Here is a 113,991-nt window from a genome sequence, read left to right on the forward strand (position 1 = left end):
GCGCCGCCGCCAGCCCGATCAGCAGTCCGCCGCCCGCGATGATCGTGAACCCGAGCAGTTTGTCGGTGATCCGGTGGGCGATCGCGTTCCAGCTGGCGTGGGTGAACGCGGCCAGCAGTACGGCCGCGGTGACGAGCGGGGTCACGCGGTGAGCTCGCGCACGTCCACCAGGGTGGCACCGGCGTGGGCGACCAGCGTCTTCGGTTCCATGGGGAACACGGTGTACGGGGTTCCGGCGGCGGCCCACACGATGTCGTGCCCGAGCAGGGACCGGTCGGCGAGCACCCGGGTCCTCGTGCGGTGCCCGAAGGGCGGGACGCCCCCGATGGCGTACCCGGTCGTCTCCCGTACGAGTTCGACCTTGGCCCGGGTCACCTTCCCGGCGCCGAGCTCCTGGCGTACCAGCTCCACGTCCACCCTGGACGCGCCGTCCATGAGGACCAGCACCGGCACCCCGTCCGCCGCGAAGATCAGCGACTTGCAGATCTGGCTGAGCTCGCAGCCGAGCGCGGCGGCGGCCTCCGCTGCGGTCCGGGTGGCGTCCGGGAAGCGCCTGATCCGCCCGTGCACGTCCGCGAGCCCCAGCTCACGCAGGGCCTCGGCGAACCGGGGGTGAGCTCCGGAGTCCTCGGCGGCGGTCCCGTCGTTCGTCGTCGTCATGCACGGCACGCTAGCGGGACGTGTACGAGGCAGGCGAACGGGTTACCGGGTCAAGAGCCATGGACATAGTAGCCATGTACATTATTTCTCGTGAGCGACGCACCGAAGAAGACGACCCCGGGCCACCTCGTCTGGCTGCTGTCCAACAAGTGGCGCACCGCGGTGGACCAAGCCCTCGCACCCCTGAACCTGACGCACGCCCAGTACGTGCTGCTCGCCTCACTGGCGGGGATGGAGCGCTCCGGCCGGCAGCCCAGTCAGCGGGAGGTCGCCGACCACACCGCCCTGGAGGCCCTCTACGTCTCGAAGCTGGCCCGTTCCCTGGAGGCCGCCGGGCTGCTGCGGCGGACCCGCGACGCCACCGACACCCGGGTCGTACGGCTGTCCCTCACCGAAGAGGGCCGTACGACCGCCGGGCCCGCCATCGCCGTCGTACGCAAGCTGCTCGACCAGCTCCTCGCCCCGCTGGGCGGACTGGACGATCCGCGCACCGCGGCCTTCGAACGCACCCTCATGGACCTGCTCGACACGCCCCTGGGCCCCACGGCCTGACGGCCGTCGGGAATCCGGCACAGAGCCGAAGCTCCGCCACGCAGACCTCGCCGTACAAGCCCCCGCTGCGCGGACCCGCGCCGTACGACCTCGCCGTACAGCCGAAAGGCCGGTGAAGGCGCCCCGTCCCCACGGAACCCTCACCGGCCGGTCCTTCGGTACCGCTTCGCGTCAGACGCGCACGAGCTTCCGGTCCTCGTCCGGGTCCGTGTCCCTGGCGTCGGCGGCCTTGCGCAGGCCCTCGCCCTCCACGTCCACGTTCGGCAGCGCGCGGTCCAGCCACCTCGGCAGCCACCAGGCCTTCTTGCCGAGCAGCGCGAGCACCGCCGGGACGATGGCCATCCGGACCACGAACGCGTCGAAGAAGACCGCGATCGCGAGGCCGAAGCCGATCATCTTGATCATCGACTCGCTGGAGCCGATGAACCCGGAGAAGACGGCGATCATGATGACGGCCGCGGCCGTGACCACCCGTGCGCCGTGCTTGAAGCCGGTCACGACGGCCTGGCCGGGCTTCTCCCCGTGGACGTACGCCTCACGCATCCGGGTCACGAGGAACACCTCGTAGTCCATGGCCAGGCCGAAGACCACGCCCACCATGAAGATCGGCATCATCGACATGATCGGTCCGGTCTCCTCGACGCCCAGCAGGCCGGACAGCCAGCCCCACTGGAAGACCGCGACGACCGCGCCGAGGGCCGCCATCACGCTGAGCAGGAAGCCGAGCGCCGCCTTCAGCGGGACCAGGACCGAGCGGAACACCACGATCAGCAGCAGGAAGGCGAGGCCCACCACCAGCGCCAGGTACGGCAGCAGCGCGTCGTTCAGCTTCTGCGAGAAGTCGATGTTCATCGCCGTCGAGCCGGTGACGAGGACCTTCGCGTCCGTGTCGGCCTCGATCTGCGCGCCCGCGTCCCGGATGCCGTGCACCAGGTCCTCGGTGGTGACCGAGGACGGCTTGGAGTCCGGGATCACGGCGATCGTCGCGGTGTCACCGGCCTTGTTGAACTGCGCCGGGGCCACCGTCACGACGTCCTTGAGACCCTTGATCTCGTCGGACACCTTGCTGACGGCCGCCTTCGGCGAGTCGCTCGCGTCCGCGTCGACGACGACCATCAGCGGGCCGTTGAAGCCGGGGCCGAAGCCGTCCGACAACAGGTCGTACGCCCGGCGCTGCGTCGTCGACGTGGGCTGCGAGCCGTCGTCGCCCAGGCCCAGTTCCAGCGAGGCCGCCGGGACGGCCGCCGCACCGAGTCCGACCACACCGAGCAGCAGGACCGCCACGGGCCGGCGGACCACGAAGCTCGCCCAGCGCGTGCCCATGTTCGGCCTGCCCGGGTTCGCGGCCGCCTTCCGCGCGGCCCGGCCGCCGCCCAGCAGCCTGCTCTTGCGGCCCGCCGGCTGCACCTTGCGGCCCGCGTAGCCCAGCAGCGCGGGGATCATCGTCAGCGCGATGAGGACCGCGATCGCGACCGTGCCCGCCGCCGCGACACCCATCTTCGTCAGCATCGGGATGTTGACGACCGAGAGGCCGACCAGCGCGATGACCACCGTCAGGCCCGCGAAGACCACCGCGGAGCCCGCCGTGCCGACGGCCCGCCCGGCCGCCTCCTCGCGCTCCCGGCCCTCGGCCAGCTCGGCCCGGTAGCGGGAGACGATGAACAGCGCGTAGTCGATGCCCACCGCGAGACCGATCATCATCGCGAGGGTGGAGGTGGTCGAGCCCAGGTCCAGCGCGTTCGCCAGTGCCGTGATCGTCGAGACGCCGATGCCCACGCCGATCAGGGCGGTCAGCAGCGGCAGACCGGCCGCGATCAGCGAACCGAAGGTGATGACCAGGACCACCGCGGCGATCGCGATACCGATGACCTCCGTGGAGCCGGTCTCGGGTGCCGCGGTCAGCGCGTCACCGCCGATCTCGACGGTCAGCCCGGCGCCGCGCGCCGTCTGCGCGGCCGCGTTCAGGGCGTCCTTGGAGGAGTCCTCGAGCTCCATGCCGGAGACGTCGTACTTCACGGACGCGTACGCGACCGAGCCGTCCTTGCTGACCGCGTGCTTCTCGAACGGGTCGTCGACGGAGGCGACCTCGGAGCCGTCGGACAGCTCCTTCACCGCCTTGCGGACGGTCGCCTTGTTGCCGGCGTCCGTCATCTTCTCGCCGCTCGGCGCCTTGAAGACGACGCGCGCGGTGGCGCCGTCGGCGCTCGTGCCGGGGAAGCGCTGTTCCAGGAGGTCGAAAGCCCTCTGCGCTTCCGTACCGGGGATGGAGAAGGACGAGTTGCCGGCCGCGGGGGCGCTGGCCGCGCCGACACCGGCGAGGGTCAGCAGCGCCACCCATATCAGGGCGACGAAATGCCGTCGCCGGAAGGCGAACCGGCCGAGTTTGTAGAGGAACGTGGCCACGAGGGCGTACTCCCGGTCAGTCGTGGGGTTTTCAGGGCAGGGGGATCAGCCCGACGACGTGAGCGGTTACGTCAGGTGGGGGCTAGCTCGGGGGACTTGTCAGAGGGTGGGCACGCCGAGGGCGGGGAGGACCACGGCGTCGATGTACGAGGTGAGGAAGTCCTGCGTCGGCGGATGGTCGTCGATCAGCGCCCGGGTGGCGAACGCTCCGATGAGCATGTGCACCACGTACTCCAGCGCGGGACAGTCCGCGCGGACCTCGCCGCGGTCGACGGCCCGTCCCAGCAGCGCGCGGAACTCTTCCATCTCCGGCTCGACGAGCAGTTCCTTGAACGCCCGCAGGAGGTCCGGGTTGGTGTGCACCGCCATGAACAGGCCCCGCATCAGGGCCGAGTTGCGCTCCATGGTGCAGTCGTCCTCGCGCGTCACCAGCACACGGAAGTCGCCCCGGAGGGACCCCGTGTCGATGTCACCGGCGCGACCCGGCTTGCTGTGCCGGATCGCCGTGGCGACCAGCTCCGGCTTGCCGCCCCACTGACGGTAGAGCGTCGCCTTGCTGGAGCGGGTGCGGGCGGCCACGGCGTCCATGGTGAGGGCGTCGTAGCCGACTTCCCGGAGCAGGTCGAGCACGGCCTCGTACAACTCGGCCTCACGCTCGGGCGTGATCCGACTGCGCCGCGCCGTTGCGATCTCAGTCATGCCACTCACCCTTCCCACTCCGACGAGCACTCCCGACGAGTACTCAGAACGACACTGTTTCGTACTTCCGCTTCGTACACCACGAATGTAGCGCAGCATTCTGCGAAACGAAACCGTTTCGTACGTGTCCTGGGTCACCCCCTGCGGCACCCCTGAGCCACCCCTTGCGTCACCCCCTGAGCGCCCCGCACGGGAATGCACAAGTTGCCCGGCCCTATCAGGAGGAAAAGCATGGGGAGGTGAGCTATCTGCGCATGCCCCACATCAGCGGAGACCTGCTGTGCTTCGTCTCCGAGGACGACCTCTGGCTGACCTCGCTCGACGGACCCGGCCGCGCCTGGCGGCTCACCGTCGACCGCACCAAGGTCGGCCACCCCCGCTTCTCGCCCGACGGCCGCCACATCGCGTACACGACATGGCGCAGCCTCGTCCCCGAGATCCATCTGACGCCGGTGGACGGCGGGCCCGGGCGAAGACTCACCTACTGGGGCAGCGCCGACACCCAGGTATGCGGCTGGACCCCGGAGGGCGACATCCTCGCCGTCGCCTCCCACAGCCAGCCCTTCTCCTACTTCACCTGGGCCCACAAGGTCCCCACCGACGGCGACCCCGGCGGCAGGCTGCCCTGGGGCCCGGTCGCCGACATCCAGGTCACCGACCTCGACGGGGAACGCAAGACCCTCCTCCTCACCGGCACCCCGCCGCACGAACCGGCCGCCTGGAAGCGCTACCGGGGCGGGGCCATGGGCCGGCTGTGGCTGCACGGCCGGCAACTGGTCGCCGACATCGGCGGCCATCTGGCCTCCCCGATGTTCGCGGGCGGCCGGATCGCGTTCCTCTCCGACCACGAGGGCGTCGGCAATCTGTACTCGTGCGCGTACGACGGCTCCGACCTGCGCCGCCACACCGACCATGACGCGTTCTACGCCCGCAACGCCTCCACCGACGGCACCCGGGTGGTGTACCAGTGCGCCGGTGACCTGTGGGTCGTCGACGAGCTGACCGCCGACTCCGTCTCCCGCAAGCTCGGCGTACGGCTGAGCGGGCCGCGCGCCGGGCGCCGCACGTACCCGGTTCCGGCCGCGCAGAACGTGGACGGCATCTCGGTGGACGAGACGGGACGCGCGAGCGCCGTCGTGGTGCGCGGCAGCCTCTACTGGCTGACGCACCGCGACGGCCCGGCCCGCACCATCGCCGACACCCCGGGCGTACGGGTCCGGCTGCCGGAGATGCTCGGCTCCGGCGGGCAGGTCGCCTACGTGACGGACGCCGAGGGCGAGGACGCGATCGAGATCGCCTTTCTGCCGCGCGCGACGGGCGACCGCGAGCCCCGGCGGCTGGCCTCCGGGGAACTGGGCCGGGTCCTGGAACTGGTCGCCGACCCGGCGGGCGAACGCCTCGCCATCGCCTCGCACGACGGACGGCTGCTGCTCGTCGACGCCTCCGAGGACTCCAACGGCGAGGTGACCGAACTGATCCAATCGATCAACGGCCCCGTGCGGGACCTGGCCTTCTCGCCCGACGGGACCTGGCTGACCTGGTCGCATCCGGGGATCGGCCGGTCGCTGCGGCAGATCAAGATGGCGCGGATCACCGGGAACGGACACGCGGCCGGTCTCATCGTCGACGTCACCAACGGCCGCTTCGAGGACGAGAACCCGGTCTTCACCCGGGACGGGCGCTATCTGGCCTTCCTGTCCTGGCGCGGCTTCGACCCGGTGTACGACGTGCACACCGGCGACCTGTCCTTCCCACTCGGCTGCCGCCCCTACCTGGTGCCGCTGTCCTCGGCCACCCCCTCCCCCTTCGCCCTGAGCCCCGAGGGCCGCCCGGCCGCCGGAGGCCTGGACCCGGTGGAGAACGAGGGTGCCGACGGCGCCGTGACCGTCGAGGTCGAGGGGCTGGAGAGCCGGGTGACGCCGTTCCCGGTCACCGCCTCCAAGTACTCGGCGCTGCATCCGGTCGCGGGCGGCGGCCTGGTCTGGCTGCGCTGGCCGATCTCGGGCGCGCTGGGCGAGACGTTCGTGAACCCGGACGACACCAGCGGCCGTCCCACGCTCGAACACTTCAACATCACCAAGGCGAAGAAGTCCGAACTCGTCGACCACCTGGACTGGTTCGCGGTGAGCGGGGACGGGACCCGGCTGGTCGTGGTCGACGAGGGCGACCCGCGGGCGGTGCCCTCCGGCGAGTCCGGCGACAGCGACACCACGGTCTGGATCGACCTGCGGCGCATCCTGCACGAGGCCGACCCGCCCGCCGAGTGGCGCCAGGCCTACGACGAGGCGGGCCGCCTCATCCGTGCCTACTTCTGGGACCCCGGCATGTGCGGCATCGACTGGGACGGTGTGCTGGAGCAGTACCGGCCACTGGTCGAACGGGTCGCGTCCCCCGACGAGTTCGCCGACCTGCTGCGCGAGGTCCTGGGCGAGCTCGGCACCTCGCACGCCTACGTCACGCCCGCCCGCCGCAACGAGGGCCCGCCGCACTACCAGCGCTGGCAGGGCCTGCTGGGCGCCAACCTCGTACGCCGGGACGGCGGGTGGATGGTCAAGCGGATCCTGCCGGGCGACTCCTCCGACTCCAAGGCCCGTTCGCCGCTGGCCGGCACGGGCATCCGCCAGGGAGCCGTCCTCACCCACGTCGACGGGCGGCCCGTGGACCCGGTGACCGGGCCCTACCCGCTGCTTGCGGGTGCGGGCGGCACCACGGTGGAGCTGACGTTCGTCCCCGCGGAGGGCGAGGCCGGGCGGTCCCGGCGGGTGGCCGTGGTGCCCCTCATCGACGAGCGGCCGCTGCGCTACCAGGACTGGGTGGCCAAACGCCGGGAGGTCGTCCACCAGATGAGCGGCGGCCACTGCGGCTATCTGCACATCCCCGACATGGGCGGCTCCGGCTGGGCCCAGTTCAACCGGGACCTGCGCATGGAGGTGTCCCGGCCCGCGCTCCTGGTCGACGTGCGCGGCAACGCCGGCGGCCACATCAGCGAACTGGTCGTGGAGAAACTCACCCGCAGGATCCTCGGCTGGGACCTGACGCGCGACGCCCAGCCGGTGTCGTACGCCTCCAACGCCCCCCGCGGGCCGGTGGTCGCCCTCGCCGACGAGGCCACGTCCTCCGACGGCGACATGATCACGGCCGCCTTCAAACTGCTGAAGCTCGGCCCGGTGGTCGGCCAGCGGACCTGGGGCGGTGTGGTCGGCATGACCGGACGGCACCGGCTGGGCGACGGCACGGTGATCACGGTGCCGATGAACGCGGCCTGGTTCGACGCGTACGGCTGGTCCGTCGAGAACCGCGGTGTCCTGCCCGACCTTGAGATCCTCCGTACGCCCCTGGACTGGGCCGAGGGACGGCACGCACAGCTGGACGACGCGGTGCAACTCGCCCTGGACCTGCTGGAGTCGAACCCGCCGGCCACGCCTCCGGACTACAGCCGCGTACCGGACCGGTCGCGGCCGAAGCTGCCGCCGCGGGCATGAGAAAGGGGTGCCCCTCGTCAGGGGCACCCCTCCACTCACACGTTCACACGCTCACTGAGGAACCGCGCTTCAGGCGTCGTAGTCCTCGTTGAAGCGGTCCTGCTCCTCCTGGCGCGTGCGCTCCGCGTCGTCCCGCTGCGGCTCGCGGCCGTGCGGCTGCTGGGCGCGCTGCTTGGCCTCCTCGGCCTTCTGCTTGCCCTTCTGCTGCATCTGCTGAGCCTGGTCCTGGAACTTGTCCTTCATACCCATGTGGGTTCACTCCCGTGGTGGGTGGGGGAAGGCCCTTGATCGGGCCTCGACCAGATTCACACGGCCGGACAAAGAACGCATTTCGATCAACTACGGTGCGTAGCGCGCGCCTCTTCGTCGGCCGCCCCGCCCGCTCCGACCAGGCCCGACCGCATGCCCGGCAACCTGGGCGCGAACCGGCGCATCTCGCGCTGCCCCACGCTCCCGATGAGGCCCGGCAGATACCCGCGCACCCCCTGCATCCCGCGCAGCCACCACTGCGCGTACACATGGCTGGACCGCCGCTCGATGCCGGCCACGATCCGGTCGACGGCGGGACCCAGCGGATAGGTCTTGTTCGACGGCCACGGCAGCCGCTGCCGCAACTCCCGCATCACCTCGTCCTGGTCCGCCCCGCGCACCATGTCCGTGTCGGTCCAGGACAGATACCCCACCCCGACCCGTACGCCCTGGTAGCCGACCTCGGCGCGCAGACTGTGCGCGTACGCCTCCACGCCCGACTTGGACGCGCAGTACGCGGTCATCATCGGGGCGGGCGTGATGGCGGCGAGGGACGCGATCTGGAGCAGATACCCGCGGCTCTCCGTCAGCACCGGCAGGAAGGCGCGGGCGGTCACCGCAGACCCGATCAGGTTGACCTCGATCACCCGCCGCCAGGCCTGCGGGTCGGAGTCGACGAACGGACCCCCGCTGGCGACCCCGGCGTTGGCGACGACGATGTCGACCTTCCCGAACCGCTCCTTGACCTCCTGCGCGACCCGGGTCATGGCCTCGTGGTCGGTCACGTCGGCGTACCAGTGCGCGCTCTCGCTGTGCAGCCGCTCCGACACCTGCTTGAGGGCGTCCGGCTCCAGTCCGACCAGCGCCACCTTGGCGCCGCGCGCGGACAGTTTGCGCGCGAGCAACTCCCCCACACCGCGCGCGGCTCCGGTGACGACCGCGACCTGCCCCTCGAGACTGACCCTGCTCATGCGCCCTCCTTGACGTCTACGTAAGCGGTGACGAGTGCCCGGATCTTCCCGGTGACCAGCTCGGGCGCCTCGACCGGCGTCATGTGGCCGAGCCCCGGCAGCTCGGTGAGACCGACACAGAACGGCAGCGCGGCGGCCAGCGAGCGAGCGTGCACCGGCGGTGTCAACCGGTCGGCCGTGCCCACGAGCACCTCCGTCGGCGCCGCCAACTCCCGCACTCCGTGGTCGAGGTCGAGCAGGTCGAGCACCTGCGACCAGGTGTACCTGACGTTGCGCGGGCACGCGTGCACGATCCGCGCGCACGCCTCGACCATGTGCGGCGCGGAACCGGCGCCCATCGTGCCGTACTTGAGGACGCGACGGGCGACGGGCGTGACCGGCCCGAGCGGCGCCCTGGACCCGAGGACGAGCCGGGTCAGCCGGGTCCGCAGCCGGCCGGCCCGGATCGGTACGAGGGTCGACTCGGCGACCAGCCGCGAACTGCCCGTGCTGCACAGCAGGACGGCCGCCGCGTGCGAGCGGAACACCGGCCGGTCGGCGGCGGCCAGCACGGTCATGCCGCCCATGGAGTGCCCGACGACGACCGCCCGTTCCCCGGACGCAAGGGTCGCCGCCAGTACGGCTTCCAGGTCGTCGGCGAGCTCCTGCGTACCGCACGCCTCGCTCGCCGGGCTGCGTCCGTGGCCACGCTGGTCGTAGGCGATCACCCGGTGGTCGACCGCCAGCTCGCGGATCTGGGCCGCCCAGAAGGCGGTGGAGCACGTCCAGCCGTGGGCCAGCACGACGGACGGGGCGCCCTCGGGGCCGTGGACCTCGACGTGGAGGCGGGCGCCGTCGGCGGAGACGGCGGTCAGTTCTGCGGCGGGGACGGGCGGGGCGTAGGGGCCGGACGCGACGGCCGTGAGGCGGCTCATGCGGCGGCCTCCGACTTCCCGGCGTCCTGCGACTTCCCGGCGGCTTCCGACTTCCCGGCGGCTTCCGACTTCCCGGCGGCTTTCGACTTCCCGGCCGCCGCCTCCGACGTGCCGGCGTCCCGCGACTTCCCGGCCCTGTGCGGGCCGCCGTCGGCCGGGGGTCGCAGCACCTCGTACTCCGCGAGGTCCACCTGCCGGGTCGCGCGCCGGAACTCGCTCGTCGTCCCCGGCCAGATGGTGGTGTTGCGGCCGCTCGCGTCCAGGTACCAGCTGGTGCAGCCGCCGGTGTTCCACACCGTGCGCTTCATGCGCTCCTGCACCCTGCGGTTCCAGGCGTGCACGGCGCTCGGTCGGGCGTCGAGGGCGGCACGGCCGCCGAGCACGTCCAACTGCCGTACGAAGTCGGCCAGATAGTTCAGCTGGGACTCGATCATCAGGATCATGGAGGAGTTCCCGAGGCCGGTGTTGGGCCCGATGATCGTCATCCAGTTGGGGAAGCCGGCCGCGGAGGCACCGCGCAGGGCCTCCATACCGCCCTTCCAGGTCTCGGCGAGGGTACGGCCGTCGGCGCCCACGACCCGTTCGGCGATGGGCATGTCGGTGACATGGAAGCCGGTGCCGAAGACGATCACGTCGGCCTCGGTCTCGGTGCCGTCGGCGGCGACCAGGGTGGAGCCGCGGACCTCGCGCAGCCCGCTCGCCACCACGTCCACATTGGGCCGGGCGAGGGCCGGGTAGTACTCGCTGGACAGCAGGATCCGCTTGCAGCCGATCCGGTAGTCCGGGGTCAGCTTGGCGCGCAGCGCCGGGTCCTTGATGGCGCGGGTCATGTTGCGCCGGGCCAGCTGCTCGACGAAGCCGAGCTCGTCGGGGTGCTTGGTGAAGGCCTGGACCTGGAGCTCCCGGATGCCCCACAGCAGTCCGCGGCGCAGCCGCGAGGTGAGCGGCACGGCCCGGTGCAGGGCCCGCTCGGCGCCGGTGATGGCCCGGTCGACGCGGGGCATGACCCACGGCGGGGTGCGCTGGAAGAGGGTGAGGCGGCCGACCTGCGGCTGGATGGCGGGCACGATCTGGATGGCGGACGCTCCCGTCCCCACCATCGCGACCCGCCGGCCGCGCAGATCGTGGTCGTGGTCCCAGCGGGCCGAGTGGAAGACCTTGCCGGGGAAGGAGTCCAGCCCCGGGATGTCCGGCATCCGCGGGTCGGACAGCGGTCCCGTCGCGGAGACGACGAGGTCGGCGGAGAGCCGCCCGCTCGCCGTCTCGATCTCCCAGCGCAGCTTCCGCGGATCCCAGGTCATCATCTTCACTTCGGAGTCGAAGCGGATGTGCGGCCGCAGGTGGAAGACGTCCGTCACATGCTCCAGGTAGGCGCGGATGTGCTCCTGCCCCGAGAAGGTCCGCGGCCAGTCCGGGTTGGGCGCGAAGGAGAACGAGTACAGGTGGGACGGGACGTCGCACGCGCACCCGGGATAACTGTTGTCCCGCCAGGTGCCGCCGACGCTGCCGGCCCGCTCCAGGACGACGAAGTCGGTGATCCCCTCGCGGCGCAGCCGCACGGCCGCCCCGAGCCCGCCGAACCCGGACCCGATCACCGCCACCCGTACGTGTTCGTGCTCGTGCTCGGCCATCCCGAAGCCTCCACGCATCGCCTTCGACTCTGCCAGTGAACACTGGCGCAATGGGGAGCGTAGAGGAGGGACGTACCGATCGGTAGGGGGCGGGAGCAGGACGTTGACATCAGCGGCCCCGCCGCGGGCACCGGCGGCACGACATAGGCTTCCGACGTGGCAGAAGACGGCGAACGACACGAGTACCGCATGGAGGAGCTGGCCGGACTGGCCGGCATCACCGTCCGCACCCTGCGCTTCTACCGCGAACGCAAACTGATACCGCCGCCCCGCCGCGAGGGCCGCATCGCCTGGTACGACGACCACCACCTGGCGCGCCTGCGCACCATCTCGGCGCTGCTGGAACGCGGCCACACCCTGAACGGCATCGCCGAACTCGCGGAGGCCTTCGACAACGGCCGCGACGTCGGCGAACTGCTCGGCCTCGACACCCCCACCGAGGAGGAGCCGGTCCGCCTCACCCCCGAGGAACTCGCCGCCCGCTTCGAGGGCGAGGTCACCCCGGAGAACTTCGCCGCCGCCCTCGACCTCGGCTACCTCGGCACCGACGGCGACGAGATCGTCCACATCAGCAGCCGCCTGCTGGACGTCTCCTCGGCCCTGGTCCGCGAGGGCATCCCGCTCGCCGAGGTCCTCGCGGCGGGCAAACAGGTCCGCGAACACGCCGACGCCCTCGCGGAACTCTTCAGAGACCTGGTCCTGCGCCACGCCCCCGAGGAGGACCTCCCCCGCCTGCGCCCCCTGGCCCGCAGCGTGGTGGAGGCGGAACTGTCACTCGCACTGGACCGACGACTGCGGAAGCAGGACTAGGGACCTCGGCAGGACCGGCGGGATCAGCAGGTCGGCGGATCAGCAGGACCGGCGGGATCAGCAGGACCGGAAGGACCGGCGAGGCGGGGACGGGGGCCGGTCCGCCGGACGGTTCCTACAGGTCGTAGACCACCGTCACCGGCGCGTGGTCCGACCACCGCTCGGCATGCGTGGCGGCCCGCTCGACGAAGCCCTTGACGACCTTCGCCGCGAGGCCGGGCGTCGAGAGCTGGTAGTCGATGCGCCAACCTGAATCATTGTCAAAGGCCCGCCCCCGGTACGACCACCACGAGTAAGGGCCGTCCACGTCCGGGTGCAGGGTCCGTACGACGTCGACGTAGCCGCCGTCCTCCGGGGCGAGGACCCGGCCGAGCCATTCGCGTTCCTCCGGCAGGAAGCCGGAGTTCTTCGTGTTGGAGCGCCAGTTCTTCAGGTCGGCCTGCTGGTGGGCGATGTTCCAGTCGCCGCAGACGACGACCTCGCGGCCGTCGGCGGCGGCCCGCGCGCGCAGTTGCCTCAGGTGGGTGAGGAACTCGTCCATGAAGCGGACCTTCTCGTCCTGCCGCTCCGTGCCGACCTCGCCGGAGGGCAGGTAGAGCGAGGCGACGGTGACGCCGGGCAGGTCGGCCTCGACGTACCGTCCGCCGCCGTCGAACTCGGCCGACCCGAAGCCGATCCGGACCGCGTCGGGCTCACGCCGGGTGTACAGGGAGACGCCCGCGCGCCCCTTGGCCGCGGCCGGCGCGTGCACGACGTGCCAGCCCTCCGGGGCTCGCACGTGCTCGGGCAGTTGTTGCGGCTCGGCGCGCACCTCCTGGAGGCAGAGCACGTCGGCGGAGGTGTCCGCCAGCCACTCCACGAAGCCCTTCTTGGCGGCGGCCCGCAGCCCGTTCACGTTCACGGTGGTCACAGTCAGCACCAGGGCACGATACCGGCACACTGGACGCAGTCCCTCTGTCGATGCTGCATACATGTACAGTGAGTCACATGAATATACGTTCCGTTCCCTTCGATCACCCCGACGCCGTGAAGCTCAACGACGAGGTCCAGGCCGAGTACCACGTGCGTTACGGCGACGGCGGCGACGCCACCCCCTTGAACGCCTCGGACTTCCAGCCACCGAACGGCGTGTACCTGATCGCGTACGACGAGGCCGACAGACCCCTCGCGACGGGCGGATGGCGCAGCCAGGACCGGAACGCCGAGGGCAACGAGGACGGCGACGCCGAACTCAAGCGCATGTTCGTCGTCGCGGACGCACGCGGTCTGGGTCTCGCCCGCCGGATCCTCGCCGCCCTGGAGGAGGACGCCCGCACGGCCGGCCGCGTCCGCATGGTCCTGGAGACCGGTACGAAGCAGCCCGAGGCCATCGCCCTCTACACCTCCAGCGGCTACGAGCCGTGCACGAAGTTCGGCCTCTACCGCTTCCACGAGGAGAGCCGCTGCTACGCCAAGGCGCTGTAGCCGGCGGGCGGATGCGGACTGCTCAACACACGAAAAATCCCGCCCAGTTCGATGAACTGGGCGGGATCTTCTGATGCGGTGGACCTGAGGGGATTCGAACCCCTGACCCCCTCGATGCGAACGAGGTGCGCTACCGGACTGCGCCACAGGCCCTTGCAACGAGTGAAACTCTAGCATCCCGATCGCGATGCTTGGAAATCCGTTCCCGGGCCTCCGAACGGAAGCCGATCAGGTAAGAGTTCGCAGGTGAGACGGGAAACACACACCGAGGCCGGTGGAGTGTCACTCGTTGGCGGCCCGCGGCCGTCCGCCGTCGTCGTACTGGTCGAAGAGCGGCGTGCGGCCCCGCTCGCGCGAGCGGCGGGCGGATGCCGCGCGGCGGGCGTCGCTGCGTCCGCCGGTGTCGCCCTTCTCCTCCGCCGGTCCGGTGTCGCCCGGTTCGGCGCCCGCGCCGGGGCCGTCGTCGGCCGCGTCCGCCGCGTCGGCCCCCGACTCCGGCTCCCGCGCGACGGAACTCGACCGCGCGGCACTCCACGCGTCCGGACCCGCGAGATCCACGTCGGACGTCGCCCGGGGCGCGACCGGCGCGGTCACGTACGTCGGCAGCGGTACCGGCACCGGATCCCAGCTCTCGCCGCGGCCCGGCCGACGCTGCCGCTCGCGCTGCTGGTCGACCCACTCCGCGTGGTCGGTCTGCTCGACGAGCGCGCGCCGGTCGGCGGCGAGCGCCGTCAGTCCGGGGTCGGCTTCCGCCTCGTACCCTTCCGCGGGTTCGTCGGCTTCCGTCTCGGCCCGCGCGCCGGCGTCCGCGGCCGCGCGTCGGCGCGGCTGGCGCGCCCGCTCCCGCAGGCGCTGTGCGGCGACCTCGGCGCGGCGCCGGTCCATGTGAAAGGCGAAGCGCCGGCGCTCCTGGGTGCGCAGGTAGGCGATGTAGGTGCTGAGCAGGACGGCGGGCACGCCGGGCGCCCACAGGAAGGCGACGCCTCCGACGGCGGCGACGATCGCGCCGAGCGTGAACGCGAGGAAGAGCATGACGGTCGTACGCCGTCGCCGGGCGAGTGCCTTCAAGCGCTTGGCGCGCGCGGCGGCGGCCTGCGCCGAGGGCGTGCGCCGGTCGTCGGGTACGCGCTTGCGCTCCGGCGCGCTGTGTGGTTCGGGCGCCGGGGCGGAGTGCTGTTTGCGCTCCGGCTCGCGTGTCTGCTCACGCGCCGGTTCGCGCATCGGTTCCATGCGCTCTGATCGGTCCGGTCGCTCGGATCGGTCCGGTCGCTCGGATCGCTCCGGTCGCTCCGGCCGCTCGGGGGCCTGTGCCGGTAGCACCGCCTGTGCCTGCGGGCGGGCCGGAGGCATGGCGAAGGCCCGGACGTCCACCGAATCGGTGACGGCGCCCGGAACGCCGGCTTCACGCTCCCCCTCCTCGGCGGAGCGCGCCCGCAGGTCCTTGGCGTATCGGCGCTCCATACCCGCCCGTCCGGACAGCAGCCGGATGGCGGTGCTGAAGCGTTCCGTCGGACGGGCCTCGTTCAGCTCGTCCTGCCTACGGAGCCACATAGGCACCAAGTAGGCGGCCCAGGCCCCGACAATGACTGCGTAGATGAGGCCGCTGCTGCTCACGCCTCACACGGTAGAGGGGTTTGTGTGAGGCCATCCGCCAATTGGGCCGGTGTGTCGCACGATCTGGCTGATATTTCGAGCTTTTTTTGTGACCGATGCGATCAGCAGCCCACCGGGGGAGCGAATTTAATGCCCGCAGGCGGTCACCAGCCGATCATTTTCGAACATTTATTCAATTTCCCGGGCCATGCGGGATTTCCTGGTCCCGGGGCGCGCTCTGCGGACGCGTGCGCCGCCAGCGACTCAACAGGCCCTCCGGCACTTCCTCCGCCGTGAGCGCGAAGACGAGGTGGTCGCGCCAGGCTCCGTCGATGTGGAGATAACGGGGTCTGAGCCCCTCCTCGCGGAATCCGAGTTTCTCCACCACCCGGCGGCTCGGCCTGTTCTCGGGCCGAATACAGACCTCGATGCGGTGCAGTCCGACGGTCCGGAAACAGTGGTCCACGACGAGCGCCACGGCGGTCGGCATCACCCCGCGGCCGGCCACCGACTCGTCCACCCAGTAGCCGACATGGCCCGAACACATCGAGCCCCAGGTGATTCCCGCGACCGTCAACTGCCCTACCAGACGCCCCTGGTACTCGATGACGAACGGCAGCATCCGGCCGGAGTGCGCCTCCGAACGCAGGTGCCGGACCATCTGGCGGTAGGTCGGCCGGTGCGCGATCGGCCCGCTGGGCGTGGGCGGCGGAATGGTCGCTTCCCAGGGGCGCAGCCAGTCCCGGTTGCGCCGGTTGACCTCGCGCCACATCCGCTGGTCGCGCACCTTTATCGGCCGGAGGACGACATCGCCGTCGACCAGCACGGCAGGCCAGGACGGGCTGTTCAGCTCGCACCCCCACTACTGGCACCGGGTCTGGAGTGGTCGCCGCCGCGGATCTGGTCGGCGGCGTGGACCAACAGGGGTTCCAGGACGGCCAGTCCGTCCTTGACCCCGCCGGTCGAACCCGGCAGGTTGACGATCAGTGTCCGTCCCGCCACCCCGGCCAGGCCCCGGGAGAGCGCCGCGGTCGGCACCTTCTCCCGGCCGAACGCCCGGATGGCCTCGGCGATGCCCGGCACCTCGTGGTCGATCACCCGGCGGGTCGCCTCGGGGGTGCGGTCGGTGGGCGAGATGCCGGTTCCGCCGGTGGTGACGACGACGTCGTACCCGGCCTCCACGGCGGCGCGCAGGGCGGCCTCGACCGGATCGCCGTCAGGGACCACTCGCGGCCCGTCCACGGCGAACCCGAGGCCCTTCAGGCCGTCGGCGACCAGCGGACCGCCCCTGTCCTCGTAGACACCCGCGGCGGCCCGGTTGGAGGCGGTCACGACGAGCGCGCGGTACGTCGCGCCGCTCATGTCCGGCTCCAGTCGCCCGACTTGCCGCCCGTCTTCTCCTCGACCCGTACGTCCGTGATGACCGCTCCCTTGTCGACCGCCTTGACCATGTCGATCACGGTGAGCGCGGCGACGGAGACCGCGGTGAGGGCCTCCATCTCGACGCCCGTGCGGTCCGTCGTGCGCACCGTGGCCAGGATCTCCACGGCGTCGTCCGCGACCGACAGATCCAGTTTCACACCGGACACCGACAACGGGTGGCACAGCGGGATCAGCTCGGGGGTGCGCTTGGCGCCCATGATGCCCGCGATCCGCGCGGTGGCCAGGGCGTCACCCTTGGGCATCCCCTCGCCGCGCAGCAGCTCGACCACACGGGGCGAGACGAGGACGCGGCCGCTGGCACGGGCGGTACGCGCGCTCACGTCCTTGTCGGACACGTCGACCATGCGGGCGGCGCCCGCGTCGTCGAGGTGCGTCAGTCGGTCCTGCACAGGTCCGGGGGTCTCCCCCCGGGAAGGCACGGTCATGGTGTGTGGCGCTCCCGGTCCGGGCCCGTCGCGGTGCGGCGCACGGACCTGTTGTGCGCGACACGCTACCGCCAAGCCGAGACGCGCCACGGGGCAGGACCGTCCGGCGAACGTGTACGCGCGCGGGCTCAGCCGAGCAGGACGACCTCGACCTCGGTGCCGGGCTCGACGGACGTCACGTCCTCGGGGACGACGATCAGCGCGTCGGCGTGCGCGAGGGCGGCGACCAGGTGGGATCCGGCACCCCCGACCGGCTGGACGGCGCCGTCGGCGTAGGTGCCGCGCAGGAACTGCCGGCGGCCCTCCGGCGAGGTCAGCGCCTTGTCCGCGGTGAGCGTCGCGCGCGTGGTGGGCCGGTGGACGTCCTCGAGGCCCATGAGGGCGCGGATGGCCGGCCGGACGAACAGCTCGAAGGAGACGTACGACGACACCGGGTTGCCGGGCAGTGCCAGCAGCGGGGTGTGGTCGGGGCCGATGGAGCCGAAGCCCTGCGGCTTGCCGGGCTGCATGGCGAGCTTACGGAACTCGATGCCGCTGCCCTCCTCGTCCTCGTCCCCGACGTGCGACAGGGCCTCCTTGACGACGTCGTACGCGCCCACGCTGACGCCGCCCGTGGTGACCATGAGGTCGGCGCGGACGAGCTGGTCCTCGATGGTGGACCGGAGGGTCTCGGCGTCATCGGCGACGGCGCCCACCCGGTAGGCGATGGCGCCGGCGTCGCGGGCGGCCGCGGTGAGGGCGAAGCTGTTGGAGTCGTGGATCTGGCCGCTGCCAAGCTCCTCGCCGGGCTGGACGAGCTCGCTGCCGGTGGACATCACGACCACGCGCGGGCGGGGGCGCACCCGGACCGTGCCGCGGCCGATCGCGGCGAGCAGGGCGATCTGCGGCGGCCCCAGGACGGTGCCGGCCTCCAGGGCACGGTCACCCGCCCGCACGTCGCTGCCCTTGGCCCGCACGTGCGCGCGGGCCTCGGCGGGCCGGTGCACGCGCACGTGCCCTGAGGCGGCCTGGGGTACGAGGCTGCGCGCGGGCATCGCGTCGACGGGGCCCTCGCCGAGTCCGCCGTCGGTCCACTCCACGGGGACGACGGTCTCGGCGCCGGGCGGCAGCGGGGCGCCCGTCATGATGCGGGCGGCCTGGCCGGGGCCGACGTGCAGCAGGTCGGCCTGACCCGCCGCGACGTCCCCGACGACGTCCAGGACGGCCGGGAACTCCTCGCTCGCGCCGGCGACATCCGCGACCCGCACCGCGTAACCGTCCATGGAGCTGTTGTCGAACGGCGGCAGCGACAGCGGCACCGTGACGTCCTCGACCAGGACGCAGCCCTGGGCGTCGAGGAGTTGCAGCTCGATGGGTTCCAGGGGGCGGACGGTGGCGAGGATGTCCGCCAGGTGCTCGTCCACCGACCAGAGGGGGGCCTGGCCGGTGGTGCGGGGCGCGGCGCTGCTCAAGGTTGCTGCATCTCCTCGGTGACGTAACTGCGAAGCCAGGTCCGGAAGTCCGGGCCCAGGTCTTCACGTTCGCACGCGAGTCGGACAATGGCACGCAGGTAGTCGCCGCGGTCGCCGGTGTCATAGCGGCGGCCCTTGAAGACCACGCCGTGCACCGGTCCGCCGACCTTCTCGTCCTGCGCCAGCTGCTGGAGGGCGTCGGTGAGCTGGATCTCGCCGCCGCGGCCCGGCTCGGTCATGCGCAGGATGTCGAAGATGTGCGGGTCGAGGACGTAGCGGCCGATGACCGCGTAGTTCGACGGGGCGTCCACCGGGTCCGGCTTCTCGACCAGGCCGGTCACCCGGACGACGTCGCCGTCCTCGGTGGCCTCGACGGCCGCGGAGCCGTAGAGGTGGATCTGCTCGGGGGCGACCTCCATGAGCGCGATGACGCTGCCGCCGCGCTGCTCCTGGACCTCGACCATGCGCTGGAGCAGCGGGTCGCGGGGGTCGATGAGGTCGTCGCCGAGCAGGACCGCGAAGGGCTCGTGGCCGACGTGCGGGGCCGCGCACAGGACCGCGTGGCCGAGGCCCCTGGGGTCGCCCTGTCGCACGTAGTGCATGGTCGCGAGGTCACTGGACTCCTGGACCTTGGCGAGCCTGCTGGCGTCGCCCTTCTTCTGGAGGGCGGACTCCAGCTCGTAGTTGCGGTCGAAGTGGTCCTCGAGCGGGCGCTTGTTGCGGCCCGTGATCATGAGGACGTCGTCCAGACCGGCGGAGACGGCCTCCTCGACCACGTACTGGATCGCCGGCTTGTCGACGACCGGCAGCATCTCCTTGGGAGTGGCCTTGGTGGCCGGCAGGAACCGGGTACCGAGGCCCGCCGCGGGGATGACAGCCTTGCTGATCCTGGGGTGCGACTGGGTCATGGCCGACACCTTATCCGGTGTCTTTGCAGCGAATCTGAGGCTCCGGTTAATTCATGCTCATATGAGCATATTGCAACGATTACGGGAGCATCGGATGAGTCACGGCAGGTCTCCGGCCGAGTCTGACAAGCGAATGTTGCGGCGAGAGTTCCTCCAGGTGAGAAGCAGGTTGACGGAGGATGCCGTGCAGGCGGCGGGGGTCGCCCTCGCGGACCGCGCGCTGGAGCTGCCCGAGCTGGCCCGGGCGCGCACGGTGGCCGCGTACCTCTCGGTGGGGAGCGAGCCCTCGACACCGGCGCTTCTGGACGCGCTGCGCGCGCGGGGGGTACGGGTGCTGCTCCCGGCGCTGCTGCCCGACAACGATCTGGACTGGGGCGGCTACGCCGGTGCGCAATCCCTCGCGCGCGTGCGGCACGGCGGGAAGATGGCGCTGCTCGAACCCACGGGCGAGCGGCTGGGTCCGCAGGCCGTGGCGAGCGCCGACGTGGTGCTCCTGCCGGGGCTCGCCGTCGACACGCGCGGCATGCGCCTGGGACGCGGCGGGGGCTCGTACGACCGGGTGCTCGCCCGGCTGGAGCGCTCGGGCGCGCACCCCGCCCTCGTGGTGCTTCTCTACGACCGCGAGGTGGTCGCGCACGTTCCGGAAGAGGCGCACGACCGGCCGGTCCACGCGGTGGTGACACCGTCGGCCGTGCGCCGCTTCGGGAACGTCTGACTCACGGTTTCAGCACCAGGGTGTCGCTCGTGCTGTCGTCGACCACCTTGCCCGAGAACGACCAGGGCAGCAGCTCGCCGGCGGCCCACTTGTCCGTCTGGTCGGTGTAGTGCGCGCTGTAGGCGTGCCCGGAGGCGCCGGTGAGGTTGATCCACTTCGACTTGTCGAGGTCGTCGAGGTTGACCACCATCCGCATCGACGGCACCCACACGACGCCGTAGCCGCCGGCCGCGTTCCATCCGGTCGCGTCGACCGTCGCCTCGCCGCCGCCGAGCTCCCAGGGGCCGCGGTTGAGGGCGTACTGGAGGAAGCCGGGGCCCGCGGTGCCCAGGGTCTGGTTCTTCAGGAACAGGCGGTGCAGCCGGCCCCAGCTCCAGGTGTCGATGTCCTTGCCGAGCTTGGCGGTCAGCTCCCAGCGGGCGTCGATCATCGCGCGCTTGAACAGCCCGTCGCGGTCGTGGGCCGGGGGGCGCGTGCCCGACGCGGGCGTCGTCCACCAGTCGCTGTTCTCGTCGTCCATCAGCTTGCGCACCACCTCGAACCAGCGGTCGCCGCCGTCCGGCTGCGCCTGGTCGGCGGCGCGCTGGCCGCACTCGCGCACCTTCGTGGTGGCGTCCGCGGGACCGGTGGTGTTGACCGGGTCGACGTACAGGCACTGGCCCTCGACCCGCAGCTCCTTGGGCAGCTTGTTGCCGAAGGCGAGCTTGAGGATGTTGCGCCAGACCGAGTTGAAGTAGGCGGCGGCCGCCGAGTCGGCGTCCTGGGTGTAGTCCCAGCCCGCGAGGAGCTTCTGCGCCTGGCGGACGTCCGGGTCGTCGATGTCGATCTTGAGCAGTGTCGGGACGAGCCAGCCGGCGATCTCGCTGAAGTTGTCCATCTGCATCTGGCGCATGTCGTCGGTGGAGATCTTGCCGCCACCGTCGATCTTCTGCTTGATCAGGCTGGTGATCCGCTGGCTGCGGGTGCCGTAGCCCCAGTCCGTGGTGAGCGTGTAGGGGTACTTGTCCTTGTCGATCACGGCCTGGTTGGCGGTGACGATGTAGCCGCGCTTCGGGTCGTACTCGTAGGGCAGCTTGTCGAAGTCGATGTAGCCGGTCCACCGGTAGCTGGAGTTCCAGCCAGGCGCCGGGATCGAACCGTCGCCCTTCGCGCGCGTGGGGATCTTTCCGGGCAGCGTGTAGCCGATGTGGCCCGCGGTGTCGGCGTAGACGAGGTTCTGCGAGGGGACGTCGAACTTCTGGGCGGCGGCCCGGAAGTCGCTCCAGTCGGCCGCCTTGTCCATCGCGAAGACGGCGTCCATGGAGGTGCCCGGTTCGAGGGCGGTCCACTTCAGGGCGATGCCGTAGCCGTCGCCCCGGTCGGGCGCCGCGGTGGTCACGGTGGCCTTCTTGCCGACCTTGACGAGCTCGTCGTCGCGGTCGGACAGCAGGGGTCCGTTGTTGGTCTTCCGCACGACGATCTTCTTGGACTCGCCACCGGCGACCTCGATGGTCTCCTCGCGGGTCTCGAAGGCCTTCTCCTTGCCGTTGTACAGATAGCCGTCGCCGGTGAGCTTCTCCAGGTAGAGGTCGGTGACGTCGACACCGGAGTTGGTCATGCCCCAGGCGATGTTCCCGTTGTGGCCGATGACCACGCCGGGCATGCCCGCGAAGGTGTAGCCGGTGACGTCGTACTGGCACTTGCTGGAGACCGCGCGGCAGTGCAGGCCCATCTGGTACCAGACGGACGGCAGCGCGGCCGACAGGTGCGGGTCGTTGGCCAGCAGCGGCTTGCCGGTGATGGTGTGGGCGCCGGAGACGACCCAGGAGTTGGAGCCGATGCCGTTGCCGTTCACGCCGACGGCCGTGGGGAGGTCGTCCAGGACGTCGTAGAGGCCCGAGAGCTGGCCCTCCAGGGCCGTACCGGCCGTGGAGGCGGAATCGCCCGTGCCGCTCGGGTCCGTGCCGCCCGAGCCGCTCGTGGCGCCGTCCTCACCGAAGGTGCCGGCCAGCTCGTCGTACTGGCTCTCCTGCACGATGGCCTGGTTCCGGCCGTACGGGTACTCCGGGTACAGGGCGGCGATCTGCTGGGCGTCGAGGCGGCTGGTCATCAGCGCGCGGTCGATCTCGTCCTGCATGTTGCCGCGCAGGTCCCAGGCCATCGCCTTCAGCCAGGAGACCGAGTCGACCGGGGTCCACTGCGCTGGCTTGTAGTCGTTGGTGAAGCCCAGCGCCGCGTACTCCAGGGAGAGGTCCTTGCCGTCCTTGCCCGCGAGGTAGGCGTTGACTCCCTTGGCGTACGCCTGGAGGTACTTCTTCGTGGAGGGCGACAGCTTCGTGTCGTACTCCACCTTGGCGACCCGGTCCCAGCCCAGGGTGCGCAGGAACTCGTCGTTCTCGACCTGGTCCTTGCCGAACATCTCCGACAGACGGCCGGAGGTCATGTGCCGACGCACGTCCATCTCGTAGAACCGGTCCTGCGCCTGGACGTAGCCCTGCGCCATGAACAGGTCCTCGTCGGAGGAGGCGTAGACCTGCGGGATGCCGTAGCCGTCCCGCTTGACGTCGACGGGCCCCGAGAGGCCCTGGAGGGTTATCGATCCCGTGGTCTGCGGGAAGGAGGCCCGGACGGTGCTGATGGACCAGTACGCCCCGTAGGCCACGCCTCCGATGATGGCCAGCACGAGCACGAGCACGAGGAGGCGGCCTTTGCGCCCCTTCTTCCTGCCGGACTTGCCAGGCTTGTCACCCGTTGTGGCGGTGGTGTTGGGGGGCATCGCTGTCCTTGCTGTCCTAACGCGAGCGGCAGGCGGTCCTGGAGTGCTGGAGCAACCATAGGCGCAGGGCCCCGAGCCACTGGACGCGGAGTCGGGAACAAGCGCGGACGGACGTTCGATCTTGCCTCGGCAAGCGTCAAGAAATCGTCAAGAGTTAGGTAAGGTAACGAAGTACTTGGGGGTGCGGCGCGCGAGCGTCGTGACCGATGTACGTATTGCGCCCCCACGTATGCGCCCTCGCGCTCCGCGTGAGCCACGGAAGGAACGGCCGCTGACTGTCCACCACCTCAACCAGCTCCTCCTGCTCTGCTCGCTCGTCCTGCTCGTCGCCGTCGCAGCGGTCCGGATCTCCTCGCGCAGCGGGCTCCCCAGCCTGCTCGTGTACCTGGGCATCGGCATCCTCATGGGCCAGGACGGCGTCGGCGACATCCACTTCGACAACGCCGAGCTGACCCAGGTCATCGGGTACGCGGCCCTGGTCGTGATCCTGGCCGAGGGTGGCCTGGGCACGAAGTGGAAGGAGATCGAGCCGGTCCTGCCGGCCGCCTCCGTGCTGGCGCTGGCTGGGGTCGCGGTGAGCGTCGGGGTCACGGCGACAGGCGCGCACTACCTGATCGGGCTGGAATGGCGGCAGGCGCTCATCATCGGGGCGGTGGTGTCCTCGACGGACGCGGCGGCGGTGTTCTCGGTACTGCGGAGGATTCCCCTCCCCTCGCGGGTGAAGGGCACCCTGGAGGCGGAGTCCGGCTTCAACGACGCCCCCGTGGTCATCCTGGTCGTCTCGTTCTCCACCGCGGGCCCGTTCGCGCACTGGTACGTCCTGCTGGGCGAGATCGCGCTGGAGCTGGCCATCGGCGCCGCCATCGGCCTAGCGGTGGGCTGGCTGGGCGCCTGGGGCCTCAGGCACGTCGCCCTGCCCGCCTCCGGCCTCTACCCGATCGCCGTCATGGCGATCGCCGTCATGGCGTACGCGGCGGGATCCCTGGCGCACGGCAGCGGCTTCCTGGGCGTCTACCTCGCCTCGATGATCATGGGCAACGCCAAGCTGCCGCACTGGCCCGCCACCCGCGGATTCGCCGAGGGGCTCGGCTGGATCGCCCAGATCGGCATGTTCGTCCTGCTCGGCCTGCTGGTCACCCCGCACGAGCTGGGCGACGACGTCTGGCCCGCCCTCGTCATCGGCCTCGTGCTGACCATGGTCGCGCGACCGCTGAGCGTCGTGCTGTGCCTCGGGCCGTTCCGGGTCCCGTGGCAGGAGCAGACGCTGATGTCCTGGGCCGGCCTGCGCGGCGCCGTACCCATCATCCTGGCGACGATCCCCATGGTGAACGGCGTCGACGCCAGCCGTCGCATCTTCAACATCGTCTTCGTCCTGGTCGTCGTCTACACCCTGGTCCAGGGGCCGACACTGCCGTGGCTGGCCCGCAAGCTGCGGCTCGGTGAAGACTCCGAGGCCGCCGACCTCGGCATCGAGTCGGCACCCCTGGAACGGCTGCGCGGACATCTGCTGTCCGTCGAGATCCCGGCCGGGTCCAAGATGCACGGCGTCGAGGTCGACGAGCTGAGGCTGCCGGCCGGGGCCGCGGTCACCCTCGTCGTCCGCGACGGGAAATCGTTCGTTCCGCTGCCGGCGACCGTGCTGCGGCGCGGCGACGAACTGCTCGTGGTGGCCACGGACCCGGTCCGCGACGCGGCGGAGCGGCGACTGCGCGCGGTGGGCCGCGGCGGCAAGCTGGCCGGGTGGCTGGGCGCGAACGGCCCCCGCGGGACGGGGGGCGCTCGGGCGGCGGGAAGCGGTCGAGGCGGTCGAGGCGGTCGAGGCGGTCGGCGCACCGGGGGCGGCCGGGGCGCGGGTGACGGCCGGGGCACAGGCGTCGATCGGGGCACGGATGACGGGCGGGGCGCGGGCGGCGCGCGTTAAAAGCGTGTTTCGTACGGTTCACACTCCCGCCGATCACAGGTGAACAGCGGCCGTGGTGCTCGTTTTCACAGGCGTGCAGGACATCGTTCCCTGTACGATGAAGGCTCACCTTGATCGAACCAACTCTGCCTGACGCAGAGCTGGCGCGACCGTATGGCGGTCGGAACGCCCCCGCAGTGGGCGCCGGCATCTACCGCAGTTCCGCGCAAGAGGACAGCTCTCGGTGCCCCCGCACGGGCGCGCTACCAGGCGGCAGAAAGGCACGGGCCGTGGCATCCACGGTCACCACGGAGCCGTCGAAGAACTCGCCGGTCTCCTCCTCCCGCCCCGGATACGGACAGCTGCTGCGCACCCGCGGCGCCTGGACGTTCCTGCTGCCCGGCTTCGCCGCACGCCAGCCGTTCGCGATGCTCACGATCTCCATCGTCCTGCTCGTGCAGCACACCACCGGCTCCTACGGCGCGGCAGGCGCCGCCGCGGCCGTCACCGGCGTCTCCATGGCGCTGTTCGCCCCCTACAGCGGCCGCCTCGCCGACCGCTACGGGCAGCGCGCCGTACTGCTTCCCGGTGTCCTCGTGCACACGGCCTCGGGGCTGGCCCTCACGGCGCTCGCGCTGGCGCACGCCCCGCTGTGGGCGTTGTTCGTGGCGGCCGTGCCCACCGGCGCCTCGGTTCCGCAGATCGGGCCCATGGTGCGCGCCCGCTGGGGCGTGACGCTCCAGGACTCCCCCCTGATGACGACCGCGGCGGCCTTCGAGTCCGTCACGGACGAGCTGACCTTCGTCTTCGGGCCCCTGCTCGCCACCGCCCTGTGCACCACGGTGACCCCGGCGGCGGGCCTGGTCACGGAGGCCTCGCTGACCCTGGTCGGCGGTCTGTTGTTCGCCGCGCAGAAGAGCACCCAGCCGCCCGTCTCCGGCGCGGGCCACGCGCGCGTGGAGCACGCCTCCGCCCTGCGCGTCCCCGGCGTCCGCGTGCTGATCGTGACCTTCCTGGGCATCGGTTCCGTCTTCGGCGGCATGCAGGTCTCGCTGGCCGCGTTCACCGAGTCGATCGGCGAGCCCGGTCTGAACGGTGTCCTGTACGGGGTGTTCGCCGCCGGCAACATGCTCTCCGGCCTCGTCTGCGGAGCGATCGCCTGGCGGGCCGCCCCGCAGCGACGCCTGGTCCTCGGATACGCGGCGCTCGCGCTGACCGCCTCCGGACTGTGGGCCGCGCACTCGACCCTGGTCCTCGCCGGTCTCGGGCTGCTGGTCGGCATGTGCATCGCGCCCGCCCTGATCACCGGCTACACGCTGGTCGAGGGGCTGGTCCCGGCGGGGGCCCGCACCGAGGCCTTCACCTGGCTGACCGGCGCGGTGGCACTCGGCCAGGCGGCCGCCGTCACGGTCGCCGGACAGCTGGAGGACCGGGTCGGGAACGGCACCGGATTCCTGGTGCCGGCGGGCGGCACCCTGCTCGCCCTGATCACCCTGCTGGCTCTGCGGTCACGCCTCGCGACCGGGCCGCGCAGCCGTACCGTCGCACGTGGCGTCGGTCACCGCGCGCCGGTGACGGTGGACTGATCCCCGGGAATACGTCAGTATGGATCGTCGTTAGCACTCATTGAGTGAGAGTGCCAGGAGGAAGACAGTGCCCACCTATCAGTACCAGTGCACCGAGTGCGGCGAGGGCCTCGAGGCGGTGCAGAAGTTCACCGACAACGCCCTGACCGAGTGCCCCAACTGCGGTGGCCGCCTGAAGAAGGTGTTCTCCGCCGTCGGCATTGTCTTCAAGGGCTCCGGCTTCTACCGGAACGACAGCCGCGGCTCCTCGTCGAGCACCTCGCCGGCCACGTCGAAGTCGTCGACGTCCTCGGACACGTCGTCCTCGACCTCGTCGTCCTCGTCGTCCTCGGACACGAAGTCGTCGAGTACGAAGTCGTCGAGCTCCAGCTCCTCGACCGGCAGCTCCGCCGCCTAGGACGCGCACACAGGACCCTGTCGTCACCGGACGACAGGGTCTTCGGCGTCTCCGGTGCCGCCCGTCACCGGCCGGGCGGCGCCCGCTACTGTGCTGGCCATGGCGAACGCAGAGATCGGTGTAATCGGCGGCTCCGGCTTCTACTCGTTCCTGGAGGACGTGTCGGAGATCGAGGTGGACACGCCCTACGGGCCGCCCAGCGACTCCCTCTTCCTCGGCGAGATCGCCGGCCGGCGCGTGGCCTTCCTGCCCCGGCACGGACGCGGCCACCATCTGCCGCCGCACCGCATCAACTACCGGGCCAACCTGTGGGCGCTGCGCTCGGTCGGCGTGCGCCAGGTCCTCGGCCCGTGTGCCGTGGGCGGCCTGCGCCCCGAGTACGGGCCGGGCACGCTGCTCGTGCCGGACCAGCTGGTCGACCGCACGAAGTCCCGGGTCGGTACGTACTTCGACGGGCTGCCGCTGCCCGACGGCACGGTGCCGAACGTGGTGCACGTGTCCTTGGCCGACCCCTACTGCCCCGCCGGACGCGCGGCCGCGCTGAAGGCCGCGCGCGGGCGGGACTGGGAGCCGGTGGACGGCGGCACGCTCGTGGTGGTCGAGGGACCGCGCTTCTCGACCCGCGCCGAATCGCTGTGGCACCAGGCCCAGGGCTGGTCGGTGGTGGGCATGACCGGCCACCCCGAGGCGACGCTCGCCCGTGAACTGGAGCTCTGCTACACGACCATGACCCTGGTCACGGACCTGGACGCCGGCGCCGAGTCCGGGGAGGGCGTCTCGCACGACGACGTGCTGCGGGTGTTCGCCGCGAACGTGGACCGGCTGCGCGGGGTGCTGTTCGACGCGGTGGCCGCTCTGCCCTCCACCGAGGAGCGGGACTGTCTGTGCACGACGGCGCTCGGCGGGATGGATCCGGGGTTCACGCTGCCGTAGGCGTAGCCGGGGCCAGGGCCAGGGCCAGGGACGGGTGTTCGCGCCGCCGCAGCCGCGGTCGGGGACGGGTGTTCGCGCGGTCGGGGACGGGGACGGGTGTCCGCGCGGCCGCGGCCGGGCGTTCGAGCCGCCGCAGCCGGGCCGCGCGGGAGGGGCCTACGGGCAGGCTGAACGTCTCGTTCGGGTGAGGGAGTTGTCCACAACCCGTCGGTAGCCCACCGGCTCCGGCGGGCGACGGCCCGAAGCCTCATCGTGGGTTCGCAGACCGATCCCTCGTCACAGGCGGTGACTCCCATGGCCCTCCCTCCACCCCTCCCGCGCTCTCCCCTTCCGCCTCCTCCCACCCCTTTTTCCCCTTCTCCCGCCCCCTTTTCCCCCTCCCCCGCCCCCTTTTCCCCCTCCCCCGCCCCGTCCCTCACTCGCCCGCCCGGCGCGGATGCCCCCGCCACCTGCGAGGTGCCCCACTTCGCTCCCGTGCGCGTACGCGGCGCGCGGTACCGGCTGCACCGGCTGGTGCGGCACCGAGGGCGGGCCCTCGCGCTCGGTCTCGCCGTCACCGCCGCCGCGCTCGTGGCGGCGGGCCCACGGGACACCGACCGGCTCCGCGGACAACCGGAGCGAGCCACCACCGTCCCGACCCCGGGCTCGTCGCCCGCCGCCGCGCGGTCGGTGGGCGGCGGTCCGGCGCGCGGGCGCCACGCCGCCGAGCGGGTCACGGCTCCGGTGCGGATCGCCGACGCGGCGACGGTACGGCTGCTGCGGCCCGGCGACCGGGTGGACGTCATCGCCGCCACGCAGACGGCGACGGGCGGTGACGCCCGCGTGGTCGCCCGTGGCGCGCTGGTGACGAAGGTTCCGGCGCAGGAGGACGACACGACCGACGGCGGCGCCCTGGTGGTGCTGTCCGTGGAGCGCGCCACCGCGGTGCGGCTCGTGGGAGCCGGCACGACGGCGCGGTTGGCGGTGACGCTGGGCTGAGGCGTACGGTCCACATCCTGTGGGAATTCGTGTCAAGTCCCTCGTTGGGGCGACCCCGTTGGACGCAATGGCCTAGCCCTGACGTAGGTTGCGGAGCGTTTTTGTTCCACAGCCTGTGCACGCGAGAAGAGGCCAAGAGGTGAGCGAGAAGAAGGAACCGAGCGTCTGGCAGGGCTTCAAGGCCTTCCTGATGCGCGGAAACGTCGTCGATCTGGCAGTAGCGGTGGTGATCGGCGCCGCCTTCACCAACATCGTCAACTCGCTGGTGAAGGGCATCATCAACCCGCTGGTGGGCACGATCGGGACACAGAACCTCGACGCCTACAGCTCCTGTCTGAGCGCGTCCTGCAAGGGCGACCAGGGAATCCGGCTGCTGTGGGGGTCGGTGCTCGGCGCCACCCTGACCTTCGTGATCACCGCGGCGATCGTGTACTTCCTGATGGTCCTGCCGATGTCGAAGTACCTGGCCCGGCAAGAGGCCCGCAAGAAGGCGAAGGAGGGCACGCACGAGGTCGTCGAGCTGACCGAGCTGGAGGTCCTCAAGGAGATCCGCGACGCCCTCGTCGCGCAGCGCGGTTCCGGCCACGACGCAAGGTAGGGCCGACGGCGGTCGGCGCGGCGCAGGCTCAGATGTGGTGGGGCGGCTTCTCGTCGAGGAAGCGCTTCAGGTCCGCCACGCTGTCGCCGTCGCCGCCCGGCCGCTCGCCCCACCCGCGGTCCGTGTCGTCCGCGGACGGGCGGTCCAGCGGGTCGTCGAAGATCAGCGCGGCCTTCGGGTCGCGCGGCTCGGGGGCGGAGGCGGTGGTCATGCCTCCAGGGTACGGCTCCGCCGGCCACCGTCGTCCGGGGCACGGGCGCCCCGGGCCCGGACCGCCCACCTCTTGTGAATCCGGTCACAAGAATTTTCGGGACGCATCTGATGTGCTTGGACTCATGACGTCCAGTTCGGCTCCGCAGCCCGCACACCACAGACCGCTGCGCAGACTCACCGCGCGCCGCCGCGACGAGGCGCACCGCGTCGCCTCCTCGCTGGAGCTCTTCTTCGACCTGTGTTTCGTCGTGGCCATCGCGCAGGCGGGCGTCCAACTCGTGCACGCCCTCGCCGAGGGGCACGTCGGCCAGGGCATCCTGAACTACGCGATGGTGTTCTTCGCCATCTGGTGGGCCTGGATGAACTTCACCTGGTTCGCCTCGGCCTACGACAACGACGACGCCCTCTACCGGATCGTCACCCTCCTCCAGATCGCCGGAGTCCTGGTGCTGGCCGCCGGGATCTCGAAGGCCTTCGACGAGCACGACTTCGCCGTCGTCCTGCTCGGCTACGTGATCATGCGGCTGGCGATGGCCACGCAGTGGCTGCGGGCCGCGCGATGCGCCGAGGGCGCGGAGCGGACCACGGCACTGCGGTACGTGGGCGGTGTGGTGATCTGCCAGATCGGCTGGGTGGGCCTGGTCCTGCTGCCGGAATCCGCCCGCTCCTGGCTGTTCCTGGTGATGGCGGTCGCGGAGATGTGTGTGCCGCTGTACGCGGAGAAGAACTTCACCACGTCCTGGCATCCGCACCACATCGCCGAGCGGTACGGCCTGTTCACGATCATCGTGCTCGGCGAGTCGGTCGCCGCGGCCACCGTCGCGGTGAAGACGGCCGTGGACGAGCACAGTGCGCTGGGCGAGCTGCTGCCGATCGCGGCCGGTGGTCTGCTGATCGTGTTCTGCGCCTGGTGGATCTACTTCGTGGTGCCGATCCACGCACATCTGCGGACCAGCCGGGACTCGTTCCTGTGGGGCTACGGCCACTACCTGATTCTCGCCGCGGCGGCCGCGATCGGCGCGGGCCTGGAGGTCGCGGTCGAGCAGGCGGTCGGCACGGCGCACATCTCCACCCTGGCCGCCTCGGCCGCCGTGACGCTGCCGACGGCGCTCTATCTGATCGCCCTGTGGGCCCTGCACTCACGCCACTTCAAGGTGGGCATCTCCCAGCAGTTGGTGCTGCCGACCACGGCGTTGCTGGTGATCTGCTGCACCTTCCTCGGTGACTGGGCGGTGCTCGCGGCAGGCGTCGTCTCGGCGCTGTCGGTGGTGGTCGGCACGCTGCTGACGGCACGCGCGAACGCGCGAGGGACCACGGCGAAGGCGACCACCCCGGTCGCCTGACACCTCGGGCGCGTCCGGCCCGCGCGGAGCGACACTGATCCCCATGACAGTTGACGCTCTGACGGACATCGCCGGCGTACGGGTGGGACACGCGACGCGCACCGGCGACGGTTGGCTCACCGGCACCACGGTCGTACTCGCCCCGGAGGGCGGCGCCGTCGCCGCCGTGGACGTGCGCGGCGGCGGTCCCGGCACGAAGGAGACCGACGCCCTCGACCCGCGCAACCTGGTGCGGCGGGTCGACGCGATCGTGCTGACCGGCGGCAGCGCCTACGGGCTCGACGCCGCGTCGGGAGTGATGGCGTGGCTGGAGGAGCGAGGGCGCGGCGTGTCCGTCGGCCCGGATCCGACGCAGGTCGTGCCGGTGGTGCCCGCCGCCTGCGTCTTCGACCTGGGGCGGGGCGGCGACTTCCGGGCCAGGCCGGACGCGGCCGTCGGACGGGCCGCGGTCGAGGCCGCCGCGGCGGGCGCACCGGGTGCCCCCGTGCCGGAGGGATGCGTGGGTGCCGGTACCGGAGCCGTGGCGGGATCGTTGAAGGGCGGCATCGGCACCGCGAGCACCGTCCTGGACTCGGGGATCACGGTGGCCGCGCTGGTGGTGGCCAACGCGGCGGGGTCGGTGACGGACCCGGAGACGGGCGTGCTCTACGGGGAGTTGTTCCAGGGGCGCGTGAACCCTCCGCAGGCGCGGGTGCACGAGGCCGCGCGCCGGCGTCTCGCCGAGTCGGCCGCGCGCAACGCGCCCCCTCCGCTGAACACCACACTCGCGGTGGTCGCCACCGACGCCGAACTGTCGAAGGCGCAGGCCCAGAAGCTGGCGGGCACGGCACACGACGGGATCGCGCGTGCCGTACGGCCGGTGCACCTGCTCAACGACGGGGACACGGTGTTCGCGCTGGCGACGGGGGCGCGTCCGCTCGACGCCGCGAACCCACTCGCGCTGAACGAGATCCTCGCGGCGGGCGCGGACCTGGTGACGCGGGCGATCGTGCGCGCCGTGCGGGCCGCCGAGCCGGTGGACGGACCGGGCGGCCGATGGCCGTCGTACGAGGCGCTGTACGGGACCGACGGCCGGGGACCGGGAGCCTGAGGGCGCGAACGCGGTCTCGGGCCACCGGAGTCGGCGGGGCGGTGCGAGGGGGGCGCTGCGGGGGGGGCGGCGCGATTGTCCCGGTTGTGTCACGTGATGGCGCCCAGGGCGGGACGCCGGGAACCTCACCCGCCCCCCGGCCCCTCCTTCTTCACGTACTGGAGCGGACCACGTACATCACATAAATCTGGAGCAGATCGTGAAAACGCCGGACATGGCAGCGCGGCGCGTCCTGGGGGCCTGTGCCGCCCTGATGGTCGGCGCCCTCACCCTCACCGCCTGCGGTGGCAGCGCCAACGCCAGGAGCGACGACAAGGGTGGCAAGACCTCCGTCAAGACGTCCACGGCGAAGATCGCCATCTCGGCCAAGGACGGCTCGACCGACGCGTCGATCAACTCGACCGGCGTACAGGTCAGCGACGGCACGCTGACCGACGTGAAGATGACGGTGGCGGGGACGGGACAGGCCGTACCGGGCTCCCTGTCGGCGGGCGGCCGCAACTGGAAGCCGAAGGAGCAGCTGGAGCGCGGCACGAAGTACGAGATATCGGCGACCGCGAAGGACGCCGACGGCCGCACCGCCGCCGCCAACTCCATCTTCACCACCGTCTCCTCGTCGAACAGCTTCATCGGCACCTACACGCCCGACAACGGCACCACGGTAGGTGTCGGGATGCCGGTGTCGTTCACCTTCGACAAGGCCATCACCGACACCAAGGCCGTGCAGTCGCACATCACGGTCACCTCCAGCAGCGGACAGCAGGTGGCCGGACACTGGTTCGGCGCACAGCGGCTGGACTTCCGGCCGGAGCAGTACTGGCAGGCCGGTTCCAAGGTCACGATGAAGATCGACCTGGACGGCGTGCAGGGCGCGAACGGCGTCTACGGGGTGCAGAAGAAGACCGTCACCTTCACCATCGGCCGCTCGCAGGTCTCCACGGTCGACGTCGACACGCAGACGATGACGGTCGTGCGCGACGGCAAGACCGTCAAGACGGTCCCGATCTCGTCGGGCAGCCCGGAGCACACCACGTACAACGGGCAGATGGTGATCTCCGAGAAGTTCACGCAGACGCGCATGAACAGCCGGACGGTCGGGCTGGGTGGCGAGTACGACATCCCGGACGTGCCGCACGCCATGCGGCTGACGGCGTCCGGCACCTTCATCCACGGCAACTACTGGTACAACAAGGGCAATCCGCCCTTCGGTCGCACCGGCACCAGCCATGGCTGCGTGGGACTCAGCGACGTACAAGGCGCGCAGAGCGCCAGCAGCGCCAAGTGGTTCTACGACAACTCGCTCATCGGTGACGTCGTGACCGTCAAGAACTCCCCCGACAAGACCGTGGCGCCGGACAACGGGCTCAACGGCTGGAACATGTCCTGGAGCGACTGGGGCGCCGGCAGCGCGGTCTGACGACGGGCCCGACAGCGAACCGAAAGTTCCGTTTGACCAGCGATTTTTGACCGATTCACGGGCCGCGCGGGAACATTCCGCGCGGCCCGCGCGTTTTGCCTGCGTACGTTTTCTCGGTTCCCGGACATGATGTCCGACCTAGGGGCTACGGTATGCACCCACAAGGTGACATGCAGCAACGCCAGGAGAAACCTTGAGCGTTCCGTACGAGACGGCAGCGTACGAACCACCCGAGTCGCCCGAGTCTCCGGAGGAGCACCTCGCGCGACTCCTCGGCCGTGCGCTGAACTCCTTCGAGCTGCCCGACGAGACGGTCCGGCGCCTCGACTGCGCGCTGGCGCACGACAGTTCGCTGCACTCCGCGCACCACAGCGCGGGGCTGCACCGCGAGACGTACCGGCACACGTGGCTGCTCGCCGACGGCTCCGCGCTCACGCTGTGGGAGCTCGTCCACAACACCGCGCCGGGCAGCGACCCGCAGCACGAGGTGTACATCGACGAGGAGGAGCTGCGCGCCGCCACGGCCCGGCTGCCCCTGCCGCCGGACGCCCCGGACTTCGAACTGCCGGTGACGGTGCAGCTGTCGCCGGTCCTCCAGCCGCGGCATGCCTACGTCCCGGACGACTCGGCGGACCATGCGCGCCGGCTGCTGCGCCGGGCGGAGAACCCGGACCGGCCCGGCGCGGACACGGCCGACCTGCTGGCGACGGCGTTCGCCCACCAGATCACCCAGGCCTTCGGCCGGCCCTGCCGCGCGGGCCGCACCGCTCTGTGCTTCGCGCTCTACGAGCACGCGTTCCTGCTGCGGGACGGCCGGGAGATCGCCCTGTGGGAGGTCGAGCACACGGCGACGCCCGACGGGCGGCACATGTGCGAGGTCTACCCGAGCGAGGACGCGGCACGGGACGCCATGGAGCGACGCGCGGCCCGCAGTTCCTGACCGGAAGCCGGCCGGGCCGGTCCGGGCCACCGGGGCGAGGCGAGGACGTGGGGACACACGGACGGCCGCGGCCTTGTCACCGCCGGGCCGCGGCCGTCCGTAGGTCCCCGCCGGTCGCTTACGCCGCCACCGACTGCTTGCGCTCCGCCGCCACCGCGGCCGGGCCCTCCGCCGGGTCTGCCGCCGTGCCGCCGCCCGCCGGCTTGCGCAGGCCCTTGAGGACGACGACCAGCGCCGCCGTGGCGCACACACCCGCGGCGATGGCGACCAGGTAGAGCAGCGGGTTGCCGATCAGCGGGACCACGAAGATGCCGCCGTGCGGGGCGCGCAGGGTGGCGCCGAAGATCATCGACAGCGCGCCGGTGAGCGCGCCGCCCACCATCGAGGACGGGATGACCCGCAGCGGGTCGGCCGCCGCGAACGGGATCGCGCCCTCCGTGATGAAGGAGGCGCCCAGCACCCAGGCGGCCTTGCCGTTCTCGCGCTCGGTCTGTGTGAAGAGCCTGCCGCGCACGGTCGTGGCCAGCGCCATCGCCAGCGGCGGGACCATACCCGCCGCCATCACGGCCGCCATGATCTTCATGGCCGAGTCGCTGGGGCTCGCGACGGCGATCCCGGCGGTGGCGAAGGTGTAGGCGACCTTGTTGACCGGGCCGCCGAGGTCGAAGCACATCATCAGGCCGAGCAGGGCGCCGAGCAGTACGGCGTTGGAGCCGGTGAGGCCGTTCAGCCAGTCGGTGAGGCCCTGCTGCGCGGAGGCGATGGGCTTGCCGATCACCACGAACATCAGGAATCCGACGATCGCCGAGGAGATCAGCGGGATCACCACCACCGGCATGATGCCGCGCACCGCCGGCGGGATCTTCACCTTCTGGATCGACAGCACGACGCCACCGGCGATCAGACCGGCCGCGAGGCCACCGAGGAAGCCCGCGTTGATGGTGAGGGAGATCGCGCCGCCGACGAAGCCGGGAACGAGGCCCGGTCGGTCCGCCATGCCGTAGGCGATGTAGCCGGCCAGCACCGGGATGAGGAAGTTGAAGGCGACGCCGCCGATCTGGAACAGCAGGGCGCCCCAGCTGTCCGTCTGGGTCCACACGAACTGGTCCATGACCGACGGTGCCTTGTTGACCTGCCAGCCGCCGATCGCGAAGCCGAGGGCGATCAGCAGACCGCCCGCGGCGACGAACGGGACCATGTAACTGACACCGCTCATCAGCCACTTGCGCAGCTTGGCGCCGTAGCCCTCGGTGGAGTCACCGGCACGCTCGACCGGCGTGCCGCCCGCGCCGGCCGCCGCGGTGACCTCGCCGCGCTCCGCCTTGCCACGGACCTCGCCGATGAGTTCCGCGGGGCGGTTGATGCCCGCCTTCACCCCGACGTCGACGGTCGGCTTGCCGGCGAAGCGGTCCTTGTCACGTACGGGCACGTCGTGCGCGAAGATCACACCGTCCGCCGCCGCGACGACCGCCGGGTCGAGCCGGGTGAAGCCGGCCGAGCCCTGTGTCTCCACGACGATCTCGACGCCCGCCTCGCGGCCCGCGTTCTCCAGCGACTCGGCCGCCATGTACGTGTGCGCGATGCCGGTCGGGCAGGAGGTGACGGCGACGATCCGGAAAGGGCGCTCGCCCGCGCCGGAGGTGCCCTCCGCACCGGAGGAGCCGTCCGTCGCGCCCGGCGCCGTACCGACCGCCGCGGTGTCGGCGGAGGCCGCCGCCGACACCGCGGCGGAGCCCTCGGAGTCAGCCCCGGACACCGCACCGGTGACCGCCCCTGATGCGCCGTCGGCGCGCGCCGGTGCCTCCTCGCCGCGGATCAGCGCCGCCGCGGCTCCCGCGTCGCCCACCGACCGCAGCGCGGCGGTGAACTCGGCGTTCATCAGCTGCCGGGCCAGCGACGACAGGATCGTCAGGTGAGCGTCGTCGGCTCCCGCGGGCGCCGCGATCAGGAAGATCAGGTCGGCCGGACCGTCCGGTGCGCCGAAGTCGATCCCGGCGGCGCTGCGCCCGAAGGCGAGCGTCGGCTCGGTGACGTGCGCGCTGCGGCAGTGCGGGATGCCGATGCCGCCGTCGAGCCCGGTCGGCATCTGCGCCTCACGGGCGGCGACGTCGGCGAGGAAGCCCTCCAGGTCGGTCACCCGGCCCAGGGCGACCATGCGCTCGGCGAGGGCACGAGCCGCCGCTTCCTTGGTATCGGCGGACAGGTCGAGATCGACCAGGTCCGCGGTGATCATGTCGCTCATCGCGGGCTCCTTCGCACGCGTATCGCCCGGGGCGTGGGGTGGGCGAGAAGGGGGACGGGGATGCTGTGGGGGGCAGCGGTGGTGGCGGAGTCAGGGCCGGTCAGACCCTGTCCTCCCCGGGTGACGGAGCGGCACGGGCCGTCCCGCTTCCCGTCGACCGCGACGAGTAGCGGGGAGCCTCGCCACGCCGGAGCCGGAGCCGGAGCCACAGTCGAAGTCGAAGTCGGGGTCGAAGTCGGGGTCGAAGTCGGGGTCGAAGTCGGAATCGGTGTCAGTGCGGGTGCCGGAGCCAGAGCCGGTGCCGAGTTCGCACTCGGATTCGGACTCGGACTCGGCCTCGGGCCCGAGTTCGGGTTCGAGTTCGGGTTCGAGTTCGCGGGCGTCGTACGGAGGTTCATGCCACGGGCTCCGTCAGTTCGCGGTCCGTGGGGACCTCCGCCGTGAGGGTGACCGCCGCCGGGTCCAGGTCGGCCGGCGTCGGCATCACGCTGCCGGGCAGCTGGACGGCGGCCGCGCCGTGGGCGACGGCGGAGGCGAGCGCCTCCGGGCCGCTGCCCCCGGCGATCAGGAAGCCGGCGAGCGAGGAGTCACCGGCACCCACGTTGCTGCGTACGACGTCGACACGCGCCCCGGCGAACCAGGCACCCGCGCCGTCCACGAGCAACTGCCCGTCGGCGCCGAGGCTCGCGAGCACCGCGTGGGCGCCCATCTCGCGCAGCTCCTCGGCCGCCTTCAGCGCGTCGCCGACGGTCGCCAGGGGGCGCCCGACCGCCTCCGCGAGTTCCTCGGCGTTCGGCTTGACCACGTCGGGCCGTTCCCGCAGCGCTTCGAGCAGGGCGGGCCCGGAGGTGTCCAGCGCGATCCGTACACCGGCGGCGTGCGCCCGCGCGACCAGGTCGGCGTACCAGGAGGGAGCGAGGCCCCGCGGCAGGCTCCCGCAGCAGGCGATCCAGTCGGCCCCGCGCGACTGCGCGCGCACCGTCTCCAGGAGCAGCTCCTGCTCGGCCGCGGACAGTTCGGGACCCGGCGCGTTGATCTTCGTCAGGACGCCGTCCGCCTCCGCGAGCGCGATGTTCGAGCGGGTGGCCCCGGCGACCGGGACCGGCGCGACCTCGATGCCCTGCGCGTCGAGCAGTTCGGCGACGAGCGCGCCCGGCGCGCCGCCCAGGGGCAGGACGGCGACCGTGCGCCGCCCCGCGGCGGCCACGGCACGCGAGACGTTCACTCCCTTGCCGCCCGGGTCCATGCGCTCGCCGCGCGCGCGGATGACCTCTCCGCGCTCCAGCGAAGGAACCTCGTACGTACGGTCGAGGGACGGGTTGGGAGTGACGGTGAGGATCATGCGCGTACTACTTCCGTGCCGCCGCGCTCGATGGCGGCGGTGTCTTCGGGGCTCAGCCCGCTGTCGGTGATCAGCAGGTCCACGTCGCTCAGGTCGCCGAAGCGGGCGAAGTGCTCCTGACCGTGCTTGGCGGAGTCGGCGAGCAGCACCACGCGGCGGGCGGCCGCCATCGCCGCCCGCTTCACCGCGGCCTCGGCGAGGTCGGGGGTGGTCAGACCGTGCTCGGCGGAGAAGCCGTTGGCGGCCACGAAGAGGACGTCCGCCCGGATCTCGCCGTACGCCCGCAGCGCCCAGGCGTCGACGGCGGCGCGCGTACGGTGCCGTACGCGCCCCCCGACGAGGTGGAGCTGCATACCGGGGTGGTCCGCGAGGCGGGCCGCGATCGGGAGGCTGTGCGTGACGACGGTGAGCGAGGCGTCCAGCGGGAGGGCCGCGGCGAGACGGGCGACCGTGGTACCGGCGTCGAGGATCATCGTGCCCTCGCCCGGCAGTTCCGTGAGGGCCGCCTTGGCGATGCGGTCCTTCTCGTCCGCCGAGGTGGACTCGCGTTCGGTGAGGTCCGGCTCGAAGTCGAGGCGTCCGGCCGGTATGGCGCCGCCGTGGACCCGGCGGACGAGGCCGGCCCTGTCCAGGGCCTTCAGGTCGCGGCGGATCGTCTCCGCCGTGACCTGGAACTCCTCGGCCAACGACAGCACGTCGACCCGGCCGCCGTCACGGGCGAGCCGAAGGATCTCCTGCTGCCGCTCCGGTGCGTACATGTCCGTTCGCCTCCGACTGATGCCCGAACTTGTGGTTTCGCCTGGAGGCTACGCCCGGATTTCCGGAATGTAAACAGGTTCGGGCATGGAGCGGACGTAAACGGGCTTCCGGCTGGGCGTGCGGTGATTCGCGGGGGGGGGGGGGCGGAGGGGTGATGACACGGGACGGTCATCCGCGGGAGCGTCGGGGTGACGGCGGGGGCAGTGATGCGAGGGGAGCATTGGGGTGGTGGCGGGACGGTCGTGCAAGGGGCGGAGGCGGAGAAGCCGAAACGGCGGTGCCCGCGGGCACCGCCGTTCTCACCGCCGTTGTCCCCACCGCCCCACCGGAGCGAGAACCCGCAGATCAGGGCACTCGCGGGTCAGGACACCAGCTCCGGCTTGCGCCCCGTCGCGTCGCCTCCCGCATCCCCTTCCGCAGCGGAGTCCCCTTCCACAGCGGCATCCGCGTCCGACGCGCCTTCCATGTGCTGCGCCGGCCGCTTCGGCAGGGCGAACATCAGCAGGAAGATGGCGGCCATCACCAGGGCCACCCAGACCAGGGCGTGCTGGAAGGCGTTCACGAAGGCCGGGCCCACCTGGGCCGGGGTCAGCCGGTCGCCGATCTCGCCGAAGAAGACCACCGACACCAGTCCGAGTCCCAGCGCGTTGCCCATCTGCTGCACGGTGTTGATGAGCCCGGACGCCGAACCGGCGTGCTCGCGCGGCACGTCGGAGAGCACCGCGTCCGTCAGCGGAGCGACGATCAGGCCCATGCCCACGCCCATCACGACCAGCGGCAGCGCCATCTGCCAGGAGGCGATACCGAGCCCGTAGCGCTCGGACTCCCAGATGTAGAGCACCACACCGGCCGCCATCAACAGCGCGCCCGCCTGAAGCACCCGGCGCCCGAAGCGCGGCACCAGCTGCTGCACCGACAGACCGGCCGCCGCCGACACGGCGATCGAGAAGGGCACGCCGGTCAGCCCCGCCCGCAGCGGGCTCCAGCCCAGCCCTATCTGCATGTACAGCGTCCAGACCAGGAAGAAGACACCGAGCGCGATCCCGAACACGGTCTGCACCGCGATACCGGCCGCGAAGCTCTTCACCCGGAACAGCGACAGCTCGACCAGCGGGGAGCCGTCCCGCGCGGCCTTCCTCCGCTCGTACGCCACCAGCGCGGCGAAGACGACGAGCGCGCCCGCCATCGAGACGTGCCCCCACAGTGGCCAGCCCAGCTCACGGCCGCGGGTGAGCGGGTAGAGCAGCATCAGCAGGCCCAGCGTGACGAGCGCGACGCCGACCATGTCCAGCTTGAGGGCCCGCGGAGCCTTGGACTCGCTGATGAAGCGACGGCCGAGGAGCAGGCCCGCGATGCCGACGGGCAGGTTGATGAGGAAGATCGGGCGCCATTCCAGACCGAAGAGGTTCCACTCGGTCAGCAGCGCGCCGAGCAGCGGGCCGGAGACCGCGCCCAGCCCGACGACCGCGCCGAACAGCCCGAACACCTTGCCCCGCTCGTGGGCGGGGAAGGTGGCGTGCACGATCGACAGGACCTGCGGCACCATCATCGCCGCCATGCCGCCCTGGAGGATGCGGGAGGCGACCAGCATCTCCGGGTTCGCGGCGAAGCCGCACAGCGCGGACGCGAGGGTGAATCCCCCGATGCCGACGAGGAACAGCCGCTTGCGGCCGTGGATGTCACCGAGCCGCCCGCCGGTGATGAGTCCGGCGGCGAACGCCAGCGCGTACCCCGCGGTGATCCACTGGATCTGGCTGAAGGACGCGCCCGCGTCCTTCTGGATGGACGGGATGGCGATGTTGACGATCGTGACGTCGACAAGGTCCATGAAGGCCGCGGTCATCACGATCGCGAGAGCGAACCAGCGACGCCGGTCACCTACGTCGGGCTGAGCACTGAGAGGGGTCTCGGTGGAGGTCATGGCAAGAAGCTAGGCCCCCACTAGGTCAGATTGTGTCCTAGTTCTACGCCATCCTCGAAGTATGACGACGGACACACCGGCCCGGCTCCTCCAGCTCCTGTCCCTCCTCCAGACACCCCGCGAATGGCCCGGCGGCGAGCTCGCGGACCGGCTCGGGGTCTCCCGCCGTACGGTCCGGCGGGACATCGACCGGCTGCGCGAACTCGGCTATCCGGTGCAGGCGAGCAAGGGCACCGACGGCGGCTACCGGCTGGTCGCGGGCAAGGCGATGCCGCCGCTCGTGCTCGACGACGAGGAGGCGGTGGCGATCGCGGTGGGACTGCGGGCGGGCGCCGGGCACGCACTGGAGGGCGTGGACGAGGCGTCGGTGCGGGCGCTGGCCAAGCTGGAGCAGGTGCTGCCGTCCCGGCTGCGCCACCGCGTGGCCACCCTCCAGGCCGCCACCACGCCACTGACCAGCGGGGACGGGGCGACCATCGCGCCCGAGACACTGACCGTCATGGCCTCGACGGTGGCCGGACACGAGCGGCTGCGGTTCGCCTACCAGGCCGCCGACGGCACCGAGTCGCGACGCGTCACGGAGCCGTACCGGCTGGTGTCGACGGGGCGACGGTGGTATCTCGTCGCGTACGACCTCGACCGCGAGGACTGGCGGACGTTCCGGGTCGACCGGGTGCGCGAGCCGTTCCCGACCGGGGCGCGGTTCACTCCGCGCGAGCTGCCGGCGGGGAGTGCGGCGGAGTACCTGCGGCAGTCGATCCATCGGCGCCAGGAGACGTACACGTTCGACGTCACCTTCGCCGGGCCGACCGAGGTCGTGGCGGCCCGGCTGCCGGGCCGGCTCGGCACACCGGAGCCGTCGTCGGGCGGATGCCGGGTACGGGGCACGACCGGCGATCCGGTGGAGTGGCTGGCGGTGCGGCTGGCGGGGGTGGGGTGCGAGTTCACGGTGCGCGGACCGGAGGAACTTGTCACGTACGTGAGGGAGTTGGGCGGAAGGCTGAGCCGGGCTGCGGGTGGGTGAACCGCCGCCCGCCCGACGCCATCCGCCCGGGCGCCCGCCACCCCGCCGGTCTCACGGCCCGTCCCGACGCGCCCCTCGCACCATCCGCCCGGACGCCCGTCCCACCGCCCGTACCCCGTCCCCCCTACCCCGGCGTACGCGCCCCGCCCCGCCCCCGCCGCCTACTCCATGTCCTCCCACGAAAAGCCCCGCAGCACGGTCAGGTTGCCCAGGGCCAGTGCCGCCGGGCCCTCCCCGGAGGTGGGCGCCGTGTCTCCCGCCGCCCAGACCTCGACGGCCACGCGGACCGCGGCGCTCGCCGTGGCCGCGGCGAAGCGGAGGCGGGGGGACGCGGTGAGACGCGCGGCAACGATGTCATCTCCCGGGGCCAGCCGTCGCGCCAGGATCTCCGTCAGCGAGCCCTCGGCGTCGTGGCACACCTCGGCCCAGACCTTCCGCAGCGCCGGGCTGGCCTCGGCCAGCCGGATCAGGGTGCGCACCCACTCCCAGGCGACCGCCGACACCCCGACGCCGGGCGTCAGCGTGTCCCGCACCGCGTGTTCGAGGGCCTGCGGCAGGGACAGTTCGGCCGGGGCGTCTCGCACGGCCTCCGCCCAGCGCTGGGCGCCCGCTGCGTAGAGCGGGGCGACGGACTCCTCCTTGGTGGCGAAATAGCGGTAGAAGGTGCGCGGGGCGATCCCGGCGGACTGGGCGATGTCCTCGGCGCGGGTGGCCCGCAGGCCGTGGGTCACGAAGAGGCCGGCCGCCGCCCGCGCGATCTCCATCCGGGTCGCCGCCTTGCGCCGCTCGGTCAGCGAGGAGGCGGAGGGCGGAGAGGATGCGGAGGACGCGGAGAAGGGGGACGCGGCGGGTGCAGAGGAGGGGTACGCGGCGGAGGAGCGTGCTGCGGAAGCGGCGGCAGCCGAGGAAGCGGAAGAGCCAGAAGAAGCTGGTGCGGGGGTGGTACTCACGCTCGGCAGGCTATGCCCATGTGGCACAATCTGCCATTCGGCGGGCCACCCCGGGGTTCAGGTACGGGGTGCCCCGCCTTCTCGACGTGTCCGCACCCGAAAGTCTTCTCCCCGACCACCCCGGAAGCCCCTGCCTCGACAAGAGAGAGCCGGGCTCCGGCACCCGGGGGGGGTGGGCGCCGAAGCCCGGCTCTGGGAGAGTCCCGGCGCCGGGGGGGGTTGCGTCGGGACTTGGCTCAAGGACGGGTCACCGGTGTCTCACGGAACCCGAACTCCTGTGCCCTGAGGTTTTGTTCCCGGGGCCCAGTGGGTTGAAGCGGCGTTACATCGCCATGTTTGCGCGGGCTTCGGCCACCCGGCGTACGCACCCCTCGGCGTAGTGCGCCGGATGGTGCGCCGGACGGCCGAAGCCCGCACCATGTCAGGCCGCGGCGTCGAAGCCGGTCGAACGAGCCAGCTTCTTCAGCTCCAGCAGCGCGTGCTTCTCGATCTGGCGGATGCGCTCGCGGGTCAGACCGTGCTCCTTGCCGACCTCGGTCAGCGTGCGCTCCCGGCCGTCCTCGATGCCGTAGCGCATCTTGATGATGGAGGCCGTGCGCTGGTCGAGGCGGCCGATCAGGTCGTCGAGCTCCTCGCTGCGCAGCAGCGTGAGGACGGACTGCTCCGGGGACACGGCCGAGGTGTCCTCCAGGAGGTCCCCGAACTGGGTGTCGCCGTCGTCGTCCACCGCCATGTTCAGCGAGACCGGGTCACGGGCCCAGTCGAGCACGTCGATGACACGCGCCGGCGTCGAGCCGAGCTCGGCGGCGATCTCCGCGGGCTCCGGCTCACGGCCGTGCTCACGGTTGAACTCGCGCTGTACGCGCCGGATCCGGCCCAGCTCCTCCACCAGGTGGACGGGCAGGCGGATGGTGCGGGACTGGTCGGCTATCGAGCGCGTGATCGCCTGGCGGATCCACCAGGTGGCGTACGTCGAGAACTTGAAGCCCTTGCGGTAGTCGAACTTCTCGACCGCGCGCACCAGACCGGCGTTGCCCTCCTGGATCAGATCGAGCAGGGGCAGACCACTGCGGGGGTAGCGGCGCGCGACGGCGACGACCAGACGCAGGTTGGATCGGATGAAGACGTCCTTGGCCCGTTCCCCGGCGGCGACCAGCACCTCGAGCTCCTCGCGGGTGGCGTCCGTGCCGGACTCCACCTCGCCGTCGAGGACCTGCTGGGCGAACACACCCGCTTCGATGGTCTGGGACAGCTCGACTTCCTTGGCGGCGTCGAGCAGCGGTGTGCGCGCGATCTCGTCGAGATACATGCCGACCAGGTCGCGGTCGGCGATCTCGCCGCCATGGGTGCGAACACTGCCTGCCGCGTCGGCCGTCTCGCCGGTGGCGGACTTACGACGGGCGACGGCACGGGTTGCCATGCGTGCTCCCTTGCGATGGTGGGTCAGCGGGTGGTCCATCGGACGCCTGACACCGCGCCCAGGACTCTCGCGGCTAATTCCGGACTCTGCTCGGGTGCCCGGCATCTGATGGAAACAACGACTGGAATCAGGACAGAATTCCCAACGCGTCCCCCTATTTTTCTGATCATGCAGTACCCTGTGCCGCCACGGAGGGAGACGGATGCCGTCGGAGCGTACAGAACCCCAGGTCAGGCCGGGAGTCGAAGCTGATCTCGAAGCCCTCACCGAGCTCTACAACTACTACGTACGCGAGACGCCCATCACCTTCGACACCGCCGCCTTCACGCCCGAAGAGCGCCGCCCTTGGCTGCTCTCCCACCCTGAAGACGGACCGCACCGGCTGATGGTTGCCACGGAGACGGACCTCGGTGCGATCTCACAGGGCTCAGAGGCCTCACAGAAGATCCTGGGTTACGCCACATCCAGCCCCTACCGCCCCAAGGCCGCCTACTCGACCTCCGTCGAGGTCACGGTCTACGTCGCCCCGCACGCCGGCGGCCGCGGTGTCGGCACGCTCCTGTACGAGGCCCTCTTCGCGGCCCTGGCCGGCGAGGACCTGCACCGCGCCTACGCCGGCATCGCCCAGCCCAACGAAGCGTCCGCGCGACTGCACGAACGCTTCGGGTTCCGGCACGTCGGCACCTACCGCGAGGTGGGCCGCAAGTTCGGCCGGTACTGGGATGTGGCCTGGTACGAGAAGGACCTGTAGGAACTCCGGACCTGTCCCAGATCTGATCGGATCGGCTCGGCCCAGGTCGGCCCAGGTCGATCGGATCGGGTCGGGTCGGCTCGGCCCAGATCGGGTCGGGTCGGCCCAGATCGGCTCGGGTCGGGTCGGCTCGGGTCGAGGTCAGCCGAACTGCACCGACCGCTTCGCCATCCCCAGCCAGAAACCGTCGATCACCGACCGCTGGGTGTCCAGCTCACCGGCCACCTCCGCCGCGCCCATGGTCACGAACAGCGGGGCGAAGTGCTCGGTGCGCGGATGGGCGTACCGGCCCGCCGGGGCCTTGTGGAGGAAGTCCAGCAGGGCGTCCCAGTCGCGGTTCTCCAGGGCGCTGTGGCCCCAGTCGTCGAACTCGGACGACCAGGTGGGCACTCCCCCGCCGGTGTGCCGCAGCGCGGCGAGGTTGTGGGTGAAGAAGCCGGAGCCGACGATCAGTACGCCCTCGTCGCGCAGCGGCGCCAGCCTGCGGCCGATCTCCATCAGCCGCACCGGGTCGAGGGTCGGCATGGAGACCTGGAGGACCGGGATGCCGGCGTCCGGGAACATCTCCACGAGGGGGACGTAGGCGCCGTGGTCCAGGCCCCGGTCCGGGATGTCCTGCACGGGGGTGCCGGGGGCGCGCAGCAGCTTGCGTACGGACTCGGCGAGTTCGGGGGCGCCGGGCGCCTCGTACGTCACCTGGTAGTAGCGCTCCGGAAAGCCCCAGAAGTCGTAGACGAGCGGCACGGTCCGGGTGGCGCCGAGGGCGAGCGGGGCCTCCTCCCAGTGTGCGGAGATCATGAGGATCGCCCGGGGGCGCGGCAGGTCGGCGGACCAGGCGGCGAGTTGCCCGGGCCAGACCGGGTCGTCCGCGAGTGGCGGGGCACCGTGGCTGAGATAGAGGGCGGGCATGCGCTCCTGGGCGGCGGCGGACATGGCGGCGACTCCCTCGGGTGGACCGAACGGCGGACTGGTGGTGCAAGCGGTGCGGGTGGTGCAAGCAGCACAAGCGGCGCAAGCAGTGCAGCGGCGCATGGGCGGTAATACTTGAACTCTAAAGCTATTTGCGCCCAGGCTACGCCTTGTTTGTTTAACCTTCAAGGAGAGTGCTCGTACAGTGGGGCCCATGAACCCGGCATCCACGTCGCCCGCTGAAGAACCCCACTGGCTCACGTCCGAGGAACAGCGCGTCTGGCGCTCCTACCTCCACGCCACCACGCTGCTGGAGGACCATCTCGACCGCCAGCTCCAGCGGGACGCGGGCATGCCGCACATCTATTACGGCCTGATCGTCGCGCTCGCCGAGGCCCCGCGGCACCGGCTGCGGATGACCGAGCTGGCCATGAAGGCGAAGATCACCCGCTCCCGTCTCTCCCACGCGATCGCCCGGCTGGAGAAGAACGGCTGGGTCCGCCGCGAGGACTGCCCCTCCGACAAGCGGGGCCAGTTCGCGGTGCTCACGGACAACGGCTTCGAGGTCCTGCGGCGCAACGCGCCGGGCCATGTGGCGGCCGTACGGCAGGCGCTCTTCGACCGGCTGACCCCGGAACAGCAGAAGTCCCTCGGCGAGATCATGCAGATCATCGCCGAGGGACTTCAGCCGAACGAAGCGGGTGCGGACCTGCCCTGGCTGCGCTGAACAAGCGGCTCACGCGGCCGGGCGAGGCCCGGAAGCCTCCCGGAGGCCGTCCGAAAGCCTCCAGGACATCGTCCGTACGAGGCGTCCCCTTCCTCGTACGGACGCGGGGCCCGAAGGGGTGGTGCGACGCGACGGGCGCCGTCGGCCGGCGCCCACCGCCATCAGTGGACGATCACCCGTGTCAGCGGGTGACCACCCGTCTCGGTGGACCGTCTCGGCGGACCGTCTCGGCGGACCGCCTCAGCAGACCGTCTCGATGGCCCGTGTGCGCGGACCGCCTCAGTGGGCGATCACCGGCATCAGCACCTCGTCGTCGGCGCCCTCGCCGGCACCCGAGCCGCGCACCGCGCCCATGTCCGGACGGCCGGCGTTGACCAGGGTGAAGGCGATGGCCGCGGCCACGACCAGGATGCCGACGGCGAACCAGATGGCGTTGGTGTAGCCGTTCACCATGCCCTCCAGCTGGACCAGCTGCTGCTGCGGCTTGGAGGCGGCGGCACCGATGTGGTCCTTGATGTAGGACGCGGTGGCCGAGGCGGCGATCGTGTTCAGCAGGGCCGTACCGATCGCACCGCCCACCTGCTGCGAGGTGTTGACCATCGCGGAGGCGACACCGGCGTCGCGCGGCTCGACACCCTGGGTGGCCAGCGACATGGCCGGCATGAACGCCGTACCCATGCCGAGGCCGAGCAGCAGCTGGGCCGGCAGGAGCAGACCCGCGTACGAGGAGCCGATCTCCATCTGGGTCAGGAGCAGCATGCCGACAGCGGCGGTCAGGAAGCCGGGGCCCATCAGCAGTCGCGGCGCGACGCGGGTCATCAGACGGGCGCCGATCTGGGTGGAGCCCGTGATCATGCCCACGATCATCGGCAGGAAGGCGAAGCCGGTCTTGACCGGCGAGAAGCCCTTCACGATCTGGAGGTAGTAGGTCAGGAAGAGGAACAGGCCGAACATCGCGATGATCGCGAGGCCGAGCGAGAGGTACACACCGCCGCGGTTGCGGTCGGTGATCACGCGCAGGGGCAGCAGCGGAGCCTTGACCTTGGACTCGACGAACACGAAGGACGCGAGCAGCACCACCGAGGCGACGAACAGGCCGATCGTCGTCGCGTCGCTCCAGCCGTTCGACTCCGCGCGGGTGAAGCCGTAGACGAGGGAGACCAGGCCCAGGGTGGACAGGACGACACCCGGGATGTCGAGCGGCGAGCGGTTGCGGCCGCCGGCCGGCTCACGGATGACGAAGTACGCACCGGCGGCGGCGACCACCGCGAACGGGATGTTCACGAAGAACGTCCAGCGCCAGTCCAGGTACTCGGTGAGGAAGCCGCCGAGGATCAGGCCGACGGCGCCGCCGCCACCGGCGATCGCGCCGTAGATGCCGAACGCCTTGGCGCGCTCCTTGGCGTCCGTGAACGTCACGGCGAGCAGCGAGAGGGCGGCCGGGGCGAGCAGCGCGCCGAAGGCACCCTGCAGGGCGCGGGCGCCGAGCAGCATGGCCTCGCTCTGCGCGGCACCGCCGACGGCGGACGCGGCGGCGAAGCCGATCAGGCCGGTCACGAAGGTGCGCTTACGGCCCCAGATGTCGGCGATACGGCCGCCGAAGAGCAGCAGACCGCCGAAGGCGAGCGCGTAGGCGGTGATGACCCACTGGCGGTTGCCGTCGGATATGCCCAGGTCCTGCTGGGCGGAGGGCAGCGCGATGTTCACGATGGTCGCGTCGAGGACGACCATCAGCTGGGCGAGCGCGATGAAGACCAGCGCTTTCCAGCGGTTGGCGTGTGCGTCGGTCGCGTCGGGGACGCGCCGGGCTGTTTCAGACATGGGGGTACCCACTTCGGGACTTCGTGACGGAAAAGGCAGTATAAGCCGCTAAAAAAGCAGCAAAAAGGGACGGGCCGTCTGCACTGCTGTTCAGACGGTCTTCGGATGAACACTCTGGAGACGGGCGAAGCGCGCGGAACTCATCGCTCCATGCGCTCGACTCGAATCGTCCTTGACTCGACTCGGCTCACCCTCGACTCAAGTCGCCTCGACGCGAATCGTCCGTGACTCGCGTCGTCCTCGGCTCGAGCCGTCTCGACTCGCTCGAATCGCCGGACTCGAGTCGTCTCGTTCCGACTCGTCTCGGCTGTCGGTAGGGATGTCGGTGTGGTGGATAGCGGTATCACTCAGACCTGACGCAGGTCCTCCATGGTCACGGCGGAGCCGGGCAGGACGGATCGGGCCGGAGCCCGCAGACCGTCCAGGAACAGTTGCAGATGGCGGTGCACGAAGCGGTCGATGCTGAGGCACCCCGTACCGGCCGGGGGCCGGCTGAGCTGGGTCACGGCGACCATCAGGTCACCGACACCCACGTCGGCGCGAAGCTGTCCGGCCGCCTTGGCGCGGTCCATGACCCCCGCGATGACCCCCTCGGCGCGCTCACGCACGGCCTCCAGATCGGGATGGTGCTCGTCGAACGTGCTGGAGAACATCGGACACAGCGCGCCGATCCGCTCGTCGGCGGCGGCGTGCACGAAGTGCTCCAACGCCGCGAACGCGTCACCGGTCTCGGCGAGCGCCACCTGGCCGGCCCGCACCGTGCGTTCCATGACCGAGCAGACGACCTCGCGGACGAGGGCGTCACGGTCCGGGAAGTTGCGGTACAGCGTGGCGTTGCCGACCCCCGCCCGGCGGGCGATCTCGTCGAGCGGCACATCCGGGCCGAACTCGACGAACATCTCCCGGGCGGCCGTGACGATCCGCTCCCTGTTACGCAGGGCGTCGGCGCGGGGCCGGGTCGGCTTGCGCTGCACGGGGGGCGCGATCGCGGTCTGCACGGTGTACTCCACGAGTCGAGATGACTGCGATCCGGGGACCCTCTCCCCGTTTCGCTCGGACACCTGGCTAAACGGGGAATCGATCCCCGGTTATTTCCCGCATGCGGGAAGTTCTCATGTGACCTGAGTCACATGCACTGACCTCATCCCGCCCACCGTGACCGGAGTCACACCCTAATGGTCCTTTTACCGGCGAGTAATCCACGATCGGCCCCTCCAGCGCGCGCCCGACCGGCCTCCGACACAGGGTGATCGCAAGGGTGCAGCCTGGAACCGGCGGCTGCCCGGAGCGAAAGGCCCGTGCATGGAGCCGCAGCCGACCCGCCGTCGGATACGCCCGCGCCGTGTGGCCGCCCTCGCGTCCGTGTCCGCCCTGACCTTCGCGGTCTGCACCTCGGCCGGCACCGGACACCTCATCTCCTCCACGCCGGCGGGAGCGGGCCCGATCGCCCCGGCTCGCGTCTCCGCCGCCCTCGGACCCTGCATGATCAGCGGCGACAAGGCCATCCAGATGTCGGAGGGCGTCCCGACCACCGTCGGCTACTCCCGCTCCACCGGCACCGTCCACGCCCTGACCCTGATGGTCGACTTCTCCGACGCGCCGGGCCGTGGCAGCGCACTGGACCGCTTTCACGAGTTCTTCCCGCAGACCCAGGAGTGGTTCCACGCCAGCTCCTACGGCCGCCTCGACTACCACCCGGAGACGCCCATCACCCACTGGCTGCGCATGCCCAAGCCCTTCAAGACCTACGGCATAGAGCGCGGCGCACCCTTCGACCCGGGCTACCGCGACCTGGTCCAGGACATCGTCTCCGCCGCCGATCCCAAGGTCGACTTCCGCTCGTACGACCTCCTGAACGTGCTGGTCACCCCCAACGCCGGCCCCTCCGCCCTGGACACGGTCCTGTCCGTGACCTTCGCCGGCAACAAGGAGGCGCCCATCGCGGACGGCGTCCCGGTGGCCAACGCCTCCTTCGTCTACTCCCGCCAGGACGACGGCTCCGGCTCCTACGACCGCACCGGCTACCGCGTCCTGCCCCACGAGAACGGCCATGTCTTCGGCCTGCCCGACCTCTACACCCAGGAGGGCGGAGGCGCGGTCGGCCACTGGGACATCATGAGCGAGGACTGGGGGGCCAACAACGACCTGCTCGGCTGGCACAAGTGGAAGCTGGGCTGGCTGGACGCCTCGCAGGTCAGCTGCGCCGGGCGGAAGGGCACGAACGAGTACGTGCTGACCCCGCTGGCCCGCTCCGGCGGCCCCAAGCTCGTCTTCGTCCCGCTCAGCGGGCACACCGGCTACGCCCTCGAACTGCGCACCCGCGAGGGCAACGACGAGACGGTCTGCCGGCCCGGGGTGCTGATCTACAAGGTCGACGCGGGGGTCGACACCGGCATGGGGCCCGTCACGGTCTACGACTCCCGGCGCGACACCGGCGGCTGCACCCGCAGCCCGAACGTCCACGCGGAACTCTCCGACGCCCCCTTCATCCCCGGCGAGGTCTTCAAGGACTCCAAGCAGGGCATCAGGATCGACGTGGCGAGCGCGGACCTGGAGGGGAACTACCGGGTGCGGGTGACGCGGCAGTAGGTGTGGGGTGAGGCGGGGTGGGGTGGGGTGGGGTGGTGCGGGAGCCGACGGGGCGGGACCGAGCTGCGGGGGCGGCGGGGGCGGGACCGAGCTACGAGGACGTCCACGTGTTGCGTTCCCCGGACCGAGTGCCGCGCACCGAGTGCCGCGCACTGCTCTTGCTCTTGCTCTTGCTCTTGCTCTTGCTCTTGCTCTTGCTCTTGCCGCTGTTACCGCCGCTGCTGCCGCTGCTGCGCGCCACGGGCGGGCCGGGGCTACGGTGGGCCTGCCGCAACCGCCGTACCGGAGAACCGATGCCCGCGAACCTCAGGACCGAGGCCCCTTCGCCCACCGTGCCAGGTGAGGCCGTGGCCCCCTTGCTGCGCGGTATCGCGGTGCTGAGGCAGCTGACGGAGGCGGTGGGCGGGACGCTGAGCCCGAGCGACCTGGAACGCGCCACCGGCCTCGCCCGCTCCACGATCGACCGGATCACGGCCACTCTCGCGCGCATGGGGTACATCCGTCTCGACGGCCGGGACGCGGTCCTCGCCCCCCGCGTGATGGAGCTCGGCAACGCCTACCTGGCCGCGTTGCGTCTGCCCGCCCTCCTCGACGCCCGTGCCGACGCCCTGGCCGACGCATTGGACGAGTCCGTCTCGCTGGCGGTGGCCGACCGCGACGGAATCCGCTTCATCCACCAGGCCACCCGCCGCCGCGCGATGTCCCTGAGCTTCCGCATCGGCGACCTGCTCCCGGCCGAACGCACCGCGCCGGGCGCGCTGTTCGCGACGGAGTGGGGTGCGGCGGACTGGCGGCACTGGCGCGAACGCCGGGATTCCGACCCGGAGAACCGCGGATTCCGGGCCGTACCGCCACGACGTCCCGTTCCCCCCTCCCCGGACGGCTTCGAGGAACGCGCCCACCGAGCACGCGCGACCGGCTGGTCCCTGGACGACCAGCTGATCGAACCGGGCCTGGTGGCGGTCTCCGTCCCGGTACGGAATCCGCGCACCGGCCGGATCGCCTGCGTGGCGAGCGTGGTGAGCCACACCAGCCGGCACTCGGCGGCGGACCTGCGCGACACCCTGTTGCCGCGCCTGCGTACCGCGGTGGCGGCGATGGAGGAGGACCTGCGCACGGCACCCCCGCCGACCCCCGGGGCGGCCCCGGCGGACCTGGCGGGCTGGACGGGCGGGTCGAAGCAGGAGCTGGGCAGGGACTTCGTGGAGTCGTTGGCCCGCGGGCTGACGGTCCTGACCGCCTTCGGCGAGGGCCGCGCCGAGCTGACGCTGACGGACGTGGCGAAGGCGACGGGCCTGGCGCGGGCCACGGCCCGGCGCGCGCTGATCACGTACGAGCACCTGGACCTGGTGGCACCGACCGGCGACCGCACCTTCGCCCTCACCCCCCGGGTCCTGTCCCTCGGCTTCCCGCCCCTGTCCCGCACGTCACTCCCCCGCATCGCGCGGCCGCACCTGACGGAACTGGCGCACCGGATCCACGAGTCGACGTCCCTGGCGGTGCTGACCGCCTCGGGCACGGAGATCCAGTACACGGCCCGGGTGGCCACGAGCCACGTCATGAGCGTGGACATCACGGTGGGGACGCGACTGCCCGCGTACGCGACGTCGACGGGCCGGGTGCTGCTGGCGGACGCGCCGGAGCCGGACCGCGCCCTGAGCGAGGTCCGGGCGCAGGGGTACGCGCTGGTCGACGAGGAGCTGGAGGAGGGCCTGCGCTCGATCGCGGTCCCGGTGCGCGACGGCACGGGCCGGGTCGTGGCGGCCCTGAACACGGCGACGCACGCGGCCCGCCGCACGGTGGAGGAGTGCCGGCACGACCTCCTGCCCGAACTGACCGCGACGGCCCACCGCATCGAGGCGGACCTCCACGTGACAGGCCGCTTCACCCACGTCCCACCGACCTGACCACCACACCCCAGGGAACAGATCCGGTACGCTGACGCCTGTGGCCTTACACGACCACGCACGCCTTCGTAGCTCAGGGGATAGAGCACCGCTCTCCTAAAGCGGGTGTCGCAGGTTCGAATCCTGCCGGGGGCACACGAGTAAGGGCCAGTTCAGGGGCATGATCCCCTCGAACTGGCCCTTCGCCATGATCACGGCCGTGCCACGCACGTGCCAGATAGTCCACTGCGAGTCCACATCGCCCCGCTCCTTGCGGATGGACGGGGCGACGTACGCCAGTGCCGGCACATCGTGGCGAGCGTCGGAGGCGGACGGGATGGCAGCAGGGACAGTTGTGGTTCCTGTCGGAGCCGGACCCGCGAGTCGATCGGAAACCTCAAATTGGGCACGGTAACAGCGGCTAATGAGCCCTTGCCGGTGCGGGGTTGCGTGACTCACTGATCGTTTCAGAATGTGGACTCGGCGTCATCTGACGGCGCCCGGCCCGCGCCGCGCGCTCGGCGCCTCGGCTGTGAAAATCACTGTCCGGTTGCCGGAACACGGTGATAGAGAGTCCATGTGACGACGACACTTACGTTCCCCGTTCTGTTGCGACTGATCGACGAACGGTCGAGGGCCTTCCGCGCCGCGGTCGCCTCCGCGCCCAGCCTCGACGTACAGGTGCCGACCTGCCCCGAGTGGACGCTGTTCGATCTGGCGCAGCACATCGGCGAGGGGCGCCGCGTCTGGGCCGCCACCGTCGCCGCAGGGCCTGCTCCAGCCAAGTCCGTACCCGAGGGCGCCCCGGCTGCGCCTCGGGAGCGCGAGGCCGTGCCGGCCTGGTTGGCCGCGTCGACGCAGGAGCTGCTGGACGCGCTGCGGGAGGCCGGCCCGGATCGCGGTTGCTGGACGTGGTGGGGTGCGTCGCAGTCGCCGCAGACCTGTGGCGCCGTCGCCCGGCACCAGCTCCAGCAGATCGCGGTGCACACCTACGACGCCCAGGTCACCGTGGGTGCCCCGCAGCCGCTGCCGGATGAGGTGGCACTCGACGGTGTCGAGGAGTTCCTGTTCACCTGCGTCGCAACGACGAGTGCCTGGCCGCACAAGCCCACTGCCTTCGACTTCCACGCCACCGAGGGCCACTCCTGGCGCCTCACGGTCGACGGCGACGGCGCACGCTCCACCCGTATCCCCGCGCCCGGCACGACGCCGGTCGCCGCTGCCGACGAAGGCCCGAACCAGGCTGGCGTCTCCGTCCACGGCACGGCCAGTGAGCTGGTCCTCTTCGTGTACGACCGTATCCCGGCGGACTCACTGCGGATCGACGGAGACGCAGGTTTGTTCGACCTGCTCCGCGCGTGGGAACCGGAGGAGTAGGGCGGGTGTTGTAGAGCGGCGAAGTGACCCTTGTCGAGACCGCATGCGACGGCTGACACCACCGGCTGACACCAACAAGCACGAACAGCGGCGGTCAGCGCCGGACCACGGTGGACGATCGACCGCGGCGCAGGGGCCGTTGGCCGATGTGGGCAGACCCCCGTGATCGACCTGATAAAGATGAGGCGGCCACATCTCAAGGCGTCAAACCAAAATCAGAGAGCAGGCGGAATGCCCTCATTGCGGTGCGAAGCCACTCGCTGGGCGCTCGATGATGACGACGACTTCTACCCTGGGTGGGTCGAGGTGCGCCTCACCGACGCCCATGGCCGGCAATGGGTCTTCTTCGACAAGCCGCCGGTCTTCGGGGGCGGTGATGCGCTGGGCCCCGGAGCCATGTACCCGATCGCCGTGACGATCGGCTGCGTGATTTTGAGTCGCGCCGCAGATCCGGACGGCAGTGAGGTCGTCACGATCTCTACGGGCGGGCGGCCGGAAGCCACAGAAGGTGACCGGAGCGAGTTCGACGTTCGCCCCGATCAGCTGGTGGAGCCCTGACCTGAGAAGGAGGCACGGCTAGCAGCACAGCGACGAAGGGGCGTGCCGCTCTCGTGTCAGAACGGGCGGGGCCTCACGGGGAACTGGGCTGCGGAGTGGGCAATATGGCCGCACGGCACCAAGCCACGGAACCGGCAGCTCGAACCCGTGACAGCTGTGATCACAGCTCGTCATCGACGGCCGTGTTCAGGATCGCCCGCATGATCTGGCATGCCTTGACCACGGTCGGCTCACCGGTCCGCGCGAGGCATGTCGTACGCCGGGCCCGCACCTGCGCCGTGGTGATCGAGGCCGGCGGACGCTCACCGGAGGTGGGCAGCAGGTGCAACCGGATCACTCACTCGTACCGCTTCCCCGAACGGGCTGCGAGCTTCCACGGTAACGCCCCTGCCACCGACCCGACTTGAGCTGACGGACGGAGCCGGAACGGCGGCGCCCGCCCTGGTTGTTCGCCATCAGGCCACCCTCCGAAGCGCGCCAGACCGAACGGTCACCAGCTGGACGGTGTGCTCAGCGATGCAGGCCGACACCGCGCTCTCCGGGATCCGAACGTGTCGGCCAACGCGGACGAACGGGCGGTGCGAAGGAAAGATCAAGCACCTCGTAGAGCCCACCGCGGCGACGGTCGGGGAAACGTCGCGGAGGCCGCCGCAGAGAATGCTTGTTCCCTGGGCGCCGGGCCCGGGCTGTCGCGCGCATGCCGTCCACTTGCTGCGTCCGCCTCGCAGCCCGTCAGCGGGCTTGCGCGACCGCACCGGTATCAGCCACGGATGCGGCGTTGTCACAGGGCAGAGCGCTGTCCTGTCATTGCACCGCGAGAGGCAAATTTACTTGTATGTCTCATATAAACCATTCTCAAGCCAATCGAGGACGACGGCTCGATGACCAGGACCACGATCAGCATTGATCAAGCGAGACACGCGACTGACATATCCGACACGGCGTTCGCGCTGCTCGACGAGCAGGGAACGGTGGTCGCGTGGACGCAGGACGCCGAGCACCTTGTCGGATACTCCGCCGGCGAGGCGGTGGGCCGGTCCGCCGCACTCGTCCTGCCACGCTTCGGGGTGGCGGCGACGATGTCGGCGTACGTCGAGCAGTGCCGTGCCCAGAACGGCTGGTCGGGCACGACGACGGTGCGCCACCGGGACGGCCGCATGCTCGCCGTCGGCATGCGGATCTCGATGTTGTGGGGGCAGGGCGGAGCAGTGCGGTGGCTTGCGTCCGCGACCAACATCTGCGCGCAGTCCGAGGACGCGGTGAACGTATTGGTGCAGGGGTCGATTCTTGACCACGCGCCGATCGGCGTCTCTGTTCGTGACGTGGAGCTGCGTAGCACCTGGGTGAACGACGTGATGGAGAGCCACGACGGCGTCCCCCGTGACCGGCGGCTCGGATTCAGGATCACCGACTCGTGTCCCAGTGCCGAGACCGAAGCCACGGAAGCGATGATGCGGCGGGTGCTGAGGAGCGGTAGCACCAAGGTCCACGAATACCGGACGTGGCTGCCCACACCTCTGGGTGAGGAGCGCCCGCTCGCGGTTTCGTTCTCCTGTCTCCAGGGCGCCGACGGCCGGCCGCTGGGGGGGTGCACCCTCAGTGTCGATGTCACCGAGAGCCGGCGGGAGCGCGAACGCCTCACCGTCCTCGGCGAGGCCGGCACGCGCCTGGGCAGCACCCTGGATGTGATGCAGACCGGTCAAGAACTGGCCGATCTCGCCGTGCCCCTGTTCGCCGACGGCGTCGCCGTGGATCTGGAGCAGTCGGTCCCGTTCGGCGAGGGGGCGCCGGTCCGTATCGGCTCGATCGGCGAGCGCCTCCCCGTTCTCCGACGTGTCGGCCTGGCCTCGATCCACCAAGGGGCGCCGGAGTCCCCGTGGGTGCGCGGTGAGCGGACCCTCATACCGCCCGTCTCGCCCATCGCCAAGGTCCTGCGCACCGGCAAGTCCTGCCTGGAACCGAAGGTGGACACCACCCCGGGCGGATGGATCGACGAGTCGCCGGCACTGGCGCAGAGGATCCGTGATCATGGCATGCACTCCGTGATGGTCGTACCCATCCGCGCACGGCGCGTCCTGCTGGGCATCGCGGTGTTCATCCGCACCGAAAACCCGCTGCCCTTCCAAGAGACCGATCTGCTGCTGGCCGAAGAGCTCGTCAGCCGCGCCGCGGTGTCGTTGGACAAGGCCCGCCGGTACCGCCGCGAGCACACCGCGGCCCTCGCGCTCCAACGCAATCTGCGCCCCCACCGTCTGCGTGGCGGTGCGGCCGTCGAGGCCGCCTCCCGCTACCTGCCGGCCGACATCGACCGCGGTGTCGGGGGCGACTGGTTCGATGTGATCCCGCTGTCCGGCGCCCGAGTGGCCCTCGTCGTCGGCGATGTGGTCGGACACGGCATCAACGCCGCCGCGACCATGGGCAGGCTCCGCACCGCCGTCCACACGCTCGCCGACATGGAGGTGCCCCCCGACGAACTGCTGGCCGCCATGGACGACACGGTCCAGCGGCTGGCGGAAGCAGACGCCGACGCTCCGGACTGGAATCCCGCGGTGGTGGGCGCCACCTGTCTGTATGCCGTCTACGACCCGGTCACCCGCCGGTGCACCATGGCAGCGGCCGGGCACCCACCGCCCGCGATCATCGACCCGCGGGGCAAGGTGACCTTCCCCGATCTTCCCACCGGTACCCCGCTCGGCATCGGGCTGGGAGCTCTCTTCGAGGCCGTGGAGCTGGAGCTGCCCGAGGGATCCCTCCTCGCCCTGTACACCGACGGCATGATCGAGACCCGCGAGGACGACATCGAGGAGGGGATGCACCGTCTGGGCGCCGCCCTCGCCCGACCGGAGCTGTCCCTGGAAGAGCTCTGCACCCGCGCGATGGCACCCGTCGAGGATCAGGTGGCGTGCGACGACGCCAGCCTGCTCCTGGTCCGCACCCGCTCGCTCAGCCCGGCCCAGGTCGCCTCCTGGGTACTGCCCCGTGACGGCACCATCGTCGACCGCGCCCGGAACCTGGCAGCCGGACAGCTGGCCGAATGGGGAATGGAAGGGCTCGAGGGCTCCGTAAAGCCGATCGTCGGCGAACTGGTCGCCAACGCCGTCCGCCACAGCGCCGGTCCGATCGGTCTGCGTCTGATCCAACACGAGGCCCTGACCGTCGAGGTGTCCGATGCCGACTTCCCCTCCCCGCGTACGCGTAACGCGCGCGACGTCGACGAGCACGGCCGCGGCCTCGCCGTGGTCGCCCAGCTGTCCCGCAGATGGGGGACCCGCCCGGCGCAGGGAGGCAAGGTCCTCTGGGCCGAAGTAGACCTCGCCCACACATACGGCCGCTGATCAATCGCCCGTCGGGGCACCGGCGTCAAGCACGTGAGGTGACCGATCCCGGCACCGCTGGACACCGGGGTGGCCGTCTCGTAGCGGAAGGCCGTGTCGGTCATTGAGCCTTCGTGCCAGATCCGAGCCTGCGCACATGTGCCGCCATGGGATGGCTTGCTAAAAGCGCCACTGGCGCTTACCTCTGAGGTCATTGGCGCGTGCTACGCCCCTGGCTACGTTTGCGTCGTCCTACCGGAACGAACGAAGGAGCAGGACGTGCCTGCATATGGGTTCGCGCACTTACGTGACCGTCGCCACCACCCGGACATCCTTGAGTACCTCAAACGTATCCAGGGCACCCTCGACCCCTTCCACGGGCGCTTCCTGGTTCACGGGCCGCCGGCGGCGGTGGTGGAGGGCAGCTGGCCGGGCAGCATGGTGCTGATCGAGTTCCCTGGCATGGCCGAGGCCCGCGCCTGGTACGAGTCCCCCGAGTATCAGAAGATCCTGCGGCTGCGGGCCGACCACATCGACGGAGACCTCGTATTGGTCGAGGGCGTCGGTCCCGGGTACGACCCGCGTGAACGTGCGGAGAAACTCCGGGCGGAGACGACCGGGGAACACGCTTAGTGCGCCGCGCGGGTCCGGCCGGTCCGCCCGCAGCGCGTCACGCACGGCGTCGAGCGCGACCTCACGGTCGTACACCGCACCCAGGTAGTTCGCGTAGGCGTCCCAGCGGTGCTGTCCGCGCCACTGGTCGAACTGCGAGCGCGCCGCTCCTCGCTCACTCGCCGCGCTCGGCTCCGCGATGGTGGCCGGGAAGGGCGATCGGGCCCACCTCCCGGGTTCCGGTCGCTGCTCGGCGAGTTGTCCGTGAACTCCCCCGGGTTTGTCCGTGATCGGTAACGGACGCATCCCGTGGCCGCCGCCGCTCGTCCTGCCAGGTGGTCCTGGTGACCAAGGGTCGGCAAGAAACTGTGTGAAGGCGGGGCAGACATGGCACGGCACGGCAACGGGCGGGGCTGGTACGGCAAGTTGGTCGGGGCTGCCCTCGGCGTGACGGTGCTCGCCGCCGGCGCCTCGATGTGGACCGCGCAGGCCGACGCCGTGAGCGGCTCGTCGCCGAAGGCGACCGCGACGGCCACCCCGGGCAATGACGTCAAGGCGGTCGCGCTGACCATCGCGCACGCCTCGGACAAGGGGGCCCGCGGCGTCAACATCACCATCGACGACGGCCCCGACCCCGTATGGACCCCTCAAGTCCTCGACGTGCTGCGGGAGTACGGGGTGAAGGCCACGTTCTGCATGGTGGGGACCCAGGCGCAGGCCCACCCGGACCTGGTGAAGAAGGTGGTCGCGGCCGGGCACCGGCTGTGCGACCACTCCGTGTCGCACGACACCACCATGGACAAGAAGCCCCAGGCCTACCAGTCGCAGCAGATACTCGACGCCGAACGCATGATCACCGAGGCGTCCGGAGGCGTACGGCCGATGTACTACCGGGCACCCGGCGGCGCCTTCACCCCCTACAGCCGCAAGCTGGCCGCCTCCCGGGGCATGCGCCCGCTGGGCTGGAACGTGGACACCAAGGACTTCGAACGGCCGGGCACGGACGCCATCGTCGCCACCGTCGAGCGGGAGGTGCCCAACGGGCCGACGCTCCTCTTCCACGACGCGGGCGGCGACCGCTCCCAGACCGTCGAAGCCCTGCGCCGCGTCCTCCCCTTGCTCAAGGAGCAGGGCCACTCCTTCGGCTTCCCCGTGCGCTGAGCCCCGGCCCGGGCCGGTCCCCGCGTTCGCGCCCGGCCCCGGTGCTCCGGATACAGCAGCGGCTCGGCCGCCCTCGCGGAGTCCTGTGAAGGCAGCCAACCAGGCTCGCGGCATGGGGAATTGACCGCCGAGGTGCGGGGGCGGGCCTCGTGGGCAACGTCGGCGCTCTCAGCGACACCGCTCGTCTTCGAGATCGTCACCGTCGACGGGCGCCGCGGCCGGCAGCGTCCCGCCACCTGTACGGTCGCCGAGCGAACCCGTCGTACCGGCTCACCGCATGGTGCGCGTCCCTGAGCGCGATCCAGCGACGGCCCGATGTCTCTGTCGACCACCGCGCCCCCGACAGACACCGCCCACAGTGTGCGGGCCGGGAGCACTCGCGGGCCAAAGCGAATTCGGTTTCAACCTTTATCGTGCGGCAGCGCTCTGAAGAGGGGTGACAGGACACAGCCCGTGACAGGGCCCGGAAGGGAGAGCAGATGCCGAAGAACGGCCGAGGCTCCGAAGCGCCGCAGGAATCCCAGGCGCCCAAGAGCTTCGAGGCCTTCGCACAGGCGAGCCAGAGACGGTTGTACCGGACCGCGTACCTGCTGTGCGGTGACCCGGACATCGCCCGGGACCTGACGCAGACCACGCTCGCCAAGCTTTTCCAGCACTGGCGGCGGGCGAGTGCCGCCGACCACATCGAGGCCTACGCCAGGACCGTGCTGACCCGTACCTACCTGGCCGAGCGACGGCGGCACCTGCGGGACCTGCTGGCGCACTCCCGCCCCGACCCCCGGCCCGCACCCGACCACACCGATCTTCGAGTGACGCTGATGTCTGCACTGGCCGGGCTCCCGCCCCGAGCGCGGGCCATCGTCGTGCTGCGGTACTGGGAGGACCAGAGCGTCGAGTCCGTCGCCGAGCTTTTGAAGTGCAGCGAGTCCACGGTCAAGAGCCAGTGCTCACGCTCCCTGACAAAGCTGCGCGCCCAACTGGGCGAGGCCCACATCTACGCCACGGGGAGCTGAGGAACCGCCATGACAGCCAACCTGCCCGAAGAAGACCGCGGGAGCGCCCTGCTAGTCAGGGACGCGATGGAAAGTGCGGTGGCGGAGCTCCCGTCGTTGCACGACCTGGTGCCCGCCGCGGTCACCCAGGGCCGACGCCGCAGGGCACGTGCCCGTCTCGCGATCGCCGCCGGGATCGCCTGTGCGGCCGGGGCCGTGGTCTTCGGCTCCCTGACGCTTTCCGTCGGGGGCTCCGCGCACACGACGGTCCGTCCTGCCACGAGCGGCACACCCTCACCACACGAGTCACCCGAACCGGACCACACACCGGAGCCCTACCGCACGCCGGTCCACATCGACCCCACGAGCGACGACGAACGGTCCATGGCCAACCTGCCCCCCACCGAGCAGAAACGGCGAGCGCAGTTCCAGCAACAGGCCGCTGTCCTCCTCGACAAACTGCTGCCGGACTCTGTCGGCCTGATCCGACCGGTCGACCTCTACGTGTCGCACTACCAGGGCGAAACCACAGACGGGAAGGTGTTCACCATCATCTTCTCCGTACGGCCCATCGGCGACAGCCCGGACCCGGAGCCCTGTCCCTCCGCCGCGCTCGCCGACAAGGGCGGAAGCTGTGAGCAGGCCATGCTGCCAGGCGGCATCAAGGCCACCTCGCTCCGCGTGTTCACCGACTCGCCCGAGACCATGGCCACCTCGGTCCGTTTCCGCTACGGGCACAGTGACATCGGACTCACCGTCAACCCGGACGTGAACGCCAAGGCCTCCGCCCCCGTCACCAGCGACGAACTGCTCGCGGCTGTCGGCGACTCCCGCTTCCTCGACCTGGTGCGGTACGCCGACGAGCACCCGATGCAGAAGAAGCAGACCACCACCGCGGGCGGCTGAAAGCGGGGGCGGTGTTGAGGCCGAGGCCGCCAGGACCGGTACAGCAACGAAGGCCGCGTCCCGGGGTGCGACACCGGTCGGCTTCCGGATCACCGGCGTCCTCGCCGACGGCACACCGGCCGCCGTGGTGCACTTCTCGGCAGCCAGGGGCGCCACCGTATGAGCCCCGGAACCGTGCCGCCGGCTTCGCGACGGTGGCACGGGTTCCGACCGAGGTGCATCGGCAGGACGTCTGCGGCGGACCCTGATCGCTCCGGAAGGCGTTCTCGTGCGCGCGGCGGCGAAGGGGGCCTCGACCTTGAGGTCGCGGCCCCCTGTCGCTCGGCCGCCCGTCACCGACCGAGCGGACGGACGGGCGGGCGGGCGGGCGGGCGGCAGCGACAGTCGGCGAAGACCGCCCATTCCCGGCAGTGACCCCGGTGGCCCAGGGGCTTCGGATCGCCTTACTGGGGCCGCTCCGGGCCTGGCGTGACGGAACACCGCTTGGCGTGGGACCGGTTCGACGGCCGACCGTACTCGCGGCACGGCGGTACGTTCCAGCGCTGTTCCCACCCGGTCCCGGTGCCGTCGCCCGGTCGACGAACTGCTGGGCGACGCAGGACACCTGATCGGACGGGACACCGAGTCGTCACATGCGCCCGCCCCACCGGACAGCGTCCGGCGGGGCGGATTGAGCACGGTGCCGCTCAGGGGGACAGGCCGGAGGCGGGCATGACGTCCCGCGTCCGGGTGTGGTCGGCGCGGTGGCCGGCCCCGACACGGTGCGGACCGAGTGGTCTGGTGGCCGTCTGGTCGAACTTCCGAAGCGGATGTCCCAGGTTCGAATCCCACGCCGGACGGCAGACGGAGGACAGCGCTCGGCGCGGAACTCGGTCCTCGGATGCTCGCCATGAGGTGGTGCGAGGGACTGCGTATCGTCGGAGTAGATGCTCACGAGCGCGCTTCCGGGCCGTCCCTGCCGGCGGTGACCACATCGAGGTGACCGCCGGCCAGTGCGCACGACGGCGTTCTGGAAGGCCGGACCGTGCTGAGGGACGGGAGCGTCGGCTCGGGAGCCCTCGGCGGGAGTGTCAGTGGGGAAGGCAGCCGAACCAGTTCACCGTGCCGTGCTCGGACGTGTAGCCCATGCACCTGACGGTTCTGTCGTGCAGGGTCTCGGTCCGGCTGATGCCTCCGTCCAGATACTCCGTTTTGTAGTGGGGCTGTACGAGGGTGTCGATCCGTACGGTGTACCAGGGGCGCTTGCTGTCCGGCAGGCTGCAGCCGTGGCCGGTCATGTTGCGGCTGGGGTCGTTGATCCACACGATCCGTTCGACGCGGTCGCAGTGCGCTCGGCCGGCGGCCTGGGCGGTGCCGGCGCCGGTGCCGAGCAGGGCCGTGGCACCCGTGGCCACCGCCGCGGTAACGCCGAGCAGACGCTTGTGGGTGAAGTTCATCGATCGGTCCTCCTGCCGGGTGCGGTGACGGCCGGGAGTCGCCATGTCACCGTGGTGCGATAGTTACACTTATCCGACATACCCGGCTCGCCGGTCGACAGCGCATACCCCCGACCCGGTGAGTCGGTGACACCAATGCAGCAGACCGCGGTCACACCTCGGCCGACCCCGGCGCAAGCCTCGGTTCATACCCGGGAGAGGCACTCCACCCGAGTCCCCGCGGAGGGTCGGCCGACGAGCCGTCACCTCTGGAATCCAGGGTGGCCATGACCGGCCGATGGCGAGCAGGCCGTGCGGCTCCTTCACGCGGTCTCGAACTGCGCGCCGAGTCCGGCCGGTTGACGCCCACTTTTCTGCGGCTTTCCGGGGACTGCCCCGGTCGTCACCTGAGGCATCACTCCATGGCACGTCATCCGGGCAGCGGTCCCTAGATCGGCTCGGTTTCAGAGCTGAGGGCTCGGCTGCCGGCGCCCGGTTGCTTCCGTCGGCCAAGTGGCTGAACGCCGGTGCCCCTTCCCCTTCCTCGGATCAGAAACGCGCTCGGGATCCTACGTGCCCGCAGCAGGCTGAGGGGCGGCGGTGTTCCGTGGCGCGCGAGCCGCACCACAAGCGCACGGGTTCCGGGGCCATCGGCCGGGGGCCACGTCGAACGCCCGCCCACCCGTGGCTGTCGTCGGCGCCCGGGCTCGCCGTCTCCGCAAGGTGGCAGATCACCCCCTGATCGGTACACCGACGCGATGTCAATACGTCGGGTATCACCGTCTTGGCGCAGGCCGAGAAGGACCACTCCCGCGGGGCGCGCGTCCCGGCGTTCACAGACGCGGCGCCACCGCCGGAGCATCTCGGTCAGGGACAAACCGGTTGAGTCGGTACGCGCGCCGGTAGGCCGGCTTTCTCATCGGCGGAGAAGGGTTGGTTGCCGATCACGCCGCACAGTGCGCGCCGCCACCGCGCGGGATCGAGGCGCAAGGGGCCTCCGGTGTTGTTCGAGTTCTGGTAGATCACGGTCTTGCCGTCCGGGGCCATGTCCCGGAAAACGTATGAACCGTCTCCCAGGATGCTGCTGGAGGGCGAACGACCGAGGTCGTACGACTCGCGGTAACTGCGGCTGCCCACCTCGTAGATCCGTACGGAGCTGTTGGCGGCCACGGCGAAGCCGCCCTTCCCGTCGATGAATCCCGCCACGTACGGCTTCACGGAGTCCTCGGCCACACTGCGCAGCGGTCCCAGTTCCTTGCGCAGCGGGTCGCGCCGCCACAGTTCCACGACAGTGCCGCTGCGCAGGACGGCGAAGTACTCTCCACTGGGGTCGAATTGCGTGGCGACGGTGTCGGCGGCCACCTTCACGGTCGTGCTCGTGCGTCCCGTGGTGAGGTCGATGACCCGGACCGTGGGGTCGCCCGAGAGGAGCACGGCCACCTGATTGTCCCCCGGGTACTGGGCTACGTGCGCCGTCGGCGGAGTGCTCGCACTGCGGCTCCTGGCGATGATGGTCTTGATGTCGAAGTGGGCGAGCTGCCTGCCCGTGCGCGTGTCCCACTGCTGCACCAGCGTCCCGGAGACGGTCACGAGGCGTGCGTTCCGGTCGAAGAAGTACTGGAACGCAGAGGTGGAGGGCGGTTTCGGAACGATGATCCGGGCCGTCTGCCGCAGCGTGGACACCTTCCGGATGGAGATGGCGTTCTGGGCGACCCAGTCGGCGAGGAGTGTCCGGTCCGAGTTGAGCACGAGCTGGTACGCGTTCTTGGGGTACCAGTACGGCCTCGGGCGGCTCGCTTCGGCTATCGGCGGGTCGACGGCAACGGCATTCACGGAGTGGACCTGCAGGCTCGCTCCGTCGTCCACGAGGCTGATGGTCCTGCTGCCGTCCGCGCTGAGTCTCTGTTCGCTCACATCGAGGACGTTGGGCTCGGTGGACAGTTCGACGAAATTGATCAGTGAGCCGCTGTGTCCGGCGACGAACAGGCTGCCGCCGTGGGACACGAGGTCCCACGCGGTCGCCGTGATCCCGCTGAGCTGGGTGGCCTCACTGATCGTCTCGCCCTGGAAGAGGTCCACCAGCGACAGGGTGTCCCCGTCGGCCGTGGCGATGTGACGCCCGGTCGTGTCGACGCCCTGGAGGTCGCAGTCGGAGTGGTCGGTGCCGTCGTAGCGACGTCCTTGTGTGGCTCCGTCGGAGATCCGCCGCAGGGTGAATGACGAGCCCGAGTCGCCGTCACGGCAGACGACGACCGTCGATCGGTCGCCCGAGACCAGTACGTCGTCGGCGTCGCGCACGACGGTCCGGCTCCTGCCGGTGGCCATGTCGACCGCGGCCAGACCGGAGTGGTACTTGTCGCCGTCGTAGGCGGAGGTGCCCACCAGCAGGCTCCGGTCGTCGGCGCCGATCCACAGTTTGCCACTGCCGTGCGGAACGTCGGGGACCCTTCCGCCGACCGTGCCGCTGTCCAGGTCCCACCAGATCAGGCCGCTCCGCGCGCGGACGGCGACGATCCGTCCGTCCGCGGACATCGTGAACCCGTTCCTGCTCTCGAAGGTGTAGACGAGCAGGTCCTCCACCGTGGGCAGTTCGTGCAACGCGCCGATGAGCCGCTCGGCGTTCGGGTGCACCTCGAACCAGCCGGCCGACCCGTCGTCGCAGACGAACGCGACCCGGCTGCCGTCGGCCGACACCATGGCCCTGTTCACCTGCTTGCGGGAGAACTGTTCGCTGCGCACGGTCCCGGTGAGGGACCGGACGAAAAGCGTCGCGCGACCCAGGGCCGACCTGGCGAAGACGACGTCGCCGTCCCGACTGGTCTGGAACTGCTCGACCGTCCCCAGCAGACCGGAGAGCACCCTGGTGGATCCCGCGGTGGCCAGGTACTGCCGGAGCAGCTGGCTGCGCGCCTCCTGCGTGGGCGCGGTCCCGTAGGCCGCGAGCGCCAGCTTCACGGACAGCACCGGGTCGAATTCCGCCTGGTCCTGCGAGTACTGGGCCAGGGAGCGGGAGTCGGCGAGTGCCTGGCGCTCCTGGCTCTCCTGTCGCGTGTACGCGAACATCGTGCCGAACAGCAACGCGAGCACGCCGAGGACACCGAAGCCCGACGTGAGCGCCCGGCGCCTGCGGGTGCGCGAACGGCGCTGTGCGCGGCCGAGTTCGAGGTACTCGTGCTCGGCGGCGGTGAGCTCGGCTCCGCGTTCGTGCCGCCACGGATCGGCGCTCGCCAGAGCCGCCGCGGTCGGCAGCAGCTCGGGGGATCGTCCGGCGGAGTCCCAGCGGTGCCGGTCGTGGCGCAGGGACTCCCGCCAGACGAGGAAGGAACGGTCCTCCGCGGCCCAGCCGGCCAGCTTGTCCCAGCTGGAGATGAGCGCTTCGTGGGCCAGCTCGACGGTCTCGATCCCTTCGGCGTCCCTGCCGGTGACCAGGAGGCGTGTGGTGGCGAGTCGTTGCGCGACGCGCCATTCGTCGTCATCGAGTTCGGTGCGCGTGACCACGCGCCGGGTGACACCGGCCGATTCCAGGGGCACGCGGATGAGCTGGGTGAACAGCCTCCGCGCCGTCTGCTCGTCAGACTCCGGGACATGGGTGGCCCATACGTCGACGAGGTGGTCGTGCAACGCGCCGGTGACGCCGCCGATCCTCTCGTACGCCCCATGGGTGAGTCGTCCGTGTGTCTGCTGCTGCTCCCGCCAGAGCTGGTCGAGGGCGAAGCCGAGCAGGGGCAGCGCGCCGGGCTCGGTGCCGGTGTCGTCGAGGATGCGGTCGACCAGGTGGGGTTCGTACTGCACGCCGGGGATGGCGGCCACCGGCAGGGTGACGATGTCACGGAGCTGGTCGGGGTGCATCGGGCCGAGGCCGTACGCCCGCTGCCCGTCGAACGCGTGCCCGAGCAACGGGTGGGCAAGGACCGCGCCCAGAAAGTCGGCCCGCAGGGTGGTCAGCACGCGGACCGTGTCCGGCAGGGTCTCGTCGAACAGCACTCCGGCCAGTTCGTCGACGGCCGCCGCTTCGCGCGCGAGGAGTTCCTCGAACTGGTCGATGACTACCAGAAGTCGACGACTCCCCTGTCGCTCGAGCACCCGCGGGACGGCATCGGCGAGGCCGCGCTCCCTGGCCAGGACCCGGGTGAGCGTCGGAACGCGGTCGAGCCGGTCCGTCTCCGACAGGCCGGGCTCCAGCAGCGACAGCAACTCCAAGGCCAGCCGAGCCGTCGGGGTGCTGCCCGCGGAGGGCCGCAGCACGAGCACCGACGTGCCGACGCGCCGCAGCCTCGGTACGACCCCGGCGCGGGCCAGGGAGGACTTGCCGGAGCCGGAGGGGCCCACGATCGCGGTCCAGCGCTCGCGGGCGACCATGCGGGCGACCGCGTCGGACTCGGCCAGGCGGCCGTGGAAGACACCGGCGTCTGCCTCCTCGAACGCCACCAGCCGCCGAAACGGCGACGGTGGCAGCACCAAGGGCCGCAGTGCGGGCCAGGCGTCCAGCAAGCCGGCCGCCGGGATCAGATAGCTCGCCGGGGGCTCGCCCTCCTCGGCCAGCGCCATCATGCCCACGATGCCCTTGAGTTCCTCGTCCCAGACCGGGCTGCCGCTGAAGCCGCCGGACACCCGGTAGCCGGTCTCCGCCAGATCGGCCTGCACCCATCCGTTGGCCTGCCGGGCGCGGAGCAGGGCCGAGTGCCATACGCCCCCGGGTCGGCCCACGGGGAACCCGAACACCCGCGCGGGGTGCTTCCACACATCCGGTTCGTCCACCAGGCGGACCGGTCGGCTGCCCCGCACCACGGTGTCCAGGCGAAGCACGGCCACGTCTCCGGTGCCCGACGGCTGCGGGGGAACCCAGTGCTCGACACTCGCCATGACGTGCGGTGCGTCTGCCGTGGCACCGTTCGGCGTGCTTCCGGCCAAGGTCCTCAACAGGGGAAGCGTCAGACCGATCCGGGCATCGGCGGCGGGCTCGGTGCCCGGGGCTGTGCCGAGCGCCTCAGTGATGACATGCGCGCAGGTCAGGGCCAGTTCGTTGGTGACCAGGAAGCCCAGCCCGACCGGCTCGCCCCGTCGGTTCCGGATCTGGAGCACGGCCGCTGCCAGGGCACTTCCGGCCGCGCCGACGGCAGGGGCGAAGACCGAGGGCTCAGGCGCCGGTGAGTCGACCGTCGAGGCATCGGAACCGGAGGGATCAGGCATCCCCCGGCCCGGCTCGACCGCCGTCACGACGCGGCCCCGTCTCCGGCGGAGGCTCCCGTGGGATCGGCAAGCCCCTCATGCCAGACAAGTACGACCTTGAAGTTGGCCTGCGCCGACGTGCTGGAGATCACCACATCGGCCTCCGCCGACAGGGTAAGGCCGAACTCGACGGTGATCTCGTCGGGCCTGCGGGCCATGTCCTGGAAGCCGTCGACGAAGTTCTGGGCGACCGGCCTGACCGCGGCCACCATCTCGCCCAACGAGCGAGTGGCCCGTGCGACCACCTGCCCCGGCCTGGCGACCCTGACCAGACCGTCCCCGTGCGCCTCGACCTGGATCTTCACCACCTCTGGCCGGCCATCCGTCACGCTGACGGGAACCTCCACGAGATGGGTCACCACTCCCCCCTCGCGCCACACCGAGTGCTCGTGGGGCGCTCCGTGCGGAGTACGGCGCGAGCCGCCACGAGGATCTCCTCGTCCGTCTCCACCCCGGAACCGGTCAGCACCTGGAGCAACCGGGTCCGCCACACGTCGGGGTCCGTCTCGTACGCGTCCAGCACCCGCACCCCGTAGCCGCAGCCCCCGCAGTTCCCGGCCAGTTTCCGGCGGACCGCCTCCCGCAGTCCGGCGTACAGGTCATGGACAGGTCCGCGCGCGGCTCCCGTGCGTCCGTCCGCCACCCCGGTCGCGAACGCGGTGGCCACCACATCCATTGCAGTCACTGGGAATCCCTTCAGTTGTGCGGGTTGTGCGATGTCGTCTCCGTCACCCTGGCCGGGGGTGCTGCAATGCTGATGAAATTTCGATGATGTACGGGAGCGGAGGCTTCACGGTGGACGGGGGAACTCCTCAGGAGCTTCGGATCGCCTTACTGGGGCCGCTCCGGGCCTGGCGTGACGGAACACCGTTGGATCTGGGTCCGGTTCGGCGGCAGGCCGTACTCGCCGCGCTGGTGCTGCGCGCGGACACCCGGGTGAGTCATGAGCGGTTGCTCGACGACCTGTGGGAGGGGCAGCCGCCGGGGTCGGGCCACAAGGTGCTGCCGAGCCACGTCCATCCGCTGCGCAAGGCACTCGACGTGACGGGTGCCGGGCCGACGGAGTCGGTGATCCGCAGTGGCAAAGGGTGGTACCGCTTCGTCGGCCACGCGGTGCGGCTCGATGTCACCGAGCTCGACGAACGGGCCGCCGAGGCTCGGCACGCGAAGGTGTCCGGCGATGTGACCACGGCGATGGACCGGTACTCCGAGGCGCTCGCCCTGTTCCGCGGCGAGCCCCTGACCGGCCTGCCGGGACAGCGCGCGCACGCGGAGCGGCAGCGACTGCAGGAGCGTCGGCTCTCTCTGCGCCTGGAGAGACTCGAGTGCCTGGTCCTGCTGGAACGGTCCCCCGACACGCTGGACGAACTCGCCGCGCTGTCCACGTCCGATCCCCTCAACGAATCGGTACTGGCGCTGCGCATGCGCGCGCTGTACGCCAGTGGACGCCAGGCGGAAGCCCTGAGCTCCTACCAGGACATGCGGGGGCGCCTGCGGGAGGAACTCGGCGTCGACCCCGGCAAGGAATTGCGCCGGACGTACGACGCGGTGCTGCACCAGGACGCCGACCGTCTCCTCGGACCGGCCGGGGTGGCGCGTTCCGCCGTTGTTCCCACCCGCACCCGGCGCCGTCGTACGATCAACGAACTGCCGGGCGACGCAGGCCACCTGATCGGACGGGAGGCCGAACTGGCACAGTTCGTCACGCCCGCCGCGCCGGGATCCGTGTCCATCGTGACGGTGGACGGTACGGCCGGGGTCGGCAAGACCGCGCTCGTCGTGCGCGCGGCCCGTGAGCTCAGCGCCCAGTACCCCGACGGCTGCCTGTTCGTGGACCTGCGCGCGCACAGCACCCAGCGACGACAGTCGCCGGAGCAGGCGTTGCAGCGGCTCCTGCGGTCGCTCGGCACGGCCACCGGTGAGTTGCCGAGCGACCTCGACGAACTCACCGCCGCCTGGCGCGCGACGACCAGCTCGCTACGGCTGCTCCTCGTCCTGGACGACGCTCTCGACGCCGACCAGGTTCGGCCCCTGCTGCCCGCGGGCGCGGGAAGCAGGGTCCTGGTGGCAGGCCGGCGACGGCTGGCCGAACTCGACGCCGACCGACGGGTCACCCTCGAACCCCTGCCGAGCGGGGAGGCGGCGTCCCTGCTCACGCACATCATCGGGGAGGAACGCGCGGGCAGGGAGCCGGAGGCGACGCGTCGGCTGGTCGGGCTGTGCGACGGGCTGCCGCTGGCCTTGCGCATCGCCGGGTCGCGGCTGCAGAACCGCGGCACCTGGACGGTGGAGTACCTGGTGGGCCGCATGGCGGACGATGAGCATCTGCTCGGCGAACTGAGTGTCGGTGACCGCAGTGTGGAGGCCGCCTTCCGGCTGTCGTACGACCAGCTCGCACCCGAGCAGCAGCGCGTGTTCCGCGCCCTGGGCCTGACACCGACGGTCGAGTTCGATCTGCTGGCGCCGGCCACCATGCTCGACCGGCCGTCCCACGACACCGAGCGGATCCTGGAGAGCCTGGTCGACACGAGTCTTCTGCAGCAGCCGCGTCCGGGCCGCTACCGACTGCACGACCTGGTCCGTGTGCACGCCCGACGCCTTGCGGAAGCCGCGCCAGGCGAGGCCGTCGCCGCGCGCAAGGCCGCCTTCCGTCTCTACCTGGACGCGGCCAGGGTCACCAGCGACTGGGGCCCCGCCGGATTCCCCACCGGACCCCGCCCCGCCGAAGCACCGTTCACGCGCTGGGAGGACGCGGAGGCCTGGCTGGACGCGGCGGGGAACGAACTCGTCGACGTCGTCGGGTACGCCGCGTCCCTCGGCGAAGCCGACTACGCCTGCTGGCTCGCCGAGGCACTGTGCGACTACTTCGTACGGCAGGGCCGCTACCACGAGAGCCAGACGGCTCTGGAGATCGCCCTCGCGCACGTGGACGAGGCCACCGACCGGCGGATGGCCACCGCGCTGCCGAACTGCCTGAGCTACACCGCCGTGTACCAGGGCCGGTACAGGGAGTCCCGCGCCTACGCCACCAAGGCATTGGACCTCAGCCGGCGCCGTACCGACGCCCTCGACGAGGCCCGGAGCCTCACCCTGCTCGGGGCGATCGATCTGAGTGTGGGCAAGGACGAGCTGGCGATCACCCATCTCACTGCGGCGGTGGACCTGGCCCGGCGGATGCGCAACGACTGGGTCGCCTCGATAGGCCTCGTCACCCTCGGCCTCGTCCACCAGTTCCGGCGGCGGAACGAGGAGGCGTTGGCCTGCTTCGCCGGCGCCCACGCGCACGCCGAGCGGGACGGCAGACCGCGCGTCCTCGGCAGGACCCTGACCTGCGCCGCCGACGTCCTCCTGCGCCTGGGCCACTACGGCGAGGCCAAGAGCCGTTTCCGTCAGGCGGTAGCGCTGGGTGAGCAGGTCGGGGACGTCTTCCTCTGCGCGCGCAGTCTGACCCGGCTCGGTACGGCGGAGCGAGGCGAGGGAAACCCGCTCGCGGCCATCGCCCTCCATCACCAGGCCCTTCTTCAGCACCAGTTGCTGAACCCGCTCACCGACCCCAGCTGCGACTGGCTGGAGATGGACATCCGCAGCCGCCTGGGTCACGCCTACCTGGCGACCGGCCGTGTCCGCGAAGCGCACGAGCAGTTCCGGGCCGTGCTCGAGGTCCACAGCACCCGCGCACACCGCGTCGACCGTGCGGGACGGGCTGCTGCGAGGCTCGAAGACGGCCAAGTCTCCTAGAAAGTCGTCACCTGCGCCCGCTTCGCCGGACAGCGTCCAGCGGAGCGCATTGAGTACGGGGCCGCTGATTCGCGCAGAAAGGTGTCGCCGCCGGTGAGGGGTGGCCTGTTCGGTGGCAAGCCGCTGCCGCTACGAATCCCCCGAGTGGGCCGGCGCGGGCCGGGTCGTAGGCTTCGGCGCATGGTGACTGCGACGGTCCGTGAGTGGCGCGACGAGGAAGGGTGGGGTGTGCTCGACTCCCCCGAGACTCCCGGCGGCTGCTTCGGCCACTACTCCGACATCCAGATGACCGGGTTCCGCACCCTGGAGCCCGGACAGCGAGTGGACCTCACGTGGGAAGCCCCCGGCTTCAAGCAGGACGGGTACGACTACCGCGCGGTGAGCATCGTGCCTCGGCCTGCCTGATCCCCGACATCCCCGACCTCTGACACCTGGCCCCTGCCACCTGGCACGCCTCGCCCCCTGGCCTCTGTTTCCCGGCGTCTGACGCCCTGGCGTCCGACGCCTGGCGTCTGATCCCCTGACGTCTGGCGTCTGATCCCCTGGCGTCTTGCGCCTGGCGTCTGAGATCGACAGCCGTCTACGCCCACGCCCACGTTCCCCCACCTGTTCGCTGTCGCGTCGCGCCGCGTCCTAGGTCACGGGCGGGGTGTCGGAGGCAGGTGTTAGCTTCCGGCGTCGACGGACGGCAGGAAGAAGGGGTGGGTTCCGGTGGGGGCTTCGAAGTGGGATTACTACGTGCCCTACCAGGCGGACCTCGATGCTGCGCTCCAGCAGTTGCGGCGCGAGGTGTTCGAGGCCGGGGACTACTACTGGGTCAACGGTGGCGACTGGCGGCCGGAGGAGGAGCGGGAGCCTCGGCCGCGGTCGTTGGAGGAGCTGTGGGAAGTCGAGTTGGTCCAGGAGGCCGGTACGCACTCGATCCTGGACGTCTTCCGTGTCGTGGGACCTGACGACACCCCGGACTACAACACCGTGGAACCCGTGACGGCCGAGGAAGCGCGAGAGCTGCTCGGGACGGCCAAGCTGACCCGCGCGCACGTCAAGGACTTCGACGCCTTCCCCCGATCGCGATGGGTCGGACGGTGCGCCGTGCTGCACGACGACGAGGGCAACCCCCAGGAGATCCACTTCTGGGGTCACTCGGGCGACTGAACGGGCCGACCGGTTCCGGCTACCGCGTTCAGGCGACCAGGCCTGCGGCATGCTGAGCGTCCGCTATGGCCCTTCCGGTGTCGAGGCCGGCACCGACTTCCCGCGTCGGTGCCGGCCTCCGTGGCTGACGGTGTCAGTGGGCGTGGCCCATGTCGGCCTCTCTGTGCATTCCCGTGCACAGCGCCCAGACGACGAGAATGTTGACGACCACCAGCGTCAGGGCCCACAGGGGGTAGTACGGCAGCCACAGGAAGTTGGCGAGCGCGCCCAGGCCCGCCACCATCACGCCGAAGTAGCGTGCCCAGAAAGCACCGTTGAGGACCGCGGCACCGGCCAGGACCAGGACGATGCCCAGGATGAGGTGGATCCAGCCCCAGCCCGCCAGGCTGAACTCGAACGCGTAGTGACGCGTCTTGGCGAACACGCTGTCCCGGGCGATAGCGGCGATCCCCTCGAAGATCGCCATCGCGCCGCCGAAAATCATCATCGCGGACGCGAAGACGGTGGTACCGGATGCGGGGCCATGCCACGGGTGCGGGTTGGCGCCACTGGTCGTCATGTCGGCCTCCTCGGATGGCAGGGCCACCGTGAACTGGAATCCTCAGTAGCGGACCATCGCGCACGTCAGTTTCTTGCCATCGGACGTCTTCACGGTGAACTTGCCTCCGCTGAGCCCGCCGAGGTCGAACCCGCCCGACTTGTCCGTGCGGACGGTGCCCGAGGTGGACCCCGAATAGGTCACCTCCTTGCCGCCGGGCAATCCCTCGCCCCACAGGTGGTACTTGCCGTTCGACTCCGTCTCCACATGGCACGCCGCACGGTTCGCGGCGTCGGGCGCGGTGGCTGTGGAGGTGGCGGTGGCGGTGGCGGTCGAAGCGTGTGCGGCCATCGTGGGGCCCACCGCGAGCGCGGGGGTCACCAGGAGCGCGAGTACTGCGAGGCGACGGGTCCGATTCATCATTCCACCTGCCTTGAGCTGCCTTGAGATGTTCGGTCCCCCATATTCCTTACGATCTCCCATATTTGCGCCTTATCGATTTTATCGCCCCATTTGCCTCACGGCATCTCGCCGTTGTCCGCCGCCATTTCGCCGCCATTTCGCCGCCACTTCGCCGCCGCCTCCGGGCGGGGACCGGGGCGCCTCATGGCGAAGGGGCACTCCCTCGGCGGGAGTGCCCCTTCTTCGGGGGAGGTGGGTTCCCCGTCTAGCCGGGAGTGCCGAAGACCTGGACCGCGCGGTCGCCGGACACCGCTACACCGGTGTCGGTGAAGGAGCACCTCAGCATGTCGGCCTTGTGCGGCGGGTCGTCCAGCCAGCCCTGCACATGGTCCTTCGCGGTTGCGTGGCCGGGACCGGAGACGTTCTCGCCCCAGGCACTCCAGTTGTAGCCGGCCTTGTCGATGCGCTGTTGCGTGCCGGAGCCGTCGGAGCCCGTGTGCCCCGTCAGGTTGTTCTTCGCCATGTCTTCGGCGTGCTGCTGAGCAGCCTTGGTGAGCTCGGGGTTCGACTTCAGGGCCGGACAACCGGCGTTCTTGCGCTCCTCGTTGACCAGGGTCAGGATCTCGCCCGCGGAAGCCTGTTGTACGACAGAGGGGACCGAGGGAACGGTCACGGTGGCGGCGCCGGCGGTTGCTGCACCGCCGAACGCCAGCAACGGAGTCGCGCAGGCGGCTACGGTCATCTGGCGAATGCGACGTGTTCTCATGAGCATGACATCCTCTTCCTCGTCCGGCAGGGATGCTTTCGACAGAGCGCCCTCCCCTGCGGCCCGTTCCTCCCCCGCCCCCGTGCCGTGCCCCTGTCTTCGATCACTCTGGCATCCATCGTGGACGCACTGGGCCATTCGTGCACCCGGAGGCCGCTCACCTGCTGAAATGCATGGTTGGGGGATGTGTTCTAGCGTCGAAATGATCGCCCTGTGGCGCGCTGCCGCCCCGCGCGGACCGCGCGTCATACGAACCGCGAAGCACGAGAGAGCAGGTGCGTTCCCATGCGTCCGTCAGCTCGTATCCCCAGCGTTCTCGCCGGTCTGGCCCTCGCCCTTGGCGGTGTCGGCCTGGCCGCTCCGACAGCCCACGCCGACATCCAGTCCTGCCAGGACCACGTCCAGGAAAACGGCACCGACGTCACGGACGCCGTGCGCATGGCGTGTTACGTGGGTCTGGTGGGAGACCAGATCCGCTGCGCCGGCGGGCTGACCGACATCGGCGTCGCGCCCGCGACCGCCATCGAGGCATGCCGACAGGCTCCGGGTAACGGCTAGGGCCCGTCCGGGCCGAAGCACCCCTAGGAGCGAGGATCCGGCGTGTCTGCCGACCGTCCGGGCGGCGTCGGGGCAGGGTGAGGGGGCCAGGTCGAGCGCACGGGACGTCGTACGCGACAGACCGGACTCAGCCGGTCCCGTCACCGCTGCGTCACAGGTGTTCGACCTGGAGAACCCCACACCCACCCACTCTGTCTCTGTCTGTATCGACGGCGCCGACTCCTGTCGGCGCCCGGTGCGTTGACGACTTCGGGGGACAACATGCAGCACAGCAATGGCATGCGCGGCACCGTGATGGCGATGGTCGCGGCCTCGGCGGCACTGATGCTGGCCGGGTGCCAGTCCGGCGACAGCGGATCGCACACGGTCGCGTCCTCGCCGACCCGTACGCCGAGCGCCTCGGAGTCGCGCTCCGGTTCGCCGGACTCCGCCGCGTCGGCGTCGACGGCCGCGGACGGCACGTCGGCGGCACCGGCGGGGAGCCCCTCCGCCGGATCCGGCCCGGCCGGCAGCGCGGCGACGACCTGCGCGGCAGCCGACCTGAAGGTGGCCGCACGCCAGGCCACCGACCGCCCCAAGGGCACGGGAACCGGAGCGGCGGTCATCGAGTTCACCAACACCTCCGAACAGGCGTGCGACCTCAAGGGTCATCCGACAGTGGCCGGGGCGGCCAACGGTTCTCCGCAGAAGAACTCCCCGCTGTCCGTGACGCGGACCGGATCGGCGTCTTCGGTACGGGTGGCCCCGGGCGGCAGCGCCTGGGTGAAGCTGACCTTCGTCCAGGTCCAGGGCGAGGCCGACGGCTACTGCGCGTCCGGCTCGGACCCCGTGGTGTACCCCACGCTCGTGATCGGTCTGCCGGGCTCGGGGGCGCACCAGGTCGCCCTGGACGACGGTCAGTTCGCCGAGTGCGAGAACAAGGTGACGGTCACCGCGGTGACGGCCGCCGAGCCTTCCTGACCGGACCGGCGCGGCCGGTGGTTCCGGCGGGCGCCGGTGGTACCGACGGCAGCCGCGGGCGCCGTCAATGAAGCGGTTTCTGCCCGCGCGGTATGCGGTTTCCGGGATGCTGAGCGACATGGACACCGTCCCTTTTCCGGGACGACGTGAACATCTCAACTCCCCTTGCCACACGTCCACTTACCGCGCTGGGCCGACGAAAGGACCGCTGTCATGGCCGCACCGCTGTCCGCCGCGAAGACACTCGCCGCGCTGAAGGCCGAGGGCCTCACCGTGCACGAGCACGCCGGCTGGAAGAGCCACAACCGTGACTCGGCGACGGGCAGGGCCTTCGGGCCCGTGATCGGCGTACTGATCCACCACACCGCCGGGCATGGCGACAAGGAGCTCTGCTACCGGGGCAGACCAGACCTCCCCGGGCCGCTCTGCCACAGCTGGCTCGGCAAGACCGACGGACTGTGGATGATCGGCCACGGCCGCGCCAACCACGCCGGGGCCGTCGACCTCGACGTTCTCGACGCCCTGCGGGCGGAGACCCGGCTTCCGCACGACGACCAGGCCAACGCCGACGGCAACGACTGCCTGTACGGGCTGGAGATCGAGAACCTCGGCAACGGCAAGGATCCCTACCCGGACGCGCAGTACCGACAGGCCGTGCTGTGGGCCGCGGCACTGTGCCGGGCGCACGGCTGGTCCGAGAAGTCCGTCGCCGGGCACAAGGAAGCCCAGCCCGGCAAGATCGACCCGAGTTTCGACATGGACGACTTCCGGGCCGACGTGCGCAAGCAGCTCGCGGCGGTGTCCACGAAGCCCGGGCCGGTCAAGCCCACCCCGACCAAGCCCGGCACGGGTACGGCGTCCAAGCCGCGCGTCGACCTGTCCCGTCTTGTCACGGCCGCGAAGACCGACCCCGGCGCCAGGCAGGGGCATGTCACTTACATGGCCGGTACGAACCTCACCGAAGCGGCCCTGGTCAAGCTGGGGTACCTCGCCGAAGCCTTCGCGGGCGACGGCTCCTTCGGCTCCACGACCGTCGCCGCCTACGCCAAGTGGCAGCGCCACCTCGGCTACACCGGCACCGACGCCAACGGCATCCCGGGCAAGGTCTCCCTCGGCAAACTCGGCGAGCAGAGCCACCTGTTCACCGTCGTCGCCTGAGCCGGACCGGGTGGACCGGACCGGGTGGACCGGACCGGGTGGACCGGATCCAGGTGACCGAGTCCAGGTGACCGAATCCGGGCGGCTCGATCCGGTACCTCACATCTTGCTCAGAAATCCCCCGGAAGCGGCACCTCCGCGACCCCGCGCTGGCATGCTCACGGCAGCCACAAGGGGGGAAACGCCATGTCAGAACGGACTCCACCAGCACGGACGAGAGCAGGCCTGACCACCGCCTGCCTCGCCCTGCTCCTTCCCGTCGCCGCCTGCACCTCCGGCGCCACGCACGCCGAGCAGTCCGCCCGGCCCACCGACGCCGAGCAGTCCGCCCGGCCCACGCACTCGGCCGAAGCGGAGGGGGCCCGTTCCGAGAACACCCCGTCCGTCGAGCAGCCACCGGAACTCGACACGGGCGTGACCCTGGCCGCCCGCCAGGGGGCGACCAGCGGGAGCGCCCACATCCCGTTCCGCGAGGGCGCGAAGGGCGACGCGCTCATCGTCGCGGTGCGTTGCCAGGGCCCGGGAAAGGTCGCCGTCATGGTGGACTCCGTCGACATCTTCTTCCGGCAGGACTGCCCGGCCCACACCGTCGGCACCATCTACAACCAGGTGGCCCTCACCGGCGTGGACCGCGGCGGCACCGTCTCCGTCACGGCCCCCTCCGGCGTCCGCTGGTCCCTGACCGTCGGCCGTGGGGAACCGGTCGAGGCGGACCCCCCGACAGCCGGCGGCTGATCCCCGGACGCGCCGGGGACCAGTCGGCGGCCTCCCCATGTCCCTACTTGGCGTCGATCAGGTCGTGCGGCGGTACGGTCACCGTGCGGGCGTCCGGCGTGCCGCCCAGGACGACCTTGCGCAGAGCGACGTTGTTGCCGAGGTTCGTCTCCTGGAGACGCTTCTCCGGGTTGGCGATGACCTCGATGTAGTACGTGCCGTTCGGCAGGCCGGTGATGTCGAAGGACTGGCCGGGGCGGTACTGGGTGTACGTGTCGCCGGAACCGACGTCGAGGACCTCACGTACGGAGATCGAGTTCTGCTGGCCGCAGGCGGTCGACAGGTCGGTGTTGTACGGGTGCCAGTTGGCGTTCTTGACCGTGTAGTCGATGGCGTCGGTGTTGGCCAGGCAGAACGCCTCCTTGCCGCTGCGCACCTCCTCGGTCTTGTCCGCGCTCAGCAGGCGGTAGCTCGCGAAGTCCGTGAAGTGCCAGTGCTCGTGGCCGATCCGGGGGTCCCACTCCATGGTGCCGGTGGGGGTGTAGCCGACCTGCTTGCCGTTCGCGTCGTAGAAGTACTGGTACGCGTCCATCAGGTCCTTGCCGGGGCTGCGGAAGCCGTCCACGACGAGGGGGGCGGGGCCCGCGTTCCAGACGTTCGCGCTGAACGCGAGGTAGTCCTTGCCCGGTACGTCCCCGTCCTCGCCGTCCGTGATGGCGATGTCCCAGGCCGGGAGCGAACGCAGGTCGGGCTTGGGCACGTTCGCCGGTACGCCCGCCGGTCCGGAGGGCCGCTCAGCGCCGGCCGTGAGCGCGGGCGCGATGCGCGAGCCGTCGGTGTGACCCGGGCCGTCACCCAGGTGGTGGGCCAGGCCGCGGTCTTCGAGGGCGTGCGAGAGGGCGGCGGGGGTGGGCGCGTCGGCGCCGCGCGGGCCGTGCTGGTGGGCCGGGCCGGCAGCGGGCGCCGAGTGCCCGGAATGCGTCGAGTGCGCGCCGCGGTCGGCCGTCAGTCCCTGGCCGCCGCCCTCGTTGCTCTGCTGCCGTACCGTCACCTTGATCGTCGGGCTGTCGTCAGGGATGCCGAACAGGTCGCGGTACTTCTTGGCGACCGAGACCTTGGCCGTGTACTCGCCCGCCGGCAGGTCCACCGGCTTGTCGTAGTCGACCGTGCTGGAGTTGGACGCCCACCCCTTCTCCACGCCCCACACCGAGCCGAGGGTGAACGGGTTGGTGGGGCAGCTCTCCGGGTAGTGCGAGGTGGCCGGGGCGTCCGGGCGAAGGCGGCCCGAGGCGTTGTTCGGGCAGAAGGACCCCTTGTTCCTGGAGACCTCCTGACCCGCCGCGTTCCTGACCGACACCTCCAGGAAGCCGGGCAGGCCGGAGAAGTCCTTCACCAGGCCGGCGGGGAGGGTCTTGGTCTGCGTACGGGTGCCGTTGCGGAGGATCTGCTGCGCGACCACCGGGTCCTTGTACGACTTCCGCGTCACCTTGAGCTCCAAGGGCGCGTTGTCGACCGTGACGTACGTGCCGAGGTCAAGGTAGACCCCGGGCTCGCCCTCCCAGCGGTCGAGTGTCACGGAGTTCGCTGCGGCGATCAGCCTGAGCTGCGGTTTCCCGGGTGTGGCGGCCTCGGCCGTCCCCGCTCCGGGAGCGGCTCCGGCGGCGGTGGCCACGACGGTGAGTGCGGCGGCTAAGGCGAGCGTCGAGCGCTTCAGACGGTGGCGTTGTTCCTGACTGGTCATCGGGTCCTCGTCTGTGATGGATGCCGAACCTGTGAGCATCCTGTGAGAGGAGTAAAGAGCGTGTCCGGGTTGCCTGCTGAGGTCACATTCGCCCCGATGGGCCAGTACGTCGGGGCGCCTCACGGTCAGCCGAAGGCGACCTCGGAGAGGTCCCGTTCCAGCTCCGCCCGGTGGAACTCGTACGTAGCGATGCCGGAGACCTTGATCACGAGGCAGAAGCGCTCGACCGACGACAGTTCCTTGGCCACCCGTCCGAATTCGCGGCGGAGGAAGTGGACCGCGGCCAGGTTGCCCACGGCGGACTGCCCGCACACCAGGAACACCGGCCTGCTGGACTCCCGCGGCAGAAACTTCGCGACGAGGGCGTACTCCTGGTTACGCCGGTCGTACGGGAAAGTCTCCCCGTCGACCTCGATGGCGACCGAGTCCGGGCGGGCGCTGTCATAGGGATGGACGGTCACTCCGGGCAGGTGCGCGGCGAGATGGCCCGCCGTACGGGCGTTGGCGCCGAGCGGACCGCCGACGCAGAACTCCGTACGGTCGCCGTTGCCGCCCCGGAAGTCACCCGACTCCAGCGTCGCGTCACAGCCCAACTCGCCGGCCAGAAGCGACAGTTCCACGACAGCCCGGACGTCCTGGTAATGGGCGCTGCCGGGAGAGTCGTGCTTGCCGCCCAGTACGACGAGGCACGTCTCACCGGGCCGGACGCCGAAGAACTCGGCCCGTCTGTTCACCTCCCGGGCCCGCTTCGCCCGCTCCCCCAGCCATACGAAGCCACCACCGAGCAGGCTGGTCACCAGTCCGATCGCGATGTTCACCAGCACCGACTGAATCGTGTCCCCCACTCCACGACGAAACGTCCGCGGACCATTCTCGGGGAGCCTCCGGGGTTTTGGCGTTCGCGAGGTGAAAGTGACGCTCCGTGGTCATCATGGCGGTATGGGTAACGGCAGTGGCGGCAGGCGCCGCACGAAGAACGCGTCCGCGATGAAGATGGTCGGCTCACTGGTCGGCGTCTTCCGGCGCACGGCCGGCCTCACCCAACGGGCCCTCGCCGAACGGCTGCTCGTCGACGAGGAGACGATCGCGTCGATCGAGCAGGGCCGCAGGACGCTGAAGGAGGACCTGGCGACGGCCCTCGACGACCTCCTCGACACGAAGGGCGCGTTGGCGGTCGCGGTGGCGAACATGCCGGAGGTCGATCTGTTCCCTCGGTGGGCGGAGGAGTACATCGACCTGGAGCGGGAGGCGCTGACGCTGTCCTGGTACGACAACCAGGTGCTGCCGGGGCTGCTCCAGACCCCCGCCTACGCACGGGCCGTCTTCCTGAACGACGTCCCACCGCTCACGGAGGAGGAGATCGACCAGCGGGTCGAGGCGCGCATCGAGCGACAGGACATCCTGCAACGCAAGGTGCCGCCGAGCGTCAGCTTCGTCATCTCCGAGGTGACCGTGCGGGACCGACTGGGTGGGGACGAGGTCTACTTCGAGCAGTTACGGCGGTTGCGGGAGTGGGCCCGTCTGCCGGGCGTGACGCTTCAGGTGATGCCTGTCGGACGGGACTTCCATGCCGGGCTGTCCGGCCCGTTCATTCTCCTGGAGACCCCCGATCACCAGCGTGTGAGCTACGTAGAAGGGCAGCTCAACGGCAGGATGATCGCCGATCCCGACTTGGTGTCCGTCCTGGAGCGCAAGTATGCGATGCTGCGAACTCAGGCGCTCAACCATCGGGAGACCGAGGGCCTGTTGGACCGTCTACTAGGAGAGCAATGAGCACCGCACTTCAGTGGTTCAAGTCCAGCTACAGCAGCGAGCAGGGCGGCGCATGCCTCGAATTCGCCGCCACCCCCGCCACCATCCACATCCGTGACTCCAAGCAGTCCCCCGGCACCGGGCCCACCCTCACCGTCACACCCGGCAGCTGGGACGCGTTTCTTTCGCTCGTGCGCCGTTAGCCAGGGTCACGGTCACCGTGAGGGACGCGGTGGCCATCAGTGTCATCGCGGTCGGGGGCGAGGTGAGCTGGGCGAGCGTGCCCGCCAGCAGCGCGCTCACGCCCTGCATCGTGAGCATCCCCGCTGAGTGCAACCCCAGTGCGTGACCGCTCAGTTCGTCCGGGGTCAGGGCCATCAGGCGTTCCTGCTGGAGCAGGCTCGCGCCGAAGCCCACGGAGGCCACGGTCACGAGGACCGCTGCCACGGGTAGGGCCGGGCGCAGGGCGAAGAGCACGTACGGCGTCGCCAGCAGCAGGAGCAGCGGGGTGATCAGGCGGGGGCGGACGGCGGGCGGTAGGAGACGGCCCGCCGTCACGTCGCCCGCCAGCATGCCGAGCGCCCCGCAGGCGAACAGCGGGCCGGCCGCGTCGGGGGCGTAGGGAACGTAGAGGGACTCGCAGCCCACGACCAGGCCGTTGGGCAGCCACAGGCCGAGGTAGACCAGGCGGCGGGGGCGGGCGGACCACAGCAGGACGTTGGTCCGCCAGGTCGCGGCGATCGAGGGGCGTCCCGTGGTGCGGGGGCGGCGCGGGGTCAGGCCCAGGCGGAGGCCCGCGGCGGAGAGGGCGTACAGCGCCGCCGCGAGGAGGAGCGCGGGGCGCGGGGAAAGGACGGCGAGCAGGATGCCGCCCACGCCGAAGCCGGCGATCTGCATGAGCCCGACCATCATGTTGAACACCGAGCGGCCCAGCAGATAGCCGCCCCTGGGCAGGATCTCGTTCAGCAGGCCCCAGCGGACCCCGCCGCCCAGCGAGGCGATCAGGCCCTCGACGAGGACGACGGCGAGGACCGCCCCGATCGGTAGGCCCGGCACGGCCAGGACCGCCGTCGCCACCGCGAAGGAGAGCGCGATGCCCGCCAGGGTCGTACGCGGGGGCAGCCGGTCGGAGCCCGAGAGCAGGAAGGCCGCCCCCACCACCTGGGCCAGGGTCGGCCCGAACATGCTGAGCGCGGACAGGAGCGGGGAGCCCGTCGCCCGGTACACCAGCGTGGCGAGCGCCAGACCGCTCACCGTCTGGGCGGCGATGCCGACCGAGGTGGAGAGGAAGAGAGGGGTGAATTCGGGCGTGCGGAACAGGGACCTGTAGCTGCCGTCTGCGGTCATGGACGGAGTCTCGGGCGGGACCGGAAGCGGTCGATATTGTTTCGCGTGGGTGCGAAAGGTGGGGGCGGGTCATGGGCTGGTGGCAGGTCAACGCGGACACGCTGGCCCGCAGCCGGTTCGTGCTCTCCCCGCTCGCCGAGACCTTCGCGAGCCTGAAGCTGCTGCACGCCGGCGCGGGCCGGCACCCCGGGGAGCAGGCGTGGCTGCGTACGCACCTGCCCGCCTACCGGGAGCTGCTCGCCGCCGACCCGGTCACGGCGCTGCTGGTGCGCGCCGGGCTGGGGCGGGACTGGATCGCCGACTTCCTCACACCCACCCCGCGCGACGGGGAGGCCTTCGCGGAGGAGGTCGCGCGGGTGCGGGCGGTGCCGGCCGACGCGGCCCGCGCGCAGCTGCGGGTGTCCCTGGCGGGCCCGCTGCCCGCCGCGCTGGAGCGCGACGACGAGCTGCCCGAGCGGGCGGCGGCGCTGCTGGAGTGGGTCTGGGAGGAGACCGTACGGCCGTACTGGGCTCGGCGCAGGCGGGTCCTGGAGGCCGATGTCGTCGCGCGGACGGCGCAGGTCAGCCGGGGTGGCTGGGCGGCCGTACTGGACGCGCTGCGGCCCGGGACCCGGTGGCTGGGCGAGAACCGGCTCCAGGTCAACGCGCACGAGTACCCGCCCCGGGAGATCTCCGGGTCCGAGCTGGTGTTCGTGCCGGTCACCCCGCAGACCGGCTGGGTGGCGTGGGAGGAGGCGGACCGGTACGCGGTGGTCTACCCCTGCGCGGGCGTCCTCGCCGACGACCACGGCCGCCCGCCCGTGCCCGCGAGCCTGGGTGCGCTGCTGGGGGCCGGCCGGGCGGCGGTGCTCGTGCTGCTCGGCGCGCCGATGAGTACGACGCAGCTGGTCGCCGTGACCGGGCAGGCGCTCGGCTCGGCCGGTCGGCATCTGCGGGTACTGCTGGACGCGGGGCTGGTGGAGCGGCGGCGGGCGGGGCGGTCGGTGCTGTACTCGCGCTCCGCGGCCGGGGAGGTGCTGGTGAAGGCGGCCCGGCGGAGCTGACGCGGTCGGGCCGCCGGAGGTGGCCGTCGTCGGGCACCCATCCGGCGCTGGTTAGCATCGCAGGCATGACTGCTGACTCTTCTGACTCTTCCGCCATCCTGTACGACGTCGAGATCGACGCCCTCCAGGGCGGCTCCGCGAACCTCGCGCAGTACGCCGGCCAGGCGGTGCTGGTGGTGAACGTGGCCTCCAAGTGCGGGCTGACCCCGCAGTACACCGGCCTCGAGCGACTGCACGCGCGCTACGCCGAGCAGGGCTTCACCGTGCTGGGTGTGCCCTGCAACCAGTTCCTCGGGCAGGAGCCCGGCACCGCCGAGGAGATCGCCGAGTTCTGCTCGGCGACGTACGGCGTGACCTTCCCGCTGACCGAGAAGGTCGAGGTGAACGGGGAGTCCCGGCACCCGCTGTACGAGCGCCTGGTCGGCTTCGCCGACGCCGAGGGCCACACCGGGGACATCCGCTGGAACTTCGAGAAGTTCCTGATCGGGCGGGACGGCAAGGTCGCCGCCCGGTTCGCGCCGCAGACCGAGCCGGAGGCGGCGGAGGTCGTGGCGGCGGTGGAGGCCCAGCTCGCCGGCTGACCCCGCCCGTCTCCCCTGCCCGTCGGGGGGCCGGTCCGTCGGGTGGGGGAAAAGGCCGAGCCCTCTCGGCAAGGACGGCGGGCTGGTCGAGAGGGCTCTGCTGGTGCTTATGGAGTTGTGGGTGGTGTCGGTGCATCAGTGGAGGTCGAACGCTCCCTTGCCGACCTCGGTGACGAAGGCGTTCCACGACTGTGCGGGGAAGGCCAGTACGGGACCCTCGAGAACCTTGGAGTCACGTACGGACATGGCCGCGACGACCGGTGACTTGACCTCGACGCATGCGCCGTTCCCCGTGGAGTAGGAGGACTTGGTCCACGTGTCCGTGACGCCCTGACGAATTGCCATTTCTGCTCCGGATTGCCAGTTGTTGAGTTGCTGTCACCGCACGACGCGTCCGACTCCGGACCCACAGCGCGGTTTGCGCCAACCTTGTTGCTTGATGGCGTGATCGACGCTACTCGCCAACATCGGCTTACGAAGCGACTATTCACTCGACTGGATGGCATATTCCATTGGGGTCTTCCATCCAGGACGGTGGAAGGTGTACCGTGCGGCACTTTTGCCCCTAGCGTGCGTACTCCTTCGCGATGTCCGCGATGAACTGGCGCGACTGGTCGACGTTCAGGGCCTGCGCCCGCAGGTGTTCGTACATCACGCTGTACTTCTGGACGTCGTTGGCCTTCTCCAGGTAGAGGTCGCTGGTGACGCCCTCGATGTAGACCACGCTGGAGTCCGCCGCGTCGGGGAACTCCAGGATCGCGTACTGGCCGTTCAGACCCGGGTGCGCGCCCATGTCGAAGGGGATCACCTGCACGGTGACGTGCGGGAGCTGGGACTGCTCGACCAGGTGCTCCAACTGGTCCCGCATGAGGGACCTGTTGCCGACCACGCGCTTCAGGGCCGCCTCGTCGAGCACGGTCCACAGGCGCAGCGGGGCCTCGGGGGTGGAGATGCGTTCCTGTCGGCGCATCCGCACCTGCACCCGCTTCTCGATGTCCGCCGGTGCCGTCTCCGGCAACGCGCCCGCGATCAGCGCCTCGGCGTACTGCCGGGTCTGGAGCAGGCCCGGGACGACCTGGGGGTCGTACACCCGCAGGCTCGCCGCGTCCGTCTCCAGACCGATGTAGACGCTGTACGGGATGTCGCCGAAGGAGTGCCACCAGCCCTGCTGGCGCGAGTCCTTGGCCATCTGCATCAGCGAGTCGACGATACGGACGTCCTCCACCTCGTAGACCCCGCACAGATCGCGGACGTCACGCTGGCTGATGCTGCGCCGGCCGTTCTCCAGCCGACTGATCTTCGACTGGGACACCAGCAGTCGCTCGGCCACCTCTTCGGCCGTCATGCCCTTGAGCTCACGGAGCCGGCGAAGCTCCTGGCCCAGCCGGCGTCGCCTGACAGTGGGATTGACATTGGACGCCACGGGACGTGCACCTCCGGCTGCGTGCCTCTACTTGCCACTTTGCGTATCTGCTGTTGAGCAGATTGCCACCAAGGTGCTTCTTACCGCTGGCAAACGGTGGATATGCGGCAGGTACGCGCCAGTTACACAACGGTTCCGGAACGCGGTGGAGCGGGGCGGCGAGACCATAGGCCTCTCCACCCCGCTCCACCAGCGGCTCCCGTACCGGGTCTGAGTGCCGTGGTACTGCGGCTCAGTGGGCCACGGCGCGCGCCATCGAATCATGGCGCGGTTGCGACGGAACGCCACGAGCGGGTTCCGGCGCGGACCTGGCTCCCGCTCCGGCCTGGCGGCCGGCCGGGGCAGGGTTGCGGCGTGGCTGTGCCCCCACGCCGTTCTGGACGTCCATCACGGCGTGCGCCACGAGACCGCCCATGGGGTCGTGCCTGATCAGGTCCCGCAGCCGGGATCGGGACGAGCGTCCCTCGTTCCCCGGATACAGGTGCTTGCCGAGGCCGACCGCGTGCGCCAGGGCGGCGAGCGCCGCGGTCCGCGGGTCCGGCGGCACGCCGGTGCGGATCGCGGAGTCCAGTCGGGCTCTGATCTCCCGGCTGATCTCGGTGTCCGTCGCCTGGTAGCGAGTCGTCGGCAACACCCCGCACATCTGACCGGCCACGGCATGCACCATGCCGCACCGCTCCAGATGCGAGAGGTAGGTCTGACGGAGCCCCAGTCGTGGCCCGCCAATCCAGTTGACCGCCCGTACGGGAGCACCGCGCCTGCGCAGCAGCTCCAACGCACAGTCCAAAGTTGGATCTCCAGTCGGCCGTGGTACCACCACGGCGATACGATCCCCGTCTGGGGCTATCCGTCCGGCCAGCGCCAGCTCCACTAGCTGTGCTCCGGCCAGACCGAGGTCGAGCGACTGCGGCTGTGCGGTGGTACCCGTGGTCGGGTCCAGCGCCAGCAGCAGAAGCTCCTCCGGAATTGTTCTGCGGCTCCTGCCCATCCATGCCTCCCCGCGTGGATGAATGACAGGGTGACCCCTCTCACATTGGTCTGTCGAGAGTGCCTGACCGGTTCGTGAGGGAACCGGTAGGTATGTCGTTCTCGTCTACCGCAGCAGCCAAGCCCTCACACAGGACACTGGTACATGGTTCGGACAGCGCGGGAGCGGTGTCGCGGGCGGGCGGTTCACACGGTTCGGTAGACGCACGGTGGGCGTGCGGCGCATGGAGGAGGCATCGGTGGCGGGCGAGTCCCCCGACAGGTCCAAGCAGCGCGAGTCGTCGACAGAAACGACGTCGGGGAGCGCGGGCGCGGTTCCCGAGGCCCGGGGCGGGGCGCGCGATCCCCGGCTCGCGGTGGCCCGGGAGTCGTCGTCCGGCGGTGGGGTCGACACCGCGACGAAGGTCTTCTCCGTACGGGAGCCGTCCGCGGCCGCGGACGCGGAGAAGCCGGACGCGGAGAAGCCGGACGCGGCGGCGACGGACATCGAGGAGCCGGGCGACGGGGAGACCGGCGAGCGGGCCGAGGTCGAGGCCGACGACGCGACGGCTGACGACTCGGCGGGCGACTCGGCTGACAACTCGGCGGGCGGCGAGGCCGACGGCGAGGCGGCCGAGGAGTCGACGGAGGCCGAGGGCTCCGAAGGCGCCGAAAGCGATGAGCACGGCGAAGAGGGCGAAGAGGGCGAAGGCGCCGGAACGGGCGCAGTCGCCGAGGGCGACGCCCCGGACGGTGACGCGCGACTGCGGGCCGCCGTGGCCGCCTGGGTCGGGTCCGCCGGCCAGAAGGCCGACACGGACACCGAGGCCTCCGACAGCGCCGACGGCGCCGAGAACGCCTCCGACGCGGAAGGCGCCGCCGAGGCCCCTGAGAGCCCCGCGGACGCCCCGCAGGACGCCTCCGAGGGTGCCGCGGCGGCCGCCGACGGCGACGAGGCCGAGGACGCCGACGAGAACGCCGCCGAGGGCGCCGCTCAGGACACCCGCGAGGACACCGACGAGGACGCCCCGAAGGCCGACTCCGAGCCGGAGACGGACGCGGAGCCGGACACGGACGCGGAGGCCGAGACCAAGGCGGAGGCGGAGGCGGAGACCGCCTCCGAGGCGGAGGCCGAGCACGACGCCGAGACCGAGCACGACGCCGAGACCGAGCGCGACGCCGAGACCGACGCCGACGCCGCGCCCCCCGTGGATCAGCCCACCGCCGTCTTCAAGCTCGTACGGCCCGACAAGCCCGCCGTCGACCAGCCCACGACCATGCTGAAGCTGGGCGGCGCCACCAAGGCTCCCGAGCCCGCCGAGGCCCCGGGGAAGGCGCCGGAGAAGGCCGCGGACAAGGCGCCCGAGAAGGCCCCCGAGTCCGACGCCGAGCGCACCAGCAGGTTCGTCGCCCTCAAGCATCTGGACGCGCCGGAGACCCGTAGGCCGAAGCCCGCGGACCAGACCGCGGTCGTGCCGCAGGTCGGGCCGGAGCGGACCACGCAGCAACCGCTGCCCCCCAAGCCGCCGCTGGACCTGCTGGCGGAGCTGACGAACACGCCGCCGCCCCCGGAGACGGCGCTGCGGACCGCCTACCGCCGGTTGAAGATCTGGACGCCGCTGGTCATCCTGCTGGCGGTCGCGTTTGCGATCGTGCAGGCCGTGCGCCCGCTGCCGGCGACCGCGCTGACGCTCACCGCCGAGGACTCCTACACCTTCGACGGCGACAAGGTCGACCTGCCGTGGCCGAAGGAGGGCCAAGGCTGGATGGACGTCAACGGCATCGGTTCGATGGGCGACTTCGGCGAGCAGAAGCCGGTCGCCATCGGCTCGGTCGCCAAGGCGATGACGGCGTACATCGTGCTCAAGGACCACCCGATGAAGTCGGGCGAGGAGGGCGCGAGCATCCCCGTCGACGCCACCGCCGAGAAGGAGGGCGGCTACGACAAGGACGGCGAGTCCACGCTCAACACCGTCAAGGAGGGCGACAAGCTCACCCAGAAGCAGGCCCTGTCGGCCGTCATGATCCCGTCGGCGAACAACATCGCGCGGCTGCTGGCCCGCTGGGACGCGGGCAGTGAGGCGGCGTTCATCAAGAAGATGAACGACACCGCCAAGGAGCTCGGGATGACGAACACGACGTACACCGACGCCTCCGGCCTGAAGGAGACCACCGTCTCCAGCGCCGAGGACCAGGTGAAGCTGGGTCACGAGCTGGTGAAGATCCCGGCGCTGATGGACATCACCAAGCAGCCGAACTGGACCGACCCGTCGGGCCAGAAGTGGCGCAACTACAACGCGCTCGTCCCCTACGACCACGCCCTCGGCATCAAGACCGGCACCACCACCAAGGCCGGCGGCAACCTGCTGTTCGCCGCCACCAAGGAGGTCGGCGGCACGACGGTCACCGTGGTCGGCGCGATCCTCGGTCAGCACACGGCGCCGATCATCGACACGGTCAACGCGGTCAGCAAGACCGCGATGCTCGCCGCGCAGGACGCGATGACCTCGGCGAAGATCCTGAAGAAGGGCGATGTCGTCGGATACGTCGACGACCGGCTCGGCCACCACACCCCGGTGGTCGTCGCCAAGGACGTCGCGGCGGTCGGCTGGGCCGGACTGAAGGTGAAGCTCACCTTCGACTCCGGCGACGTTCCGCACACGGCGAAGGCCGGCACACAGGTCGGCACGCTCACCGTCGGCGACGGCTCGGGCGACGCGGTCGAGGTGCCCGTGACGCTCCAGACGGACCTGGTCGAGCCGGGCTTCACGGACAAGGTGACACGTCTCGGCTGATCGCACCCGTCCCGCCCACCCGTTCCGTACCACCGCGCCCCGTCGCCTGGCTCCATCCGGGAGCCCGTCGGCGGGGTGCGTGCTAGCGTCACGAAACAGGACAGGTCACCTGTCGCGGAAACGCCGCCGTGAAGTCGAGGAGAACGGCTCGCTGCGGAGAACAGAAGACAGGACACGGGGAGTGCCTTCAGGTGGCCACAACGGAGCCGACACGCGCCGACGAAACCGGTCCAGGAACGGACACCGCTCCGGGGACGGACACCGACCCGCGAATACGGCCGCCCGCGCCCGGAGCGAGCACTCCCGGGACACGTGACACCGGAGCGAGCACTCCCGGGACACGTGACACCGGGACGAGCGGTCCCGGAACACGTGAGACCGGGACCAGCACTCCCGGGACGCGTTCCGCCGGCGCGGGTGACACCCGGCTGCGGGCCGCCGTCCCCGCTTTCCATGATCTGCGGCAGCGCCTGCTGCGGCACCCCGTCCTCTCCGTCACCGCCCTCGCCGGAATCCTGCACATAGTCTGGTTCTTCACGTTCGCGAACAGCGGTGGGGACCTCGCGGCGCAGGACGCGTGGGCCGAGTTCGTCGGCCGGCACCCCGACTCGGCGTACAACCTCGCCTGGTACGGCGGGATGCACGCGGTGTCCTACAGCGTGGTGTCGCCCTATCTGATGTCGGTGCTCGGTGTCCGTACGACGATGATGATCGCCGGGACGGTGTCGGCCGGGCTGCTGACCCTGGTCCTGCTGCGCAGCCGGTCGGTCCGCAACCCCCTGTGGGCCTCGCTGGCCGGTGTCTTCGCCCTTCTCTGCAACGCCATCTCGGGCCGCGTGACCTTCGGGCTCGGCACGATGTTCGCGCTGGCCGCGGTCGCCTGTGTGTTCTGCTGGCCGTACCGCTGGCGCCACAAACGGTGGGCGAAGGCCTGCTGCGCGGGTCCGCTGGCCGCGCTCGCCACCATGTCGTCGCCGGTCGCCGGTCTGTTCGTGGGCCTGGTGGCCGCCGCGCTGTTCCTCCAGAAGCGGCGTCCGGGCGCCTGGGCGCTGGGGCTCGGCCCGACCGCCGTGGTCGCCGTGTCCGCCTGGCTGTTCCCGTTCTCCGGCACGCAGCCGATGTCCTTCTGGTCGGCGAGCCTGCCGCTGCTCTCCGCGGTGGTCGTCTTCGCCGTCGTACCGCACGAGTGGAAGACCGTGCGGATCACGGCCGCGGTGTACGGGCTGGCAGTGCTGCTGGTCTGGCTGATCAGCTCGCAGATCGGGTCCAACATCACCCGGCTGGCGATGCTGTTCGAGGGCGTGGCCCTGGTGGCGGCCCTGCCCTTCGCGGTCCCGCGCTCGCGCAAGTGGTACGCGATCGTGCTGGCCCTGGTCGGCTTCACGGGCTGGATCGGCTTCAAGTCGGTCGACGACATCATCCACACGACCCCGGCGGCGTCCTGGGCGCGCGAGCTCGCGCCGCTGGTCAACCAGCTTCAGCAGGTCGGCGCGGAGAAGGGCCGGGTGGAGGTCGTACCGGCCCGCTCGCACCGCGAGGCCTCCGCCCTCGCCCCGTACGTCAACCTGGCCCGCGGCTGGAACCGGCAGGCCGACATGGAGCGCAACCCCCTCTTCTACGACGACACGCTCAACTCCGCGAACTACCACGAGTGGCTCCAGCGCTGGGCCGTGCACTTCGTCGTGCTGCCCAAGGACGAACCCGACGGCGACGGCGGGCAGCGCGAGCGACAGCTGGTGCAGCGCGGGCTGCCGTATCTGAAGCAGATCTGGGGCGACGCCAACTGGCAGCTGTTCCAGGTGACCGACCCGGCGCCGCTCGCCGAGCCGAACGCCGTCGTCGACCGGGCCGAACAGGTCGAGCTGACGATCGAGGTGAAGAAGGCGGGCCGCATCCTCATCCGGATCCCGTACTCGCCGTGGCTGAGCATCGTCGACGCCGACGGCAAGAAGCTCCAGCCGCCGCAGGAGACGCAGGAGTCCAAGCAGCGGGACGACGAGGACGCCCCGAAGACGTACGACAACGTCGACGGCTGTCTGCTGGAGACGGCGGAGGACGCGCAGGGCGACCGGTGGACGGTGCTGCTGGCGCCGAAGACGGGCACGTACCGGCTGGCGGCGCCGTACCAGCTGCCGCGGGGCACGCCGTGTCCGGACGGGATGAAGTGATCGTGGGCGCGGGCCGGCGAGGTCACCGCAGCCGGTCGACGTACCGGTCCGTGCCCGGCACCGTGGGGACGAACGGCGCCACGAGCTCCACCTGACCCAGCCCCGGTTCGGCGATCGCCGTGTCGAGGTCGGTGAAGCGGTCCTGCCAGCACTCGCGTGGATCCGTCTCCAGGAACCACAGCAGGGTGAGCCGGGTGTCGACGCCCTCGACCTGCCTGACGTAGGTCATGCGGTCGCCGGGAAGGGGGGTCGGGCGGAAGACCGTCACCATGGCGGCCGGGGAGCCCGCGAGCCGCCTGGGCAGATGGCGGGAGCGCAGCCAGTCCAGCAGTTCGGCGCGCCGCTCGGCCGTCTCGGCGTCGATCACCTGCACCACCAGGCCCGCGTAGGGGTGGTCGAGGGCGTGGTAGTCCCTCGGGCCGGCCGCTCCGTCGCGATAGACCGTGGCCTCGTGGTCCTGGAACGCCGTGAAGACATGGGTGCGGTCGTGGTAGACGCGGGCGTCCCGGTTGAGCCGCTTGTTGATCGCGACGGTCCACTTCATGTGCTCGTCGTAGCGGCCGGCGGTGATCCAGTACGTCGAGAGGTAGCAGCCGGCGGTCACCGGCTGGGCGATCGCCGACTTCTCGGGGTAGCGCAGGAGTTGCAGGTCCCGGGTGGCGACCCAGCGCCGGCCGGCGTACATCCAGGGCATGGCCATCGCGCCCGCGTAGTAGTGGTCGTCCTCGTACCAGCGGTTGTAGGCGTACTCGTGGCCCGGATGCGGCTCGACCATGGTGATCAGGGCGTGGCCGGGGCGGACGCCGTAGGGACCGGTGGCGGCCAGTTCGGCGTACCCGTCGCTGCGGGTCTCCTCGCTCATGGCGTTCCCCTTCCTTCCTCTGCTTCCCTCTTCCTTCCTCCTTCGGACGCCCATACTCTGACGGGCCGTCAGACAATGCGCCATACCCGGGAGGTCCTGATGTCACTGCTCACCGGCAAGACCGTCGTCGTCTCGGGAGTCGGGGCCGGGCTCGGCCACCAGGTGGCGGCGGCGGTCGTACGGGACGGGGGGAACGCCGTCCTCGGAGCGCGGACGGAGGCGAACCTCGCCAAGAGCGCCGCAGAGATCGATCCGGACGGGGCGCACACGGCGTACCGGGCGACCGACATCAGGGACGAGGGGCAGTGCGCGGCGCTGGCGGGGCTGGCGTCGGAGCGGTTCGGCGGGATCGACGCCGTGGTGCAGGTGGCGGCCTGGGACTCCTACTTCGGCGGCCTGGAGGACGCGGACTTCGCGACCTGGCAGTCGGTGCTCGACGTGAACCTGCTGGGCTCGCTGCGGATGACCCGGGCCTGCCTGCCGGGACTGAAGGCGCGCGGGGGCTCGGTGGTCCTCGTCGGTACGCAGTCGGCGGTGGCGGCCCCCTCTCAGGTGCGGCAGGCGGCGTACGCCGCGTCGAAGGGGGCCCTGACGAGCGCGATGTACTCGCTGGCACGGGAGCTGGGGCCGTACCGGATCCGGGTCAACACCGTGCTGCCGGGCTGGATGTGGGGTCCGCCGGTGCAGGCGTACGTGCAGTTCACCGCACAGACGGAGGGGGTACCGGAGGGTGAGGTGCTGGCCCGGCTGACCGGCCGGATGGCGCTGCCGGAGCTGGCGACGGACGGGGACGTGGCGGACGCGACGGTGTTCCTGGCGTCCGACCGGGCGCGGGCGATCACGGGGCAGTCGCTGCTGGTCAACGCGGGGGAGCTGATGCGCTGAGCCTCGTCGCGACCCCTTCGCACCCCTTCCAGATGTTCATATAGGTGAACCAAGGTCAGCTAGCAGAACTATTTTGCCTGCTCTTGACCTTACGCTCGCTTGTCGTGCCCACACAACCGCACCCACGATGAGCGGGCACTTCGCGGCCTCCGGCGCCCCTACCCCGCTCAGGCGAAGTGCCGACCAGCTGAGCGGAGTTCACAAGGCGGACCCTGGAAGGGGGCTCATGAACAGTCTCGACTGGGCCGTGCTCGTCGGTTACTTCGGCGTGATGGTCGCGATCGGTGTCTGGTCGCACAAGCGCGTGGACAACGTCAGCGACTTCTTCACCGCCGGCGGGAAGATGCCGTGGTGGCTCTCCGGCATCTCGCACCACATGTCGGGCTACAGCGCGGTGATGTTCACCGGGTACGCGGGCATCGCCTACACCTACGGCGTGACGTCCTTCATCACCTGGTCGTTCCCCATCGCCCTGGGTATCGCCATCGGATCGAAGCTGTTCGCTCCGCGCGTCAACCGGCTGCGCTCCCGGCTGCACGTGGCGTCCCCGCTGGAGTACCTGAAGAACCGCTACAACCTCAAGACCCAGCAGGCCCTCGCCTGGTCCGGCATGCTGCTGAAGATCGTGGACGTGGGCGCCAAGTGGGCGGCGATCGCCACCCTGCTCTCCGTCTTCACCGGGGTCTCGCTCAACCAGGGCATCCTGATCACCGGTGCGATCACCGCCGTGTACTGCACCATCGGCGGCCTGTGGGCGGACGCGCTGACCGAACTGGGGCAGTTCATCATCCAGTTGCTGGCCGGCGTCTCGATGTTCGTCGCGGTGGTGCTGAAGCTGAACGACAAGGGGATCGGGTTCTTCGGCGCCTGGGACGAGCCGGCGCTGCAGGGGCACGGCAAGCCCCTGGTCGGCCCGTACGGCACGGTCTTCCTGCTCGCCTTCCTCTTCATCAAGCTCTTCGAGTACAACGGCGGCATGCTCAACCAGGCCCAGCGCTACATGGCGACGGCGACCCCCCGGGAGGCCGAGCGCTCGGCCCGGCTGTCGGCGGTCCTGTGGCTGGTGTGGCCGGTCGTCCTCTTCTTCCCCATGTGGATGTCACCGCTGCTGGTCAGCGCGCAGAAGCCGGACGGCTCCGACTCCTACGGCCTGATGACCGAACAGCTGCTGCCCCACGGGTTGTTGGGGCTGGTCATCGTCGGCTTCTTCTCGCACACGATGGCCATGTGCTCGTCCGACGCCAACGCGATCGCGGCCGTGTTCACCCGGGACGTGGCGCCGGTGCTGTCGTCGAGGGCACGGGAGTGGGGCGAGCGCTCCGGCCTGATCGCCGCGCGGGTCACGACGGTGGTGTTCCTCGGCCTGTCGATGGCGGTGGCCACCCAGGTCAACTCACCCACCTTCAAGGACATCATCACGGTCGTCATCAAGTGGGTGGCCGGTCTGATGGGCCCGATCGCGATCCCGATGATGCTCGGTCTGCTGCGCCCCTTCCGGCGCTCCGGCCCGACGGCCGCGCTCACCAGCTGGGCGATGGGCCTGCTGGCCTTCTGGCTGGTCAACTACCCGATCAACTGGAGCGTCGACGGCGGAGTGCCGCTCCAGTACCAGGTGTCGGTCCCGCTGGCGGTGTCCCTGGTCCTCTACATCCTGATCGGCTTCGTGAAGCCGGAGGACACCCCGGAGCGGCTGGCCGTCATCGAGCGGATCAACTCCGACGGGGACGGCGCGGCGGCCACGGCGGCCGTACCCGCTCCGGCGGCCGGAGGGGTCGGTACGGCGGTGAAGGACGACGCCGGTCTGTGACCACAGCGGACGGGGGGTGCGCGGTACCCGCGGGGGCTCAGGCCCCCCGCGGGTACCGCGCCAGCCAGCCCGGGGCCGCCCCCGCCGGACCGTGCAGCGCGGGCCCCTGGGTCATCTCCATCGCGAAGTCGTCGGCCAGTTCCAGGATCGTGGGACGGCCCTCCAGCTCGGCCAGCCAGGCCGGCGGGAGGGCCGTTTCGCCGTGCAGGGCGCCGAGGAGCCCGCCGGCCAGGGCACCGGCGGCCCCGGACGGAGCGCCGTGGTTCACGGCGAGGCGCAGCCCGTGCCGCACGTCCTCCCCGACCAGCGCGCAGTAGACGGCGACGGCCAGCAGGCCTTCCGCCGTGCCGCCGGCCGCGAGTTCCGTCACCCGCTCCGGCGTCGGAATCCCCTGCCGCACCGCGCCCAGCGCGTACTGCAGGGCGTCGGAGACCGGCTGGTGTCCAGGCCGCACGGCGAGCAGCGCGAGCGCGTGCTGCACGGACCCGTCGAGACTCTCGCCCCGGGCGAGCCCGTGCACGATCACGGCGTACGCGCCGGCCGCGAGACAGGCGGCGGGGTGCCCGTGGGTCTGCGCCGCGCACTCCACGGCCAGCTGCACGACCAACTGCGGCTCCCAGCCCACCAGCAGCCCGAAGGGCGCCGAACGGGCCGCCGCCTGCGGACCGGGCTCGCCGGGGTTCTTGGGGGCCTCCAGGGTGCCCATGGTCTGGTCGCCGAGGCCCAGCAGCAGGGACGGGGCGGGGTCCCGCCGCGCGTACAGCCACTCCTCGCGCGCGAGCCACCCGTCGTCCTTGCGGCGCTCGTCGGGCCCCCAGTCGCGCTGGGTCGCGGCCCAGCGCAGATACGCGCGGTGCAGATCGGTCGGCGGATGCCAGGCCCCGGTGTCGCGCCGCACCTGCGCCCGGATCAGCCCGTCCACGGTGAACAGCGTGAGCTGGGTGAGATGCGTGACCGCGCCGCGCCGCCCGTAGGCGGGGGCCAGGTCGACGACGCCCTCCGCGCCGTGGGCCTCCCGGATCGCGTCGACACCCAGCCCGTCGACCGGCGCCCCCAGCGCGTCCCCGAGGGCCACGCCGAGGAGGGTGCCGCGCACCCGCCCACGGAAGTCCTGCTGCTCGGCACGGCCCCAGACAGCGCCGGTCGTCGCACCCACCAAGACCTCCCGTGGCACCGTCCACATGTACGACAACTCAGCACTGTATTCGACTTGGAACGGACTGTTCAGGGTGCGGATCGGTATGCGATGAGTGACCCGAGTGGTCCTTTGTGGTCAGATTTCGACGGGAACAGGTGGTCCGGCGGACCCCGCGCAGGCGCCGTGTTTCCGGCTCACGGACCCCGCGCAGGCGCCGTGTTTCTGGCTCAATGGCGACGGGACGCCACGGCTCCGGCCGGGAAGAACACCGGCATGACCACCCCCACCACGCCCCCCTCCCACATGCCCGCCACTCGTCCCGCGCGCACCCGGCTCCCCCGCACCCTCCCGCTCACCGCCGCGCTCCTCACCGCCACCGTCGCCCTCTACACGGCCCTGGTGGCCTTCGGGAACATCACGGACTTCGGCACCAACCAGCAGTTCGTACGGCATGTTCTGGCCATGGACACGACGTTCAAGGACGAGGATCTGATGTGGCGGGCCGTCACCAGCACGGGGCTCCAGGACGCCGCCTACGTCGTGATCATCGTGTGGGAGACGGCCGCGGCGCTGGTGCTCGTCGCCGGGACGTGGTTCTGGGCGCGCCGGGACCACGACCGGGCACGGCGCCTGTCCACGTACGGGCTGCTGATGGTGATGCTGCTCTTCGGGGCGGGGTTCATCGCGATCGGCGGGGAGTGGTTCGCGATGTGGCAGTCGAAGGACTGGAACGGGCTGGACGCGGCGACCCGCGCCTTCCTGTTCAGCGGGATCGTGCTGCTCGTCGTCCGGCTGCCCCTCGGTGAGCGCGGCCGGGAGCCGGACGCTATGTGACGACGGTCACCTTCGTGCCCGTCGCCCCGAACGCCCACAGTGCGGCGCCGTCCGCCTTCGGCATACGGATGCCGCCGGTCCGCGCGCCCGAGGCGGGCGGGGGCGAGGAGCCGTCCACCGCGTTGGAGAAGGCGATGTTGACTCCGGACGCGGCGGCGAAGTACATGATGTGCTCGATCTGGACGCCGTCGGAGCCGGTGGTGGCGTCCTTGCGGGTCGAGACGGTGTACTTGCCCGCGGCCGGGCTCACCGTGCCCGGCCAGACCGTGAAGGTGCGGCGCGTGGCGTCACTCGCGTCGACCAGCCAGACGCGCCGCTGTCCGAGGGAGTAGACGATCCGGCGCCCGGTGCCCGAGCCGTCGGGCACGGCGGCGGTCTTCGTCGGCCTGGGCGTGGGGTGCGCGCTCGCCGACACGCTCGGGCGGGGCGAGGCCGAGGCGGTGGGCCGCGACCCCTGGTCCGCCTGCACGGCCAGGACGGTGACCACGGCGATCGCCCCGGCCGTCAGGCCGGTGACCCAGGCCCACGAGGGAAGCCATCGGGCAGGCACGGGCACGCATCTCCTCAGCTCCGGGCCCCTTCGAACAGGGGGCCGGATCATCGTACTGCGAGCCCCCGACCCCTCTGCCCAGCCGCCCCCGCGCCGCCTCAGTCCAGCACCGGCAGCAGCTCCGGGAGATGCCCGTCCGACGCCCGCGCCGCCCGCTGCCGCTCCTGCGGCACCTCGCCGTACAGGGTCGTGCGCGGCTTCGCCGGCCGGCCGGCCGCCTCCGCCACCGCGATCAGGTCCTTGACCGACTTGTAGGAGCCGTAGGACGAACCCGCCATGCGCGAGATCGTCTCCTCCATGAGGGTGCCGCCGAGATCGTTCGCCCCGGAGCGGAGCATCTCCGCCGCGCCGTCCGCGCCCAGCTTCACCCAGCTGGTCTGGATGTTCGGGATGTGCGGGTGCAGCAGCAGCCGCGCCATCGCCGTGACCGCGCGGTTGTCCCGCATCGAGGGGCCGGGGCGGGCGATGCCCGCCAGGTACACCGGCGCGTTCGTGTGGATGAACGGCAGCGTCACGAACTCGGTGAAGCCGCCCGTCCGCTGCTGGATCCCGGCCAGCGTGCGCAGATGGCCCAGCCAGTGGCGGGGCTGGTCCACATGGCCGTACATCATCGTCGAGGACGAGCGGATGCCCAGCTCGTGCGCCGTGGACACCACCTCGATCCAGGTCGCCGCCGGCAGCTTGCCCTTGGTCAGCACCCAGCGGACCTCGTCGTCGAGGATCTCCGCCGCCGTGCCGGGGATCGAGTCGAGCCCCGCCTCCTTCGCCGCGGCCAGCCACTCGCGGATCGACAGGCCGGTGCGGGTGGCGCCGTTCACCACCTCCATCGGGGAGAAGGCGTGCACGTGCATGCCGGGCACCCGCTCTTTGACCGCCTTCGCGATGTCGAAGTACGCCGTGCCGGGCAGGTCCGGGTGGATGCCGCCCTGCATGCAGACCTCCACCGCGCCCACCTCCCACGCCTGCTGCGCGCGGTCGGCGACCTGGTCCAGGGAGAGCGTGTAGGCGTCGGCGTCCGTGCGGCGCTGGGCGAAGGCGCAGAACCGGCAGCCGGTGTAACAGACGTTGGTGAAGTTGATGTTGCGGGTGACGATGTACGTGACGTCGTCGCCGACCGCCGACCTGCGGACGTCGTCCGCGACCCGGCACAGCGCGTCCAGCGCCGGGCCCTCCGCGTGCAGCAGGGCCAGTGCCTCGTCGTCCGTCAGCTTCGTCGGGTCGTCGGCCGCCGTCGCCAGGGCCGCGCGGACGTCCGTGTCGATGCGCTGCGGTGCCATGCCGGGCGCGGCCGCCTCGCGCAGGGCGCCCCAGTCGCCGTACACCTCGTCGAAGTCGTCGCGCCGGTCGGACGTACGGCCGTCGGTGTCGATGGTGCGGTGCAGGTCCGTGCGGCCGGTGGCGGTGAACGCCTCCTCCGGCTCCTGCCACGGGTGACCCTCGACCACCGCGTCCGGGCGGGCCAGGCCGCTCTCCGGGTCCGCGAGCGCCCGGACGTGCGGCAGCAGCCGCGGGTCCAGCCAGGGTTCGCCGCGCCGGACGAACTCCGGGTAGACACAGAGGCGTTCGCGCAGCTCGAAGCCGGCCGCCGCGGACCGCGCCGCGAGTTCCTCGATCTGCGGCCAGGGGCGCTCGGGGTTGACATGGTCGATGGTGAGCGGGGAGACCCCGCCCCAGTCGTCGATGCCGGCGCCGATGAGCCGCTCGTACTCCGAGTCCACGAGGTTCGGCGGGGCCTGGAGGCAGGCGGACGGGCCCATGATGTGCCGGGCCACGGCCACCGCGGCGACCAGTTCGTCCAGTTCGGCGTCCGGCATGCCGCGCATCGCCGTGTCCGGCTTGGCCCGGAAGTTCTGGATGATCAGTTCCTGGACGCCGTGGTAGGACCGCGCGATCCTGCGCAGCGCGAACAGCGAGTCCGCGCGCTCCTCGTACGTCTCGCCGATACCGAGCAGGATGCCGGACGTGAAGGGGACGGAGGAGCGGCCCGCGTCCTCCAGGACGCGCAGCCGGACGGCCGGTTCCTTGTCCGGGGAGCCGTGGTGCGGGCCGCCGGGCTCGGACCACAGGCGGGTGGCGGTCGTCTCCAGCATCATGCCCATGCTGGGCGCGACCGGCTTGAGGCGCTGGAAGTCCGTCCACGTCATGACACCCGGGTTGAGGTGCGGGAGCAGGCCCGTCTCCTCCAGGATGCGGATCGAGATCGCCCGGACGTAGGCGATGGTGTCGTCGTAGCCGTGCGCGTCGAGCCACTCGCGCGCCTCGGGCCAGCGGTCCTCGGGCTTGTCGCCGAGGGTGATGAGGGCTTCCTTGCAGCCGAGCGCGGCGCCGCGCCGGGCCACGTCGAGCACCTCGTCGGGCGACATGAACATTCCGTGACCCGCGCGGCGCAGCTTGCCGGGGACGGTGACGAAGGTGCAGTAGTGGCACTTGTCCCGGCACAGCCGGGTGAGGGGGATGAAGACGCTCTTCGAGTAGGTGATGACGCCGGCTCGACAGGCCGCCTCCAGGCCCGCGTCCCGCACCCGGGCGGCGGACGCGGCGAGGTCGTCGAGGGCCTCGCCGCGGGCCTGCAGCAGAACCGCCGCCTCGCCGACGTCGAGGGCGACGCCGTCCCGGGCGCGTTTGAGGGCGCGACGCATGGAGTTCTCGGTCGGGCCGGTTCCGGAGGTCGCGGAAGTCGTCATCCTTCGAGCATACGATCGCGCTGACCAGGCCGAACAAGCGATGGCCGAATCGCCGCCACCCGCGGGTCGTTACACGGCGTCACGGGAAGCGGGGGTCGCGGCCACGTGGTCCGCGTACGCGTCCAGCAGCCGCAGCACCTCCGGCTCGCCGGCCGGCGGCAGCTGCACCACGACCTCCTCGATGCCGAGTTCGGCGTAGTGCGCGAGCTTGCCCGGGCTGGGGTGGACGGCGTACGGCACGACCTGGAGCGCGGCCGGGTCGCGGCCCGCGTCGGCCCAGACGGCGCGCAGCAGCGGCAGGGACTCGGTCAGGCCGCGGCCGCCGATCGGCAGCCAGCCGTCGGCGAACTCGCTGATGTGCGCGAACAGTTTCGGCCCGGCCGCCCCGCCGACGAGCGTGCGCGGGCCGATGACCGGTCCGCGCGGCTTCTGCACCGGCTTGGGGTGGGCGTGGCTGGGCCGCACACTGCCGAACCGGCCCTCGTGGGCGGTCGGTTCCTCCGCCCACAGCGCCCGCATCAGCGCCATCCGGTCGCGCACGAGCTCGCGTCGGGTGCCCCACTCGACGCCGTGGTCGGCGGCCTCCTCGACGTTCCAGCCGTAGCCGAGGCCGAGGGTGAGGCGGCCGCCGGAGAGGTGGTCGACGGTCGCGATCTGCTTGGCCAGATCGATCGGGTCGTGCTGGGCGACCAGCGTGATGCCGGTGCCCAGGCCGAGACGCTCGGTGACGGCGGCGGCCTGGCCGAGCGCGACGAAGGGGTCGAGCGTACGGCCGTATTCGCGGGGCAGTTCGCCGCCCGCCGGGTACGGGGTGGTCCGCTCGACCGGGATGTGCGTGTGCTCGGGCAGATAGAGCCCGGCGAACCCGCGCTGCTCCAGCTCACGGGCGAGCCGGGTCGGGGTGATGGTCTCGTCGGTGAGGAAGATCGTGGCGGAGAGGCGCATGTCCCATCTGTACCGGGCGCCGGGCCATCTGTCCATACCGACCGGTCGGGATTGCCCGCGCACCGCCCGGCCGGTTCCTGCCCGAAAGACGCAGCTCCCCTTCCCTTGTACGGGAGTTCACGGCTGAATACGACAGTTGCACGCGCCACCCCCGCACCAGCCATGTCATGTCACTGCCGATACTTGGGAGCAGCCGCATGTGCGAGGAACACGCCGGAATCGGAAGACGCGCTCTGTTCGTGACGGGAGCGGCCGCGGCCCTTACGTTGGGAAGCGTGAGCTTCGCTGCCGCGGAAGGCCAGGAGCAGGAGACGAGGACGGTGCGCGGCACGCTGCCCACCGGCTCCCCCGACTTCGTGTACATCCCTCTCGAAGTCCCCTCCGGGGTAAGGGAACTGAAGGTCTCGTACACCTACGAACGGCCGTCCGTCCCGGCCGGCACCGCCGGCAACGCCCTCGACATCGGCATCTTCGACGAGCACGGCACCGAGCTCGGCGGCCGGGGCTTCCGGGGCTGGTCGGGCGGGGCGCGCACGGAGTTCTTCATCCGGGCGGACGACGCGACGCCGGGCTACCTGCCCGGACCGGTGCGCAAGGGCACCTGGCACATCGCCCTCGGGCCCTACACGGTGGCGCCGCAGGGGCTGTCGTACGAGATCACGATCACGCTGACCTACGGTGCGCCGGGCAGCACGCCGAAGCCGGTGTATCCGCCCGCCCGTGCCAAGGGGCGGGGCCGGGCCTGGTACCGGGGCGACTGCCATCTGCACTCCTGGCACTCCGACGGCCGCCGCACCCCGGCGGAGATCGCGGCGCTGGCGCGGGCGGCGGGCCTGGACTTCATCAACTCCTCGGACCACAACACGCACTCGTCGCACGCGCACTGGGCGGACGTGGCCGGCGACGACCTGCTGGTCATGGTGGGCGAGGAGATCACGACGCGCAACGGCCATGTGCTGGCCCTCGGTACGGAGCCCGGCACCTTCGTCGACTGGCGCTACCGGGCCCGGGACAACCGCTTCGGCCGGTTCGCCCGCCAGGTCCGCCACTCCGGCGGCCTGGTCGTCCCCGCGCATCCGCACGCCACCTGCATCGGCTGCAACTGGAAGTTCGGTTTCGGCGAGGCGGACGCGGTCGAGGTGTGGAACGGTCCGTACACCCCGGACGACGAGGTGGCCCTCGCCGACTGGGACGGGATGCTGGTCGCGTCGGTGCGGGCGGGCGGGCGGGACTGGATCCCGGCGATGGGCAACAGCGACGCCCACCGGGACCCGGACCCGGTGGGCATGCCGCAGACGGTGGTCCTGGCCGACGACCTCACCCGCGAGGCCGTCCAGGAGGGCCTTCGCGCGGGCCGCTCCTACGTCGCCGAGTCGAGCAGGGTCTCGCTGGCCTTCACCGCGAACGGGCCGCGCGGCGAACACGCCGGAATCGGCGGGCGGTTGGAGGTGCCCCGCGAGGCCCCGGTCACGGTCCGGCTGGAGGTGACGGGCGCCCCGCGCTGCACGGTCCGCCTCGTCACCGACCAGGGGGTCCTGTTCACCAGCGCCCCGCTCCCCGTGTCCGGCGAAGGCACGGTCGAGTGGTCCACGACACCGTCGTACGCCGCCTACGTCCGGGCGGAGCTGCGGCACGAGACGGCGGCGGGGCCGCTGCCGGGGGCGCTGGCGGCGTTCACGAACCCGATCTTCCTCGGGCGTCAGTGAGACGGTGACCCGGCCGGGTCAGCGCGGGCCGGCCTGACCGGCCGGGACAGCGAAGGTCGGCCTGGTCAGCGCGGGTCACCCGGTTCTGCGGCCAGGTCGGCCGGTTCGGCGGCCAGGTTGGCTGGTTCGGCGGCCAGATCGGCAGCAAGGTCGGCCGGTTCGGCAGCCATGTCGGCCGGTTCGGCAGCCACGTCGGCCAGTTCGGCGGCAAGGTGTTCGGCGGCCGGGTCGGCCGGTTCGGCAGCCAGATCGGCCGGTTCGGCAGCCACGTCGGCCAGTTCGGCAGCCAGATCGGCCGGTTCGGCAGCCACGTCGGCCGGTTCGGCGGCCAGATCGGCCGGTTCGGCAGCCATGTCGGCCAGTTCGGCGGCAAGGTCGGCCGGTTCGGCGGCCAGGTCGGCCGGTTCGGCAGCCACGTCGGCCGGGTCGGCGGCCAGGTCGGCGACCACCGCGGCGTGGTCGGAGGGCCACACCCCGTCGACCGGGCCGTCCCCGGCCCGCCGCACGGCCCGCACGTGCCCGAGGCCGCGGGGGCCGGGCGGGCCCACGTGGATGTAGTCGATGCGGGCCGCGGGGTCGTACGGGCCGACATAGGGGTTCGCCGGGTCCCAGGTGGCGGAGGGGGCTGCCGGGTCGGCGTACTCCCAGGCGTCGAGCAGGACGCGTCCGGGCACGACGGGGGCCGTCCTGTACCCCCCGATCAGCCTGATCTCGTCGGAGTCGGGCCAGGCGTTGAAGTCGCCCGTGACGATCGCCGGGAACGCCGTCCCGTCCTGGTGTGCGGCGACGAACTCCGCGAGGTCGGTGACCTGCCGGCAGCGGACGGCCGAGGCGTGCACGGCCGAGGTGAGGTGGGTGGTGAAGAAGGGTATGTCGTGGCCGGGGGCGGCCAGCCGGGTGTAGAGGGCGAGCCGGCCGTCGTCCAGCTCCTCGGGGGCGGCCAGCCGCAGCACGTCCTGCTCCACGATCGGCCAGCGGCTCAGCACGGCGTTGCCGATGTCGACCGTCGGGTCCCCGATCCGCCGCTGCCAGCGGTCCGACGCGTGGGAACCGGCCCACGTCCAGTGCATCCCGAGCTCGGCCGCCAGCCAGCCCGCGAGGTTCTCCCCGCCGCTCTCCCAAACCTCCTGCAGCCCGACGACATCGGGCCGCAGCTCCCGCAGCATGCCCAGGATCGCCTTCTGCCTCGCCTCCCAGGGCCCGAAGCGCCACCACAGGTTCCAGGTCACGACCCGCATCCGCAGCCACCTGCTCTCGTCGCGCGACATCGGGGACCATTGAAGCAACTTCCCCGCGCCTCACACCAGACAGGAGCCCCACGGACGATGTCCCGCCTCGACGACCTCAGATTCCGCGCCGCGACCGGCTTCCAGCGCCGCGTCGGCAACCCGCTTCTGCGCCGCCTCCCCTTCCAGACCCTCCTGGAGACCACCGGCCGTGTCTCCGGCCTGCCCCGCCGGACCCCGGTCGGCGGGCGACGCGTCGGCGACTCCTTCTGGCTGGTCTCGGAGTTCGGGGAGCGGTCCCAGTACGTCCGCAACATCACGGCGGACCCGCGGGTGCGGGTGCGGATCCGGGGCCGCTGGCACGACGGCACGGCCCGGCTCCTCCCGGACGACGACCCGGTGGCCCGGCTGCGCACCCTGCCGCGCGGGAACAGCACGGCGGTACGGCTGCTCGGCACGGGACTGCTGACGGTCCGGGTGGACCTGACGGGTGCCTGACGGGTGCCTGACGGGTGCCTGACAGCCGCCGGCCCGCCGCACCTCGGCGCGGCGGGCCGGACGGACGACCAGGCGGAGATCAGCAGTACTTCTTCTTCACCTGGTAGGCGAGCGAGGACTTGGCGGGCTTGGCCGAGCAGCGCAGACCACCCTTGACCTCTATGGTCCAGCTCTGGACCTTGCCGTACTGACCGGTCTTGATCCACTTGGTGCCGCGGTCGCACCGCCAGTTGGTGTAGTACCCCACGACCTTCTTCGTACCGGAGTAGAAGACGTAGTCGCCGTCCTTCGTCAGCTTGAAGGTCACCGTCCGCGAGGTCTCCGTCGTGTGCTTGCCACTGCCCTGGAGTTCGAGGTCCACGTGCTCCTCGATGCTGGCGATGGCCACGTTCGCGCTGACCTTCCCGCCGACCGTCGCCTTGACCGACGCGGCCACCTCGCTGATCTTTTTGACGGTGAAGGTCTGGGTGGCCGTGCCGCCGGTGTAGTTCTCCAGGATGTCCCGGTGCGTGACGACCCAGGTCTTCGAGACGTTCGTCCAGGTGAGCTTGGTCGTTCCGCGGTTGCAGATCGGGTCGGCCGCACTCGCCGTGGTCACGGGCACGCCGACGAGCAGCGCGGCGGTGATCCCCGTGACGAGGGCGGCAGAGGTCATGCGTGTGATCATTTTCTCCCCGTTTCATGTCCCCGTTGAAAGCGGTCTCGGCGACCGCCGGGGACATACGATCAGCCCGGGTCGGGGATCAGCCACGGACTTGAGCCTCATTTAGGCTTCCGCCACGGGATTCACATTCACAACTCCCTTTCTATAGAGGTGAGTTGTTCATCATCCAGGCCAGACGATCGCCTGGACCTCGCTGTAGGCGTGCAGGGCGTACGAGCCGACGTCGCGGCCGACGCCGCTGCGCTTGAAGCCGCCGAACGGGGCCTCCATGTTGCGGCCCACGGTGTTGATGCCGACCCCGCCTGCCCGCAGCCGGCGGGCGACGCGGAACGCCCGTGCCACGTCCGCCGACCAGACGTAGTCGATCAGGCCGTAGTCGGAGTCGTTGGCGAGGGCCACCCCCTCGTCCTCCTCGTCGAAGGGGATGACGACGACCACCGGGCCGAAGATCTCCTCGCGGGCGACGCGCATGTCGTTGGTGGCGTCGGCGAGGAGGGTGGGCGCCACGTAGAAGCCACGCTCCAGGGGCGGGCGTCCACCGCCCGTCACCACCACCGCGCCTTCCTTGCGGCCCAGTTCCACGTACGACTCGACGCGATCGCGGTGCGCCGCCGAGATCAGCGGGCCGACGACCGTGTCCGGCTCCCCGGGGTCACCGATCTTCAGACGGCGGGCGTAGGCGGCCAGTTGTTCCACCAGCCGGTCGTACACCCCCCGCTGTGCCAGCACCCGGGTCGGGGCCGTGCAGATCTGGCCGCTGTAGAAGGAGAAGGTGGTGCCGATCCCGGCCACCGCCGAGCCGAGGTCGGCGTCGTCGAGGACGACCGCCGCGCCTTTGCCGCCCAGTTCCATCAGCTGGCGTTTCATGTGCCGGCCGCACACCTCGGCGATGCGCTGCCCGACCGCCGTGGAGCCGGTGAAGCTCACCATGTCGACGTCCGGTGACTCCACGGCCGCCTCGCCGACCTCGACCGCGCGTCCCGAGACGACGTTCACCACGCCCGGCGGCGCCCCCGCCGCCTCCAGCGCCGCCGCCATCCGGTAGACGGACAGGGGGTCCTGCGGGGCCGGCTTCACCACCACCGTGTTGCCCATCGCCAGCGCGGGCGCGATCTTCCCGGCCGGGTTCGCCCAGGGGTTGTTGTACGAGGTGACGCAGGCGACGACCCCGACCGGCTGGCGGACGGCGAGGGCGCCCATCACGCCCGCCCGCCCCATCGGCCCGGCCTCGTTGATCTGCGGCGAAACCGGCCACTCCGCGGGCTCCACGCGCGCGTACCGGCGGAAGCGGGCCGCGGCCACCCCGACCTGCATCGCGCGGGCCGTCCCGGTCGTCGCGCCGGTCTCCGCGCGGGCCAGTTCGGCGTACGGGACGAGGCGGCCCCGGATGGCCTCCGCCGTCCGGGCGAGGATCTCCGCCCGCTCCTGCGGCGCCGTGCGCGACCATGGACCCAAGGCCTCACGGGCCGCCGCACAGGCCGCCCGCACCTGGTCCCGCGAGGCCTCCGGCGCCCATCCGACGGTTTCCTCGGTCGCCGGGTCGGTCACCTCGTAGTGGCCGCCGTCCGGTTCCACCCACGAGCCGCCGACGAACAGTCTCTCGCCGGTGGTCACCTCGGTCACCTGGTGCTCACCGTCCTCGTGTCCCGCCCGGAACGCAGCACCTTCCCCGGTACGGCGCCCGTCACCACGTCGTCCCGGATCGCCACCGCCCCGTTGACCCAGACCGCCCGTACACCGATCGCCCGGGAGTCCAGCCGCGGGCTGTCCCCCGGCAGGTCGTGCACCAGGGTGGCCTTGCCCGCCTCGATCCGCTCCGGGTCGAAGAGGACCAGGTCCGCGTGCCAGCCCTCGCGCACCCGGCCGCGTTCACGCAGGCCGAACAGCCGGGCCGGGTCGTCGGTCAGCATCTTCACCGCCTGCTCCAGACCGACCAGCCGGCGGCCGCGCAGACAGTCCCCGAGGAAGCGGGTGGTGTACGGGGCACCGCACATCCGGTCCAGGTGCGCGCCCGCGTCGGAGCCGCCGAGCAGGACGTCCTCGTGCTGCCAGGTCTCGGCGCGCAGGGCCCAGGACGCGGGGTCGTTGTCGGTGGGCATGGGCCACAGGACCGTACGCAGGTCGTCGGCGGCGCAGATCTCCACCAGGCAGGTGAAGGGGTCCTGGCCGCGTTCCGCCGCGATGTCCTGGACGACCCGGCCGGTGAGGCCCTCGTTGGCCGCGCTGTAGGTGTCGCCGATGACGTACCGGCCGAAGTTCACCAGCCGCCGGAAGACGCCCGCCTCCTTGGAGTTCGCGTGCCGCAGCAGCTCGGCCCGTACCTGCGGGTCGCGCAGCCGGGCGACCCGCTCGGGCACGGGCAGACCCAGCACCGGCCCCCAGCCGGGGATCAGGTTCAGCGCGCAGAACGTGCCCAGCGACATGTTCATCGGGGTGAGGATCGGCATGGTCAGGGCCACCACCCGGCCGCCCGCCTTGCGGGCCCGTTCGCTCGCCGTCAGCTGCCTCGGCACCCGCTCCGGCACGGCCGCGTCGACCGTGAGGACGTTCCAGTTCAGGGGGCGTCCGGCCGCCGCGCTCATCTCCACGAACAGATCGATCTCGGCGTCGCTGAACTGGTCCAGGCAGCCCGCGACGATCGCCTCGATCTGGGTGCCCTCGTGCTCGCCGACGGCCCGGGACAGGGCCAGCAGCTCGTCCGGGCGCGCGTGCCGGGAGGCCACCGGCTGCCCGTCACCGTCGGAGTGCGTCGACGACTGGGTGGTGGAGAACCCCCAGGCGCCCGCGTCCATCGCCTCGTGGAAGAGGCGGAGCATGGCTGCCAGCTGCTCCTCGCTCGGCTGCCCTCCGACCGCGTCCGGCCCCATCACGTACCGGCGCAGCGCGCAGTGCCCCACCATGAAACCCGCGTTGACGGCGATCCGGCCCTCCAGGGCGTCCAGGTAGTCGCCGAAGGTGTGCCAGCTCCAGGGCGCGCCCTCCTCCAGGGCGACCAGGGACATGCCCTCGACCTTGGACATCATGCGGCGGGTGTAGTCGGCGTCCTGCGGGCGGGCGGGGTTCAGCGGGGCGAGGGTGAAGCCGCAGTTGCCGGCCGCGACCGTGGTCACCCCGTGGTTGAGGGACGGGGTCGCGTACGGGTCCCAGAACAGCTGGGCGTCGTAGTGGGTGTGCGGGTCGACGAAGCCGGGGGCGAGGACCAGGCCGCTCGCGTCCTCCGTCGTCCGGGCCGCCTCGGTGACCGAGCCGATCGCCGCTATCCGTCCGTCCCGTATCCCCACGTCTGCGGTACGGGCCGGAGCGCCCGTGCCGTCGACGATGGTCGCGCCTTTGATGACGTGATCGAGCATGGAGCCTGCCTCCTCGAGCGTCCGGTCTTCGACGCGCCCCCGGAGGGGCGCGGGACTGTGCCGAAATGCGGCTCCGCCGCGCGGGCGCGACCGGCCACGACCGGCCGGCGGTCCGCGCAGGCGGTCAAGCGCTCTGCCGGAACCGGGTGGTCCGGTGCACCGGATCCGTGTCGATCTTCGGGATCACGTGCTCCCCGATCAGCCGGATGGTCCGGAGCGTCTCCTCCTTCGGCACCCCGACCGGCAGCCCGAAGCTGAGCTGGTCGGCGCCCGCCTGCTCCCAGCGCTTGCACTGGCGCAGCACCTCGTCCGGGTCCCCGCAGATCAACAGCTCCTCCTCGATGAGGAGTTCGACGAACTCGGGGGTGTACTCGGGCAGGGTCTCCGGCCAGACGGGGAAGCCCTCGGGGCGCGGGAAGGTGTCGTGGTAGCGGAAGACGAGGGAGGGGAGGTAGTGCAGGCCGCCGTTGGTGGCGACGCGGATCGCCTCGTCGTGGGTGGGGGCGCAGATGGCGGTGGTCGTCACCATCACGTTGTCGTTGACGAAGGCGCCGACCGGCTCGGCGTTCACGACCGCCGTCTTGTACTGCTCCAGCACCCACTCCATGTCGGAGACCTTCTGGATGCTGAAGCCGAGGACGCCGAGTCCCTTGCGGGCGGCCATCGCGTACGACGGCGGCGAGCCGGCCGCGTACCACATCGCCGGGTGCGCCTTGCCGTACGGCTTGGGCAGGACCTTGCGCGGCGGCAGCTGCCAGTGCTTGCCCTGGAAACCCTCGTACTCGTCCTGGAGCCACATCTTCGGGAACTCGGCGATGGTCTCCTCCCAGATCTCCTTCGTGTGGTTCATGTCGGTGATGCCGGGGAGGAAGCCGAGGATCTCGTGCGAGCCCGCGCCGCGTCCGCTGCCGAACTCGAAGCGGTTGCCGCTGAGATGGTCGAGCATGGCGACCTTCTCGGCGACCTTCACCGGGTGGTTGACCTGGGCGAGCGGGTTGAAGATGCCCGAGCCGAGGTGGATGCGCTCGGTGGCGTGCGCGAGGTAGCCGAGGAAGACGTCGTTGGCCGACAGGTGCGAGTACTCCTCCAGGAAGTGGTGTTCCGAGGCCCAGGCGTACTTGAACCCCGACCTGTCCGCCTGGATGACGTACTCGGTCTCCTCCATCAGCGCCTTGTGCTCGGCGAGCGGGTCGGTCTCGGCGCGCTTGCCCACGTATCCCTGTACAAAGAGCCCGAATTCCAAGGGGGTTCACCGTCCCGGGTCATAGTTTCTGACGCATCGTCAGGTTCAGCTGCCGCCGACTGTGGCACCGGCCGCATGCACCGTCAATAGCTGACGGCCAGTCAGGCAAAGCCTCGGCCGTTCAGAACAGCGACACCCCGGCCAGCCACCCGCCGTCGATCACGAACGGCTGCCCGGTGATGTACGAGGAGTCGTCCGAGGTGAGGAAGAGGGCGAGCCGCGCCACCTCCTCGGGCCGCCCGATCCGGCCCAGCGGGACGAGCTTGCGGTACAGCCCGTCGAGGGCCTTCGAGGTCTCCTCGGCGTCCGCGTCCGGGTCCAGCACGGAGGGGTTGGACATCGCGGTGTCGACGGCACCGGGGCACACGGCGTTGACCCGGATCCCGCGCGGCGCGAGCTCCAGGGCGGCGACCCGGGTGAGCCCGAGGATCGCGTGCTTGGACGCGGCGTACGCGCCCACCGCCACCATTCCGGTCATGGCGGTGTACGACGCCGTGTTGACGATCGTGCCGCCGTCCGCCAGCACCGGGGCCGCCGTCTTCGTCCCCAGGAAGCAGCCGACCTGGTTGACCCGCACGACCCGCATGAACTCGTCGAGGGGCGTGTCGACGAGGGCGTTGAAGCGCAGGATGCCGGCGTTGTTGACGAGACCGTCCAGGCGGCCGTACGTCTCCTGCGCGGTGCGTACGGCCGCCTGCCAGGCGTCCTCCCGGCTCACGTCCAGATGCACGTACAGCGCGCCGATCTCCTCGGCGAGTGCCGCGCCCTGGTCGTCCAGGACGTCGGCGACCACGACCTCGGCGCCCTCCGCCCGGAACAGCCGGGCCTCCTGTTCCCCCTGTCCGCGTGCGGCGCCGGTGACGAGGACGACACGTCCGTCGAGCTTGCCCATGCGGGCCCCCTCGGGATCGATTGCGCATCGGTGGATGCCCGGCATCGTAGCGCTGGATCTGACGATGCGTCAGATGTGTGACGTCGGATATGGGGCGTCAGATGTGGGGCGCCACCTCCGTGCCGAACGCCGCCATCTGGTCGGTGAGTTCGCCGCGGTCGCGACTGCGGAACCGCACCTGGATCTGGTCCACGCCCATCGCCCGGTAGGCCCGCAGGGACTCGGCGAGCGCGTCCGGCGGGCCGGTGAGGGTGCGGCGGCCGACGTCCCAGGCGGGCTCGCCCACGTACAGCGGCTCGGTGATGGCGCCGACGACGAAGGGCTCCTCGATGCCCGCCTCCGCCCGGAGCCGTTCGATCCACTCGATGCGGCCGGGCAGCCGGTCCCGTGGATCGCCCTGCGGCAGCCAGCCGTCACCCTTGAGCGCGGCCCGGCGCACGGCGGCGTCGGACGAGCCGCCGACCCAGACGGGCACCCGCGGCTGGGCGGGCCGGGGCCGCTGGCCGAGCCCCTCGAAGTCGTACAGCTTCCCGTGGTGGACGGGGAACTCGTCCGGCCCCAGGGCGGCCCGCAGCGCGTCCACCACCTCGTCCAGTACGGCCCCGCGGCGCCCGAAGTCGACCCCTAGCGCCTCGAACTCCTCCCGTACGTGTCCTGCGCCCACCCCGAGCACGAGCCGTCCGCCCGAGAGGTGGTCGAGGGTCGCGTACTGCTTGGCGGTCAGCAGCGGATGGCGCAGGCCGACGATCGCGACGTGACTGAGCAGCCGGACGCGTTCGGTGGCGGCGGCCAGGAAGGCGAGGGTGGCGACCGGGTCGTACCAGATCGTGCTCATGGCCGGGGCGAGGCGGCGGGGCACGCCGACATGGTCGCAGCTCGCGAGGTAGGCGAAGCCGGCCCGGTCGGCGGCACGGGCGATCGCGAGGAGGTCGTCGGGCCCGGCGGCGGCCTCCCAGGGTTCGGCGTAGAGGGTGCTCTGGGACTGGATCGGCAGCTGGATGCCGTACGGGAGCGTCACGCGGCACCGCCGGGACCCGGCCACAGCCCGTCGTCCGTCAGCCCCAGCAGCTCGATCGCGTTGCGCCGTACGATCCGCTCGACCACGTCCGCCGCCAGGTGCCCCATCTGGGCCTCACCGACCTCGCGCGACTTCGGCCAGGTGGAGTCGGAGTGCGGGTAGTCGGTCTCGTAGAGGACGTTGCCGACCCCGATCGCGTCCAGGTTCCGCAGGCCGAAGGCGTCGTCGAAGAAGCAGCCGTAGACGTGGTCGGCGAACAGCTCGGACGGCGGGCGGTGCACCTTCTCGGCGACGCCGCCCCAGCCGCGGTTCTCCTCCCACACCACGTCCGCGCGCTCCAGGATGTAGGGGATCCACCCGATCTGGCCCTCGGCGTACATGACCTTGAGATCGGGGAAGCGTTCGAACTTGCCGCTCATCAGCCAGTCGACCATCGAGAAGCAGCAGTTGGCGAAGGTGATGGTGGAGCCGACGGCGGGCGGGGCGTCGGCGGAGGTGGACGGCATACGGCTGGACGAGCCGATGTGCATGGCGATGACGGTGCCGGTCTCGTCGCAGGCGGCGAGGAAGGGGTCCCAGTCGTCGGTGTGCACGGAGGGCAGGCCGAGGTGCGGGGGTATCTCGGAGAAGGCGACGGCACGGACCCCGCGGGCGGCGTTGCGCCGTACTTCCGCGGCGGCGAGCCCGGCGTCCCAGAGGGGGACGAGGGTGAGGGGGATCAGCCGTCCCCGCGCCCGCGGCCCGCACCACTCCTCCACCATCCAGTCGTTGTAGGCGCGCACGCACAGCAGGCCGAGCTCGTGGTCCCGGGCCTCGGTGAAGGTCTGGCCGCAGAAGCGCGGGAAGGTGGGGAAGCAGAGCGCGGACTGGACGTGGTTGACGTCCATGTCGGCGAGGCGCTGGGGGACGTCGTACGAGCCGGGCCGCATCTGCTCGTAGGTGATCACCTCCAGCTTGATCTCGTCCCTGCTGTAGCCGACGGCGGTGTCGAGGCGGGTGAGGGGGCGGTGCAGGTCCTCGTAGATCCACCAGTCACCGAGCGGGCCGTCGTCCCCCGGGGCGCCCATCACGGGCTTGAAGCGGCCACCGAGGAAGGACATCTCCTTCAGCGGCGCCCGGACGATCCGCGGGCCGGTGTCCAGGAACTTCTTCGGCAGCCGGTCCTGCCAGACGTCGGCGGGCTCCACGGTGTGGTCGTCGACGGAGATGATCTGCGGAAACGCGGTGTCGTGGGTGTCCATGGCGCCCACGGTAGCGCTCATCTGACGGTCCGTCAGCTATGCGGATCGCACCTCCCGGCGGATGGACGCGGGGGCGCCGACGCGCGAAGAGAGTGTGAGGGCCTTGTGACGCCCTGGACACCCGGCCGTGCGTGCCTGTGATCGGCGTCTCCCCCGGCTGACGCATCCGCCATGAACAAGGCAAACTGACGGAGTTGTTGAGGATGCCTAGGGGGACC

At 71.0% G+C, this 113,991-nt stretch carries 98 protein-coding genes, 2 tRNA genes and 1 pseudogene (1 of these 101 running past the window's edge); 46 read left to right on the plus strand and 55 right to left on the minus strand.

What is annotated here, in order from left to right; all coding sequences use genetic code 11:
- Positions 1-145: the start of an EamA family transporter gene (locus tag ACFV0T_RS13565; RefSeq protein WP_385777897.1), read on the minus strand. 701 nt of this gene lie to the left of the window's left edge; only the first 145 of its 846 coding nucleotides appear in the window; the start codon lies at positions 143-145; its stop codon lies beyond the left edge, outside the window.
- Positions 142-660: a YbaK/EbsC family protein gene (locus ACFV0T_RS13570; protein WP_385777899.1), complete on the minus strand. Its 519-nt coding sequence runs from the start codon at positions 658-660 to the stop codon at positions 142-144. Before ACFV0T_RS13570 ends, ACFV0T_RS13565 begins: the two co-directional genes overlap by 4 nt.
- Positions 661-750: 90 nt before the next feature.
- Here ACFV0T_RS13570 and ACFV0T_RS13575 point away from each other — a divergent pair, with 90 nt between their 5' ends.
- Positions 751-1,212 carry a MarR family winged helix-turn-helix transcriptional regulator gene (locus ACFV0T_RS13575; RefSeq protein ID WP_385777901.1) on the plus strand — a complete coding sequence of 154 codons (462 nt, stop codon included), beginning with the start codon at positions 751-753 and terminating at the stop codon, positions 1,210-1,212.
- Between the two features lie 171 nt (positions 1,213-1,383).
- Here the strand turns inward: ACFV0T_RS13575 and ACFV0T_RS13580 are convergent, their stop codons facing one another.
- On the minus strand, positions 1,384-3,615 hold the full coding sequence (locus tag ACFV0T_RS13580; RefSeq protein ID WP_385777903.1) for an MMPL family transporter: 2,232 nt from the start codon (positions 3,613-3,615) through the stop codon (positions 1,384-1,386).
- A gap of 99 nt (positions 3,616-3,714) precedes the next feature.
- Positions 3,715-4,314, minus strand: a complete 600-nt coding sequence (locus ACFV0T_RS13585) for a TetR/AcrR family transcriptional regulator (protein ID WP_385777905.1) — start codon at positions 4,312-4,314, stop codon at positions 3,715-3,717.
- A 239-nt stretch (positions 4,315-4,553) separates the two neighbouring features.
- Here ACFV0T_RS13585 and ACFV0T_RS13590 point away from each other — a divergent pair, with 239 nt between their 5' ends.
- Positions 4,554-7,796, plus strand: coding sequence for a S41 family peptidase (locus ACFV0T_RS13590; protein ID WP_385777907.1), 3,243 nt, complete (start codon positions 4,554-4,556; stop codon positions 7,794-7,796).
- A 69-nt stretch (positions 7,797-7,865) separates the two neighbouring features.
- Here the strand turns inward: ACFV0T_RS13590 and ACFV0T_RS13595 are convergent, their stop codons facing one another.
- The 4 genes from ACFV0T_RS13595 to ACFV0T_RS13610 all read right to left on the minus strand — a co-directional run bounded on the left by ACFV0T_RS13595 (position 7,866) and on the right by ACFV0T_RS13610 (position 11,561).
- On the minus strand, positions 7,866-8,045 hold the full coding sequence (locus tag ACFV0T_RS13595; RefSeq protein WP_385777909.1) for a hypothetical protein: 180 nt from the start codon (positions 8,043-8,045) through the stop codon (positions 7,866-7,868).
- An 86-nt stretch (positions 8,046-8,131) separates the two neighbouring features.
- A complete protein-coding gene (locus tag ACFV0T_RS13600) occupies positions 8,132-9,016 on the minus strand; it encodes an SDR family oxidoreductase (protein ID WP_385777911.1) in 885 nt (294 codons plus the stop codon).
- Positions 9,013-9,930: an alpha/beta fold hydrolase gene (locus ACFV0T_RS13605; protein ID WP_385777913.1), complete on the minus strand. Its 918-nt coding sequence runs from the start codon at positions 9,928-9,930 to the stop codon at positions 9,013-9,015. The genes ACFV0T_RS13600 and ACFV0T_RS13605 overlap by 4 nt, the downstream gene beginning before the upstream one ends.
- Positions 9,927-11,561, minus strand: coding sequence for a flavin-containing monooxygenase (locus ACFV0T_RS13610; RefSeq protein WP_385777915.1), 1,635 nt, complete (start codon positions 11,559-11,561; stop codon positions 9,927-9,929). The genes ACFV0T_RS13605 and ACFV0T_RS13610 overlap by 4 nt, the downstream gene beginning before the upstream one ends.
- Positions 11,562-11,750: 189 nt before the next feature.
- Here ACFV0T_RS13610 and ACFV0T_RS13615 point away from each other — a divergent pair, with 189 nt between their 5' ends.
- Entirely contained in the window at positions 11,751-12,371 is a 621-nt protein-coding gene (locus ACFV0T_RS13615; RefSeq protein WP_385778091.1) for a MerR family transcriptional regulator, read from the plus strand.
- A gap of 115 nt (positions 12,372-12,486) precedes the next feature.
- Here the strand turns inward: ACFV0T_RS13615 and ACFV0T_RS13620 are convergent, their stop codons facing one another.
- Complete coding sequence (locus ACFV0T_RS13620) at positions 12,487-13,290, minus strand: exodeoxyribonuclease III (RefSeq protein WP_385777917.1); 804 nt, start codon at positions 13,288-13,290, stop codon at positions 12,487-12,489.
- Positions 13,291-13,358: 68 nt separating this feature from the next.
- On the opposite strand from ACFV0T_RS13620, the gene ACFV0T_RS13625 reads away from it, so the two are divergent.
- Positions 13,359-13,835, plus strand: a complete 477-nt coding sequence (locus ACFV0T_RS13625) for a GNAT family N-acetyltransferase (RefSeq protein WP_385777919.1) — start codon at positions 13,359-13,361, stop codon at positions 13,833-13,835.
- Positions 13,836-13,914: 79 nt separating this feature from the next.
- Here ACFV0T_RS13625 and ACFV0T_RS13630 read toward each other — a convergent pair.
- The 7 genes from ACFV0T_RS13630 to galU form a co-directional block, all read right to left on the minus strand.
- A tRNA-Ala gene (locus tag ACFV0T_RS13630) sits at positions 13,915-13,988 on the minus strand.
- 129 nt (positions 13,989-14,117) lie between these two features.
- Positions 14,118-15,449 (minus strand): gephyrin-like molybdotransferase receptor GlpR, encoded by a 1,332-nt coding sequence (glpR, locus tag ACFV0T_RS13635; RefSeq protein ID WP_385777921.1) that lies wholly within the window; start codon positions 15,447-15,449, stop codon positions 14,118-14,120.
- A 172-nt stretch (positions 15,450-15,621) separates the two neighbouring features.
- Positions 15,622-16,254: a GNAT family N-acetyltransferase gene (locus ACFV0T_RS13640; protein WP_385777923.1), complete on the minus strand. Its 633-nt coding sequence runs from the start codon at positions 16,252-16,254 to the stop codon at positions 15,622-15,624.
- Between the two features lie 20 nt (positions 16,255-16,274).
- Positions 16,275-16,790: a molybdenum cofactor biosynthesis protein B gene (locus ACFV0T_RS13645; protein ID WP_385777925.1), complete on the minus strand. Its 516-nt coding sequence runs from the start codon at positions 16,788-16,790 to the stop codon at positions 16,275-16,277.
- Positions 16,787-17,296 (minus strand): cyclic pyranopterin monophosphate synthase MoaC, encoded by a 510-nt coding sequence (gene moaC / locus ACFV0T_RS13650; protein WP_385777927.1) that lies wholly within the window; start codon positions 17,294-17,296, stop codon positions 16,787-16,789. Before moaC ends, ACFV0T_RS13645 begins: the two co-directional genes overlap by 4 nt.
- Before the next feature lie 128 nt (positions 17,297-17,424).
- Entirely contained in the window at positions 17,425-18,747 is a 1,323-nt protein-coding gene (gene glp / locus ACFV0T_RS13655) for a gephyrin-like molybdotransferase Glp (protein WP_385777929.1), read from the minus strand.
- Positions 18,744-19,655 (minus strand): UTP--glucose-1-phosphate uridylyltransferase GalU, encoded by a 912-nt coding sequence (gene galU / locus ACFV0T_RS13660; RefSeq protein WP_385777931.1) that lies wholly within the window; start codon positions 19,653-19,655, stop codon positions 18,744-18,746. The genes glp and galU overlap by 4 nt, the downstream gene beginning before the upstream one ends.
- Before the next feature lie 94 nt (positions 19,656-19,749).
- On the opposite strand from galU, the gene ACFV0T_RS13665 reads away from it, so the two are divergent.
- A complete protein-coding gene (locus ACFV0T_RS13665) occupies positions 19,750-20,370 on the plus strand; it encodes a 5-formyltetrahydrofolate cyclo-ligase (RefSeq protein ID WP_385777933.1) in 621 nt (206 codons plus the stop codon).
- A gap of 1 nt (position 20,371) precedes the next feature.
- On the opposite strand, the gene ACFV0T_RS13670 is transcribed toward ACFV0T_RS13665, so the two are convergent.
- The gene (locus tag ACFV0T_RS13670; RefSeq protein ID WP_385777935.1) at positions 20,372-23,125 is read right to left on the minus strand and encodes a penicillin acylase family protein; all 2,754 of its coding nucleotides are present in this window, start codon (positions 23,123-23,125) and stop codon (positions 20,372-20,374) included.
- 229 nt (positions 23,126-23,354) lie between these two features.
- Between ACFV0T_RS13670 and ACFV0T_RS13675 the strand changes: the two genes are divergently transcribed.
- From ACFV0T_RS13675 to mscL, 6 genes are all read left to right on the plus strand, one after another.
- The gene (locus ACFV0T_RS13675; RefSeq protein WP_385777937.1) at positions 23,355-25,046 is read left to right on the plus strand and encodes a potassium/proton antiporter; all 1,692 of its coding nucleotides are present in this window, start codon (positions 23,355-23,357) and stop codon (positions 25,044-25,046) included.
- A 269-nt stretch (positions 25,047-25,315) separates the two neighbouring features.
- On the plus strand, positions 25,316-26,611 hold the full coding sequence (locus ACFV0T_RS13680; RefSeq protein WP_385777938.1) for an MFS transporter: 1,296 nt from the start codon (positions 25,316-25,318) through the stop codon (positions 26,609-26,611).
- 67 nt (positions 26,612-26,678) lie between these two features.
- On the plus strand, positions 26,679-27,008 hold the full coding sequence (locus ACFV0T_RS13685; RefSeq protein ID WP_385777940.1) for an FmdB family zinc ribbon protein: 330 nt from the start codon (positions 26,679-26,681) through the stop codon (positions 27,006-27,008).
- Between the two features lie 99 nt (positions 27,009-27,107).
- The gene (locus tag ACFV0T_RS13690; protein ID WP_385777942.1) at positions 27,108-27,941 is read left to right on the plus strand and encodes an S-methyl-5'-thioadenosine phosphorylase; all 834 of its coding nucleotides are present in this window, start codon (positions 27,108-27,110) and stop codon (positions 27,939-27,941) included.
- Between the two features lie 474 nt (positions 27,942-28,415).
- Positions 28,416-28,919, plus strand: coding sequence for a hypothetical protein (locus tag ACFV0T_RS13695; protein ID WP_385777944.1), 504 nt, complete (start codon positions 28,416-28,418; stop codon positions 28,917-28,919).
- A gap of 139 nt (positions 28,920-29,058) precedes the next feature.
- Complete coding sequence (gene mscL, locus ACFV0T_RS13700; RefSeq protein ID WP_385777946.1) at positions 29,059-29,517, plus strand: large conductance mechanosensitive channel protein MscL; 459 nt, start codon at positions 29,059-29,061, stop codon at positions 29,515-29,517.
- 28 nt (positions 29,518-29,545) lie between these two features.
- Here the strand turns inward: mscL and ACFV0T_RS13705 are convergent, their stop codons facing one another.
- On the minus strand, positions 29,546-29,728 hold the full coding sequence (locus tag ACFV0T_RS13705; protein ID WP_385777948.1) for a hypothetical protein: 183 nt from the start codon (positions 29,726-29,728) through the stop codon (positions 29,546-29,548).
- A 124-nt stretch (positions 29,729-29,852) separates the two neighbouring features.
- On the opposite strand from ACFV0T_RS13705, the gene ACFV0T_RS13710 reads away from it, so the two are divergent.
- The 4 genes from ACFV0T_RS13710 to ACFV0T_RS13725 all read left to right on the plus strand — a co-directional run bounded on the left by ACFV0T_RS13710 (position 29,853) and on the right by ACFV0T_RS13725 (position 34,520).
- Positions 29,853-31,073: a low temperature requirement protein A gene (locus ACFV0T_RS13710; protein WP_385777950.1), complete on the plus strand. Its 1,221-nt coding sequence runs from the start codon at positions 29,853-29,855 to the stop codon at positions 31,071-31,073.
- A 43-nt stretch (positions 31,074-31,116) separates the two neighbouring features.
- Positions 31,117-32,163: a P1 family peptidase gene (locus tag ACFV0T_RS13715; RefSeq protein ID WP_385777952.1), complete on the plus strand. Its 1,047-nt coding sequence runs from the start codon at positions 31,117-31,119 to the stop codon at positions 32,161-32,163.
- Positions 32,164-32,377: 214 nt separating this feature from the next.
- The gene (locus ACFV0T_RS13720; RefSeq protein ID WP_385777954.1) at positions 32,378-33,580 is read left to right on the plus strand and encodes an Ig-like domain-containing protein; all 1,203 of its coding nucleotides are present in this window, start codon (positions 32,378-32,380) and stop codon (positions 33,578-33,580) included.
- Positions 33,581-33,773: 193 nt separating this feature from the next.
- Complete coding sequence (locus tag ACFV0T_RS13725) at positions 33,774-34,520, plus strand: DUF6227 family protein (protein WP_385777956.1); 747 nt, start codon at positions 33,774-33,776, stop codon at positions 34,518-34,520.
- 118 nt (positions 34,521-34,638) lie between these two features.
- Here ACFV0T_RS13725 and ACFV0T_RS13730 read toward each other — a convergent pair whose 3' ends face one another.
- The 4 genes from ACFV0T_RS13730 to ACFV0T_RS13745 form a co-directional block, all read right to left on the minus strand.
- Complete coding sequence (locus tag ACFV0T_RS13730; protein WP_385777958.1) at positions 34,639-36,762, minus strand: fructose-specific PTS transporter subunit EIIC; 2,124 nt, start codon at positions 36,760-36,762, stop codon at positions 34,639-34,641.
- Between the two features lie 394 nt (positions 36,763-37,156).
- Positions 37,157-38,104 carry a 1-phosphofructokinase gene (gene pfkB, locus ACFV0T_RS13735; protein ID WP_385777960.1) on the minus strand — a complete coding sequence of 316 codons (948 nt, stop codon included), beginning with the start codon at positions 38,102-38,104 and terminating at the stop codon, positions 37,157-37,159.
- Positions 38,101-38,862, minus strand: a complete 762-nt coding sequence (locus tag ACFV0T_RS13740; protein ID WP_385777962.1) for a DeoR/GlpR family DNA-binding transcription regulator — start codon at positions 38,860-38,862, stop codon at positions 38,101-38,103. The genes pfkB and ACFV0T_RS13740 overlap by 4 nt, the downstream gene beginning before the upstream one ends.
- Positions 38,863-39,224: 362 nt before the next feature.
- Entirely contained in the window at positions 39,225-40,784 is a 1,560-nt protein-coding gene (locus ACFV0T_RS13745) for an MFS transporter (protein WP_385777964.1), read from the minus strand.
- A 61-nt stretch (positions 40,785-40,845) separates the two neighbouring features.
- Here ACFV0T_RS13745 and ACFV0T_RS13750 point away from each other — a divergent pair, with 61 nt between their 5' ends.
- Entirely contained in the window at positions 40,846-41,808 is a 963-nt protein-coding gene (locus ACFV0T_RS13750) for a helix-turn-helix transcriptional regulator (RefSeq protein ID WP_385777966.1), read from the plus strand.
- 161 nt (positions 41,809-41,969) lie between these two features.
- Here the strand turns inward: ACFV0T_RS13750 and ACFV0T_RS13755 are convergent, their stop codons facing one another.
- On the minus strand, positions 41,970-42,572 hold the full coding sequence (locus ACFV0T_RS13755; RefSeq protein WP_385777968.1) for a TetR/AcrR family transcriptional regulator: 603 nt from the start codon (positions 42,570-42,572) through the stop codon (positions 41,970-41,972).
- A gap of 607 nt (positions 42,573-43,179) precedes the next feature.
- Positions 43,180-44,178 (minus strand): RNA polymerase sigma factor RpoD/SigA, encoded by a 999-nt coding sequence (locus ACFV0T_RS13760; protein ID WP_385777970.1) that lies wholly within the window; start codon positions 44,176-44,178, stop codon positions 43,180-43,182.
- 202 nt (positions 44,179-44,380) lie between these two features.
- Here ACFV0T_RS13760 and ACFV0T_RS13765 point away from each other — a divergent pair, with 202 nt between their 5' ends.
- Positions 44,381-44,929 carry a GNAT family N-acetyltransferase gene (locus ACFV0T_RS13765; protein ID WP_385777972.1) on the plus strand — a complete coding sequence of 183 codons (549 nt, stop codon included), beginning with the start codon at positions 44,381-44,383 and terminating at the stop codon, positions 44,927-44,929.
- 141 nt (positions 44,930-45,070) lie between these two features.
- Here ACFV0T_RS13765 and ACFV0T_RS13770 read toward each other — a convergent pair whose 3' ends face one another.
- On the minus strand, positions 45,071-45,862 hold the full coding sequence (locus ACFV0T_RS13770) for a dioxygenase (protein WP_385777974.1): 792 nt from the start codon (positions 45,860-45,862) through the stop codon (positions 45,071-45,073).
- A 190-nt stretch (positions 45,863-46,052) separates the two neighbouring features.
- On the opposite strand from ACFV0T_RS13770, the gene ACFV0T_RS13775 reads away from it, so the two are divergent.
- Positions 46,053-46,565 carry a MarR family winged helix-turn-helix transcriptional regulator gene (locus ACFV0T_RS13775; RefSeq protein ID WP_385777976.1) on the plus strand — a complete coding sequence of 171 codons (513 nt, stop codon included), beginning with the start codon at positions 46,053-46,055 and terminating at the stop codon, positions 46,563-46,565.
- 279 nt (positions 46,566-46,844) lie between these two features.
- Here ACFV0T_RS13775 and ACFV0T_RS13780 read toward each other — a convergent pair whose 3' ends face one another.
- A complete protein-coding gene (locus ACFV0T_RS13780) occupies positions 46,845-48,386 on the minus strand; it encodes an MFS transporter (protein WP_385777979.1) in 1,542 nt (513 codons plus the stop codon).
- A gap of 347 nt (positions 48,387-48,733) precedes the next feature.
- Positions 48,734-49,384: a TetR/AcrR family transcriptional regulator gene (locus ACFV0T_RS13785; RefSeq protein ID WP_385778093.1), complete on the minus strand. Its 651-nt coding sequence runs from the start codon at positions 49,382-49,384 to the stop codon at positions 48,734-48,736.
- Positions 49,385-49,688: 304 nt separating this feature from the next.
- Here ACFV0T_RS13785 and ACFV0T_RS13790 point away from each other — a divergent pair, with 304 nt between their 5' ends.
- Positions 49,689-50,975 carry a M6 family metalloprotease domain-containing protein gene (locus ACFV0T_RS13790; RefSeq protein ID WP_385777981.1) on the plus strand — a complete coding sequence of 429 codons (1,287 nt, stop codon included), beginning with the start codon at positions 49,689-49,691 and terminating at the stop codon, positions 50,973-50,975.
- A gap of 91 nt (positions 50,976-51,066) precedes the next feature.
- Here ACFV0T_RS13790 and ACFV0T_RS13795 read toward each other — a convergent pair whose 3' ends face one another.
- The gene (locus ACFV0T_RS13795) at positions 51,067-51,216 is read right to left on the minus strand and encodes a hypothetical protein (protein WP_385777983.1); all 150 of its coding nucleotides are present in this window, start codon (positions 51,214-51,216) and stop codon (positions 51,067-51,069) included.
- A 52-nt stretch (positions 51,217-51,268) separates the two neighbouring features.
- Between ACFV0T_RS13795 and ACFV0T_RS13800 the strand changes: the two genes are divergently transcribed.
- The 4 genes from ACFV0T_RS13800 to ACFV0T_RS13815 all read left to right on the plus strand — a co-directional run bounded on the left by ACFV0T_RS13800 (position 51,269) and on the right by ACFV0T_RS13815 (position 54,796).
- Entirely contained in the window at positions 51,269-52,882 is a 1,614-nt protein-coding gene (locus ACFV0T_RS13800) for an IclR family transcriptional regulator C-terminal domain-containing protein (protein ID WP_385777985.1), read from the plus strand.
- A gap of 62 nt (positions 52,883-52,944) precedes the next feature.
- Positions 52,945-53,017 (plus strand) — tRNA-Arg (locus ACFV0T_RS13805).
- 423 nt (positions 53,018-53,440) lie between these two features.
- Positions 53,441-54,238: a maleylpyruvate isomerase N-terminal domain-containing protein gene (locus tag ACFV0T_RS13810; RefSeq protein WP_385777987.1), complete on the plus strand. Its 798-nt coding sequence runs from the start codon at positions 53,441-53,443 to the stop codon at positions 54,236-54,238.
- 162 nt (positions 54,239-54,400) lie between these two features.
- Entirely contained in the window at positions 54,401-54,796 is a 396-nt protein-coding gene (locus ACFV0T_RS13815) for a hypothetical protein (RefSeq protein WP_385777989.1), read from the plus strand.
- A gap of 160 nt (positions 54,797-54,956) precedes the next feature.
- Here ACFV0T_RS13815 and ACFV0T_RS13820 read toward each other — a convergent pair whose 3' ends face one another.
- Entirely contained in the window at positions 54,957-55,133 is a 177-nt protein-coding gene (locus tag ACFV0T_RS13820) for a hypothetical protein (protein ID WP_385777991.1), read from the minus strand.
- Between the two features lie 544 nt (positions 55,134-55,677).
- Here ACFV0T_RS13820 and ACFV0T_RS13825 point away from each other — a divergent pair.
- The 5 genes from ACFV0T_RS13825 to ACFV0T_RS13845 all read left to right on the plus strand — a co-directional run bounded on the left by ACFV0T_RS13825 (position 55,678) and on the right by ACFV0T_RS13845 (position 61,781).
- On the plus strand, positions 55,678-58,131 hold the full coding sequence (locus tag ACFV0T_RS13825; protein ID WP_385777993.1) for a SpoIIE family protein phosphatase: 2,454 nt from the start codon (positions 55,678-55,680) through the stop codon (positions 58,129-58,131).
- A gap of 258 nt (positions 58,132-58,389) precedes the next feature.
- Positions 58,390-58,743 carry a DUF1330 domain-containing protein gene (locus ACFV0T_RS13830; RefSeq protein WP_385777994.1) on the plus strand — a complete coding sequence of 118 codons (354 nt, stop codon included), beginning with the start codon at positions 58,390-58,392 and terminating at the stop codon, positions 58,741-58,743.
- A gap of 366 nt (positions 58,744-59,109) precedes the next feature.
- Positions 59,110-59,883, plus strand: coding sequence for a polysaccharide deacetylase family protein (locus ACFV0T_RS13835; RefSeq protein WP_385777996.1), 774 nt, complete (start codon positions 59,110-59,112; stop codon positions 59,881-59,883).
- Positions 59,884-60,362: 479 nt separating this feature from the next.
- Positions 60,363-60,896 (plus strand): SigE family RNA polymerase sigma factor, encoded by a 534-nt coding sequence (locus tag ACFV0T_RS13840; RefSeq protein ID WP_385777998.1) that lies wholly within the window; start codon positions 60,363-60,365, stop codon positions 60,894-60,896.
- A 9-nt stretch (positions 60,897-60,905) separates the two neighbouring features.
- The gene (locus ACFV0T_RS13845) at positions 60,906-61,781 is read left to right on the plus strand and encodes a hypothetical protein (protein ID WP_385778000.1); all 876 of its coding nucleotides are present in this window, start codon (positions 60,906-60,908) and stop codon (positions 61,779-61,781) included.
- Positions 61,782-62,851: 1,070 nt separating this feature from the next.
- On the opposite strand, the gene ACFV0T_RS13850 is transcribed toward ACFV0T_RS13845, so the two are convergent.
- The 4 genes from ACFV0T_RS13850 to ACFV0T_RS13865 form a co-directional block, all read right to left on the minus strand.
- Entirely contained in the window at positions 62,852-63,217 is a 366-nt protein-coding gene (locus tag ACFV0T_RS13850; protein WP_385778002.1) for a hypothetical protein, read from the minus strand.
- 846 nt (positions 63,218-64,063) lie between these two features.
- Positions 64,064-68,278: a trypsin-like peptidase domain-containing protein gene (locus ACFV0T_RS13855; protein ID WP_385778004.1), complete on the minus strand. Its 4,215-nt coding sequence runs from the start codon at positions 68,276-68,278 to the stop codon at positions 64,064-64,066.
- Between the two features lie 131 nt (positions 68,279-68,409).
- Positions 68,410-68,772, minus strand: a complete 363-nt coding sequence (locus ACFV0T_RS13860) for a CU044_2847 family protein (protein ID WP_385778006.1) — start codon at positions 68,770-68,772, stop codon at positions 68,410-68,412.
- An 8-nt stretch (positions 68,773-68,780) separates the two neighbouring features.
- Positions 68,781-69,110 carry a hypothetical protein gene (locus tag ACFV0T_RS13865; protein ID WP_385778008.1) on the minus strand — a complete coding sequence of 110 codons (330 nt, stop codon included), beginning with the start codon at positions 69,108-69,110 and terminating at the stop codon, positions 68,781-68,783.
- 185 nt (positions 69,111-69,295) lie between these two features.
- On the opposite strand from ACFV0T_RS13865, the gene ACFV0T_RS13870 reads away from it, so the two are divergent.
- The 3 genes from ACFV0T_RS13870 (at position 69,296) to ACFV0T_RS13880 (ending at position 73,318) form a co-directional block, all read left to right on the plus strand.
- A complete protein-coding gene (locus ACFV0T_RS13870; protein WP_385778010.1) occupies positions 69,296-72,163 on the plus strand; it encodes a BTAD domain-containing putative transcriptional regulator in 2,868 nt (955 codons plus the stop codon).
- 180 nt (positions 72,164-72,343) lie between these two features.
- Positions 72,344-72,568: a cold-shock protein gene (locus ACFV0T_RS13875; RefSeq protein WP_385778012.1), complete on the plus strand. Its 225-nt coding sequence runs from the start codon at positions 72,344-72,346 to the stop codon at positions 72,566-72,568.
- Positions 72,569-72,874: 306 nt separating this feature from the next.
- A complete protein-coding gene (locus tag ACFV0T_RS13880) occupies positions 72,875-73,318 on the plus strand; it encodes a hypothetical protein (protein WP_385778014.1) in 444 nt (147 codons plus the stop codon).
- Between the two features lie 133 nt (positions 73,319-73,451).
- Here the strand turns inward: ACFV0T_RS13880 and ACFV0T_RS13885 are convergent, their stop codons facing one another.
- The 3 genes from ACFV0T_RS13885 to ACFV0T_RS13895 all read right to left on the minus strand — a co-directional run bounded on the left by ACFV0T_RS13885 (position 73,452) and on the right by ACFV0T_RS13895 (position 75,000).
- On the minus strand, positions 73,452-73,877 hold the full coding sequence (locus tag ACFV0T_RS13885; protein ID WP_385778016.1) for a hypothetical protein: 426 nt from the start codon (positions 73,875-73,877) through the stop codon (positions 73,452-73,454).
- Between the two features lie 42 nt (positions 73,878-73,919).
- A complete protein-coding gene (locus ACFV0T_RS13890) occupies positions 73,920-74,276 on the minus strand; it encodes a hypothetical protein (protein ID WP_385778018.1) in 357 nt (118 codons plus the stop codon).
- A 247-nt stretch (positions 74,277-74,523) separates the two neighbouring features.
- Positions 74,524-75,000: a CAP domain-containing protein gene (locus ACFV0T_RS13895; protein WP_385778020.1), complete on the minus strand. Its 477-nt coding sequence runs from the start codon at positions 74,998-75,000 to the stop codon at positions 74,524-74,526.
- A gap of 309 nt (positions 75,001-75,309) precedes the next feature.
- On the opposite strand from ACFV0T_RS13895, the gene ACFV0T_RS13900 reads away from it, so the two are divergent.
- From ACFV0T_RS13900 to ACFV0T_RS13915, 4 genes are all read left to right on the plus strand, one after another.
- The gene (locus ACFV0T_RS13900) at positions 75,310-75,582 is read left to right on the plus strand and encodes a hypothetical protein (protein WP_385778022.1); all 273 of its coding nucleotides are present in this window, start codon (positions 75,310-75,312) and stop codon (positions 75,580-75,582) included.
- A gap of 261 nt (positions 75,583-75,843) precedes the next feature.
- Positions 75,844-76,542: a DUF4232 domain-containing protein gene (locus ACFV0T_RS13905; RefSeq protein ID WP_385778024.1), complete on the plus strand. Its 699-nt coding sequence runs from the start codon at positions 75,844-75,846 to the stop codon at positions 76,540-76,542.
- A 213-nt stretch (positions 76,543-76,755) separates the two neighbouring features.
- On the plus strand, positions 76,756-77,700 hold the full coding sequence (locus ACFV0T_RS13910) for an N-acetylmuramoyl-L-alanine amidase (protein WP_385778026.1): 945 nt from the start codon (positions 76,756-76,758) through the stop codon (positions 77,698-77,700).
- A 186-nt stretch (positions 77,701-77,886) separates the two neighbouring features.
- Positions 77,887-78,435: a hypothetical protein gene (locus ACFV0T_RS13915; protein WP_385778028.1), complete on the plus strand. Its 549-nt coding sequence runs from the start codon at positions 77,887-77,889 to the stop codon at positions 78,433-78,435.
- A 43-nt stretch (positions 78,436-78,478) separates the two neighbouring features.
- Here ACFV0T_RS13915 and ACFV0T_RS13920 read toward each other — a convergent pair whose 3' ends face one another.
- Together ACFV0T_RS13920 and ACFV0T_RS13925 are read right to left on the minus strand one after the other, a co-directional pair.
- On the minus strand, positions 78,479-80,155 hold the full coding sequence (locus ACFV0T_RS13920; RefSeq protein ID WP_385778030.1) for a lysyl oxidase family protein: 1,677 nt from the start codon (positions 80,153-80,155) through the stop codon (positions 78,479-78,481).
- Positions 80,156-80,280: 125 nt separating this feature from the next.
- Positions 80,281-81,000, minus strand: coding sequence for a hypothetical protein (locus ACFV0T_RS13925; protein WP_385778032.1), 720 nt, complete (start codon positions 80,998-81,000; stop codon positions 80,281-80,283).
- A gap of 94 nt (positions 81,001-81,094) precedes the next feature.
- Here ACFV0T_RS13925 and ACFV0T_RS13930 point away from each other — a divergent pair, with 94 nt between their 5' ends.
- Together ACFV0T_RS13930 and ACFV0T_RS13935 are read left to right on the plus strand one after the other, a co-directional pair.
- Positions 81,095-81,928, plus strand: coding sequence for a Scr1 family TA system antitoxin-like transcriptional regulator (locus ACFV0T_RS13930; protein WP_385778034.1), 834 nt, complete (start codon positions 81,095-81,097; stop codon positions 81,926-81,928).
- A complete protein-coding gene (locus tag ACFV0T_RS13935) occupies positions 81,925-82,110 on the plus strand; it encodes a DUF397 domain-containing protein (RefSeq protein ID WP_385778036.1) in 186 nt (61 codons plus the stop codon). Before ACFV0T_RS13930 ends, ACFV0T_RS13935 begins: the two co-directional genes overlap by 4 nt.
- Here the strand turns inward: ACFV0T_RS13935 and ACFV0T_RS13940 are convergent.
- Entirely contained in the window at positions 82,064-83,254 is a 1,191-nt protein-coding gene (locus ACFV0T_RS13940; protein ID WP_385778038.1) for an MFS transporter, read from the minus strand. The two genes, ACFV0T_RS13935 and ACFV0T_RS13940, sit on opposite strands and share 47 nt — an antisense overlap.
- 71 nt (positions 83,255-83,325) lie before the next feature.
- On the opposite strand from ACFV0T_RS13940, the gene ACFV0T_RS13945 reads away from it, so the two are divergent.
- Entirely contained in the window at positions 83,326-84,297 is a 972-nt protein-coding gene (locus ACFV0T_RS13945; protein WP_385778040.1) for a transcriptional regulator, read from the plus strand.
- 65 nt (positions 84,298-84,362) lie between these two features.
- Positions 84,363-84,878 carry a glutathione peroxidase gene (locus ACFV0T_RS13950; RefSeq protein ID WP_385778042.1) on the plus strand — a complete coding sequence of 172 codons (516 nt, stop codon included), beginning with the start codon at positions 84,363-84,365 and terminating at the stop codon, positions 84,876-84,878.
- Between the two features lie 135 nt (positions 84,879-85,013).
- On the opposite strand, the gene ACFV0T_RS13955 is transcribed toward ACFV0T_RS13950, so the two are convergent.
- The 3 genes from ACFV0T_RS13955 to ACFV0T_RS13965 form a co-directional block, all read right to left on the minus strand.
- A complete protein-coding gene (locus tag ACFV0T_RS13955; RefSeq protein ID WP_385778044.1) occupies positions 85,014-85,223 on the minus strand; it encodes a DUF397 domain-containing protein in 210 nt (69 codons plus the stop codon).
- A gap of 220 nt (positions 85,224-85,443) precedes the next feature.
- Positions 85,444-86,301, minus strand: coding sequence for a helix-turn-helix domain-containing protein (locus tag ACFV0T_RS13960; RefSeq protein WP_385778046.1), 858 nt, complete (start codon positions 86,299-86,301; stop codon positions 85,444-85,446).
- Positions 86,302-86,533: 232 nt separating this feature from the next.
- Entirely contained in the window at positions 86,534-87,289 is a 756-nt protein-coding gene (locus ACFV0T_RS13965; protein WP_385778048.1) for a GPP34 family phosphoprotein, read from the minus strand.
- A 223-nt stretch (positions 87,290-87,512) separates the two neighbouring features.
- Here ACFV0T_RS13965 and ACFV0T_RS13970 point away from each other — a divergent pair, with 223 nt between their 5' ends.
- Positions 87,513-90,062, plus strand: coding sequence for a D-alanyl-D-alanine carboxypeptidase (locus ACFV0T_RS13970; RefSeq protein ID WP_385778049.1), 2,550 nt, complete (start codon positions 87,513-87,515; stop codon positions 90,060-90,062).
- Between the two features lie 191 nt (positions 90,063-90,253).
- Positions 90,254-92,230, plus strand: a complete 1,977-nt coding sequence (locus tag ACFV0T_RS13975) for an MFS transporter (protein WP_385778050.1) — start codon at positions 90,254-90,256, stop codon at positions 92,228-92,230.
- Positions 92,231-92,252: 22 nt separating this feature from the next.
- Here ACFV0T_RS13975 and ACFV0T_RS13980 read toward each other — a convergent pair whose 3' ends face one another.
- Positions 92,253-93,092 (minus strand): hypothetical protein, encoded by an 840-nt coding sequence (locus tag ACFV0T_RS13980; protein WP_385778052.1) that lies wholly within the window; start codon positions 93,090-93,092, stop codon positions 92,253-92,255.
- 99 nt (positions 93,093-93,191) lie between these two features.
- Here ACFV0T_RS13980 and ACFV0T_RS13985 point away from each other — a divergent pair, with 99 nt between their 5' ends.
- Complete coding sequence (locus ACFV0T_RS13985) at positions 93,192-93,977, plus strand: SDR family oxidoreductase (protein ID WP_385778054.1); 786 nt, start codon at positions 93,192-93,194, stop codon at positions 93,975-93,977.
- Positions 93,978-94,203: 226 nt separating this feature from the next.
- Positions 94,204-95,784 (plus strand): sodium:solute symporter family protein, encoded by a 1,581-nt coding sequence (locus tag ACFV0T_RS13990; RefSeq protein ID WP_385778056.1) that lies wholly within the window; start codon positions 94,204-94,206, stop codon positions 95,782-95,784.
- Positions 95,785-95,821: 37 nt separating this feature from the next.
- On the opposite strand, the gene ACFV0T_RS13995 is transcribed toward ACFV0T_RS13990, so the two are convergent.
- Positions 95,822-96,940 (minus strand): ADP-ribosylglycohydrolase family protein, encoded by a 1,119-nt coding sequence (locus ACFV0T_RS13995; protein ID WP_385778058.1) that lies wholly within the window; start codon positions 96,938-96,940, stop codon positions 95,822-95,824.
- 285 nt (positions 96,941-97,225) lie between these two features.
- Between ACFV0T_RS13995 and ACFV0T_RS14000 the strand changes: the two genes are divergently transcribed.
- Complete coding sequence (locus ACFV0T_RS14000; RefSeq protein ID WP_385778095.1) at positions 97,226-97,756, plus strand: DUF2165 domain-containing protein; 531 nt, start codon at positions 97,226-97,228, stop codon at positions 97,754-97,756.
- Here the strand turns inward: ACFV0T_RS14000 and ACFV0T_RS14005 are convergent.
- From ACFV0T_RS14005 to ACFV0T_RS14015, 3 genes are all read right to left on the minus strand, one after another.
- Complete coding sequence (locus ACFV0T_RS14005; protein ID WP_385778060.1) at positions 97,749-98,312, minus strand: hypothetical protein; 564 nt, start codon at positions 98,310-98,312, stop codon at positions 97,749-97,751. The two genes, ACFV0T_RS14000 and ACFV0T_RS14005, sit on opposite strands and share 8 nt — an antisense overlap.
- A 92-nt stretch (positions 98,313-98,404) precedes the next feature.
- Positions 98,405-100,990, minus strand: a complete 2,586-nt coding sequence (locus ACFV0T_RS14010; RefSeq protein ID WP_385778062.1) for a bifunctional FO biosynthesis protein CofGH — start codon at positions 100,988-100,990, stop codon at positions 98,405-98,407.
- 69 nt (positions 100,991-101,059) lie between these two features.
- Entirely contained in the window at positions 101,060-101,935 is an 876-nt protein-coding gene (locus ACFV0T_RS14015) for an LLM class F420-dependent oxidoreductase (RefSeq protein ID WP_385778064.1), read from the minus strand.
- Between the two features lie 197 nt (positions 101,936-102,132).
- Between ACFV0T_RS14015 and ACFV0T_RS14020 the strand changes: the two genes are divergently transcribed.
- Positions 102,133-103,641 (plus strand): CehA/McbA family metallohydrolase, encoded by a 1,509-nt coding sequence (locus tag ACFV0T_RS14020; RefSeq protein ID WP_385778067.1) that lies wholly within the window; start codon positions 102,133-102,135, stop codon positions 103,639-103,641.
- Positions 103,642-104,072: 431 nt separating this feature from the next.
- Here the strand turns inward: ACFV0T_RS14020 and ACFV0T_RS14025 are convergent.
- Positions 104,073-104,879 (minus strand): annotated as a pseudogene (locus ACFV0T_RS14025) (endonuclease/exonuclease/phosphatase family protein); the annotation flags it as partial.
- 87 nt (positions 104,880-104,966) lie between these two features.
- Here ACFV0T_RS14025 and ACFV0T_RS14030 point away from each other — a divergent pair.
- Entirely contained in the window at positions 104,967-105,365 is a 399-nt protein-coding gene (locus tag ACFV0T_RS14030; RefSeq protein ID WP_385778069.1) for a nitroreductase/quinone reductase family protein, read from the plus strand.
- A gap of 79 nt (positions 105,366-105,444) precedes the next feature.
- Here the strand turns inward: ACFV0T_RS14030 and ACFV0T_RS14035 are convergent, their stop codons facing one another.
- From ACFV0T_RS14035 to ACFV0T_RS14065, 7 genes are all read right to left on the minus strand, one after another.
- Positions 105,445-106,020 carry a hypothetical protein gene (locus ACFV0T_RS14035; protein ID WP_385778071.1) on the minus strand — a complete coding sequence of 192 codons (576 nt, stop codon included), beginning with the start codon at positions 106,018-106,020 and terminating at the stop codon, positions 105,445-105,447.
- A gap of 171 nt (positions 106,021-106,191) precedes the next feature.
- The gene (locus tag ACFV0T_RS14040) at positions 106,192-107,652 is read right to left on the minus strand and encodes an aldehyde dehydrogenase family protein (RefSeq protein WP_385778073.1); all 1,461 of its coding nucleotides are present in this window, start codon (positions 107,650-107,652) and stop codon (positions 106,192-106,194) included.
- Entirely contained in the window at positions 107,649-109,544 is a 1,896-nt protein-coding gene (locus tag ACFV0T_RS14045; RefSeq protein WP_385778097.1) for an amidohydrolase family protein, read from the minus strand. Before ACFV0T_RS14045 ends, ACFV0T_RS14040 begins: the two co-directional genes overlap by 4 nt.
- Positions 109,504-110,622, minus strand: coding sequence for an LLM class flavin-dependent oxidoreductase (locus ACFV0T_RS14050; protein ID WP_385778075.1), 1,119 nt, complete (start codon positions 110,620-110,622; stop codon positions 109,504-109,506). The genes ACFV0T_RS14045 and ACFV0T_RS14050 overlap by 41 nt, the downstream gene beginning before the upstream one ends.
- Before the next feature lie 121 nt (positions 110,623-110,743).
- The gene (locus ACFV0T_RS14055) at positions 110,744-111,514 is read right to left on the minus strand and encodes an SDR family NAD(P)-dependent oxidoreductase (RefSeq protein WP_385778077.1); all 771 of its coding nucleotides are present in this window, start codon (positions 111,512-111,514) and stop codon (positions 110,744-110,746) included.
- A gap of 97 nt (positions 111,515-111,611) precedes the next feature.
- Positions 111,612-112,532 (minus strand): TIGR03619 family F420-dependent LLM class oxidoreductase, encoded by a 921-nt coding sequence (locus tag ACFV0T_RS14060; protein ID WP_385778079.1) that lies wholly within the window; start codon positions 112,530-112,532, stop codon positions 111,612-111,614.
- Entirely contained in the window at positions 112,529-113,794 is a 1,266-nt protein-coding gene (locus tag ACFV0T_RS14065) for an amidohydrolase family protein (protein WP_385778081.1), read from the minus strand. Before ACFV0T_RS14065 ends, ACFV0T_RS14060 begins: the two co-directional genes overlap by 4 nt.
- Positions 113,795-113,991: the final 197 nt, after the last annotated feature.

Origin of the sequence: Streptomyces sp. NPDC059582 (assembly GCF_042735715.1) — a bacterium.
Taxonomy (GTDB): Bacteria; Actinomycetota; Actinomycetes; order Streptomycetales; family Streptomycetaceae; genus Streptomyces.

Excerpts from the sequence above, each read along its gene's own strand:
- ACFV0T_RS13715 (WP_385777952.1), top strand. The coding sequence starts at position 31,117 with ATGACAGTTGACGCTCTGACGGACATCGCCGGCGTACGGGTGGGACAC.
- ACFV0T_RS13585 (WP_385777905.1), bottom strand. The coding sequence starts at position 4,314 with ATGACTGAGATCGCAACGGCGCGGCGCAGTCGGATCACGCCCGAGCGT.
- ACFV0T_RS13605 (WP_385777913.1), bottom strand. The coding sequence starts at position 9,930 with ATGAGCCGCCTCACGGCCGTCGCGTCCGGCCCCTACGCCCCGCCCGTC.
- ACFV0T_RS13720 (WP_385777954.1), top strand. The coding sequence starts at position 32,378 with ATGGCAGCGCGGCGCGTCCTGGGGGCCTGTGCCGCCCTGATGGTCGGC.
- ACFV0T_RS13875 (WP_385778012.1), top strand. The coding sequence starts at position 72,344 with ATGGTGACTGCGACGGTCCGTGAGTGGCGCGACGAGGAAGGGTGGGGT.
- ACFV0T_RS13910 (WP_385778026.1), top strand. The coding sequence starts at position 76,756 with ATGGCCGCACCGCTGTCCGCCGCGAAGACACTCGCCGCGCTGAAGGCC.
- ACFV0T_RS14015 (WP_385778064.1), bottom strand. The coding sequence starts at position 101,935 with ATGCGCCTCTCCGCCACGATCTTCCTCACCGACGAGACCATCACCCCG.
- ACFV0T_RS13985 (WP_385778054.1), top strand. The coding sequence starts at position 93,192 with ATGTCACTGCTCACCGGCAAGACCGTCGTCGTCTCGGGAGTCGGGGCC.
- ACFV0T_RS13850 (WP_385778002.1), bottom strand. The coding sequence starts at position 63,217 with ATGAACTTCACCCACAAGCGTCTGCTCGGCGTTACCGCGGCGGTGGCC.
- ACFV0T_RS13710 (WP_385777950.1), top strand. The coding sequence starts at position 29,853 with ATGACGTCCAGTTCGGCTCCGCAGCCCGCACACCACAGACCGCTGCGC.
- ACFV0T_RS13765 (WP_385777972.1), top strand. The coding sequence starts at position 44,381 with ATGCCGTCGGAGCGTACAGAACCCCAGGTCAGGCCGGGAGTCGAAGCT.
- pfkB (WP_385777960.1), bottom strand. The coding sequence starts at position 38,104 with ATGATCCTCACCGTCACTCCCAACCCGTCCCTCGACCGTACGTACGAG.
- ACFV0T_RS14000 (WP_385778095.1), top strand. The coding sequence starts at position 97,226 with ATGCCCGCCACTCGTCCCGCGCGCACCCGGCTCCCCCGCACCCTCCCG.
- ACFV0T_RS13780 (WP_385777979.1), bottom strand. The coding sequence starts at position 48,386 with ATGTCTGAAACAGCCCGGCGCGTCCCCGACGCGACCGACGCACACGCC.
- ACFV0T_RS13595 (WP_385777909.1), bottom strand. The coding sequence starts at position 8,045 with ATGGGTATGAAGGACAAGTTCCAGGACCAGGCTCAGCAGATGCAGCAG.
- ACFV0T_RS13965 (WP_385778048.1), bottom strand. The coding sequence starts at position 87,289 with ATGGGCAGGAGCCGCAGAACAATTCCGGAGGAGCTTCTGCTGCTGGCG.
- ACFV0T_RS13990 (WP_385778056.1), top strand. The coding sequence starts at position 94,204 with ATGAACAGTCTCGACTGGGCCGTGCTCGTCGGTTACTTCGGCGTGATG.
- ACFV0T_RS14055 (WP_385778077.1), bottom strand. The coding sequence starts at position 111,514 with ATGGGCAAGCTCGACGGACGTGTCGTCCTCGTCACCGGCGCCGCACGC.
- ACFV0T_RS13755 (WP_385777968.1), bottom strand. The coding sequence starts at position 42,572 with ATGGAGATCGCGCGGGCGGCGGCCGGCCTCTTCGTGACCCACGGCCTG.
- ACFV0T_RS13970 (WP_385778049.1), top strand. The coding sequence starts at position 87,513 with ATGGAGGAGGCATCGGTGGCGGGCGAGTCCCCCGACAGGTCCAAGCAG.
- ACFV0T_RS13840 (WP_385777998.1), top strand. The coding sequence starts at position 60,363 with ATGCCGAAGAACGGCCGAGGCTCCGAAGCGCCGCAGGAATCCCAGGCG.
- ACFV0T_RS13675 (WP_385777937.1), top strand. The coding sequence starts at position 23,355 with ATGCGCCCTCGCGCTCCGCGTGAGCCACGGAAGGAACGGCCGCTGACT.
- ACFV0T_RS13745 (WP_385777964.1), bottom strand. The coding sequence starts at position 40,784 with ATGACCTCCACCGAGACCCCTCTCAGTGCTCAGCCCGACGTAGGTGAC.
- ACFV0T_RS13935 (WP_385778036.1), top strand. The coding sequence starts at position 81,925 with ATGAGCACCGCACTTCAGTGGTTCAAGTCCAGCTACAGCAGCGAGCAG.
- ACFV0T_RS13835 (WP_385777996.1), top strand. The coding sequence starts at position 59,110 with ATGGCACGGCACGGCAACGGGCGGGGCTGGTACGGCAAGTTGGTCGGG.
- ACFV0T_RS13610 (WP_385777915.1), bottom strand. The coding sequence starts at position 11,561 with ATGGCCGAGCACGAGCACGAACACGTACGGGTGGCGGTGATCGGGTCC.
- ACFV0T_RS13790 (WP_385777981.1), top strand. The coding sequence starts at position 49,689 with ATGGAGCCGCAGCCGACCCGCCGTCGGATACGCCCGCGCCGTGTGGCC.
- ACFV0T_RS13625 (WP_385777919.1), top strand. The coding sequence starts at position 13,359 with ATGAATATACGTTCCGTTCCCTTCGATCACCCCGACGCCGTGAAGCTC.
- ACFV0T_RS13690 (WP_385777942.1), top strand. The coding sequence starts at position 27,108 with ATGGCGAACGCAGAGATCGGTGTAATCGGCGGCTCCGGCTTCTACTCG.
- ACFV0T_RS13730 (WP_385777958.1), bottom strand. The coding sequence starts at position 36,762 with ATGAGCGACATGATCACCGCGGACCTGGTCGATCTCGACCTGTCCGCC.
- ACFV0T_RS13930 (WP_385778034.1), top strand. The coding sequence starts at position 81,095 with ATGGGTAACGGCAGTGGCGGCAGGCGCCGCACGAAGAACGCGTCCGCG.
- ACFV0T_RS13740 (WP_385777962.1), bottom strand. The coding sequence starts at position 38,862 with ATGTACGCACCGGAGCGGCAGCAGGAGATCCTTCGGCTCGCCCGTGAC.
- ACFV0T_RS13645 (WP_385777925.1), bottom strand. The coding sequence starts at position 16,790 with ATGAGCGGCGCGACGTACCGCGCGCTCGTCGTGACCGCCTCCAACCGG.
- ACFV0T_RS13825 (WP_385777993.1), top strand. The coding sequence starts at position 55,678 with ATGACCAGGACCACGATCAGCATTGATCAAGCGAGACACGCGACTGAC.
- ACFV0T_RS13940 (WP_385778038.1), bottom strand. The coding sequence starts at position 83,254 with ATGACCGCAGACGGCAGCTACAGGTCCCTGTTCCGCACGCCCGAATTC.
- ACFV0T_RS13760 (WP_385777970.1), bottom strand. The coding sequence starts at position 44,178 with ATGGCAACCCGTGCCGTCGCCCGTCGTAAGTCCGCCACCGGCGAGACG.
- ACFV0T_RS13955 (WP_385778044.1), bottom strand. The coding sequence starts at position 85,223 with ATGGCAATTCGTCAGGGCGTCACGGACACGTGGACCAAGTCCTCCTAC.
- ACFV0T_RS13615 (WP_385778091.1), top strand. The coding sequence starts at position 11,751 with ATGGAGGAGCTGGCCGGACTGGCCGGCATCACCGTCCGCACCCTGCGC.
- ACFV0T_RS13905 (WP_385778024.1), top strand. The coding sequence starts at position 75,844 with ATGCAGCACAGCAATGGCATGCGCGGCACCGTGATGGCGATGGTCGCG.
- ACFV0T_RS14010 (WP_385778062.1), bottom strand. The coding sequence starts at position 100,990 with ATGACGACTTCCGCGACCTCCGGAACCGGCCCGACCGAGAACTCCATG.
- ACFV0T_RS13895 (WP_385778020.1), bottom strand. The coding sequence starts at position 75,000 with ATGACCGTAGCCGCCTGCGCGACTCCGTTGCTGGCGTTCGGCGGTGCA.
- ACFV0T_RS13980 (WP_385778052.1), bottom strand. The coding sequence starts at position 93,092 with ATGAGCGAGGAGACCCGCAGCGACGGGTACGCCGAACTGGCCGCCACC.
- ACFV0T_RS13915 (WP_385778028.1), top strand. The coding sequence starts at position 77,887 with ATGTCAGAACGGACTCCACCAGCACGGACGAGAGCAGGCCTGACCACC.
- ACFV0T_RS13800 (WP_385777985.1), top strand. The coding sequence starts at position 51,269 with ATGCCCGCGAACCTCAGGACCGAGGCCCCTTCGCCCACCGTGCCAGGT.
- ACFV0T_RS14030 (WP_385778069.1), top strand. The coding sequence starts at position 104,967 with ATGTCCCGCCTCGACGACCTCAGATTCCGCGCCGCGACCGGCTTCCAG.
- ACFV0T_RS13920 (WP_385778030.1), bottom strand. The coding sequence starts at position 80,155 with ATGACCAGTCAGGAACAACGCCACCGTCTGAAGCGCTCGACGCTCGCC.
- ACFV0T_RS13670 (WP_385777935.1), bottom strand. The coding sequence starts at position 23,125 with ATGCCCCCCAACACCACCGCCACAACGGGTGACAAGCCTGGCAAGTCC.
- ACFV0T_RS13890 (WP_385778018.1), bottom strand. The coding sequence starts at position 74,276 with ATGAATCGGACCCGTCGCCTCGCAGTACTCGCGCTCCTGGTGACCCCC.
- ACFV0T_RS14035 (WP_385778071.1), bottom strand. The coding sequence starts at position 106,020 with ATGACCTCTGCCGCCCTCGTCACGGGGATCACCGCCGCGCTGCTCGTC.
- ACFV0T_RS13775 (WP_385777976.1), top strand. The coding sequence starts at position 46,053 with ATGAACCCGGCATCCACGTCGCCCGCTGAAGAACCCCACTGGCTCACG.
- ACFV0T_RS13705 (WP_385777948.1), bottom strand. The coding sequence starts at position 29,728 with ATGACCACCGCCTCCGCCCCCGAGCCGCGCGACCCGAAGGCCGCGCTG.
- ACFV0T_RS14020 (WP_385778067.1), top strand. The coding sequence starts at position 102,133 with ATGTGCGAGGAACACGCCGGAATCGGAAGACGCGCTCTGTTCGTGACG.
- ACFV0T_RS13950 (WP_385778042.1), top strand. The coding sequence starts at position 84,363 with ATGACTGCTGACTCTTCTGACTCTTCCGCCATCCTGTACGACGTCGAG.
- ACFV0T_RS13600 (WP_385777911.1), bottom strand. The coding sequence starts at position 9,016 with ATGAGCAGGGTCAGTCTCGAGGGGCAGGTCGCGGTCGTCACCGGAGCC.
- galU (WP_385777931.1), bottom strand. The coding sequence starts at position 19,655 with ATGACCCAGTCGCACCCCAGGATCAGCAAGGCTGTCATCCCCGCGGCG.
- ACFV0T_RS13665 (WP_385777933.1), top strand. The coding sequence starts at position 19,750 with ATGAGTCACGGCAGGTCTCCGGCCGAGTCTGACAAGCGAATGTTGCGG.
- ACFV0T_RS13900 (WP_385778022.1), top strand. The coding sequence starts at position 75,310 with ATGCGTCCGTCAGCTCGTATCCCCAGCGTTCTCGCCGGTCTGGCCCTC.
- ACFV0T_RS13885 (WP_385778016.1), bottom strand. The coding sequence starts at position 73,877 with ATGACGACCAGTGGCGCCAACCCGCACCCGTGGCATGGCCCCGCATCC.
- ACFV0T_RS13945 (WP_385778040.1), top strand. The coding sequence starts at position 83,326 with ATGGGCTGGTGGCAGGTCAACGCGGACACGCTGGCCCGCAGCCGGTTC.
- ACFV0T_RS13570 (WP_385777899.1), bottom strand. The coding sequence starts at position 660 with ATGACGACGACGAACGACGGGACCGCCGCCGAGGACTCCGGAGCTCAC.
- moaC (WP_385777927.1), bottom strand. The coding sequence starts at position 17,296 with ATGACCGTGCCTTCCCGGGGGGAGACCCCCGGACCTGTGCAGGACCGA.
- ACFV0T_RS13845 (WP_385778000.1), top strand. The coding sequence starts at position 60,906 with ATGACAGCCAACCTGCCCGAAGAAGACCGCGGGAGCGCCCTGCTAGTC.
- ACFV0T_RS14065 (WP_385778081.1), bottom strand. The coding sequence starts at position 113,794 with ATGAGCGCTACCGTGGGCGCCATGGACACCCACGACACCGCGTTTCCG.
- ACFV0T_RS13750 (WP_385777966.1), top strand. The coding sequence starts at position 40,846 with ATGACGACGGACACACCGGCCCGGCTCCTCCAGCTCCTGTCCCTCCTC.
- ACFV0T_RS13770 (WP_385777974.1), bottom strand. The coding sequence starts at position 45,862 with ATGTCCGCCGCCGCCCAGGAGCGCATGCCCGCCCTCTATCTCAGCCAC.